Annotated in this window: 104 protein-coding genes and 1 pseudogene (1 of these 105 running past the window's edge); 49 read left to right on the top strand and 56 right to left on the bottom strand. The window is 64.9% G+C overall.

Annotated features, from left to right (window positions below):
• Positions 1-60: the 5' portion of an aldehyde dehydrogenase gene (locus tag AX703_RS09785; RefSeq protein WP_062343818.1), read on the bottom strand. Its footprint begins 1446 nt before the window's first position; 60 of the gene's 1506 nt are visible here — the first part of the coding sequence; it begins with the start codon at positions 58-60; its stop codon lies beyond the left edge, outside the window.
• Positions 61-258: 198 nt separating this feature from the next.
• On the opposite strand from AX703_RS09785, the gene AX703_RS09780 reads away from it, so the two are divergent.
• The 4 genes from AX703_RS09780 (at position 259) to AX703_RS09765 (ending at position 4053) form a co-directional block, all read left to right on the top strand.
• A complete protein-coding gene (locus AX703_RS09780) occupies positions 259-1305 on the top strand; it encodes an alpha/beta fold hydrolase (RefSeq protein WP_062343817.1) in 1047 nt (348 codons plus the stop codon).
• Positions 1306-1379: 74 nt separating this feature from the next.
• Positions 1380-2786: a 3-isopropylmalate dehydratase large subunit gene (leuC, locus tag AX703_RS09775; protein ID WP_062343881.1), complete on the top strand. Its 1407-nt coding sequence runs from the start codon at positions 1380-1382 to the stop codon at positions 2784-2786.
• A complete protein-coding gene (gene leuD / locus AX703_RS09770) occupies positions 2786-3415 on the top strand; it encodes a 3-isopropylmalate dehydratase small subunit (RefSeq protein WP_062343816.1) in 630 nt (209 codons plus the stop codon). Before leuC ends, leuD (AX703_RS09770) begins: the two co-directional genes overlap by 1 nt.
• Positions 3412-4053: an isochorismatase family protein gene (locus AX703_RS09765; RefSeq protein WP_062343815.1), complete on the top strand. Its 642-nt coding sequence runs from the start codon at positions 3412-3414 to the stop codon at positions 4051-4053. The genes leuD (AX703_RS09770) and AX703_RS09765 overlap by 4 nt, the downstream gene beginning before the upstream one ends.
• Here AX703_RS09765 and AX703_RS09760 read toward each other — a convergent pair.
• On the bottom strand, positions 4045-5022 hold the full coding sequence (locus AX703_RS09760) for a hypothetical protein (RefSeq protein ID WP_062343814.1): 978 nt from the start codon (positions 5020-5022) through the stop codon (positions 4045-4047). The two genes, AX703_RS09765 and AX703_RS09760, sit on opposite strands and share 9 nt — an antisense overlap.
• 400 nt (positions 5023-5422) lie before the next feature.
• On the opposite strand from AX703_RS09760, the gene AX703_RS09755 reads away from it, so the two are divergent.
• Positions 5423-7984 carry a TonB-dependent receptor gene (locus AX703_RS09755; protein WP_062343813.1) on the top strand — a complete coding sequence of 854 codons (2562 nt, stop codon included), beginning with the start codon at positions 5423-5425 and terminating at the stop codon, positions 7982-7984.
• A 102-nt stretch (positions 7985-8086) separates the two neighbouring features.
• Here the strand turns inward: AX703_RS09755 and AX703_RS09750 are convergent, their stop codons facing one another.
• The 3 genes from AX703_RS09750 to AX703_RS09740 form a co-directional block, all read right to left on the bottom strand.
• A complete protein-coding gene (locus AX703_RS09750) occupies positions 8087-9121 on the bottom strand; it encodes a Gfo/Idh/MocA family protein (RefSeq protein ID WP_156452002.1) in 1035 nt (344 codons plus the stop codon).
• A gap of 20 nt (positions 9122-9141) precedes the next feature.
• Positions 9142-10500, bottom strand: a complete 1359-nt coding sequence (locus tag AX703_RS09745; RefSeq protein WP_062343811.1) for an MFS transporter — start codon at positions 10498-10500, stop codon at positions 9142-9144.
• 109 nt (positions 10501-10609) lie between these two features.
• Positions 10610-11254: a cytochrome b gene (locus tag AX703_RS09740; RefSeq protein ID WP_062343810.1), complete on the bottom strand. Its 645-nt coding sequence runs from the start codon at positions 11252-11254 to the stop codon at positions 10610-10612.
• A gap of 148 nt (positions 11255-11402) precedes the next feature.
• On the opposite strand from AX703_RS09740, the gene AX703_RS09735 reads away from it, so the two are divergent.
• On the top strand, positions 11403-12962 hold the full coding sequence (locus tag AX703_RS09735; RefSeq protein WP_062343809.1) for an FAD-binding oxidoreductase: 1560 nt from the start codon (positions 11403-11405) through the stop codon (positions 12960-12962).
• A gap of 24 nt (positions 12963-12986) precedes the next feature.
• Here the strand turns inward: AX703_RS09735 and AX703_RS09730 are convergent, their stop codons facing one another.
• The 6 genes from AX703_RS09730 to AX703_RS09705 all read right to left on the bottom strand — a co-directional run bounded on the left by AX703_RS09730 (position 12987) and on the right by AX703_RS09705 (position 19993).
• Entirely contained in the window at positions 12987-14057 is a 1071-nt protein-coding gene (locus AX703_RS09730) for an LLM class flavin-dependent oxidoreductase (RefSeq protein WP_062343808.1), read from the bottom strand.
• Positions 14058-14062: 5 nt separating this feature from the next.
• The gene (locus AX703_RS09725) at positions 14063-15484 is read right to left on the bottom strand and encodes an MFS transporter (RefSeq protein ID WP_062343880.1); all 1422 of its coding nucleotides are present in this window, start codon (positions 15482-15484) and stop codon (positions 14063-14065) included.
• A gap of 126 nt (positions 15485-15610) precedes the next feature.
• Entirely contained in the window at positions 15611-16594 is a 984-nt protein-coding gene (locus AX703_RS09720; protein WP_062343807.1) for an alpha/beta fold hydrolase, read from the bottom strand.
• Positions 16591-17817, bottom strand: coding sequence for an LLM class flavin-dependent oxidoreductase (locus tag AX703_RS09715; protein ID WP_062343806.1), 1227 nt, complete (start codon positions 17815-17817; stop codon positions 16591-16593). The genes AX703_RS09720 and AX703_RS09715 overlap by 4 nt, the downstream gene beginning before the upstream one ends.
• Positions 17814-18683, bottom strand: coding sequence for an LLM class flavin-dependent oxidoreductase (locus AX703_RS09710; protein WP_062343805.1), 870 nt, complete (start codon positions 18681-18683; stop codon positions 17814-17816). The genes AX703_RS09715 and AX703_RS09710 overlap by 4 nt, the downstream gene beginning before the upstream one ends.
• Positions 18680-19993: a Xaa-Pro peptidase family protein gene (locus AX703_RS09705; RefSeq protein ID WP_231735473.1), complete on the bottom strand. Its 1314-nt coding sequence runs from the start codon at positions 19991-19993 to the stop codon at positions 18680-18682. The genes AX703_RS09710 and AX703_RS09705 overlap by 4 nt, the downstream gene beginning before the upstream one ends.
• 107 nt (positions 19994-20100) lie before the next feature.
• Between AX703_RS09705 and AX703_RS09700 the strand changes: the two genes are divergently transcribed.
• The 8 genes from AX703_RS09700 to AX703_RS09665 all read left to right on the top strand — a co-directional run bounded on the left by AX703_RS09700 (position 20101) and on the right by AX703_RS09665 (position 27947).
• Positions 20101-20964 (top strand): alpha/beta fold hydrolase, encoded by an 864-nt coding sequence (locus AX703_RS09700; RefSeq protein ID WP_062343804.1) that lies wholly within the window; start codon positions 20101-20103, stop codon positions 20962-20964.
• Positions 20961-22334 (top strand): MFS transporter, encoded by a 1374-nt coding sequence (locus AX703_RS09695; RefSeq protein WP_062343803.1) that lies wholly within the window; start codon positions 20961-20963, stop codon positions 22332-22334. Before AX703_RS09700 ends, AX703_RS09695 begins: the two co-directional genes overlap by 4 nt.
• Positions 22335-22411: 77 nt before the next feature.
• Positions 22412-23245, top strand: coding sequence for an alpha/beta fold hydrolase (locus tag AX703_RS09690; RefSeq protein ID WP_062343802.1), 834 nt, complete (start codon positions 22412-22414; stop codon positions 23243-23245).
• Positions 23214-24230, top strand: coding sequence for a phosphotransferase enzyme family protein (locus tag AX703_RS09685; RefSeq protein WP_062343801.1), 1017 nt, complete (start codon positions 23214-23216; stop codon positions 24228-24230). The genes AX703_RS09690 and AX703_RS09685 overlap by 32 nt, the downstream gene beginning before the upstream one ends.
• A 23-nt stretch (positions 24231-24253) precedes the next feature.
• Complete coding sequence (locus AX703_RS09680; RefSeq protein WP_062343878.1) at positions 24254-25603, top strand: MFS transporter; 1350 nt, start codon at positions 24254-24256, stop codon at positions 25601-25603.
• 27 nt (positions 25604-25630) lie between these two features.
• Positions 25631-26623, top strand: a complete 993-nt coding sequence (locus tag AX703_RS09675) for an alpha/beta fold hydrolase (RefSeq protein WP_062343800.1) — start codon at positions 25631-25633, stop codon at positions 26621-26623.
• Positions 26620-27003: a hypothetical protein gene (locus AX703_RS09670; protein WP_062343799.1), complete on the top strand. Its 384-nt coding sequence runs from the start codon at positions 26620-26622 to the stop codon at positions 27001-27003. The genes AX703_RS09675 and AX703_RS09670 overlap by 4 nt, the downstream gene beginning before the upstream one ends.
• Positions 27004-27032: 29 nt before the next feature.
• Positions 27033-27947 carry an alpha/beta fold hydrolase gene (locus AX703_RS09665; protein ID WP_197423666.1) on the top strand — a complete coding sequence of 305 codons (915 nt, stop codon included), beginning with the start codon at positions 27033-27035 and terminating at the stop codon, positions 27945-27947.
• A gap of 19 nt (positions 27948-27966) precedes the next feature.
• Here the strand turns inward: AX703_RS09665 and AX703_RS09660 are convergent, their stop codons facing one another.
• Both AX703_RS09660 and AX703_RS09655 read right to left on the bottom strand, forming a co-directional pair.
• Positions 27967-29037: an LLM class flavin-dependent oxidoreductase gene (locus AX703_RS09660; RefSeq protein ID WP_062343798.1), complete on the bottom strand. Its 1071-nt coding sequence runs from the start codon at positions 29035-29037 to the stop codon at positions 27967-27969.
• 171 nt (positions 29038-29208) lie between these two features.
• Positions 29209-30252: a DUF1838 family protein gene (locus AX703_RS09655; protein ID WP_062343797.1), complete on the bottom strand. Its 1044-nt coding sequence runs from the start codon at positions 30250-30252 to the stop codon at positions 29209-29211.
• Positions 30253-30567: 315 nt separating this feature from the next.
• Between AX703_RS09655 and AX703_RS09650 the strand changes: the two genes are divergently transcribed.
• The 6 genes from AX703_RS09650 to AX703_RS09625 all read left to right on the top strand — a co-directional run bounded on the left by AX703_RS09650 (position 30568) and on the right by AX703_RS09625 (position 37794).
• On the top strand, positions 30568-31854 hold the full coding sequence (locus AX703_RS09650; RefSeq protein WP_062343796.1) for an MFS transporter: 1287 nt from the start codon (positions 30568-30570) through the stop codon (positions 31852-31854).
• A gap of 75 nt (positions 31855-31929) precedes the next feature.
• Positions 31930-34161: a TonB-dependent receptor gene (locus tag AX703_RS09645; protein WP_062343795.1), complete on the top strand. Its 2232-nt coding sequence runs from the start codon at positions 31930-31932 to the stop codon at positions 34159-34161.
• A 132-nt stretch (positions 34162-34293) separates the two neighbouring features.
• Positions 34294-34974 carry an isochorismatase family protein gene (locus AX703_RS09640; protein WP_156452001.1) on the top strand — a complete coding sequence of 227 codons (681 nt, stop codon included), beginning with the start codon at positions 34294-34296 and terminating at the stop codon, positions 34972-34974.
• Positions 34974-35861 carry a polysaccharide deacetylase family protein gene (locus AX703_RS09635; protein WP_062343794.1) on the top strand — a complete coding sequence of 296 codons (888 nt, stop codon included), beginning with the start codon at positions 34974-34976 and terminating at the stop codon, positions 35859-35861. Before AX703_RS09640 ends, AX703_RS09635 begins: the two co-directional genes overlap by 1 nt.
• Positions 35858-36784 (top strand): polysaccharide deacetylase family protein, encoded by a 927-nt coding sequence (locus AX703_RS09630; protein WP_062343793.1) that lies wholly within the window; start codon positions 35858-35860, stop codon positions 36782-36784. Before AX703_RS09635 ends, AX703_RS09630 begins: the two co-directional genes overlap by 4 nt.
• Positions 36781-37794, top strand: a complete 1014-nt coding sequence (locus AX703_RS09625) for an NAD(P)-dependent alcohol dehydrogenase (protein ID WP_062343792.1) — start codon at positions 36781-36783, stop codon at positions 37792-37794. The genes AX703_RS09630 and AX703_RS09625 overlap by 4 nt, the downstream gene beginning before the upstream one ends.
• A gap of 67 nt (positions 37795-37861) precedes the next feature.
• Here AX703_RS09625 and AX703_RS09620 read toward each other — a convergent pair whose 3' ends face one another.
• Positions 37862-38755: a GntR family transcriptional regulator gene (locus tag AX703_RS09620; protein WP_231735472.1), complete on the bottom strand. Its 894-nt coding sequence runs from the start codon at positions 38753-38755 to the stop codon at positions 37862-37864.
• Entirely contained in the window at positions 38752-40029 is a 1278-nt protein-coding gene (locus tag AX703_RS09615; RefSeq protein ID WP_231735471.1) for an MFS transporter, read from the bottom strand. Before AX703_RS09615 ends, AX703_RS09620 begins: the two co-directional genes overlap by 4 nt.
• A gap of 94 nt (positions 40030-40123) precedes the next feature.
• Here AX703_RS09615 and AX703_RS09610 point away from each other — a divergent pair, with 94 nt between their 5' ends.
• The 3 genes from AX703_RS09610 to AX703_RS09600 are packed head-to-tail and all read left to right on the top strand — an operon-like array spanning position 40124 to position 44011.
• Positions 40124-41833: an alpha/beta fold hydrolase gene (locus AX703_RS09610; protein WP_062343791.1), complete on the top strand. Its 1710-nt coding sequence runs from the start codon at positions 40124-40126 to the stop codon at positions 41831-41833.
• Positions 41833-43182, top strand: coding sequence for an MFS transporter (locus tag AX703_RS09605; protein WP_062343790.1), 1350 nt, complete (start codon positions 41833-41835; stop codon positions 43180-43182). Before AX703_RS09610 ends, AX703_RS09605 begins: the two co-directional genes overlap by 1 nt.
• A 4-nt stretch (positions 43183-43186) precedes the next feature.
• Positions 43187-44011, top strand: a complete 825-nt coding sequence (locus AX703_RS09600; protein ID WP_062343789.1) for a cupin domain-containing protein — start codon at positions 43187-43189, stop codon at positions 44009-44011.
• A gap of 100 nt (positions 44012-44111) precedes the next feature.
• Here AX703_RS09600 and AX703_RS09595 read toward each other — a convergent pair whose 3' ends face one another.
• From AX703_RS09595 to AX703_RS09565, 7 genes are read right to left on the bottom strand one after another with little or no spacing between them, the layout of a single operon-like run.
• A complete protein-coding gene (locus AX703_RS09595; RefSeq protein WP_062343788.1) occupies positions 44112-44840 on the bottom strand; it encodes a hypothetical protein in 729 nt (242 codons plus the stop codon).
• A 30-nt stretch (positions 44841-44870) separates the two neighbouring features.
• Positions 44871-45533, bottom strand: a complete 663-nt coding sequence (locus AX703_RS09590) for a hypothetical protein (RefSeq protein WP_062343787.1) — start codon at positions 45531-45533, stop codon at positions 44871-44873.
• A gap of 4 nt (positions 45534-45537) precedes the next feature.
• Positions 45538-46380 carry an alpha/beta fold hydrolase gene (locus AX703_RS09585; protein WP_062343786.1) on the bottom strand — a complete coding sequence of 281 codons (843 nt, stop codon included), beginning with the start codon at positions 46378-46380 and terminating at the stop codon, positions 45538-45540.
• On the bottom strand, positions 46380-47270 hold the full coding sequence (locus AX703_RS09580; protein ID WP_062343785.1) for a hypothetical protein: 891 nt from the start codon (positions 47268-47270) through the stop codon (positions 46380-46382). Before AX703_RS09580 ends, AX703_RS09585 begins: the two co-directional genes overlap by 1 nt.
• Positions 47271-47327: 57 nt before the next feature.
• On the bottom strand, positions 47328-48698 hold the full coding sequence (locus AX703_RS09575; RefSeq protein WP_062343784.1) for an MmgE/PrpD family protein: 1371 nt from the start codon (positions 48696-48698) through the stop codon (positions 47328-47330).
• A gap of 1 nt (position 48699) precedes the next feature.
• On the bottom strand, positions 48700-49521 hold the full coding sequence (locus tag AX703_RS09570; protein WP_062343783.1) for an SDR family NAD(P)-dependent oxidoreductase: 822 nt from the start codon (positions 49519-49521) through the stop codon (positions 48700-48702).
• Positions 49518-49868: an REDY-like protein HapK gene (locus AX703_RS09565; RefSeq protein ID WP_231735470.1), complete on the bottom strand. Its 351-nt coding sequence runs from the start codon at positions 49866-49868 to the stop codon at positions 49518-49520. The genes AX703_RS09570 and AX703_RS09565 overlap by 4 nt, the downstream gene beginning before the upstream one ends.
• 59 nt (positions 49869-49927) lie before the next feature.
• On the opposite strand from AX703_RS09565, the gene AX703_RS09560 reads away from it, so the two are divergent.
• The 11 genes from AX703_RS09560 (at position 49928) to AX703_RS09510 (ending at position 61584) form a co-directional block, all read left to right on the top strand.
• Complete coding sequence (locus AX703_RS09560; RefSeq protein WP_062343872.1) at positions 49928-51166, top strand: class I SAM-dependent methyltransferase; 1239 nt, start codon at positions 49928-49930, stop codon at positions 51164-51166.
• Entirely contained in the window at positions 51163-51522 is a 360-nt protein-coding gene (locus AX703_RS09555; RefSeq protein ID WP_062343782.1) for a hypothetical protein, read from the top strand. Before AX703_RS09560 ends, AX703_RS09555 begins: the two co-directional genes overlap by 4 nt.
• Positions 51519-52913 carry an FAD-dependent oxidoreductase gene (locus AX703_RS09550; RefSeq protein ID WP_062343781.1) on the top strand — a complete coding sequence of 465 codons (1395 nt, stop codon included), beginning with the start codon at positions 51519-51521 and terminating at the stop codon, positions 52911-52913. Before AX703_RS09555 ends, AX703_RS09550 begins: the two co-directional genes overlap by 4 nt.
• 129 nt (positions 52914-53042) lie before the next feature.
• Positions 53043-54671 carry an FAD-binding oxidoreductase gene (locus AX703_RS09545; protein ID WP_062343780.1) on the top strand — a complete coding sequence of 543 codons (1629 nt, stop codon included), beginning with the start codon at positions 53043-53045 and terminating at the stop codon, positions 54669-54671.
• A gap of 4 nt (positions 54672-54675) precedes the next feature.
• Positions 54676-55692 carry a zinc-binding dehydrogenase gene (locus tag AX703_RS09540; protein ID WP_062343779.1) on the top strand — a complete coding sequence of 339 codons (1017 nt, stop codon included), beginning with the start codon at positions 54676-54678 and terminating at the stop codon, positions 55690-55692.
• A complete protein-coding gene (locus AX703_RS09535; protein WP_062343778.1) occupies positions 55689-57062 on the top strand; it encodes a 3-isopropylmalate dehydratase large subunit in 1374 nt (457 codons plus the stop codon). Before AX703_RS09540 ends, AX703_RS09535 begins: the two co-directional genes overlap by 4 nt.
• Positions 57059-57664, top strand: coding sequence for a 3-isopropylmalate dehydratase small subunit (leuD, locus tag AX703_RS09530; protein WP_062343777.1), 606 nt, complete (start codon positions 57059-57061; stop codon positions 57662-57664). Before AX703_RS09535 ends, leuD (AX703_RS09530) begins: the two co-directional genes overlap by 4 nt.
• The gene (locus AX703_RS09525) at positions 57661-58581 is read left to right on the top strand and encodes a hydroxymethylglutaryl-CoA lyase (protein ID WP_062343776.1); all 921 of its coding nucleotides are present in this window, start codon (positions 57661-57663) and stop codon (positions 58579-58581) included. The genes leuD (AX703_RS09530) and AX703_RS09525 overlap by 4 nt, the downstream gene beginning before the upstream one ends.
• Entirely contained in the window at positions 58578-59750 is a 1173-nt protein-coding gene (locus tag AX703_RS09520) for a CaiB/BaiF CoA-transferase family protein (RefSeq protein ID WP_255355046.1), read from the top strand. Before AX703_RS09525 ends, AX703_RS09520 begins: the two co-directional genes overlap by 4 nt.
• A gap of 29 nt (positions 59751-59779) precedes the next feature.
• Positions 59780-60691, top strand: coding sequence for a DUF1838 family protein (locus AX703_RS09515; RefSeq protein ID WP_062343775.1), 912 nt, complete (start codon positions 59780-59782; stop codon positions 60689-60691).
• On the top strand, positions 60691-61584 hold the full coding sequence (locus AX703_RS09510) for an MBL fold metallo-hydrolase (RefSeq protein WP_062343774.1): 894 nt from the start codon (positions 60691-60693) through the stop codon (positions 61582-61584). Before AX703_RS09515 ends, AX703_RS09510 begins: the two co-directional genes overlap by 1 nt.
• Positions 61585-61635: 51 nt before the next feature.
• On the opposite strand, the gene AX703_RS09505 is transcribed toward AX703_RS09510, so the two are convergent.
• The 4 genes from AX703_RS09505 to AX703_RS09490 all read right to left on the bottom strand — a co-directional run bounded on the left by AX703_RS09505 (position 61636) and on the right by AX703_RS09490 (position 65017).
• On the bottom strand, positions 61636-62313 hold the full coding sequence (locus tag AX703_RS09505; protein ID WP_197423665.1) for a hypothetical protein: 678 nt from the start codon (positions 62311-62313) through the stop codon (positions 61636-61638).
• A 45-nt stretch (positions 62314-62358) separates the two neighbouring features.
• Positions 62359-62718, bottom strand: a complete 360-nt coding sequence (locus AX703_RS09500) for a hypothetical protein (protein ID WP_062343773.1) — start codon at positions 62716-62718, stop codon at positions 62359-62361.
• Positions 62715-63944, bottom strand: coding sequence for a class I SAM-dependent methyltransferase (locus AX703_RS09495; RefSeq protein ID WP_062343772.1), 1230 nt, complete (start codon positions 63942-63944; stop codon positions 62715-62717). The genes AX703_RS09500 and AX703_RS09495 overlap by 4 nt, the downstream gene beginning before the upstream one ends.
• A 134-nt stretch (positions 63945-64078) precedes the next feature.
• On the bottom strand, positions 64079-65017 hold the full coding sequence (locus AX703_RS09490) for an alpha/beta fold hydrolase (RefSeq protein WP_062343771.1): 939 nt from the start codon (positions 65015-65017) through the stop codon (positions 64079-64081).
• Between the two features lie 115 nt (positions 65018-65132).
• Between AX703_RS09490 and AX703_RS09485 the strand changes: the two genes are divergently transcribed.
• Positions 65133-67142 (top strand): c-type cytochrome, encoded by a 2010-nt coding sequence (locus AX703_RS09485; protein WP_062343770.1) that lies wholly within the window; start codon positions 65133-65135, stop codon positions 67140-67142.
• A gap of 8 nt (positions 67143-67150) precedes the next feature.
• Here the strand turns inward: AX703_RS09485 and AX703_RS09480 are convergent, their stop codons facing one another.
• From AX703_RS09480 to AX703_RS09455, 6 genes are read right to left on the bottom strand one after another with little or no spacing between them, the layout of a single operon-like run.
• Positions 67151-68302 carry a class I SAM-dependent methyltransferase gene (locus tag AX703_RS09480; RefSeq protein ID WP_062343769.1) on the bottom strand — a complete coding sequence of 384 codons (1152 nt, stop codon included), beginning with the start codon at positions 68300-68302 and terminating at the stop codon, positions 67151-67153.
• Entirely contained in the window at positions 68299-68625 is a 327-nt protein-coding gene (locus tag AX703_RS09475) for a hypothetical protein (RefSeq protein ID WP_062343768.1), read from the bottom strand. Before AX703_RS09475 ends, AX703_RS09480 begins: the two co-directional genes overlap by 4 nt.
• 17 nt (positions 68626-68642) lie before the next feature.
• A complete protein-coding gene (locus AX703_RS09470) occupies positions 68643-69107 on the bottom strand; it encodes a (2Fe-2S)-binding protein (RefSeq protein WP_062343767.1) in 465 nt (154 codons plus the stop codon).
• A 12-nt stretch (positions 69108-69119) separates the two neighbouring features.
• Entirely contained in the window at positions 69120-71345 is a 2226-nt protein-coding gene (locus AX703_RS09465; RefSeq protein ID WP_062343766.1) for a molybdopterin cofactor-binding domain-containing protein, read from the bottom strand.
• Positions 71342-72304, bottom strand: a complete 963-nt coding sequence (locus AX703_RS09460; RefSeq protein ID WP_062343765.1) for a formylglycine-generating enzyme family protein — start codon at positions 72302-72304, stop codon at positions 71342-71344. Before AX703_RS09460 ends, AX703_RS09465 begins: the two co-directional genes overlap by 4 nt.
• On the bottom strand, positions 72304-72597 hold the full coding sequence (locus AX703_RS09455) for a DUF1330 domain-containing protein (protein ID WP_062343764.1): 294 nt from the start codon (positions 72595-72597) through the stop codon (positions 72304-72306). The genes AX703_RS09460 and AX703_RS09455 overlap by 1 nt, the downstream gene beginning before the upstream one ends.
• Before the next feature lie 249 nt (positions 72598-72846).
• On the opposite strand from AX703_RS09455, the gene AX703_RS09450 reads away from it, so the two are divergent.
• The 5 genes from AX703_RS09450 to AX703_RS09430 all read left to right on the top strand — a co-directional run bounded on the left by AX703_RS09450 (position 72847) and on the right by AX703_RS09430 (position 79775).
• Entirely contained in the window at positions 72847-74895 is a 2049-nt protein-coding gene (locus tag AX703_RS09450) for a hydantoinase/oxoprolinase family protein (RefSeq protein WP_062343763.1), read from the top strand.
• Positions 74896-74905: 10 nt separating this feature from the next.
• Positions 74906-76765, top strand: a complete 1860-nt coding sequence (locus AX703_RS09445; RefSeq protein WP_062343762.1) for a hydantoinase B/oxoprolinase family protein — start codon at positions 74906-74908, stop codon at positions 76763-76765.
• A 114-nt stretch (positions 76766-76879) separates the two neighbouring features.
• Complete coding sequence (locus AX703_RS09440) at positions 76880-77740, top strand: oxaloacetate decarboxylase (RefSeq protein WP_062343761.1); 861 nt, start codon at positions 76880-76882, stop codon at positions 77738-77740.
• Complete coding sequence (locus AX703_RS09435) at positions 77740-78861, top strand: zinc-binding dehydrogenase (protein WP_062343869.1); 1122 nt, start codon at positions 77740-77742, stop codon at positions 78859-78861. Before AX703_RS09440 ends, AX703_RS09435 begins: the two co-directional genes overlap by 1 nt.
• Positions 78862-78980: 119 nt before the next feature.
• Positions 78981-79775, top strand: a complete 795-nt coding sequence (locus AX703_RS09430; protein ID WP_062343760.1) for an IclR family transcriptional regulator — start codon at positions 78981-78983, stop codon at positions 79773-79775.
• A gap of 28 nt (positions 79776-79803) precedes the next feature.
• On the opposite strand, the gene AX703_RS09425 is transcribed toward AX703_RS09430, so the two are convergent.
• The 6 genes from AX703_RS09425 to AX703_RS09405 are packed head-to-tail and all read right to left on the bottom strand — an operon-like array spanning position 79804 to position 85791.
• A complete protein-coding gene (locus tag AX703_RS09425) occupies positions 79804-80703 on the bottom strand; it encodes a DUF1838 family protein (protein WP_197423664.1) in 900 nt (299 codons plus the stop codon).
• 15 nt (positions 80704-80718) lie between these two features.
• The gene (locus AX703_RS09420; protein ID WP_062343758.1) at positions 80719-82227 is read right to left on the bottom strand and encodes an aldehyde dehydrogenase; all 1509 of its coding nucleotides are present in this window, start codon (positions 82225-82227) and stop codon (positions 80719-80721) included.
• On the bottom strand, positions 82224-83375 hold the full coding sequence (locus tag AX703_RS09415; protein ID WP_062343757.1) for an FAD-dependent monooxygenase: 1152 nt from the start codon (positions 83373-83375) through the stop codon (positions 82224-82226). Before AX703_RS09415 ends, AX703_RS09420 begins: the two co-directional genes overlap by 4 nt.
• Entirely contained in the window at positions 83372-84127 is a 756-nt protein-coding gene (locus AX703_RS09410) for a polysaccharide deacetylase family protein (protein ID WP_231735469.1), read from the bottom strand. The genes AX703_RS09415 and AX703_RS09410 overlap by 4 nt, the downstream gene beginning before the upstream one ends.
• Positions 84105-84299, bottom strand: a complete 195-nt coding sequence (locus AX703_RS28295; RefSeq protein ID WP_231735468.1) for a hypothetical protein — start codon at positions 84297-84299, stop codon at positions 84105-84107. The genes AX703_RS09410 and AX703_RS28295 overlap by 23 nt, the downstream gene beginning before the upstream one ends.
• Before the next feature lie 31 nt (positions 84300-84330).
• Positions 84331-85791 carry an NAD(P)/FAD-dependent oxidoreductase gene (locus AX703_RS09405; RefSeq protein WP_231735467.1) on the bottom strand — a complete coding sequence of 487 codons (1461 nt, stop codon included), beginning with the start codon at positions 85789-85791 and terminating at the stop codon, positions 84331-84333.
• 429 nt (positions 85792-86220) lie between these two features.
• Between AX703_RS09405 and AX703_RS09400 the strand changes: the two genes are divergently transcribed.
• Positions 86221-88785: a TonB-dependent receptor gene (locus AX703_RS09400; RefSeq protein ID WP_197423663.1), complete on the top strand. Its 2565-nt coding sequence runs from the start codon at positions 86221-86223 to the stop codon at positions 88783-88785.
• A gap of 336 nt (positions 88786-89121) precedes the next feature.
• On the opposite strand, the gene AX703_RS09395 is transcribed toward AX703_RS09400, so the two are convergent.
• Both AX703_RS09395 and AX703_RS09390 read right to left on the bottom strand, forming a co-directional pair.
• The gene (locus tag AX703_RS09395; protein WP_062343754.1) at positions 89122-89979 is read right to left on the bottom strand and encodes a DUF1838 family protein; all 858 of its coding nucleotides are present in this window, start codon (positions 89977-89979) and stop codon (positions 89122-89124) included.
• Positions 89980-90082: 103 nt separating this feature from the next.
• Positions 90083-91267, bottom strand: coding sequence for an MFS transporter (locus tag AX703_RS09390; RefSeq protein WP_062343753.1), 1185 nt, complete (start codon positions 91265-91267; stop codon positions 90083-90085).
• Between the two features lie 323 nt (positions 91268-91590).
• Between AX703_RS09390 and AX703_RS09385 the strand changes: the two genes are divergently transcribed.
• Positions 91591-92820 (top strand): class I SAM-dependent methyltransferase, encoded by a 1230-nt coding sequence (locus AX703_RS09385; RefSeq protein WP_062343752.1) that lies wholly within the window; start codon positions 91591-91593, stop codon positions 92818-92820.
• On the top strand, positions 92817-93191 hold the full coding sequence (locus tag AX703_RS09380; RefSeq protein ID WP_062343751.1) for a hypothetical protein: 375 nt from the start codon (positions 92817-92819) through the stop codon (positions 93189-93191). Before AX703_RS09385 ends, AX703_RS09380 begins: the two co-directional genes overlap by 4 nt.
• 143 nt (positions 93192-93334) lie before the next feature.
• On the opposite strand, the gene AX703_RS09375 is transcribed toward AX703_RS09380, so the two are convergent.
• The 5 genes from AX703_RS09375 to AX703_RS09355 are packed head-to-tail and all read right to left on the bottom strand — an operon-like array spanning position 93335 to position 97145.
• Positions 93335-93841 (bottom strand): DUF3237 domain-containing protein, encoded by a 507-nt coding sequence (locus AX703_RS09375; RefSeq protein ID WP_062343750.1) that lies wholly within the window; start codon positions 93839-93841, stop codon positions 93335-93337.
• A gap of 20 nt (positions 93842-93861) precedes the next feature.
• Positions 93862-94767 carry an alpha/beta hydrolase gene (locus AX703_RS09370; RefSeq protein WP_062343749.1) on the bottom strand — a complete coding sequence of 302 codons (906 nt, stop codon included), beginning with the start codon at positions 94765-94767 and terminating at the stop codon, positions 93862-93864.
• The gene (locus tag AX703_RS09365) at positions 94767-95141 is read right to left on the bottom strand and encodes a cytochrome c family protein (protein ID WP_062343868.1); all 375 of its coding nucleotides are present in this window, start codon (positions 95139-95141) and stop codon (positions 94767-94769) included. The genes AX703_RS09370 and AX703_RS09365 overlap by 1 nt, the downstream gene beginning before the upstream one ends.
• 31 nt (positions 95142-95172) lie before the next feature.
• Positions 95173-96201 carry a DUF3089 domain-containing protein gene (locus tag AX703_RS09360; protein WP_062343748.1) on the bottom strand — a complete coding sequence of 343 codons (1029 nt, stop codon included), beginning with the start codon at positions 96199-96201 and terminating at the stop codon, positions 95173-95175.
• Positions 96198-97145, bottom strand: a complete 948-nt coding sequence (locus AX703_RS09355) for an alpha/beta hydrolase (RefSeq protein WP_062343747.1) — start codon at positions 97143-97145, stop codon at positions 96198-96200. Before AX703_RS09355 ends, AX703_RS09360 begins: the two co-directional genes overlap by 4 nt.
• Positions 97146-97307: 162 nt before the next feature.
• Here AX703_RS09355 and AX703_RS09350 point away from each other — a divergent pair.
• A pseudogene (locus AX703_RS09350) lies at positions 97308-98285 on the top strand (quinone oxidoreductase).
• Here the strand turns inward: AX703_RS09350 and AX703_RS09345 are convergent.
• From AX703_RS09345 to AX703_RS09325, 5 genes are all read right to left on the bottom strand, one after another.
• A complete protein-coding gene (locus AX703_RS09345) occupies positions 98282-98887 on the bottom strand; it encodes a hemerythrin domain-containing protein (RefSeq protein ID WP_082734507.1) in 606 nt (201 codons plus the stop codon). The pseudogene AX703_RS09350 and the gene AX703_RS09345 sit on opposite strands and share 4 nt — an antisense overlap.
• Positions 98888-98898: 11 nt before the next feature.
• Complete coding sequence (locus tag AX703_RS09340; RefSeq protein ID WP_062343866.1) at positions 98899-101025, bottom strand: catalase; 2127 nt, start codon at positions 101023-101025, stop codon at positions 98899-98901.
• A 193-nt stretch (positions 101026-101218) separates the two neighbouring features.
• Positions 101219-101446, bottom strand: a complete 228-nt coding sequence (locus tag AX703_RS09335) for a hypothetical protein (RefSeq protein ID WP_062343746.1) — start codon at positions 101444-101446, stop codon at positions 101219-101221.
• Between the two features lie 61 nt (positions 101447-101507).
• Positions 101508-102281 carry an enoyl-CoA hydratase/isomerase family protein gene (locus AX703_RS09330; protein WP_062343745.1) on the bottom strand — a complete coding sequence of 258 codons (774 nt, stop codon included), beginning with the start codon at positions 102279-102281 and terminating at the stop codon, positions 101508-101510.
• A 132-nt stretch (positions 102282-102413) separates the two neighbouring features.
• A complete protein-coding gene (locus AX703_RS09325; protein WP_062343744.1) occupies positions 102414-104774 on the bottom strand; it encodes a TonB-dependent receptor in 2361 nt (786 codons plus the stop codon).
• Positions 104775-105019: 245 nt separating this feature from the next.
• Here AX703_RS09325 and AX703_RS09320 point away from each other — a divergent pair, with 245 nt between their 5' ends.
• Genes AX703_RS09320 through AX703_RS09310 form a run of 3 tightly spaced genes read left to right on the top strand, consistent with a single transcriptional unit; the run spans position 105020 to position 108129 of the window.
• Entirely contained in the window at positions 105020-105793 is a 774-nt protein-coding gene (locus AX703_RS09320; protein ID WP_062343743.1) for a TIM barrel protein, read from the top strand.
• Positions 105794-105826: 33 nt separating this feature from the next.
• A complete protein-coding gene (locus AX703_RS09315; RefSeq protein WP_062343742.1) occupies positions 105827-107170 on the top strand; it encodes an MFS transporter in 1344 nt (447 codons plus the stop codon).
• Between the two features lie 11 nt (positions 107171-107181).
• Positions 107182-108129: a ThuA domain-containing protein gene (locus AX703_RS09310; protein ID WP_062343741.1), complete on the top strand. Its 948-nt coding sequence runs from the start codon at positions 107182-107184 to the stop codon at positions 108127-108129.
• A gap of 15 nt (positions 108130-108144) precedes the next feature.
• Here the strand turns inward: AX703_RS09310 and AX703_RS09305 are convergent, their stop codons facing one another.
• From AX703_RS09305 to AX703_RS09285, 5 genes are all read right to left on the bottom strand, one after another.
• Complete coding sequence (locus AX703_RS09305; RefSeq protein WP_062343740.1) at positions 108145-108468, bottom strand: type II toxin-antitoxin system RelE/ParE family toxin; 324 nt, start codon at positions 108466-108468, stop codon at positions 108145-108147.
• Positions 108469-108482: 14 nt separating this feature from the next.
• Positions 108483-108722, bottom strand: a complete 240-nt coding sequence (locus tag AX703_RS09300) for a hypothetical protein (protein ID WP_062343739.1) — start codon at positions 108720-108722, stop codon at positions 108483-108485.
• A gap of 65 nt (positions 108723-108787) precedes the next feature.
• Positions 108788-110485 (bottom strand): bifunctional diguanylate cyclase/phosphodiesterase, encoded by a 1698-nt coding sequence (locus tag AX703_RS09295; RefSeq protein WP_156452000.1) that lies wholly within the window; start codon positions 110483-110485, stop codon positions 108788-108790.
• A gap of 99 nt (positions 110486-110584) precedes the next feature.
• Complete coding sequence (locus AX703_RS09290) at positions 110585-112144, bottom strand: carboxylesterase/lipase family protein (RefSeq protein ID WP_156451999.1); 1560 nt, start codon at positions 112142-112144, stop codon at positions 110585-110587.
• A 5-nt stretch (positions 112145-112149) separates the two neighbouring features.
• Positions 112150-112992, bottom strand: a complete 843-nt coding sequence (locus AX703_RS09285; RefSeq protein ID WP_082013408.1) for a nuclear transport factor 2 family protein — start codon at positions 112990-112992, stop codon at positions 112150-112152.
• Between the two features lie 342 nt (positions 112993-113334).
• Between AX703_RS09285 and AX703_RS09280 the strand changes: the two genes are divergently transcribed.
• Positions 113335-114327 (top strand): TIM barrel protein, encoded by a 993-nt coding sequence (locus AX703_RS09280; RefSeq protein WP_082734525.1) that lies wholly within the window; start codon positions 113335-113337, stop codon positions 114325-114327.
• 13 nt (positions 114328-114340) lie between these two features.
• A complete protein-coding gene (locus AX703_RS09275) occupies positions 114341-114715 on the top strand; it encodes a DUF6379 domain-containing protein (protein WP_062343736.1) in 375 nt (124 codons plus the stop codon).
• A 198-nt stretch (positions 114716-114913) separates the two neighbouring features.
• Here AX703_RS09275 and AX703_RS09270 read toward each other — a convergent pair whose 3' ends face one another.
• Entirely contained in the window at positions 114914-115339 is a 426-nt protein-coding gene (locus AX703_RS09270) for a TspO/MBR family protein (RefSeq protein ID WP_082734524.1), read from the bottom strand.
• Positions 115340-115343 lie beyond the last annotated feature (4 nt).

Raw genomic sequence — 115343 nt, 5'->3', positions numbered from 1 at the left:
CGCACGGCGCGCAAGAAATTCGACGTTGCCGGGGCGAAGATTCGCGAGATCGAAAGCCATGACTCTGGGATGCTCCTTTGGATGCGATCTGACTGCCGCGTGGACCCGGCATCAGCCATAGCGCCATACGCCAAAAGCCGCTTGGCGGATAAGATTGTCCGAAAACCCCGGGAGTTGAAATGAGGAGAATAGCATGGAGCATGATGGGAATGCTTATGCCAATGGCCTAAGCGTTATCGCCGGAAGGACAGCCGAAGCATGATTTTGCAGCATTCTTTGCTTAAGTCGATAACCGGAGCGAGCCGGCGTTCGGCCTTCGCGCTCGCCATGCTGGTCGGCCTTGTCGCGCCGCAAGTGGCGGTCGCGCAGCCTTCCCCGGCCCCGACGCAACCTGCTGCTGCCAAGCCCTACCTGACCGTCGACCAACTCCGCCGGATCTATGCCGACAAGGACAGCCGCTTCTTCACGGTGGGTGGGCTGAAGATCCACTACAAGGACGAAGGTCCGCACAAGGGTCCCGCCTTGCTAATGGTGCATGGCTCGGAAAGCTCTTTGCGCACCTGGGACGTCATCGCCACCAAGCTGAAGACGCGCTACCGCATCATTCGCCTCGACCTGCCGGGCTACGGCCTGTCCGATGGCCCCACTGACGAGTCTCTCAAGACTCTCGTTCCCACAGATGTTCCGATTGCCCTGCTCGACCATCTGCAGGTCCGCAAGGTGACGTTTGCCGGCGTTTCCAGCGGCGGCACCATGGGCATGTACATGGCCGCGCGCCGGCCAGACATGATCGAACGCCTGATCCTTTCGAATACCCCTTCGGACCCGGTGGACACGAGCCATCTCAAGCTCAGCACGGGGCTCAAGGCAGCGATGGATCGCGCCCAGCAAACGGGCTTTCGCGATCAGGACTTCTGGAGCAACTTCCTGACCTTCTTCGCAGGCGATCCCGCGCGCATTTCGGCGCAAACGCAGAAGGAATATTACGATTTCTACCGCCGCGTACCGGAAAAGAACCTGATCGGCCTGATCGCGCGCATCGGCGATGGCAAGCAGGCAACCATCGAGATGGCAAAGGTGCGCAAGCCGGTCCTGCTGCTCTGGGGAACGGCCGATCCCTTGCTGCCGGAATCCGCGTTGAACGCGATCGGCCGGTATCTCTCCAACGCCCAGATTTCCCGGGTGTCGATGCCGGATGTCGGTCACTATCCTCCACTGGAGGTTCCCGAACGCATTGCCCAGTTGATTGCTGCCTACATCGAGGCAGCGACGCCCAACCTGCCTGCTGAAACCACCGCGCCCTGATTACGCCTATTCGCGCTTCGGTTAAATCAGCCCGCAGCAGCCAAAGCTGCGGTGCCCTCACATAGTGCATGGACATGACCAAGCCCCGCACCCTTTACGACAAGCTCTGGGACAGTCACGTCGTGGCCGAACTGCCCGGTGGCGCGTCGCTGCTCTACATCGATCGCCAGATCCTGCACGAGGTCAGCAGTCCGCAGGCCTTCGTCGCCATGCGAGAGGCCGGGCGAAAGCTCCGGCGCCCGGAGACTCACCTGGCCGTGGCTGACCACGCAGTGCCGACCCGCGCGCGACAGGGCGAAATTGCCGATCCGCTGGCACGCAGCCAGGTCGCCGAACTTGAAGCCAACGTCCATGAGTTCGGCATTCCCTATGCACCACTCGACGGGGCTGAGCAGGGGATCGTCCACGTGATCGGGCCAGAGACGGGCTTCACCCTGCCGGGCACGACGATCGTCTGCGGTGACAGCCACACCACCACCCACGGTGCGTTCGGTGCACTGGCGTTCGGCATCGGCGCAAGCGAGCAAGGCACCGTCATGGCCGCGCAGGTTCTCCCGCAAACCCGGGCGCGGACGATGAAAGTCGAACTCGTCGGACGCCTTGGCCCGGGGGTCGATGCCAAGGACGTGGCGCTGGCCCTGATCGCGAAGATCGGCGCGCACGGCGCAGTCGGCTATGCCGTGGAATATACCGGCGCTGCCGTATCGGCGATGTCGATGGCGCAGCGCATGACGCTGTGCAACATGACTATCGAAGCCGGCAGCCGTATCGGCCTCGTCGCTCCGGACGAGACGACATTTGCCTTCATCAAGGGCCGCCGTCTGGCCCCTGTTGGCTTGATGTGGGAGCTCGCGCTTGAATCGTGGCGCACGCTGCCGGCGGACAATGGCGCAATCTATGACATGGTCGTCACTCTCGATCTTGATGACATTGCCCCGCAGGTCAGCTGGGGCACCAGCCCGAACCAGACCCTGCCGATCGGCTCGGCCGTGCCGGATCCTGCGAGTATTGCCGATCCCATAGAGCGCCGCGAAACCGAGAAGGCGCTCGACTACATGGGCCTCGTTCCGGGACAGAGCCTTGCCGATATCGCCATCGATCACGTGTTCATCGGATCGTGCACCAACGGCAGGATCGAGGATTTGCGCAGCGCCGCGGCGATTGCGCAGGGACGCAAGGTCGCGCAAGGGGTGAAGGCCATCGTGGTCCCAGGCAGCGCCGCCACTCGGGCGCAGGCCGAGGCCGAAGGGCTTGACCGCGTTTTCCTCGAGGCCGGGTTCGAATGGCGCTTTGCCGGGTGCTCGATGTGCGTGGCGATGAACGACGATCGCCTTTCTGCCGGCCAGCGCTGTGCCAGCACGTCAAACCGCAACTTCGAAGGACGGCAAGGTCCGGGTGGTCGCACCCACCTGGTCAGCCCGGCCATGGCTGCTGCCGCTGCCGTGACCGGTCATCTCGTCGATGCAAGGAGCCTTGCCTGATGCCTGCCCAGCCCTTCACCACCGTATCGGGCCGCGCCGCAGCCATGCGCGAGGACAATATCGATACCGATATCATCTTCCCCGCGCGTTTCCTGCTGATCACGGCGAAGGCGGGCCTCGGTGATTATGCCTTCCATGACCGCCGCTTTGCCAGCGACGGCCATAAGGTCGCAGGTTACGTCCTCAACGATCCGCGCTTTGCCGATGCCCCCGTGATCATTGCCGGTGCCAATTTTGGGTCGGGCTCAAGCCGCGAACAGGCCGTCTGGGCGCTCCTCGGCCTTGGCGTCCGGACCGTTATCTCCTCCAGCTTCGGCGAGATTTTCCAGTCCAACTGCATGCGCAACGGCATTGTGCCGATCGTCCTGCCCGAAGGACAGGTTGCCGCGCTGATGGATCTGGCAGAGGCAGGCGCAAACTTTTCCGTGGATCTTGAGAGTCAGCAGTTGAGCGCAGAAGGCCATGCGCCCATCTCGTTCTCGATCCCGCCTGAACGCCGTCTTGCCCTTTTGAACGGGTGGGACGAAACCGATCAGATCGTGAATCAGTACAGTGGCGAGATCGAGGCGTTCGAGGTCCGTCAGCGCCAGAGCCAGCCGTGGCTCTACACCAGGGAGTTTGCCGCGTGAGCACCGAAGAAGACCTGCTGGCCAACTACAAGAAGGCCTATGACAACCGGGTTGGTTTCGGGACAAGGCCGGCACTGCTGCTGATCGATTTCTGCCAGGCCTATTTTGAAAAGGGCAACGCCCTCTATGCCGAAGTCGATGAAGCGCTGGCATCCGCACTGCGCATCCGCTCTGTCGCGCATGCGGCCGGGGTGCCGGTTATCCTGACGAATGTTGTCTACCACCCCAGCGGGTTCAACGGCGGTCGCTTCTTCGAAAAGGCCATGCCGCTGCGCAATTTCACGCAAGGCAATCCGATGGCCGGCTGGGGACCGGGCCTTGAACCGCTGGAAACGGAATTGGTCGTCTCCAAGCAGTATCCGAGCGCATTCTTCGGCACCTCGCTCGCATCGACGCTCACGGCCGCCGGCATTGACTGCGTGATCCTGACCGGCCTGACGACATCGGGCTGTGTCCGCGCGAGCTGTGTCGACGCGATGAGCCATGGCTTCAAGACCGCCGTCGTTGCCGAGGCCTGCGGCGATCGTCACGCAGGGCCGCATGAAGCGAACCTGTTCGACATGAACGCAAAGTATGCCGACGTGGTCAGCGAAGCGGAGACGATCGCGTTTCTGGAAACCCTGCGGCCTTCAGCCTAACCGAAGACCTTCGAGCCGGGCTCCCCAGGGCGTAACCGCCGCGAGGAGCTCGGCGCTGCCATAGGGCGCCCACTCGACGCGGCCAGCTTCAACGATCTCGCACCCACCGGCTATCATTGCTCTGGCAAAGCCGTCGATATCGGAAACCGGAAAGCGCAGGGCGGCCCACCCCCGCATCGGCGGACGGCTTTGCGAGAAGTCGTGGCCACTGCAGCCAAAGCTGATGATCTCGACCGAACCTTCCATGCGGCCCTGCGCCTGGTAGATCCCGATCTGCATCGGGATCTGTTCTGCAAGGGAAAGCGGAAGGCCCATGCAATTGATCCCGCCTTCGTTGCCAGCGAAGCCTTCGGTTTCTTGCACCGGCACCCAGCCCAGATGGTCAACGAAAAGCGCGCGCGCCTGCGCGAAATCAGTGACCACCTGCGTGGAGTTGAACACCCACGAGGCATTGCCACCAACGCCCTCGTACCCCTGTAGAGGCGGACTCACGCGTTGCATCAGGGCAATGCAAAGACCATCGGCGTCATTCTCAACGACTTCGCGGACAGCCAATGCGCCAAATTGCCAGTTGGTTATCGGCGCAAATGCGCGATGTCCGGCCCGGCCCAAGGCATGATGCAGAGTCTCGATATCATCCAAGGCGCGGATATTGATGTCGAATATGCCGCCCGTATCCCATGGCTGCGCGCCGTCGCGCATCAGGGCGCGCGGCTCGCCGTCAAAGGACAACAAGCGGATGGCGCCCCGCGCCTTGTCGGGATGGACGATCAGAACCTCACGAGCACGAGCGTCCGGACCCGCACCCCACGCGGCACCGAGCGGGGTTGCAAGGTCGCCAGCGTGCAAGGCTTTATAGCCCAGCGCCGGGGCCAAGCGCCGGCCTGCTTCGTCCGCGTCGGCAACGATGCCGACGACTTCCTGAAAACCATTATCCCGTGCGATCATGCAGGCAGCGATAACACGCATCTCCCACGGTGGGGATCACGAGTGGCAAAAAACCACAGAGCGGACAGGCGCTTGCTTTGCCTCCGGTGTGCAGTACTGCTCCTACAGCATCCCGCACTCGCATCTGCGAAACCGCACTTCCATCCGACAGACGGACACGCGACAGATTCGCGACGTCGCGGCAACGCAACTTTGCCATTGTTCAATGGGGTCAGGGCATAGAGCACGCGCTTGGTCCATGATCTCGATCAATATTGGCCTGCCGGATATCGGCTTTCGGACAGGTAAATCAAAACAAGCCGTATCGCAGGATCCGGGATAGCTGAACGCCTTGCAGAATTGCTGGTGCGTCATGAAGCCATTTTCCCAGGGAACGTAGTAATCCCGCCATTCGGCTGATCAAACGTGAGGGGTGTAAATAATGAAGACGACCCGAGTTCTTGGCATGATTCCGATCTCTACGATCGCAATCGCCTGTTCCCTTTTGCAGGCCGCATCGGCACACGCCCAGGAAGCAGCCCAGGCTGAAGAAGCCGCGCCGACCGGTGACATCGTCGTGACTGCGCGCAAGCGTGAAGAAACCCTGCTCACCACACCGATCGCGATTGCGGCAATGCCGTCGGAGGAAATCGGCCAGCGCGGCATCATCTCGCTGACCGACCTGATCGACGCAACGCCCGGTATCAACGTCACCGGCAACAACTCGGGCCGCAACGACCGTTCGTTCCAGCAGATCTCGCTGCGCGGCTTCACGCCGTCGACCACGGATTCGACCCTGACCGCAACCTTTATCGACGGCGTGCCGGTTTCGTCGGCCTCTGCGCTGAACTCGATCACCGATCCGGCCCGTGTCGAAGTGCTCAAGGGTCCGCAGAACGCCTATTTCGGCCGCAATGCCTTCGCCGGCGCGGTAAACGTGGTCAACAAGACCCCGAAGAGCGATTTTGGCGGCAGCATGAACGCCTCGGTCTTCAGCCGCGACGGTTATGATGTGCAGGGCTCGCTCGAAGGGCCGATCGCACGCGACATCCTGAGCTTCCGCATTTCCGGGCGCGCGCTCGAGCGCGGCGGTTCCTACCGCAATCGCGCAAACCCCAACGAGCGTCTCGGCGATCAGCGCACCCGCACCGTCACCGGCATGCTGCTGTTCACGCCCTCCAGCCAGCTGACCATGAAGGTCTTCGGCCTTTACAGTGAAGACCATGACGGTCCAGCCGCACAGGGCATGCTTTCGGCCTACGAAGTCCGCTCGAACAATGGCGTTGTCAACATCCCGGCGTTGAGCGGCAACACCAACGGCAAGATCATCGTCCCTGGCCTGTCCAACTGCACGCTGAACGGCGTCAACCCGTTCATCTGCGGTCAGGCTCCGGCGCTGCCGGCAGCGTTCTCACCCGCGCAGAACACCTACATCGATGCCAAGACCTCGGCCGTGCTGGCCGATGGCCGTTTTCGCCCCGTCTCGCCCAGCGATGGCGTTCAGGGCTATGGCCTCAAGCGCAAGTACCTCCATGCCCACGCCAACATCGATTACGAACTGGGCGACACCGGCATCACGCTCTCGTCGCTCACCGGCGTCAACGACGAAAAGTGGTCGCAGATGTCCGAGCTCGACAACTATGACAGCTCGTCGCTGATCAACACGGCCGCCACGCCGACCAACGGCCTGCTTCCCTATTACAACTTCCCGTTCGCGATCGAACGCCACAACAAGGACTTCTCGCAGGAACTGCGCGCTTCCTTTGACAATGACAGCATGATCTCCGGCATGATCGGCGCCAACTACATGGACACCAAGGTCAAGCGTGACCTGTTCAACGTCTATGGAGAAGCTGTTCTGGGCCTGGCTCGCGGTGCTGGCACGGCTTCTGCCCCGCAGCGGGTGGAAACCAAGGGTATCTTCGGCAGCGTCAACATCAAGCCTACCGACGCGCTCGAGATCAGCCTTGAAGGCCGTTACCAGCGCGACAAGGTGTACGGTTTCACCGGTGGTCTGGGCGCAACGATCTCGGCGGCCGCTGCTGCTGAAAACGGTGTTCCGGCTGGCACTTATGCGCCGCTGACGCAGTTCTTTTCGAAGAACTACGACAACTTCATGCCGCGCGTGATCGTCAACTACAAGATCACGCCCGAAATCATGGCTTACGCGTCATGGTCGAAGGCAGCGAACGTCAGCATCTCGTCATTCAACGCCCGTCTGTTCTCGGGCACCGCCGGCGAAATCGCCGCGTCCCAGTCGCTTGGCCTGCGTGGCATTACTGTTCCGGAAAAGCTGACGAACTACGAAATCGGCCTGAAGGGCCGGGCCTTCGACAACAAGTTGATCTTTGCTCTTTCGGCTTACTACGGTGACTGGAAGAACCAGTACAACACGCGCAGCGTCTTCTTCGTGGACAATTCGCTGAATCCGCCGCTGAGCTCAACCGTCACCGGCATCGCAAACTCGGGCCGGACCAAGGTCAAGGGAATCGAACTCGATACGACAATCCTTCCCATGGAAGGCGTGTCGCTCACGTTCTCGGGGGCCTACAACGACACCAACATCCGTTCGTTCAATGACCCGGCGATCACTCGTGTCACGGGCGTTACGGGCGATGGCTTCAAGGGTAACAAGCTGCCCCTTACCTCGCAGTACTCGTTTGCGATCACGCCGGAATTTTCGGGCGATATCCCGGGCCGCGACAATGCTACCTGGTTCATTCGCAGCGACGTGAACTACAAGTCGCGCCAGTTCCTCGATGCCGCCAACCTTACCTGGATCGGTTCGCGCACCGTGGTCAACGGTCGCGTCGGCGTGAAGCTGGACAACATCGGCATCGAAGTGTTCGCAAACAACCTGCTGAACAACAAGCAGTACACCTCGATCCAGCAGAACAACCTGCAGACGCCTGGCGGCGCGCTGGCTGCCCGTCCGTTCAGCTATCTGGTCGTCGGCCTGCCGGAACTGCGGACCTTCGGCATCAAGGGTTCCGTCAGCTTCTAACGCTGGCGCAACGTCGAAAAGGCAAAGGCCGGGCAATCGCCCGGCCTTTCGCTTTTCTGGCATTCGCGGAGGAGTCGGTCGCCCCCGAGCAGGGCGCCGAAGTCAGACAGGCGGGTCAATTGCATCGGCGGCGGAGTTTGTCCGGGCCGATGCGCGGACCCGATCAATCAGCGCGATCAACCTTGCTGCGTCATATCCGGTCGGCATGCGATGAGGCTCGCCTCGCACGGCCTTGGCAAACTCTTCGATCTGGCCCTCGAAGTAGTGCGAGAGGCCGCGACCACCCAGCTTGCGCGGATCACGCAGCACGCCTGTCGGCGGAATCACGATCACCTCGTCGTTCCAGCGCAGGATTTCGCCGTGCTCAATCTCGAGGATGCCGGTCTCGAAATACAGCGTCTTGCGATCCTGCACGGTGGGCTGGTTGTAGGATATGTGGACGCTTGCCATGCGGCGGCCGGGATAGGCCATGACGATCATCGCCTCGTCCTCTCCCTGCCAGCCCGATTGCAGGCGCGCAGCTTCGGCGTAGACGCGGACAGGATCGTCCGCCCCCATGACAAGCTGCACGAAATCGAGAGCATGCGGCGCAAACAGCGACAGGATCAGACCGTCCTGTGCCTTGCGCTCGGCCCACCACGGCGCCTGCGGTCCATCCCACCGCACGCACATTGAAACTTCCAGAGACAGCAGGCGGCCGAACGAGGGCATCCGGGCCTCGACCTGGCGGACGGCTTCATTATGCCGGAAGGTGTGCCCCACTGCCAGAACCAGCCCGCGCGCCTCGGCTTCGCGGGCCAACGCCAAGGCATCCTCGCCAGTCTCGGCAGCCGGCTTTTCGACCAGCACGTGCTTTCCCGCCTTCAGTGCAGCCATGGCCTGAACGGCATGCAGGTGGTTCGGCGTGGCAAGCAGCACTGCATCGACCTCGGCCAGATCGAGCATGTCCTCAAGCGTCGCGTATGCTGGCGCGCCAAAGCGTTCGCCCACTTGCCGCGCAAGCTCCTGATCCCGGTCGGCTACGGCCACCAATCGCGCATCCTGCGGCCGCGCCGCGATGGCATCGAGGTGGGACAGCGAGATGCGGCCACAGCCGACCATCGCGATGTTGATGGGACGCGATGCAATATCATTCATGTTGGGGATGAGCCTCGAAGTTATGGCAGGCGCGGTTCGCGCACGAATTTCCAGATCATCCCCGCAGCGACAACCTTGGCGACGCCCGGCAGGAACGAATAGCAGAACAGGATTCCGAACATCGCGGAATCGGATTGCGGCAGCCCTGCCTTTGCAGCGCCGGAATCAAAGCCGAACCACGAAAGCAGCACGCCGACGATCAAGGTGCCGCCAAGGGCGATCCCGGCCTTCTCGATGGCAGACCAGATCGCCGAATAGGACCCGGCCCGGTTCTCGCCGAATTCTTCGCGCGCCTGTGCTATGCAGTCCGAAAGCAGTGACAAAACGATCGTACCCCAGCCGGCGTTGCACACCGCCAGCAAGGCCGAAAGCAGATAGGCGACTTCGACTGGCGCGCGCGGCACCAGCCCCCATACGAACACGACCACGCCATGTCCCGCAGCGGCCAGAACGTAGGCCGGAACCTTGCCGATGCGGCCTGCCACCATCACCCACAAAGGCGATCCGAAAATGACCGCGATGCCCATGATTGCGGCCATGATGCCAAGGTCGTGCAACGGTTCGGCCCGTGCCATCGAGTATTTGACGAAGAACGGAAAGCTGGCGTAGCCGATGCCTGCCGAAATGGTCATGACCACCGCCGAAAGGCTGAGGATGACGAAGCGCCTGTCGCCAAACGCGCGGGCCAGACCGCCGAGCGCCGAACGGCCCGCTGCGCCATCGCCTGCAACTTTCGCCACCGGCACGATCCGCCCCGCCACCTTCCATGCGATCAGCATGAAGACCAGGCACGAGATGCCGACAGTGCCCATCACGATCAGGTGCGCGCGCTGGTCGGTCCCCAGCGCGCTTACCGCCATCGGCGCCACCGACGAGCTGAGCAACAATCCGATCCCGCCGAAGCTGTGCTTCCATCCCATCAACTCGGTCCGCTCGCGCGGGTTCGATGTCATTTCGGCCAGCATGGCAAGGTATGGCACCGAAAAGCTCGAATAGACGGCCATGTAGAAGCTGAAGGTCACCATTACCCAGGCGACCTGGAATCCCACCGATGCATGCGGCACGGCAAAGATGCCCAGCATCGCGACAGGCGAGGCAAGCGCGGCCACGACAAACCAGTTGCGACGAGGAAAGCGACCAGCAATCTTGTCGGACATCGCACCGATGCCAAGGTCGAACAGTGCTCCCAGCACCACCTTGGGAATGAAGATCGCCGTCCCGGCAAGCGCGGGCGAAATGCCCATCACGTTGGTCAGGAAGAACAGCAGCAGCAGCGAAGGTGTATCGCGGAACAGCTGTCCCGCGATCTGGCCTATGCCGTATCCGGCCTTGATCGAAGTGGCGATCCTTGCAGGCGGAGCCGCCTCGGCTGTGGTCATGCGATTTCCCCGTCGGCATCCCGCTGTGCGGGGATTGCCTGTCATTTACAGCAAGGTGGCGCAACCATCGCGGGGAAGGAATCCCTGAACAAACCTATCCGCCAGCCGGTCAGCGCTTCGGGTCTTTGCCCAGCATGCGCAGGAGCACGCCATCCTTGTCGATGAAATGGTGCTTCAGCGCGCCGCCGATGTGCAGTAACAGCAGCGCTCCACCGGCCCAGACCATATAGACGTGCGATTTGGCAAAGAGACTGTAGCCGATCAGCCCCGGCGCGTTCCACGGACGTGGGGTCACGATATGCGGGATCAGTCCGCCGGGGCCGAACCCGTCGTGCGTGAAGAACCACATCTGCGGCGCGGGGTATCCAGCCCCTGCCCCGAGCGCTGACAGCGCCGCCCAGCCGGTCAAGGGCACCAGCAACAGCAGCGCGTAAAGCAGGGCCTGAACCGATCTTGCAGCGAAGCGCCCACCGGCGCTAGTGCCCGCAGGCAGTTCCGGGGCGCGATGGCGCCAGCGCCAGAACAGCCGTAGGATTACCGCCAGAAGGAGGATCATGCCCAGCGTGTGGTGAACCTGGCTGGCGCGCAGATGAAGCCACGCCAGCGGCCCTCCGCGCGATCCCTCCAGATATGTCCACGCCATCGCAAAGCCCGCAGGAACCTCGACGAGGATCGCGAGGGCCGTACCCCAGTGCAACCAGCGGGCCGGGCGCGTCCAACCTTGGGAAGAGGTAGCGAAGTTCTGCTGCGTCATGCGAGGCAATCTGCCGCAAAGTGCATGGTCTCATAGCGTTGGGGCGCCAATGGTCACTGGCCGGATAATGGGCGCTGCGCTATCGAAACCACGCGGCCCGATGCCCACACATCAGCCTTTCGCCAGACCTTCAGGAACGAGTTCAAGCATGGCCACGATGGCAAAGGAAGATACGGTTCTTGCACAGTTGCGCGGCGCGCTGGGTGAAGCTGGCGTGCAGACTTCGGCCGATGCGCTCGATTACTTCTCGAACGACGTCTATCGCGGTGGCGCCTTGCCGCTGGCCGTGATCCGGCCGGGCACGATCGAGGCCCTGCAACAGGCCGTGAAGATCTGCGCCGAAGCAAACGTCGCCATGGTCCCGCGCGGCGGCGGTGCATCCTACACAGATGCTTACCTTGCCGGAAAGCCGGGCCATGTCCTGATCGACACCGGCGCGCTCGACACCATCGAGATCGATGAGTTCGGCGCAGTCGTTACCTGCGGGGCCGGCGTCACCTGGGCCGCGCTCAAGGCAGCGCTCGACGCCAAGGGACTGCGCACGCCGTTCTGGGGGCCCTTCTCGGGCATTGCCGCCACGGTCGGCGGCAGCATGAGCCAGAACAGCGTCAGCCACGGCGGCACCGCCCACGGCATTTCCGCACAGTCTGCCCTGTCGATGGACGTGATCCTCGCCAGTGGCGAAATCCTCAACACCTCCTCGTCACGCGCCATGCGCTTCTATGGCCCTGACCTGACCGGGCTGTTCACCGGCGACTGCGGCATTTTCGGCATCAAGGCGCGCATCCGCCTGCCGCTGCTGCCGATCCTGCCCCGCTTCGAATGCGTCAGCTTCGCGTTTGACAGCTTTGCCGACTACCACGCCGCCTCGCGCAAGGCGGCCATGGCCAAGCTGGAGGAGAGCCACTTCGGCCTCGACCTCGCCCTGTCGCAAGGGCAGATCGGCCGGCAGGACGGCATGGGTGCCCGCCTCAAGATCGCAGCCGATGTGCTGAAGCGCGCGCCGAACAAGCTCAAGGGCGTGGCCCAGCTCATACAGATGGCCATCGCCGGCGAAAGCGCTATGCGCGCAGGCGCCTATATGTGCCACTTCATCATCGAAGGCTTCGATCAGGAAGAAGCCGCCCACAAGGCTCGCCTGCTGCGCAAGCTGCTCGATGGCCTCGGCCGCGAGATTGCCAACTCGATCCCGACATTCGTGCAGTCGATGCCGTTCGCGCCGCTCTACAACGTGCTTGGCCCCGGCGGTGAGCGTTGGGTGCCGATCCACGGTGTCTTCCCGCATGATCAGGTCGTGCCGTTCGATACCGCGTTCAAGGCCCTGATCGCATCGCGCCAAGCCGAAATGGACCGCCACGGCGTCTGGCTCGGCACGATGTTCTCGCCGGTCGGCTCTGCCGGGTTCCTCTATGAAATCGCCGCCTACTGGCCCGATGCGCGCACCTCGTACCACGTGACCACGCTGGGCGAGGAGTACCTCGCAGGCCAGCCGAGCTTTGCGGCAAACCCCGAATCGCGCGCCTTCGTCGACAAGCTGAAGGGCGAAATGATCGACCTCATGCAAAGCCACGAGGCCGCTCATTTCCAGCTCGGCCGCGCCTACCCCTATCAGCCGCGCCTGTCGGAACAGCAGAAGGCCCTGCTGGGAGCGATCAAGACGCAGCTCGATCCCAAGGGTCTGATGAATCCGGGCGCTCTCGGCTTCTGAGGAGCGCGCCCTGCGGCCCGGCGGCTAGGCCGGGCCGTTCCCCCACCGCCGCAGTTCCGGGCCGATTTCCGTGCCGATGCGATGCGTATCGGCCAGCCAGTCGAAGCCGGTGACGAGGAAATTGTCGATCCCCGCCGCGCGATAGCGCAGCAGCGCCTGCACCAGCGTGTCGGGCGATCCGACCAGGCACATCACCTGAAGGCGGCCCTGCGTCGCCTTGGTAAGGCCCGTCCAGAGGCAAGGGTCGGCAGCGGCATCATCGGCTTGCGCGGCATTCGCGGCAACGGTCTCGGCGGCCTTGCCCAGATCGCGTCCCAGCGCACCGTGCTTTGCCTGCCGCGCGATGACGCCTTGCAGCAGCGCATCAGCCCGCGCCCACGCCGCCTCGTCGCTATCGGCCACGACCAGCCGCATCGACATCGAGAAGCGGGGGTTGCGTCCATGCTTGTCAGCCTCGGCTCTTACCGTCGCGACCTGTGCCGCAATCTGCTCCACGCTACCGGGCCCGAAGGCATAGACGTCGGCCAATTCAGCCCCGAACTGCAGAGCCAGCTCGGACGTCCCCGCCCAGAACACCGGCACGCTGCCTGCCGCCGGACGCACTTCCGACCCTGCGTTCTCGAACCGATACCAGTCGCCCTGATGATCGCACGGGCTTTCACCCGCCCAGACCCGGCGCATGATCCGGACGTATTCGTTGCTACGCCGGTAACGCTCGTCCTTGGTCAGGTAATCGCCATCGCAGCGCGTTTCGATGTCCGAAAACGCGGTGATGACGTGCACCCCTGCCCGGCCGCCCGAGAACTGGTCGAGCGTGGCAAACGCCCGCGCGGCCATGGTCGGCGCAATGAAGCCGGGCCGATGCGCCACCATCAGCTTCAAGCGCGTCGTTGCCGCCGCAACCCAGGTCGCGGTGACCAGGCTGTCGGCCGACTTGGCGTTCTGCCCCACCAGCACGCGGTCATACCCGGCAGCCTCGTAAGCTCGGGCGATTTCGGCGACGAAGGCCGGATCGTATGGTCCCGGCGTCTCGCTCGTCTCGCTTGTGCGGTAAGGCGAAATCAGGCCGACGAGTTCGAGGGGATGGCGTTCCAACCGGGTTACTCCGCAAGAGCTTGCTGCCGCTCGGCCGCTTCGACGGTTGCTCCGTCGAGGCGGTAGAACAGCATGGTGACGATGGCGGCGATCATCGCCACGGCGGGGATGACGGACACGCACGTCAGCACGGCAAACTTCGCCTCTGCCCCCTGCTGCGCCGCCTGGCCGCTGGCGGAAGGAACGTAGCCCATCGCTGAAAGGAACGCGCCCATCACGGCCAGCGCAGCAGCCGAGGAAAGCTTGTCGAACAGCGTGGTGAAGCCGGCGAATGCGCCTTCGCGCCGCTCTCCGCTGGTCACGTAGTCATAGCGCACCGCATCCGACAGCAGCGAATAGGCGCAAAGGATCATGCCGGCCCCCGCCAGCCCGCTAAACGCACCGCGTGCCGAAATGAACAGCATCGCCTCACCGGGCTCCGCAAGCAGCCAGCTCGCCTGCACAATGGCATAGAGCGCCAGCGCACCAATGTAGCAGGCCTTCTTGCCGACCCGGTTCGAAAGCCACACCCACCCGGTCATGCTCACCAGCATCGCAACCGTTGCCAGCATGAAATAGGTGCCAAGGACATTGTCCTTCTGCTCCAGACCGATCCGCGTGAAAAAGGCCAGCGCCGCAGAGCCGATTGCCGTGCCGAACAACAGGAAGACGTGGGCAATCGCGAGGATGCGGAACGGAACATTCTTCCACGCCAGCAGGACCTGCCGCCACAGCGCGACCAGCGGATTGACCCGCGCCGCACCCGCGCGCTCCGGAGGTGCGGTGCGCGGCGCCTTGGCCAGAAGCCGCACCGCCAGAGCAGTCGCGATGAAGACCACCGCACTCACGATCAGCGCGATCAGCATGTGGCCGCTGCGCGTGGGGCCAGTCTGGCTCAGTATCCATGTCGGCAGGGTTGAGCCGAGCATGGTGCCGACAGCATTGCCATAAGTACGCCAGCCCATCAGCCTGGTGCGCTCACGCGGATCGGACGAACTTTCGACCAGCATGGCAAAACCGGGGATGGTCAGCAGCGTGTACCCCGTGGCGTGGATGACCAGAGCAATCGTCACGAACAGTTGCGCCAGCAGGATCGAACCGAACGACGGCGCACCGAACAGCAGAGCGAGTCCCAGCGGCATGGCGATGCCACCTGCGAAAAGGAACGGCAGGCGCCTCCCCCAGGGTGTCTTCGCGCGGTCGCTCCACGCACCCACGGCCGGATCGGCAAATCCGTCGTAGATCTTCACGAAGGCGAAGATGGCACCTGCCGCGCCGGCCGAGATGGCAAGGCTGTCGGTCATGAAGCGCAAGCCGAGAACCGTGACGAGGTTCTGGCCCGCCGCATGCGCCAGCGGGATCAGCGCCGATCCCAGGCGGATCGCCCAGCGCGAGGCGTTGCCTGTTTGGCTTGCGGCTTGACTGATACCGACGGCTGGTCCCGACACGGCGTTCTCCCGGCTGCGAGGCCCCACGCCCCTTGCATTGTTGAAGCGAAGGTGCCGCAGCAAACGCTTGGCGCTGCACCGTTATCTTCACTGTCCGCCCTTCGGAGAGACGCGCGTCCCGAAGGTTCAGCCCGCAGGCGCAGGCGGTTGGCGATCAAGCCAGTTGCGCAAGTCGCGGGTGAACTTCTCGGGCTTCTCCCACATTGGGAAGTGACCGAGATCGGGGTAATTGATCACGTCCACCTTGGTGTTGGTAAAACGCTTCACCGAAGCATCCGCGCTTTGCGAGATCACGTCATCGAACGAGCACCACTGCAGCAGCACCGGCACCCGCACCGCTTCTGCCACCGCGCCGACATCGCTGGACTGGAAAGCCTTGACGTTGGCCTGGATGTACTGCGCCTGCCGATCGAGTGCGCCGGGCAGGTTGTTCATCTCGGTGATCTGATCGACCATGCGATCGGTCGGCGTGAACTCGGGCGGTGTCGTATCCTCTAGCATCAGCCGCCAGAATTCACGATGGCGCCAGTTGGGAAGGACGGCCTTGTGCGCCTCCAGCATCCATTTCAGGCGCCAATCGACCTTGCGGGTCTGGCTTGGCCGTTCCAGCGGCAGCATCGAAAACGCCATCGCCGTGACATGGCCCGGATAGGCGCGGTTGAATGCGAGCCCGACATTCGCACCGTTGGACGTGGCGACCATCGCAAACTTGTCATGCCCCAGCGCCTTCATCAGCCCGTCCATGAGCTGCGCCGAACGCGGCGTCGAATAGACGCCGCTCGGGTCAGGGCCGGTCAGCCCATAGGGTGACCAGTCAAACCGGACGACGCGGTACTTGTCGGCCAGCAGCGGCACGACGTCATCCCACTCGTGCAGGTTCACGATCGAACCGTGCAGGAGCACCACGACCGGACCGTTCGCCGGACCTTCCTCGCGCACGTGCATGCGCACGCCGTCCACGGTCACAAAGCGCGAGGGCGCATCGGCCCAACGCCTCTCCAGTTCGGCGCGGTCAGTCTCCCCTGCCCCGGCGCGCAGCGCAACAACGCTGCCGCCAAGGCCGAGCGCGAGCGCGCCGATTATGCCGAGCGCGAGCCGACCCCGCTTCATGCGGCTTCGCGCATGCGGGCGGAAAGGCCCAGCGTCTCGCGCAAGGTGCTGCCCGGATACTCCCTGCGCAGCCGTCCGCGCTGCTGCAGCACCGGCACGACCTGTTCGACAAAGTCCTCAAGCCCGCCAGGCATATAGCTCGGCTGCAGAGTAAAGCCGTCGCAGGCCCCGCTGTCGCGCCATTCGATCATCATGTCAGCCATCTGCTCGCCCGTGCCGATGAACACGTTGTGGCCGCGCGGATGACGCATGAAGTTGGCCGCGAAATCGCCCAGCTTCGTGCCCTTCTCCGCAGCCGGTTGAACCGATTTGGCGACGTCCGCCTTCGGCAACAACGTGTTGGCAAGGATCGCATCGACCGGGATCGCCGCGTCGGGATCGAACGGCGTCAGATCACAGCACAGCGATTCCGAAAGATATTCGATCGCCAGCGGCACGTCGCCCATGTCGAGGATTGCCGCATGGTTGGCGCGGGCCTCTTCCTCGGTGCCGCCGAGCACGCAGGACAGGCCCGGCATCACGCGCACGCCATCGGGATTACGCCCGACGGCGGCAATGCGGTTGCGCATGTCGTTGCGGAAGTCGATGCCGGCATCGATATTGGCTGCGGGGCAGAAGATGGCTTCGGCGGTCCGGGCGGCAAAGTCGCGGCCTTCGGGAGACTGCCCGGCCTGCACCAGCACGGGACGCCCCTGCGGCAGCGCAGGCCCGGCCTTGTCCATCGCCGCCCACAGTTCGCAGGCCTTGGTCACGACATCGACGGCATGGCGATAGCGCTGGTCCTTTGGCGGCAGCTGTGCTTCGCCAAAGTTCGGCGCGGTTTCAGGATGGGCGGTCGTCACGATGTTCCAGCCCGCGCGCCCACCGCTGATACGGTCCATCGCGGCAAAGCGTTCTGCCAGCATCTCGGGCGTGTTGTAGGTGGTAGAGACGGTGGCGACGAGGCCAACGTGCTCGGTCACTGCAGCCATGGCCATCAGCAGGCTGACGGGATCGAGCGTCGGCATCGCCAACCTCGCAGGAGTCCGGCCGCCTGCACCGCGCGATTGCAGCTGATCGCCAAAGACGATGGCATCGAAGCGTGCGTCTTCGACCATCTTCGCGACACGCGCATAGTAATCCATCGAAAACACGCCTTCGGGCGTCGCGCGGGGATGGCGCCAGCCGGTCGGGAAGAAGCCGATGCCTTGCAGGAAGGCCCAGAGGTGGATCTGCTTGCTCATGCGACATACTCCGGCACGTGCGTAGGCTTTGATTGGGTGGAGGCGCTGGGCGGGATCGCCAAGCCGAGCCGCTCGCGCAGAGTCCCGCTGGCTGCAGGCTTTGCACCGGGGCGATTGCTCAGCAGACTGCCAATGGCGCCGATTGCGGCTGGCAGGGCTGCCGCCTGCTCCAGCAGAATGAAATGCACGCCGTCGATCTCGCCCGCATCGAACGCCGCTGTCAGCGCCGCCAGATCAAGATCGGAACCTGCCCCCACCTTCAGCAAGCGGCGACTGCCCTGAGCGAGGGAACCCGGTGCATCCACCAGCACGATATCGGCATCATCGATACCGACGCCCTCGGCTTCATCCAGCACCAGCACAGGCTGCCCCTGCAGCGGCCGCATGGCGTTGACCGGCCCGGCGGTGTCGAAGAACGGGCCGCGATAGTTTGGCCGGTTGACCTGGTCGGGATGCAGGTAAAGCCCGCTGTCCTTGTCGATCACCAGCGTATCGGCGCCCCAGCCATCCCACAGCGCGCGCGCCGCCCGGACCATGTCGGCGGCCATGCCCGGTTCTCCGCCTTCCGAAACCACGGACCATCCGCTCAGACCGCCCGCCAGATAATCGACGGCAGACAGCGCGCGGGCAACGTGGAAGGGATGGGCATTGGTCGCAGGAACGGTGGCAACGATGCCGGCCCGCGAGGTAAGCGGCGCGGCCCATGCCGCGATCACCTGCGCGTCGAAAGGACGATCGATCGCCCGGCCCAGCACGAGGAGGTCAAGTCCGGCCTGTTCGGCCGCAGCGATTACAGGGCGTGCCAGTTCAGGCACGGCAAGGCTGGCATCCATCACGGATGCCGAAACAATGAAGCTTCGGGTCATACCACTATCACCGGTTCATAAAGGGGGTGGATGGGCTCGGCGCCCGTCTCGGTAATGAGGACAAGGTCCTCGCAATGGGCAGATCCGCCGATGCCCGTATCAAGCGTCGGGCAATCGACCGAAATGATCATGCCGGGTTCGAGCACGAAGTCCGGCTTGCGCCAGAAGCCGCCGTGCACTTCGCCGGGCTCGTCGGTGTGGGCCAGGCCGACGCTGTGCGGGCCGAAGCCGATCACCGCCTCGTACCCTGCCTTGCGCACCGCTTCGCTGCCCAGCGCGACGATCTCTGAAAAGCGCAGGCCCGGGCGCAACTGCTCGCGCACTGCACTCCACGCGAACGCGCTGGCCTCCGCCGCCCTGCGCGCTGCCCGTGACGGTTCCCCGACGAAGACGGTGCGGGCGAAATCGCCGTGATAGCCAAGGAACGAGCTGACGCCGTCAAGCATGAGCGTCTGCCCATCGGCCACCTTCACGCGGGACAGATCGGACGAAACGCGGTCGACGTTGAGGAACACTGAAGTATTGCCCCGCACCGCGCATTCCTGGCGGTAGAGGTTCTGAAGCTCGTGATGCGTCGCACCAGCCCGGATCGCATGGCCCACCGCATTCAGAGCATCGACGTTGGCGCGCGCCGCCCTTGCCATCAGTGCCTGTTCCAGCGGCGACTTGATCAGGCGAATCTCGCGCAGGATGTTGTCGGCCGGCACCATGGCGCCGGGATGTTGGTGGCGCGCTGCCACTTCCGCGACCACCGGGCTGTCGAACCCGATCCGGCCTTGCCACAAGTCAAGGCCCCGCATGGCGGCGACGATCGCTCCACCTGCATCGCGTGCCATACGCTCTACCCCAGCCAGTGCTGCAGACGCCTGCGCCCGGTGATATTCCGCTGCCGTCAGCGGCGCCGATGAGCCGGTCGGCAGAACCGGACCGTCAGGGACCGGCGCGATGGCCTCGTCCCCACTGTCGCCCAGATCGTTGAAGAGCCAGACCCCTACGTCGGCACGATCCCGGCCATCGGCCCAGCTGTAGTGATGTAGGAAGCGGCTCGTTACCAGCGCCGGCGCTTCAGGCCTTGCCCTTGCAAGCAGTGCGAAAGTTCCCGGCGGCTGCCCCGGACGGGTACGCGCAATCTGGGGCCAGTGGCCAAGCAGATGATACACGTTGAGCGGGTCGCCCAGCACCAGCCCTTCAAGGCTGTGCCGCTCCATCACTGCGACAGCGCGCTCGACGTTCATTGGCCCGCCGCGCTCAAGTGCGGCCAGCAGATCGTCATCGGAAGGGTGCAGTCGCCAGTCCATGCCCTGCAGCATGATCGTGCATCAGGGTTCCCAAACACCGGATTGGCCACGTCTCCGCCTGACGGTCATTGCCCATGGGGGATTAGGGCGGTCGCAAAGCCGATATACGCTCCGCCACCATGACCCAGATCCCTACCCACGCCATCGAGCGGGCGTTCATCATGCTCGCTGAGGGCCAGCTCCACTTGCGCCGCCTTCCAGCGGCCGATCCGGACGCAACGCCGATGCTGCTGCTGCACGCCTCGCCTGCCTCGTCGTGGTTCATGCAGGACTTCATGCTGGCCCTGCGCGCGGCGGGGTGCATGGGGGAAATCATCGCGCCGGACACCTTGGGCAACGGCGATTCGGTCGCGCCTGCCGAAGCTGATCCGGAAATCGGCTATTTCGCCGGATCGATGGACAGGTTGTGCGCCGCGCTGGGCTTGGCTCGCGTGGACGTCTACGGCACGCACACCGGCGCGCGCATCGCCTGCGAACTCGCCGCAGCATACCCCGAGCGCGTCCGTGCAGTGATCCTCGATGGTATCACTGAATACGATGACGAATTGCGCGAAGCGGTGATCGCCAATTACGCGCCCTCGGTCGAGCCCGACGAATATGGCCGCCACCTGATCTGGGCCTTCAATTTCTGCCGCGATCAGGCGCTGTTCTTCCCGCACTTCATGAAAGTGCCGGACCGTCGCCTTGCCGTGCCGATGCCCCCGCCGCAGGTGCTCCATCGGATCACGCTCGATGTCCTGAAGGCGCTCGACACTTACCACAAGCCCTATATCGCAGCCTTCCGCTACCGCAGCTTCGAGCGCATGGAGCAGGTCAAGGCTCCCACCCTGCTGCTCAAGCCCGAAACCGAGCTGGCCCTGCTCAACGCGTCCGTCGCTACTGCGCTCGAACGGCTTGCCAACGGCCACTCCGCATCAACCCCGGGCGATGCGGCAACGAAGGCCACCGTCATCGCCACCTTCCTCGCCGAGAACGCGGCATGAGCACCACCGCAAAGGACGCCCGCCTCTCGCTCGGCGTATGCCTCGGCTTCAGCGTCGGCACGGTCGGCGTATCGATCATGCTCAACACGGTGACGAGCTTCTACCCGGCATTCATGTCGACGGTTCTCGGCCAGTCACCGGAAATCGCCGGCTACCTGCTGATGATCTCCAAGCTAGCCGATGCCGTGATCGACGTCGTTGTCGGCTCGATGTCCGATAACGCCCGCACCCGCTGGGGCAGGCGCAAGCCGTTCCTGCTGGCGGGCGCACTCCTTTCGGCCGTGTCGTTCCTGATGCTGTTCGCCCCGCCGGTCCTGGGCCAGGGCGCACTGATGGCGTGGATGATTGCCGCGCTGCTGATCTATTCCACCGCCTATTCGCTGTTCAACGTGCCCTACATGGCGCTGCCTTCGGAACTGACCGACGGGTTTCACGAACGCACGCGGCTGATCTCCTTCCGCACCGTCTTCGTTTCCATCGGGCAGGTCCTGGCCCTCGCCGGAACGGCTGCGCTGGTGCAGAGCGGCGGTGCCGGACGCGGCGGTTATGCCACGATGGGGCTGGTCATGGCCCTGATCATCGGCGGCGCGATGACCGCAACCGCGCTCTCCGTCCCGGTAAAGCATGCCCCGGAAGGCATGAAGCGCGCCACCTCGCACATGCCCAACCTGGCCCAGCTACGCGCGATTGCCCGCAATCGCCCGTTCATGATGCTGCTGGGCGCAAAGGTCTTCCAGTTCCTGTCCTTCGCCTCGGTCGCTTCCACCATGCTGCTGTTCATGCTCAACGTGGTCGGCATCGGCTATGACGGCCAGATCGTGCTGGCGATGACGCAGAACCTCGTCACCGCGCTGGCCATGCCGCTGTGGGTGTGGACCGGCAAGCGCATCGGCAAGCGCCGCACCTACCTGATCGGCGTGGTGCTGTTCTGCGGCGCGGCCTTGAGCTGGCTGCTGGCCGATGAGACGATCAGCACTTTCGGCATCATTGCCAGAGGATTCACCAGCGGTTTGGGATCAGGCGCACTGATCCTGATGTCGATCTCGATGCTGGGCGATACCCAGGCCTATGACCGCTTCCTGACGGGCGAAGCACGAGAAGGGCTGCTGTCCAGCGCCATCGCGGTTGTCGAAAAGGTCAGCTTCGCCTTGGGCGTTGCCGTGCTGGGCCTGTTCCTCCGCTGGCTGAACTATGTGCCGACGACCGGCGGCGCGATCATCGAACAGCCGCCCAGCGCGATCCTTGCGCTCAAGCTGGGCTTTGCCGTGATCCCGGCTGCCATGTTTGCCATCAACGGCCTTTTCCTCTGGTTCTACGACCTCGACGAGGACAAGATGGAAGCCGCGCGGCAGACCGCCATCGCTGCCTGATTGCCGGACGATCACCGCTTGGCGGACAATCGGGCAATTTCAATCAGAAGCCTCATCAGCCGGAACATAGTGCCGACATGCCGCCATATCCCTCGATCAGCCGGGCCTACACCCGTTGCCGCCACGGCCAGATGCATTATCGCGTGGCTGGACCGCAGGATTCCGCGAATACTCCGGTCGTCCTCCTCCATCAAAATCCGTCTTCCGGTTACGAATACGAAGCCCTCATCGATGCATTGGCCACCGATCGCCGCGTCTTTGCCTTCGACACGCCCGGTTATGGCATGTCCGATGCACCGCCATCGCCTCCGGGCATGGCCGGCTATGCCGCCGCGTTTTCGGATGCACTCGATGCGCTCGAAGCTGATGGCCTCCTGACCGGCCCCATCGACATCTATGGCTTCCACACCGGCACGCTGCTGTGTTCGGAACTGGCCATCGCGCGCCCGGATCGCGTGCGCCGGTTGGCGCTCACCGGCATTCCGATGTTCCCCGCCGATGTCTCGGCCAAGAAGCTGGCAGAGGCCCTGAATTACCCGCTGCCCGAAGAGAGCGGTGAATCCACGCTGACCCTGCTGCGCAACCTCTGGAATTACGTCGTGACCTCACGCGATCCGGCGGTGCCGCTGCAGAAGGCCGTGTTCAACTTCGCCGACAAGGCCCGCGTACTGGACCGGTTTACCTGGGCTTATCAGGGCGTGTGGAGCTGGGACTATTCCCGCCTCGGCCTGGTTGCCCAACCGGCGCTGCTGCTGCAGCCTGCCGAAGACCTGCTCGAACTGGCCAAGGCCGCAGCCGCGCTCATGCCAGATTGCACCATTGTCGAAATGCTCGATCTCGATCGCGACATTTTCGACGTAGCCCCCGAACGGATTGCCAATGAACTCCGCCGTTTCTTCGATCACCCCTGATCTGCCCATCGCGCAGGTCTCGCACTCGGTCCTTCACCCCGCCTTCATCGCGCGCGAGGTTGCCCGCCGCTATCCGATGAAGGGGGAGATCACGTGCTTCCTGCTCTATCGCGGGATGAACGACGTCTACCTGGTTGAGGACGAGACCACCAAGTACGCCCTGCGCGTGTGGCGCAAGACCTACCGCGATGTCGACGACGTTGCCTACGAGCTCGATTTCCTCGCCTACCTTCAAGCCAACGATTTCCCCGCTTCGGTCGCCGTGCCGCAGCACGATGGGCGCCTCTATTTCAAGGTCTCCTCGCCCGAGGGCGAGCGCGCGCTGGCGCTCTATGACTGGGCGCCGGGCGTGAAGTTCGGCGAGCGCCTTTCGAACGAAACCGCCTTTCGCATCGGTGCGGCCATGGCGCAGATGCACCTGCACGGTTTCAAGTGGGCGGGCGAAGCGCACACGTTCTCGACCAAGACGGCCAAGGACTACAACATCTGCATGCCGGCGCTGGTCGCCTTCGTGAACGACCGCCCGGACGATCTGCGCGACTATCCGCTGATCGCCGCCGCGCTCGACAAGCGGCTCGACGAACTGGCCGCCAGCGGGGAAGTTCCGCTCGGCGTCTGCCATCGCGATTTCCACCCCAGCAACGTCCACGTTGCCGAAGACGGCGCGATCACCTTCCTCGATTTCGACGCGGCGGGCGAAGACTTCCTGATGCAGGACGTCCAGAACTTCGTCTGGGGCAACCTGTTCTACGGCTTCGATCCCGCTATCGGCGAAGCCTTCGAAGCAGGATACGACAGCGTACGCCCATTCACCCAGGCCGAGAAGGACAACCGCGAGCTGTTCCTGATGGCCAAGGCCTTCCGCCTTGTTGCCGGCATGGCGGAAAGCTCGACCGCGGTGGGCCGAGGCACGCTGCGGTTCCGCAACCTCGATTGGCTGGGCGACTACATCAAGACGCGCGCCCGCGCCTGCGGCCTGATCTGATCGTGGCAACGGTGGCCGACGGCATGACGCGCCCCGCGCCTCTGGCGCAGCGGGCATGGCTGACCGTCGGCATCCTGTTCTTCGCCGGCATCCTCTCGATCATCGACAGGTCGGCAATCAACCTGCTGGTCGATCCGCTCAAGGCCGATCTTGGCATCACGGATGAGCAGATCGGCCTGCTGCAGGGCCTTGCCTTCGGGCTGTTCTACGCCTGCATGGGCGTTCCCATGGGCATGGCGGCAGACCGCTTCTCGCGCCGCAACCTCATTGCCTTCGGCATCACGGTGTGGAGCCTTGCCACCATTGGCAGCGGCCTTGCCCAATCGTTCGGCGAACTTTTCGCTGCGCGTCTGCTGGTCGGTTTCGGCGAAGCGGCGCTCAGCCCCGCTGCCATTTCCCTGATCGCGGACCTGTTCGTGCCAGAACGGCGCGGACGCCCGATCGCCGTGTTCATGACAGGCCAGGGCCTTGCCAACGGCATCGCCATTTCGGTCACTGGCGTGATCCTCACCGCTGCCGCTGCCGGTGCCTTCGCTGGCCTTCCGGTCATCGGGGGCCTTGCCGCATGGAGTCTGGCATTCCTGCTTTTCGGATCGGCAGGCCTGATCGTGGCCGCCCTACTGCTGATCCTGTCAAGCGAACCGGCACGCGGCACGGTGCAAACCGGCCCTCGCCGCGCGCCCGGAGCCGAGGAACTCCACTATTTCTGGCGTAACCGCACGGTTCTCCTGCCGCTCTACTTCGGCTTCGCGATCTGTTTCACCGTAGCTTATGGCGCCTCGGCCTGGGCGCCGACGATGCTGATGCGGGGATATGGCGCCTCGCCTGCCTTCCTCGCCGCATGGTTGGGGCCAATGGCCATGGCCTTCTCGGCAATCGGCCCGCTGATCGGCGGCACCATGCTCGACCGCTCGATGAAAGGCGGCAAGCCGATGGCCCGCTTCGCCATTCTCACCTTCACGCCGCTCTTCGCCATTCCTTCGGTCCTCGCAGTCATGGCCGGAGAAGTGCACGTGGCAGCGTTCCTGGTCGCGTCTTCGGCAGCCGTGTTCTCGGTGGTCGGCACGGTCATGCTTGCCACCCTGCAATCGGTGGTGCCCCCGCACATGCGCGGCAGCGCCGTATCCTTGACGCTGGTGATGAACACCCTGCTTGGAGCCGCTCTGGGGCCGCTGCTGGTCGCCAGCCTTACCCAGCGCGTACTGGGTGACGATGCCCAGGTCGGCTGGGCCATCGCCATTGTCTGCCTGCCCTGCCTTGCCGTGGCGAGCCTGCTCTACGCCCTTGCCCGCCGCCGCATGCGCGCCGCGCTCGCCTCGGGCGAAACCGAATGCGCACGTCTTCTCGCCGCCGAAGCACAAGCGCGCGCCTGAACCACAACGAACGGGGAGTTCCTCAACATGAAGATCTTGCGAATGTTCGGCTTCATGGTGGCAGTCGGTCTCGGCCTCGTCGCCGTGATCCTGCTGACGATGCGGGCTGGCTGGTGGAACCCATCGTATGAAAGTGTCCTGAAGGCACAGGCCGGCGCTCCATCCACCTTCGAAACGTACGGCACGGCCCGCATTCACATTCGCGATGAAGGCCCGCGCGATCGCCCGGTCATCGTCATGCTCCACTCCTCGATGACAAATCTTCGCGAATGGGACGTCTGGACCGATGCGCTGAAGGACCGTTACCGCGTGATCCGCTTCGACTGGCCGCCCTATGGCCTGTCAACCGACAGCGCACCTGCCACCGGCATGCCCGGCGTGGTGAAGCTGCTCGAAAGCATTGTCGAGGCGAAAAGGATCGAGCGTTTCGCCATTGTCGGCACGTCGAGCGGCGCAACCGTCGCCACGCTCTATGCCTCGGCCCACCCTGAAAAGGTAACCGCCCTCGCCCTGTCCACCTTGCCGCTCAAGGCGCCGCCGCCCAGCGAGTTCAGCCGGGTGATGATGGCGATGGTGTGGACGCACGAAAACCTCGTGCCCAACTATTACCCCCGCTTCTACTACCGCCGCGCGCTGGCCGAACTCTATGGGCGCCCGGAACGGCTGACCGACGAGACGGTCGAGTGGTATTACCTCACCAACAACATTCCCGGCGGCTTCGAACGTGTCCGCCAGTATTATCAGGCCAATCTCAAGGCTGTCTGGTCCAAGGGCGCAGGCGATGATGCGGCGCGGGTCAAGGTGCCGGTACTGCTGCAATGGGGCGATGCCGACCCGGTCCTGCCCGCCTATCTGGCTGACGATGCGGTCAAGCAGTTCTCCGGCACCAAGGTCGATCTGATCCGCTACCCCGATCTTGGCCATTACCCCATGCTCGAACTGCCCAAGGAGACCGCCAGGGACCTGCGCGCGTGGTTTGACAAGACGCTGGCCCCGACCGCAACGGAGCCAGCGAAATGATCGCGCCCGATCTCGCCGGAGCCTGGGCTCTACACGGCATCACCTTGGGGCCAGACGGCGGAGTCCTCTATGAATGGGACGCCGATCTTGCCATTGACCAGTCCGCCGATGGCATCGCGGTAGCGATCGAGACGAGCGGCTTCAAATCCTCCCGCTCGGTCAGCTTCGCCGAGAAGCTCACGCCGCTGCCCGAAGGCGGCTGGCACTTGCGTTACGGCTATGAAGCCGATGGCGCGCACGAAGGCACCGCGCCCGGCCAGTTCTTCGGCCTGTCGCAACTGACCTTCGCCCCCGACCTCCAGACCGCTGAGGGCTCATCATGCAATTACAACGGCCGCTACGTCGTCATGCAACTTTCCGCCAAGCGACGACCCTGCTGACGGCAGCACTGGCTTTAGGCTGGGCAACAGTGGCTCAGGCTCAATCCCAGGAACCTGCACCAACGGTTCCGTCCGATACCGTCCTGCGCCAACGCTACGCCTTGCCCGGTTCGCACTTCGCCAGGATCGCGGGCGAGGACATTCACTACGTCGACGAAGGCAAGGGGCCTGCAATCCTACTGCTGCACGGCTCCTTCGCCAACGTGCGCCAACTCGATGGCTGGGCCAAGGTGCTTTCCCGCAAATACCGTGTGATCCGCTTCGACCAGTCCCCCGGCGGCCTTTCCGGTGGCAACCCGCGCGGCGACTATTCGACTACCCAGCGCATCGCCGTGATCGACGGGCTGATGGATAGGCTCGGCATCGACAGGTTCGTGCTGCTCGGCACCTCAAGCTCGGGCGTTCTGGCCACCGCCTACGCCGCAGCCCGCCAGAACCGGCTGAAGGGGCTGATCCTCGCCAATATCGCCGTTGCTGACTTCGCACTCGATTTCAGCACCATGCCCAAGGCGCTGCTGGACGCCGTGGCAGAAGATCGCACCCACCCGACGTTCCACCGCCACGAATTCTGGCGCCAGATCCTGCTCGCCAACATCACCGACGACAGCCAGGTCACGCCCGATCTGGTCGAGCAATGGACCGTGCTCAACAACCGCGCCCTGCGCGATGCCGAATCCATGCGCGCCATCCGCGAAACGAGGTTCTCCTTCGCCAGCTCGGGCGAGGATCTCAAGCACATCGCCACTCCGACGTTGTTCATATGGGGCCGGGACGAGCACGAAACGCCGCTGGAAAGCCACGGCATTCCGGGCTTTGCGATGTCGGTTGCCAAGGACAAGACGCTGGAGCTGATCCCCGACTGCAGCCACATGATGCCGCTCGACTGCCCGGTGCAGAGCGCCGAGCGGATGCTGCCGTTCCTGGGGCGCGTGACGGGGCGGTAATACCGCCCCGCCTGCAAGGTCAGGCCACGGCGTCCCGCGCCGCGACTCCTGCCCGCACCAGCGGGATCAGGTCGCGGCCAATGCCGATCACGTCGCCCACCGGATCGAAGCCGCGCAGGATGAACTTGTTCACACCGGCATCGTAGTAGTCCATCAGCGCATCGGCCACTTGCGCGGGCGTGCCCACCAGCGCGCCCGAATTGCTCTGCCCGCCGCGCAGCTGGTTGATGCCGTTCCAGAAGCACTTTTCCAGACGGTCACCACGCGCCGCAAGTTCAGCCGTTCGCTTGAAGCCATCGGCCTTCACCGCCGCCGTGTTCTTGTCGAGCTTGCCGAGGTTTGCGGCGACGGTCACACGGATAGCGTCCGCCCGCGCCCACGCGGCCTCCTCGGTCTCGCCCAGCACCACGCGGATGGAACACAGGAAGTCGGGCTTGCGGCCGAACGGCGCGGCTGCCTCGCGCACCTTGCCCACCACTTCGGTCATGCCGGCGACCGTGTCGGAAAGCGTGGCGAAAGTATCGCAGTACTGGCCTGCAACTTCCAGAGCAGCGGGGCTCATGCCGCCGAAATAGACCGGCACGTCGCGGTTGGTCGGCTTGATCGCAGCAAAGCCGCCGGTGAACTTGAACCACTTGCCCTCGTGCGTGATCGGCGCCTCGCTGGTCCACATCGCGCGCAGGATCTCGATGTACTCCTTGGCCCGGTCATACCGTTCGACCTTGGTCAGGTAGTCGCCATCGGCCTGCGTTTCCTCGTCACTGGCGGCGGTGATGATGTGCACGCCCAGCCGCCCCGGCATCAGCCTATCGAGCGTCGCCAGCATGCGCGCGGCCATCGTCGGCGGAATGAAGCCGGGGCGATGGGCAAGCATGACGCCCAGCCGCGTCGTGTTGGCGGCAATCGTTGCGGCAATGGTGAAGTTGTCGGGCATGACCGCCGCATTGGCGACGAGCACCTTGTCATAGCCCCACGCGTCATGCAGCCGCGCCATCCTGACGATGCCTTCGGGGTCGAACGTCTCGAACGGCAGCGGCGCGGTCTCGCTGGAAATATTGTGGTTTATCAGTCCATTGATCTCGACAGGCATCGTGCGCTCCCAGTTTCCGGAATGCTGCAAAGTCTATGCCTGCTGGGCCTGAGACGAAGCCGCGCTACGCCGCTGTCCGCCTGTCGGAGCCTGATCGATGGTCCTGAACCGCCGACGAAAAAGCCCGCCGGAACCCTGTTCCAGCGGGCCATTCCATTTGGCGATGAGAGCTTACTCGCCGCCGCGCTGCAGCGCCTTGGCGACTGCCGGCGGCTTGGGCGGCGACCAGCCGGCCGGGACCGGGGCCGGCGTCTGTTCGCGGGCATAGTTTTCAAGGCTCGACAGCGAAGGACCATAATCCTCGGTCGGCGCATGAAGCCACTTCTCGTCCATCGCGCGAGCAGCGGCGACCAGGTCTGCCGGCAGGCCCTTCTCGCCTTCGGGGATGGTCTGGAAGTGCGTGAAGTAGTTCACGTGGCCTTCGGCCTGCCCCATCAGCATCCATGGCAGCCACGGCGTCGTGCGCGTCCATGCGCCAACGTGCGGAATGTGGGTCAGTCTCGGGTTCTCCACGTCCTCACGCTTCACCGTGAAGATGAAGTGCTCCGAAACGCGGTTCATCGGACCAGAGGATTCACGCACCCACTTTTCAGGGTTGAGCGCATTGGGATACTGCATGTCGATGTCGGTGCGCAGGATCATCGTGCCCTCGGGGCCGAATTCCCAGTCCTGCAGGAACGGCTGCCGCGGTGGCTTGTCCTTGTTCATGCCGCCGTAGGACGGCGGTTCCGGCATCCACTGGCTGATGGTGAAGTTGAACGGATCATTGGCGATCGGCACCACCTTCACCGTCTCGTCGGTGTAAGGGTTGTGCCAAGTCTTGAGGATCTCGCCCGACTGCAGATCGCGATAGAACACGACCTCGCGCAGCATGCGGCGGTATGAGCCGTCTTCCAGACGCTTGGTTCGCGTAAAGCTGAAGCCTTCGACGCCGAACAAGGCGCGGATCGGTTCATTCGGGCGCACGCCATAGGCCTTGCCCTTCAGCCAGCCGCACTTTTCCTTGGTCGGATCGATGTCGGCATCGATGCGAACGTAAGTGTCGCGGTTCCACTCGGGATCCTTGAAATCGATCTTGGTCTTGAATGCGGGGGTGAGCTTGCTCGGCCCCTTCGCGCTCTTGGCTGCAGCAGCGACAGCGGGCGACATGGCCATACCAGCTGCAAGGCCGGCAAGGCCAAGGCTTCCGCGGCGGGTGATCTTCAAATCATCCATCTAGACATCATCCAATGCTGGTGTTCACGGTAATCTGTCGTCCAGACGCGCCCCACGCTGCATCTGTCCAAGGCCATGTTGACCTGTTCCGCAGGTCTTTCGCACGGTGGTGCAGAGCGCTGTTCGCTGTGCGGATACCACGATGCCGCGCCTGCACCATTGCCTTATCGCCGAAACATCCCGCTTCTATCCTGTGGGAGCCACTGTTGCCATCTCGCGCTATCCGAAGGGCGGATGGCGTGGCAGGTCAACTGTCAAACCCGGCTGCAACCTGTTCCTCTCCAGCTTTCATGGGGAGGAGGTTGATTGCAGGACATGGACAGCACACGATCCGGACACAGCCTGGGCGAAGGCAAGGGTGAGTTTCGGCGCGGCTGGCCGATCCTGCTGGCATCGCTCCTCGGCATCGGCTGCGGCCTTGCCGCCATGCCATTCTACACGGCTGGCGTCTTTGCCCCGCACCTTGCGCGCGAGTTTGGCTGGTCGCTGGGCGAAATCATGGCTGGGCTGACCATCACCACCGTGACCGTGATCGTAGCCGCCCCTGTGGCGGGCATCCTGTGCGACAGGTACGGAACGCGGCCGGTCGCGGTTGCCTCGCTCGCCTGCTTCGGCCTTGCCTATCTGTCGCTGGCCACGCTCGGCAATTCGCTTATCCGCTTCTACGCCACCTGGATGATCGCCGCAGCGCTGGGCGCGGGCACCTTGCCAATCACTTTCACCCGGACAGTCAATCAGTGGTTCGACCACCATCGCGGGCTGGCGCTGGGCCTTGCCATGACCGGGACGGGCCTGTTCGGGGTGCTGTGCAAGCCCCTGCTCGCCTGGGTCATCGGTCTTTACGGCTGGCGCGGGGGATTTGTCGCGCTCGGGATGCTGCCGCTGCTTGTTGCAATGCCGATGGTCCTGCTGCTTTTCCGAGAACAGGCCGGCAAACCGATTGATACCGCAGCGGCAGTCGCCAAGCTCGAGCAAGCAAGCGTGCTGCCGGGCTTTACGCGGGGAGAAGCGCTGCGACACTGGCGCTTCTGGCTCATTGCCGTGATCCTCGTGCCGATTTCCTTTGCCTTGGCAGGGGCAGTCCCCAACCTTGAGCCGATCCTGCTCGATCGCGGGATCGACGCGGCCACGATCCTGACGCTCACCCCGCTTGTCGGCCTGTCCTCCATCGGCGGAAGGCTCATCGGCGGCTGGCTGCTCGATCGGTTCTGGGCGCCGGGAGTGGCCTTCGTCCTGCTGGGAATGCCGGCGGTTTCATGCCTGATCCTGGCTAACGGCCAGCTCGATCCCGGCATGGCGCGCTTTGCCATCATTCTGATCGGCTTTGCCCTCGGCATCGAATACGATGTCGTCGCCTACCTCACTTCGCGCTTCTTCGGCCTGCGCGCCTACGCCGCGATCTACAGCATGTTCTATGTCTGTTTCTCCACCGGTGCAGGGTTTGCTCCGCTGGTGTTCGGCATGATTCGCGATCGCACGCAGGACTTCGCACCGGCCTTGACGGCATCGGCGATTATTCTTCCACTTTGCGCGGCAGGCTTCCTGTTTCTCGGGCGATATCCGCAACTTACGCCCAGCAACAAAGGCGAGTCTGCTATTTGACATATGAATATATCAATATAACAATATGGGCTGGTTTGACGCGCTCCACGCGTCGCCGATCGTGAGGGATCCGACATGACCAGCCACCGTTTCCTGCTTACCTCGATGCTTGCGCCGCTTGCCCTTGCAGCCGGCACCGCCCGCGCCCAGAGCGCGCCTACGCCCGCGCCTCAGGCAGACGCCGAAGCCATCCCTGAATCGAAGGGCCTGGAAGAAATCGTCGTCACCTCGCAGCGTCGCGCCGAAAAGCTGCAGTCGGTTCCCGTCACCGTGTCGGCCTTCAACGAAAAGATGCTCGAGCGTCTGGCAGTGTCGGACACCATCAGCACCTCGAAGTTCGTGCCCGGCCTCATCTCCAACCACAACGCGGGCCTTGCCTCGGCAAATACCTACTTCCTGCGCGGCCTTGGCAACACGCAGTCGGCGCCGACCTTTGATGCGCCGGTCACCACTTACGTGGACGATGTCTACATCGCCCGCCAGAACGCCAACAACTACGCCTTCTTCGATACCGAGCGCGTCGAAATCCTGCGCGGCCCCCAGGGCACCCTGTTCGGTCGCAACACCACCGGTGGCGCCATCAACGTGATCATGCGCAAGCCTTCCGACACCGCGGGCATGAAGTTCGAGGCAACGGCCGGTTCGTTCGAGCGCTATACCGTCCGAGCAATTGCCGACCTCCCGGTTGCCGAAGGCGTGCTTACCAAGGTGTCCGGCTTCGTCGTGCGCGATCGCGGTTATCTCAAGAACATCACCACCGGCGACTGGTTGAACGGTGAGGAAAGCTATGGTGTGCGCGGCGACGTGCGCCTGTTGCCCACCGAAGCGCTGACCATCGATCTCTCGGCCGAATTCACCAGCAATTCCAGCACGTACACCGGCCTGCGCTACGTTCCGGGCGCCAGCCCTTATGTGAAGACCGCTGTTAACCGGCCTGTGTTCTATGAAAGCGCGGCTGGCCTGCCGACGGGCAACTGCGGTGACGACAACGTCACCCGCCTGCTCACCACCGAGCGCGGCAACTGCAACCTTTCGCAGACCTTCGCGATGGGCGGGAACATCAACTACGATTTCGGCGACGGCTCGCTGACCTACATCGGCGGCTACCGTCACCTCGATCAGGGCTATATCAACGAATACAACGCCTCGCAGCCCAACCGCTATGCCGGATACATCATTGCCGACAACGCCATTCACGAACAGCACAGCCACGAGCTGAAGCTGAACTATTCGTTCGGCGATCTCATCGATCTGGTCACCGGCGTGTTCTACCTGAAGGAAACGTCCAACGACCGTCAGACCAGCTTCACCGGCGGCACCACCGCGTTCCGGCCGATTCAGGACGCCATCTACAAGCACCAGGTGGAAACCGCTGCCTACTACGCGCAGGCCGATTTCCATGCCACCGACAAGCTGACCGTCACCCTTGGCGGACGCTACACGTGGGAGGAAAAGAAGCTCGCCTACACCAAGTCGACCCAGTTCCCGGCGCTCTCCTATGACAACGCGGCCGTCCTCGCGGCAGGCAATCCCCTGCAGCAGTCGGTCAAGCGCTTCACGCCGCGCATTGCCGTTGACTACAAGCTGAACCCGGACGTGATGTTGTTTGCTTCGGCCACCAACGGCTTCAAGTCCGGCGGCTGGAACGGCACGGCATCCCTGCCGCAGAACGCAGTCACCTTCCGGCCCGAGAAGACTTGGTCGTACGAAGCGGGCCTGAAGTCGGAACTGTTCGACCGCAAGCTGCGCTTCAACCTGACCGGCTACTACGCCAAGACAACCGATCTTCAGGTTACCGCCGGCGTCGCCAACTCGCTTGGCGTGATCGCCAGCCTGCCGTTCAACGCCGGCACGCTCGAAGTCTACGGCCTCGAACTGGAAACCACCGCCCAGTTCGGCAACCTCAACCTCTTCGCCAACCCTTCGTACATGCACGGGTCATACACCTACATCTCGCCACTGGCGACGACGCTGAGCACAAGGCTGACGCCGGTGCGCGTGCCGACCTTCCAGTTCAACGGCGGCGCTTCGTATGACATTCCGGCAAGCTCCCTGGGCGGTTACTTCACCCCCAGCGTGACCTGGCGCCACAACTCGCCGTACTGGGTGGCCGTGCTCAACACCACGACTGCTCCGACCGAAAACTTTGTCGATGCCGCGATTAGCTTTGCGGCCGATGACGGAAGCTACCGGATTTCGTTCGAGGTCTCGAACCTGACCGACCAGCGCACCGTGACGGCGAACTTCCTGTCGCTGTTCCCGGGCGATCCGCGCCGCTTCACCGGGCGGATCAAGTTCAAGATCTGACCGGCATGCGAATACTTGCGGCGGCAGGGCCCGTTGTCCTGCCGCCGCATGGCACCAATGCACCACAAGCCCGCAGGCGAAGCTTCGCCTGCGGGCTTTGGCGGCCAAACAAGAAGGTATGGTGGGCAAGGAATGAGCATCATCGGCACGAAGATGGTCTGCGATGGCAAGACCGCACGGCAGATCTTCGAAGAGGTCATGGCCAACCCGGCTCGAACCAAGTTCGGCATCGGCGAAAAGCTCGCCATCGTGAACGTCGATTTCCAGAACGCCTATACCCGGATCGATCGCTACAAGACCGCCTACGAAACCGATCCGCGCCAGATCGAACACACCAACACCATCTCCCGCCTCGCCCGCGCCAAGGGCATGCCGGTGATCTGGACGCACGTCGCCTATGCCGAGGACGCCAGCGATGCGGGCGTCTGGGGCACGCGCACTAACACTCCCGACAGCCTGCAGAACATCAAGTACGATTCCGACCGCCACGCCTTTGACGAGCGCTGCGAAATCGACCGTGCCGACACGATCTATACCAAGCGCATGCCCTCGGCCTTCTTCGAAACGCCGCTGCAGAGCCTGCTGGTGTGGCACAAGGTCGATACCGTGGTCGTCACCGGCGGCTCCACCTCGGGCTGCGTCCGCGCCACGGCAGTTGACAGCCTCAGCCGCGGCTATCGCACGATCGTGCCGATCGAGACCTGCGCCGACAAGCACGAGTCCTACCACTTCGCCAACCTCACCGACCTGCAATTGAAGTATGCCGATGTCGAACCGGTGCAGACCGTGATCGACTGGCTGGAGGCGCGCTGATGCGTGAAGGTGAAGCCGACCCCGGCCTCTACGACTTCTCGCCCTATCGCGGGCGAGAGGCCTTCTCATGGCCGGGCGAGAAGAAGGTCGCGGTCTGGGTCTCGCCCAACCTCGAATACTACGAGATCGATCCGCCCGCGAGCCCGCACCGCAAGTCTTGGGGCCGCCCTCACCCGGACGTGGTCGGCTATGCCCACCGCGATCACGCCAACCGCGTCGGCCACTGGCGCATGGCCGAGGTGATGAGCAAGCACGGCTTCCCCGGCTCGGTTAGCCTCTCGGTCGCGCTGTGCCAGCACCACCCCGAAGTGGTCGCCGATGCCAATGCGCGCGGCTGGGAGTTCTTCAGCCACGGCATCTATAACACCCGCTATTCCTACGGCATGGACGAGGCTCAGGAGCGCGCGATCATCGAGGATTCGATCCGCACCGTGCGCGAAGCGACGGGACAAACGATCCGCGGCTGGCTCGCCCCTGCGCTCACCCACACCCCGCGCACGCTTGACCTGATCGCCGAATACGGGCTCGATTATACCTGCGACCTCTATCACGATGATCAGCCGCAGCGGGTGAAGACCGCGAGCGGCGACCTCATCTCGATGCCCTACAGCCTCGAGGTCAACGACCACTACGGCTTCTTCATCTACAACATGAGCCCGCGCGAATACGCCCGCACGCTGATCCGCCAGTTCGAACGTCTGGCCGACGAGCCCTCGGGCACGGTCATGTGCATCCCGCTCCATTCCTACTTGATCGGCCAGCCACACCGCATGGGCGCGTTCGAGGAAGTGCTGCGCCACATCGCCGCCGATGGCCGCGCCTGGATCACCCGCTCGGGCGATATCGCCGACGCATGGCGCGCCGTTCACGCCGGAGACGAAGCATGAGCCTCGATCCCGCCTATCTCGAGTATCCGCGCCGCCGCGCAGGCTACGATCACGATCTCTATGCATATTCGGCCATGCCCACCCGCAAGCCGATCACATGGCCCGGCGGCAAGGGCGTGGCGACGTGGATCGTGGTCAGCCTCGAATGGTTCCCGATCACGCCTTCGGACACGCCGTTCCGCGCACCCGGCCACATGCAGACGGCCTACCCGGACTACCGCCACTACACCGCCCGCGAATACGGCACGCGCATCGGCTTCTACCGCCTGCTCGATGCCTTCGCCAAGGCGGGCGTGCAGGTTTCTGTCGCGGCGAACGGCGCCATCGCGCAGCGCTATCCTTCGGTGATCCGCGACATCGTGGACGCAGGGCACGAGATCATCGCCCACTCCACCGACATGAATGGCACCATCGCCTCGACCCTCCCCGTCGATGCAGAGCGCGCCCTGATTCACGACAGCATCGCGGCCTTGTCTGACGTTGCAGGCATGGTCCCTCGCGGATGGCACTCCATTGCCCACTCGCAAAGCTTTGCCACAACCGACCTGCTGGCGGAGGCTGGGATCGAATACTGCGTTGACTGGGCAAACGACGAAGTGCCGTGGGCCTTCGCCAATGGCCTCGTCAACCTGCCGCTTAACCACGAACTGTCCGACCGGCAGATCATCAACGTGCAGCAGCAGTCGGTGGACAGCTACGCCGAACAGATCCTCGACGCGCATGACTGGCTGGCTGGCGAGGCCACGCTCGACAGTCCCGGCGGTGGCGGACGTCTCCTGCCCCTGCACCTCACGCCCTACATCATCGGCCTGCCCTACCGCATGGACGCCTTCGAGCGCCTGCTGGCCGATCTCAAAGCCCGCCCCGCCACATGGTTTGCACGGGGCTGCGATATTCTCGATTCCTGGAGGAGCCAGTCTTGAAAGCCTATCAACTCGGAGGCCAGACCGGCCTTGAATCCCTGACCCTGGTCGAGCGCGACATGCCCGTCGCTGGCCCCGGCGAGGCGGTACTCAAGGTGAAGTACGTCTGCCTCAACAACCGCGACCTGCAGATTCTTGAAGGCCGCTATGGCGCGAAGAAGGCGGAAGACCGCATCCCCTTTTCCGAAGGCTTGGGCGAAGTCGTCTCGCTCGGCGAAGGTGCAAGCGGCATCGCAGTGGGTGACCGCGCGATCCTCGCCCACTTCGTCTCGTGGATCGATGGCCCGTTCGAAATGCGTTATTTCGGCGCTGACCTTGGCACCACGCTCGATGGCTGGATGGCCGAATATGTGAAGGTCCCCGCTGCCGCGCTGGTGAAAGTGCCAAGCAGCCTTTCCGACGAAGCCGCTGCCCCGCTCGCCGCGGCCTCGCTCACGGCATGGCATGCCGTCGTCGAAGTCGGTCAGGTTCGCGCCGGCGATCTCGTCGTCGCGCTCGGCACCGGTGGCGTCGCCATGGCCGCGCTGCAGATCGCCAAGGCCAACGGCGCGTTCGTCGCGATCACCTCGTCCAGCGACGAGAAGCTGGAGCAGGCCCGCAAGCTCGGCGCCGACTACACCGTGAACTATGCCACGCACCCCGATTGGGCCGCCGAACTGCAGCGCCAGACCGGCGGGCGCGGCGCGGACATCGTCGTCGAAACCGGCGGCCAGCACACCTTGCCCCAGTCGATCAACGCCTGCGCGGTCAACGCCCGCGTGGTCATCATCGGCGTCGGTTCAGCCGATGGCCCGCTGCCGAACTACGGCGGCATCATCGGCAAGAACATCACGCTCAAGGGCATTGCCGAAGGCAGCCGCGCGATGCTCGCCCGCATGGTCCGCGCAATGGAAGCCACCGGCTTCGCCCCCGTGGTCGACCGCGTGTTCAGCTTCGACGAAGCGGTTGCCGCCTGCCAGTACCTCAAGTCCGGCGCGCACCTCGGCAAGGTGCTGATCAAGGCCAGCTGATCGGCTAACGCTGATCGGTAAAAGGGGCCGCCTCAGCGCGGCCCCGAATTTCACGCCGCAGTAGGCCTCACGCCGCAGTAGGATTGTGCAAGTCCATCCGGATGTGGAACCGGTCCGAGCGGTAATGCGCGTAAGTGCGCAGGAACGGCACGTTGTTGCGATCATAGACCGTGCGGGTAATCCGCAGGATCGCCGACATCGGTTCGACGTGGAGCGTTTCCACCAGCGACGGATCGGCCAGCATCGCGCCGATGGTCTGCTCGGCACGCTCGGCATGGAATCCCGCCTCGTCCAGCAGCTTGATCAGCGGCGCGCGCGGCAGGGTCTTTTCCGAAATCACATCGGCCAGTTCGCCCCGCACGTAGCTGACGATATAGCCGATGGGGATACCCTCGAGGCAGCGCACGCGCACGGCGCGGATCACTTCGGAGCCTTCCTCGATCTTCAGCGCATTGGCGATGATGTCGGTGGCGGCGCGGCGCTCGACCGAGACGACGTTGACCGTCGTCCCCTCGCCCAGCGCCATCAGGCTGTCGACCGCCTGATCGATGTTGGCTTCAAGCGGCTTGGCCGGTGACTTGAAGATCACCCGCGTGCCCAGCCGCCGCCGCCGCTCGACATAGTGCTGGTCGGCCAGATCGTTCAGCACGCGCCGCGCGGTGATGCGCGATACGTCGTAGTGGGCCGACAATTCCTGCTCGGTGGGCAGGACGCTGCCAAAGGGCCGCTGACCGGAAAGGATCTCGTCGCGCAGGCTCAGGTAGATCTGGTGGTAGAGCGGCACTGCGCCTTGGCGATCGAGCACTATCCCTCCCCCGCTGGCGGCACGCGTCGCGAAGGCGACTGTCCGTTGGTCGGATAAACCGCTCTTCGGAGGTCGCCCCCGCTTAGTCAAGTCGCTGGCAATGTCCGCCTCGCCCAGAACATAGCCGATCCCTGCGGACTCGATCAGCTTGCTCACGCTGCCTCCCGCGCCCAATCGGGGTATCGGCCCAGCGCCAGCAGCGAAACGCTGCCCACGATCAGGCAGCCGACGCCCGAAAGCAGCGCCAAGTCGTACCGCCCGGTCGCATCGAACACGCGGCCATAGACGATCGGCCCCATCCCCCCGCCGAACGCGATCACCGTGAAGAACGTGCCGTAGATCAGGCCATAGGCGCGCCGTCCGAAATAGCGGGCGATGAGATAGGCCAGCAGGTCGAACTCGAAGCCTGCACCCAGCCCCAGCGTAATCACAGCAATCGCCGCATGGCCGGAATCCAGTTCGGGCCGTGACAACATGAAGCTGCCGATCATCGGCATGACCAGGATCGCCAGCGCGCAGGCCGGTGCCCAGAACCGATCGAGCAGGAAGCCGCCAACGATGCGCCCGGCAATCACCGAAAGGCCGAAGCCCGCGGTGATGGTGCCGATCTGCGACAGGGTAAACTTCTGCGTCCTCAGGATATTTTCAAGGTTCGGCGTCGGTGCCGTCAGCGCAAAGGCGATCAGCAGGAACGCGAAGGTCATGATCCAGAACCGCCGGTCGCGCAGCGCTTCACGCAAGGTCAGCCCCGCTTCGACGACGGGTTCGGCGGCGAGCCCCGTGTCCTTGCGGGCGGCGTCCAGCCGCTCCCGGAAGAACATGGCCACTATCGGCAGACCGATCACGATCGGCAGCGCGCCGATCACGAAAAACGCCGCGCGCCGGCCGTAATTGCCGATCAACCACGCCGAGAAGGGCTTGATCAGGAAGCCGGTGATGCCCGTGCCGGTGCTGGCAATGCCGATGGCAAGGCCGCGCTGCTTTTCGAACCAGCCGTTGACGGTGTGCATCCAGGTGGCGGTGAGCGTCCCCGCCCCCAGCGTCGACATCAGCACCCACTGGCCATAATAGACCCAGATGTTCCCGCCGCTCAGCCCCAGGCTCATGTAGGTCAGCCCGAACAGCAGCAGCGAGATCATCGCCACCGGCTTTGCCCCGTAGCGATCGACCGCAAATCCCGCGACTGGCCCCGTGCCCATGACCACCACCGATTGAACGGTGATCGATCCCATCAGCGCGGCAAAGCTCCAGCCGAATTCGCGCTGCAGTTCGGGCGCGAACATACCGATGGTGTAGAACGGCAAGGGGCTGAGGCCCATCGCCAGGCCGACCATCGACGCCGCGACGACAACCCAGCCCGCCGAACTGTCCCTTGGCGGCAGCGGCGCCGTGGCTTGGGCAATCATCTGGCGGTCAGTTGCGGCGGCCATCGCGGTTCCTGTGTGGCGATTGTTCAGAAGGCTGGACAAGAATCGGATGATGGCACATCAATGGTCATATTCATATATCAATTAGGTGGGATCAGTGAGCGCATCGGCTGCAGGCGAGAACGTGACCATCCGGCGGGGCTATGTCAGCGTTGCTGTTTCCCCGGGGAAACATCTGATGGTCCACTATCGGGCCGCCGGGGCCGGCCCCGCAGTGGTCCTGCTGCATGATTCCCCACGCTCGTCGCGGCTGCATGCGCCCTTGATGAAGCTGCTCGCCAGCCGGTTTTCCGTCTTCGCGCTGGATACGCCGGGCTATGGCAACTCCGATCCGCTGCCTTTCGCCAACCCAACCATACCCAACTTTGCCGAAGCTCTCGGGGCGACGCTCGACGCCATGGGCCTTGCGCAAGCGCCGATCTACGCTACGCACACCAGCGCCAAGATCGCGCTGGCGCTGGCGGTTCGCGGCGGCAGGATGCCGCAGCTGGTGCTGGATGGGTTGTCGATCCCCGATCAGCCCGCCGATGACGCCTTCATCACCGCCTACATGCGCCCCTTCGCGCCCGAGGCCACCGGCGCCTGGCTGGCGGCGGAATGGAGCCGCACGCGCGACATGCTGCGCTGGTTTCCGTGGTTCGCGGTCGATGCCGGACACCGCATTTCGATGGAGCCGCCTTCGCCCGAATGGCTGGAAGACTATGGCATAGACCTGTTCAGCGCCGGACCGCACTATGCCGACGCCTATACCGCGGCAATGCGCTGGAGCCCGCTGGAAGACCTGCTTGCAGTGAAGGTGCCGACGCTGGTGGGCGCGCGCAGCGATGACGTGCTCTACCCCCATCTCGCCAAGGTCCCGACAGACCGCAATCCCGCGCTCTCGATCCAGCGCCTTGGCGCAGACCGGACGGCTTGGGCCGAATGGATCGCCTCGACGCTGGAGGGATGCGCCAAGGCCGAGCGGCAGCCGGGTGCCGGTGCGGCTGAGGGTTCGCGGGGATACCTCGATCTGGACCACCGCCAGTTGCACTGGACCCGGCATTCCGGCCCCGGACACCAAAGGCCGCTGGTGATCCTTTCGGCACCCTCGACGCTCGAGGCGCACCACTGGGCAAGCGTCATGGCGCCTTCACGGGCGGTACTGGTCCCGGACCTGCCCGGCTTCGGTGACTCCGATCCCCTGCCCGATAACGCAGCCGATGCCGATGCCATCGCCGATGCCCTGGCCGCGCTCATCGCTGACGGTGCGGGCGCTGGTTGCGACGTGATGGCGCTCGGCCTTGCCTCGCCCATCGCGGCACGCCTTTCAGCGCGGCGCCCTGATCTGGTGGTGTCACTCGTCATCTGGGGCGCGCCCGCGCTTTCGGCGCAAGACCCGGCGCTCGCTCCCGCTATCGCATTCGACCCGCTGGCCGGATCGCACCTCCACCAGTTCTGGCACATGCTGCGCGATGGCGCCGTGCAATGGCCATGGCACGATGCCCGACCCTCCGCCGCACGCGACGCGGCAATTCCGGATGCCGACGATCTCCACCGTGCGCTGACCGGTTTGCTCAAGCAGCGGACAAACTACGGACAGGCGATTGCCGCTGCCATGGCGGCCAACCAGCCTGACGATTGGCAGCGCGTGGAGGTGCCGGTGGTCGTGGGAAATGATCCGGCGATGGCAACCTCTGCTTCCCTGATCGCGCTGCTGGCCCAAGCGACGGCCTTCATGGTCCCGCAAGACCCTGTCCGGGTTCCCGAAGCGCTCAACCGCGCTCTCGACGAAGCGGGCAGAAACGCGAAGGTAAAGGCGAAGACTTGATGTCCGATGCGACCACGGCCCCGTTTCCCGCTTCCGCCCACGCCCCATGGCCGAAACGGTCCTACGCCTGGTACGTCCTTTCGCTGCTGACGCTGGCCTATGCGCTGGCAATCCTTGACCGGGTTTCGATCGCCCTGCTGATCGAACCGCTGAAAGCCGCGCTGGCGATCAACGATACGCAGTTCGGCCTGCTGCAGGGCATGGCGTTCAGCGTGGTCTATTCGGTGCTGGGCCTGCCGCTGGGCATGCTGTCGGACCGGCGGCGGCGCGTGACGCTGCTGTTCGGCGGGTTGATGCTGTGGAGCGCGGCCACGATCGGCTGCTCGCTCGCCAGCAACTTCCACGAACTGTTCATCGCGCGAATGCTGGTGGGCGTGGGCGAAGCGGCGCTGGTCCCGGTCGCCACCTCGCTGATCGCCGACTATTTCGAGCCCGACATTCGCCCCAAGGCCTATGGCGTGTTCGTCACCGGCAGCTCGCTCGGCACTGCGGCGGCAATGGCGCTGGGCGGGTTGTTCCTCGATTGGGCCGACGGGCTGATCGGCGGATTTCCGGGCCTGTTCGGGGCGATGCAGCCGTGGCAGGTGGTGTTCGTGCTGTGCGGCGCGCCGGGGCTGCTGCTGGCGCTCGTCCTCCTGCTGACGGCTCGTGAACCGGCGCGCCAAGGCGGCACGACGGCAACCCCCTCGCTCAGCCTCAAGCCGCTGATCCGCCTGTTCATCGACCGTCCCGGCGCGTTCGGCCTGTTCATGCTTGGCTCGGTGCTGAACCTCGTCTGCGTCTATGCCATCGTCGGCTGGTTCCCTGCCCTGTTCATCCGCGCCCACGGCTGGACCGCGGCCGAGACGGGCAAGATCCTTGGGGCTGTCGGGCTGCCGCTCTCGATCTTCGCGGCGGTCAACAGCGGCTGGGTCATCGCCTGGCTCAAGGCGCGGGGCCATGCCGATGCGCCGATCCTGTGCGCGATGGGCTGTTCGGCTTCGCTGGTGGTGTTCGGGACGCTGGCGTGCGTTGCGCCCACCGGCAATCTTGCGCTGCTCGGCTATGCGCTCAACGCGCTGTTCCTCAACTGGAACACTTCGGCCGTCTACAGCGGCTTCGCGCAGATCACGCCCAACGCCTTGCGCGCGCAGATGATGGCGCTGCAGACGATCGCTTCGGGGCTGGTCGCGCTGACGGCGGGCAACTTCATCGTCGGTTTCCTGTCCGACACGGTGTTCACCTCTCCCGCCGGGATTTCGCGGTCATTGGGCAGCGTGTTCTTCGGCTGCGGGCTGACGGCGTTCCTGATCCTCCTGGCCAGCCGCCGCAGCTTCCGCGCCGCAGCCGCCGCCCACGAAGCGGGCTGAGGCGATGGCCCGGCCCCACATCGAATTCATCCACGCCCAGAACGTCGGGTGGACAAGGCGAGCTGACGGTGCCGAGGAAAAGGTTCTCAATGCCGACCCGCTGAGCGACGAGGCGACGCTGATCGTGCGCTATCCGGCGGGCTTTTCCGCCGCGGCCAATCCTGACGATGCGGGAGCGGAAGAGTTCTTCGTTCTCGACGGCGCGATCACCATCGACGGGGTGGAGCGCGGCTATCACGCTTACGGCTTCCTGCCGCAAGGCGCTGGCCTAGGCAGGCGTTCGACGTCCGAGGGCGCGGTGCTGCTGGTGTTCCGCCATGCTTCAGGCGATCCGAACGGCATGGCGGGCAGCGCCGAGACGATTGCGCTCGATACCCCGGCGATGCCGTGGGACGTATCGACCTATGACCCGAAGCTTGCCCACCTGCGGCTGGCGCGCAAGGTCCTGCGCCTTGGCCCCAACGACAGCGGGCGGACTTTCCTGCTGACCGGCATGGCCCACGGCGTGCCCGCCCAAGCCACGATGCTCCCGGCGGAAACGCACGACCACGCCGAGGAGATGTTCATGCTGCAAGGCGCGATGTGGGCGCCGGAAGGGCAGATGGGCACCGGCGCCTACTTCTATCGCCCGCCCGGCATCCTGCATGGCCCGCATGTCTCCGAAACGGGCTTCGTGCAGATCATGCGCTCGCCCGGCGCCAATGCCATCGTCACCAAGTGGAGCGACGAACTGCGCCCGCTCCCCATCGGCGCGGCCTATGCTCCGGTACTGCCGGAAGGCACGCCCACCGCATGGGCGCGTCCGCTGAAGCTGCAGGACGCCTGGTAACAGCCGCAAATAAAAGGCGGCACCCGCATCGCGAGATGCAGGTGCCGCAAGGCCGGGACCGGCCGGGTGACCGGTTCCGACAGGGAGGTTAGATCACTTTCTAGCGCTTCAGTTCGACCAGTTCGTACCAGGTCTGCATGTAGCCACCGACGCCGCCCTGGACGAAGATCGAGTCATCGTCGGCCGTCACCCACATGCGATAGGCGGGGTGCGCCTCACCGCCGATGGAGATCATGCTGGCGTCCTCGTCCGAGAATTCGAAGACGTGGCAGTCGAAGGTGCCGGCAGCGACCGTCACCGTCTCGTCGCCGACATAGGCAAGGTTGATGGCCGTGCGCGAGATCAGCGGCGGGGTGGCGCCGCGATGGTCGGGCGATGGCAGGAAGCAGGGGAACTTGCGCTTGTGCGGGCCCTTGCCGCGATCCATCTTGCGGGTGATGTAGGCATCAGCCACGATCGGGTGCGTGCCGAAGCCATCGAACGGCGCATCGATCTGCACGGTCTGCGAAATGCGGCCGATGGACGGGCCATAGCTTTCGCACTCGACCGTGTCCTTGTTGATGATGAACAGGCCTGCGCCCATGAACTCGTCGCCGATCACCAGGCGGACGAAGCAGTCCATCGGGCGGTCGTTCTCATCGAGGCTGTAGACGATGTCGCGATGGACGGTCGGTGCCGGCTCGTCGATCTCGCAGCGGGCGCGCAGGGTGCGCTTGCCATCGCTGTGGTGCGTCCAGGTGAACTCCTCGCACCCGCGCTCTTCACCTTCGCGGCCCGGTTTGCGTGAGGTGTACTGGATCTTGCCGGAAATGGTCCGATGCTTCTGCAATGGAAGTCTCCCTTGAAATGATGGATCCGGTCAGACCGGCGTGGCGATGCCGAGGAAGCAGGCGATGAGCACCACCACCCACAGCACCATCACGGTGGGCTGGGTGATGGCGATGACGCCCTTGATGGTGCGGTCACCCTCAGGCGTCGGGCCGTTTTCGCGCAGGGCGATGATAGCCGGGAACAGCGGCACCAGCTGGCGGCGGACCAGCAGGCCGATGGAAATGCAAGTGGCGAGCGCCAGCAGCTTGAGCGAGATGAACAGCGGCAGCGTGATCGCCCCGGAAAGCCCTGCCACGCCACTGCCGATCAGACCCGCCAGCACGACATAGCGCACCGCGATGTCGACGCGCTTGTGTCCGGCGCCGGCAGGCCCGTGGTTGAGGTGGACGGTCCACGCCAATGCCAGCCAGGCAAGGCCCAGCACCCACACGAGGAGCGCGGCAGAGACCGGAACGTCGATCCAGCCCTTGGCCACGGCCAGCCCGAACCCGGTCGGGAAGGCGAGGATCAGCGTGGTGCGCGGCGCCATGTCGATGTTGTTGAGGATCTTCAGCGCCATCATGCGTTCCGGCACGGAACGGGCCGGATCGATCATGAAGCGCGAGCCGTAGAACGCGCCAAGATCGCCGCCGAGCCAGTAGATCGGGATCAGCAGGTGCAGCAGCGTCAGCAGGGAAAGGCCGGTATCCATGGGTTCAGGCCCTCTTGCCGAAGAAGCTGTCCATCGCGGCCTTGCGCGATGATCGGAAATCCGCCGCATCGAGACGCGGCAATTCCGCGAAGCTGCCGTCCTTGAGCAGCTTTTCCAGTGCGACGCTGGAATCGTAGAGCGGATCGTTGATCGCAGCCGTCACCAGCGTGGGGCATTTCAGTAGCGGCATCCGCTCGTCCGCGGGCCACTTGAACGCGGCGCGGTAATTGAGGTGGTAGGTGGTGGCCGCCTTCATCACTTCGGTGATCCAGGCGTGAAGGTCGGCCGCGCTGCCAAGGCCGCCGTCGCGCCGTCCGGCGCGGGTGCGGTTGTACCACGGGAAGAACATGTACTGATCGCGGCAGAACTGGAACAGGCGCATCAGGTAGGCGCCTTCAAGATCCGGTTCGAAGGGGAAGGCGTAGCGTGCGAGCACGTCGGCCAGTTCCTCGCCCTGCATCAGGCTCACGCCATCGAGGACGAGCGCGGAGACGCGATCCGGCGCGAGGATGGCGAGTTCGGTGCCGATGGCCGCGCCGGTGTGCGAACCATAGACGCGCACTTTCTCAAGCCCGATGGCATCGATAAACGCCAGCGCCGCAGCAGCGAGTTCGGGAATGGTCGGCTCCTGATCGGACAGGGCATCGCTGTCACCATTGCCGGGCGTATCGGGGGCGATAACGCGCGCCTCGCCGGCAAAGTCCTCGATCGTGCGGACCTGCTGGCGCGAGCTGCCGGGCGAGGCGTGGAGGATCAGCAGCGGCTCGCCACTGTCGCCAGCATGGCGGTAATGCATCTGGCCATGCGGCAGATCGACGAACCCGCGCTTGATCGGCGTTGCGGCCATCAGATCTCTCCGCCTTCGACGATCTCGAGCAGCGCGCCTTCGGGGGTTACCAGCACGCCGGTGCGGCGGCCGCCATAGACGGCGCCTTCGCGCGCGACCGGGGCGCTGGCCCAGTGGCCTCCGAGGCGATCGAAATCGGGATAGAGCATGGTGGTGATCGCCACGCCCGGCGGCAGCGCGCCTTCGTGGCGCGGGCGTTCGGTGGCGGCTTCGGGGTACTGGTCAAGCTCGAGGAAGACCTGGCCCGCCCCGCGGGCGGTGGTCAGTTCGGTCTTGGCCGTTTCCGGCAGGCCGAACGCCTTTTCGATCATCGAATAGCGGATCGCCACCGGATCGATCATCGGCAGGCCAAGCACGTCCTTCACCCATTGCGCCGTCTTGCGCAGATCCGGGCAGGCGAGGACCATGATGAAAGGCCGGTCGACCAGCGATTGCGGTTGCGGCAGGCCAGTGCCTTCGCCCGGCTGCAGGATTTCCGTCAAGTAGACGGTTTCAAGATCGGCACCGCGCACCTGCATCGGCTTGACCGTGGCAAAGCCGTCCAGTGGCTTGGGCGGGCCGATGACCTCGAACGGGCTTTGCAGCATCCTTTCGTTCACCGCTTCGACATCGGTGACGCACAGTTCGATGGCGGCCCAGCCATAAGTGCGGATCGGCAGGTAATCCGGCACCGGATCGCCTTCGACGAAGCGCAGGAACACTTGCGTGCCCGAAGCCGGTTGCAGCACGGCATAGCGCTTGCCTGCGCTGGCCGGCGCTGCCCACGCTGCGGCAAGATCGGCAGGCACTTCGCCTTGTTCGACCCTGCGGTATTCCATCCACTGTTCATAGCGGGCGATGGCATCATCGAGATTGCCGACAACGTGCGTGGCGCACTTCAATAAGGTCATGGTGATTCCCCGCTTCGTGCGATTTAATTGATATAGATATAATACATTTTCAAGCGCTTATGACAGCACGCCGCTGCGGACGAGCCCCGCAAGCGCGTCGCTTTCCTGCGCAAGTCCGGAGACTGCCTGCGCCAGCGCATCTTGTGCATCGCCAAGGCCAGCAAATTCAAGGCATCCCAGCGCCTTGGCGGCATGCTGCTGCTCGGTCAGCGGCCATTGCGGGGAGCCGAGCTGCGCGGCTACGGCGTGGGTCAGCTCCTGCCCGTCAATGGCGCGGGCCACGGCGCACGCGGGCACGAAGGCGGCGAGATCGGGGTTGCCATCGTTGATGACGGTGATGCGCCTGGCCAGCGCCAGAACCTCTCTGTCGTCCAGCGCCTCGCGGCTGAAATCGGCCAGCGTCACCGTTCCGCGCAGCAGCGTGACCGCCATGAGATACTGCATGCACAGCCGCGCATAACCGGGTTCCATGCCTTCATGCGCCGGACGGCCGACGAGGCGATGGATCAGCGGCGGTGCGTGATATTCGAGGGCTTCGAGATTGGCGGCGGACAGTCCCTGCCGCTCACGCAACTGCTGCATCGCGACGATACCGCCGTGCCCTGCCCGGCCGGTGGGGAACGGCTTCCAGCTGACTTCGGTAATGCGGTGACCATGGCCCAGCCGCGCCAGCGCAGGTGCCAGTGACTCGCGCACTTCCAGCAGCGCGAAGTAGCCGAAGGGGCCGTCGATGGGCCGGGTGACGCCGGGCATCCCGCCGCGGGCAAGGTCGATGGCGACAAGACTGCCGCGCGCGGCATTGGCGACCTGCACCGGCAGCGCGGGCTTGCCTTCGAGATGCGCCTGCATCGTCCCCGAAACCAGCGCCAGCGCGTGCCCGAAAGCATCGAGCGCCTGTTCGCGCGGCATCTGGCGCAGTGAGGCAATCGCTGCAACGCAACCGAAGATGCCTGCGGTGGCGGGGCGGAAGAACTTCAGCGCATCGGGCGCGGCAAGGCCGAGCGTTACCGCTACGTCCACACCTGCGACTATCGCGGTCAGGAAGCGTTCGCCGTCGACCGCTTCACCGCGCGCCAGCTCTGCCAGCAGCGCGGCGAGGACCGTGGCCATCGGGTGCAGCACAGCCGGTTCGTGGACGCAGTCGTACTCTTGCCCGTGGATCTGGAAGGCATTGACGAAGGCCGCCGAAGGCGCGGGCAGGCGCAGGCCCGGTCGGCCCAGCACGCCTGCCACCTCGCTCGCGCCCCAGCCCTGCACCATCGCCAGCACCGCATCGGCATGCGCGGCATTGCGCCCCGCCACACCGACAGCGAGCGAATCGTGCAGGAAAGTCCTGGCGCGGCTGCGCGTCCCTTCGGGCAGGTCTGCCCAGCGCAGCGACAGCGCGTGATCGATTAGGACATGCGCCGGATTTGCGGCCGCTGGCATATCAGTGCGGCTCCTCGCCGCCGGACACGTTCATGCTTTCACCCGTGATGTACGACGCCTCTGCCGAGCACAGGAAAGCGACGGCATTGGCGGTATCCTCGGGCAGGCCGGGCCGGCCCAGCGGAATGCGCGCCGCCATGTTCTTGAGATACTGTTCGACGCTGATGCCCTGCACGGCGGCGAAGTGTTCGTTCTGCCACTTGCCGAGGCCGGTCGTCACATGGTTCGGGCAGACGTTGTTGACGGTGATGCCGTGCGCGCCCAGCTCGATCGAGGCCGAGCGCACCAGCCCGACAAGGCCATGCTTGGACGCGGTATAGGCCTGTGCGTGCATGAAGCCAGACTTCGCGGCCTGGCTGGCGATGTTGACGATGCGCCCGCCCTTGCCTTGCGCGATCATCACCTCTGCCGCAGCCTGCAGGCCGAACCATGCGCCGGTCAGGTTCACGTCGATCACTGCGCGCCAGTCGTCAGCCGAGACCTCACCCAGCGGCTTCATGATGTAGCCGATGCCGGCGTTGTTCACCCAGATATCGAGCGAACCGTGCGCGGCGACCGCGTGAGCGGCCAGCGCGCGCACCTGATCGGGATCGCGCACGTCGCAGGAGAACGTCGAGGCAGAGCCCGGCATCGATTCGGCCACCTCGCGCATCTCTGCCTCGGCGCCGATCATGGCATCGGGAGTCGCCGAATCGCGCGATCCGCCGATGTCGGCGATGACCACAGTGGCACCTTCTTCCGAAAGGCGGCGCGCTATCGCCTCACCCAGGCCCTGCTTTCGGCCCGATCCGGTGATGACCGCGACTTTGCCCGCGAACTTCACGCCGTCACCTCTTGGGTGGTGAGGAACGTGACTTCGACCATGTTGTTGAAAGCGGCAGCCACTTCGCCCATCGCGACGGTCGACACGTCCTTTTCGAACTGGGCCATGTCAGCGATATCAAGCACTTCGATATAGCCGAACGGCGGCTTGGCATCGCTGCCCATCACGCCGGTGGTGCGGAACACGCGGAAGCCGGCGATCGAAGGAAGCGCGTTGACCGTGGGCAGATCGGTGCTGCGCGCCCAGGCCAGATAGTCCTCTTCGGAAACGCCCGGCTTCAGGTTGAAAACGGCAAAAATGTGCATCGTCGGTCCTCGCTTTGTCGCCTGCCGGTCAGTTCCCTTCATGAACCTTGCAACGGCGCTTACGTCAATATAGCATATGAATATAACAAATGAGGAAGGCCGTGAGTTCTTCAGAAAAACCCTCCGCTCCCGTCCCGAACGACCCTAGCGCCGGTTACGACGGGCCTCCCGATTATCGCGTCATTGGCCGCCACGCGGTTTTCCCGCAGACCAGCCATGACGAGATCGAGCGGATCAACTTCCTCGCGCAGATGAACCGCCACCTTGCCGCGAGGGTGGTGCCGGGGGTGAAGGCCGCGTTCGATGCGCGGGTCGTCCCCGCGTTCGAGGCGCAGCATGGCCGGGCGATGGCAGACCGGCACGAGGCGCGTCGCGCCCTGCTTGAAGACCCTGCTTTCCAGACATGGTCTGCCCTGCGGCGCATGACGATGGAACAGCGCCAGCAGGCCGGGCGCTGGACCGCGCTGCGCCAGCGCGAGCGGCTGAATGCCGTCACGGCAGAGCTGACCGAAGGCGATCCGCGCCTCTCGCTCGATCCGTCGCTACCGATCCCGCGCTATGTCTCGGCGGTGGATCACCACTGCATGCCCGGCAGCTACCACACCGAATATTTCCCCGATGATGCGGTGAACGGCGCGAACTACGATCACGCCGGGTTCGTCACCACCGGGGGCTTGCTCGGCAAGTATTCCGATGGCGGCGGCCATGCCGTGGTCAAGTGGGTCAGGCGCAACCTGCCCGATTTCAAGCCGCGCAAGATCCTCGAGATCGGCGGCACGGTCGGCCATTCCTCGCTGCCCTTGGCGCAGGCCTTTCCGGAGGCGGAGATGACCGTGGTCGATCTTGGCGCGCCGGTGCTGCGTTATGGCCTGGCCCGCGCCAAGTCCCTGGGCGTCGACAACATCAGCTTCGTCCAGGCCAGCGGCGAGGACCTTTCGATCTATCCGGACGCCAGCTTCGACTGGATCCAGACGACGATGTTCCTGCACGAGCTTTCGACCAAGGCCCTGCGCGCGATCTTTGCCGAGACGCGCCGGTTGCTGAAACCCGGCGGCATCGTGCTGCACGTGGAGCAGCCGCAATATGCGCCGGAAATGCCGCTGTTCGAACAGGCGATGCGCGATTGGGACGCCTTCTACAACAACGAGCCCTTCTGGAGCCGTATGCACGAGATGGACCTCGACGCCGAGATGGTCGCCGCCGGGTTCGAGCGTGACAAGCTGATCCACGGCGGGGTGACCGGCGTGGTCGATCGCGAACTCTTCCCCGATGCGGAAGAGGACGACACCGAAGACTACGGCCGCAAGGCCGCATGGCATGTGATCGGAGCCGTGGCATGAGCTTTGCCGAAGCCCTCGCCGGAGCAGGGGCCAAGCCTGCGGGCAAGCGCCCCTACTTCCTCGAACCGCAGGTCGAGCGCGTCCTCGCCATTACCATGGCCATGGCGCAGGAACTGGCCGTGGCCCGCCAGCGCAGCGATACGCTGGAGCGCCTGCTGCTGGAAAAGGGCGTGCTGACGCCGGGCGAGATCGACGCCTTCGTGCCCGATCGCGCCGCGTCGGCCGAACGCCAGATGTGGAACCAGGAGTTCATCGCCCGCATCCTGCGCATCGTGCAGCAGGAGAACGAGGCGGTAATGACGCCTGCCGAAGTCGCCTCGGGCGATGTCGGCGAAGAACTGGCGCGCGAGGCATGATGCCGGAATTCGAATACGTCATCCCGGTGCTGGTCATCGGCGGCGGTGCCTGCGGCTGCATTGCCGCGCTTTCCGCGCATCACGCCGGCGCGCAAGTGCTGCTGGTGGAGCAGGACGAACGCCCGATGGGCAGCACCGGCATGAGCCAGGGCCTGATCTGCGCTGCGGGAACCAAGGCACAGGCCGTGCTTGGCATCGAGGACAGCGCCGACACCTATTTCGCCGACATCATGGCCAAGACCCAGGGCCTGACCGATCCCGTGCTGGCGCGCGCAATCGCCAATCATGCCGGGCCGACGGTCGACTGGATGGTCGGTACGCTCGACCTGCCGTGGGAGCTCGATACGGGCTTCCGCCCTGCCTATGGCAACTCCACGTTCCGCGTCCATGGCTGGCGCGGCCATGGCGGGCAGGACATGGTGGACTTGCTCCACCGCCGACTGGACGACGCCGGGGTGGACGTGCTGCTTGGCGCGAAGCTGGTCGAAGTCCATGCGGACGAGACCGGCCGCGTGCACGGCGTCACGCTGGAACGGCCCGACGGCGCGCAGGAGCTGGTCGGCTGCGAAACGCTGATCCTTGCCTGCGGGGGCTTTGCCGCGAACCACGCGATGGTGGCACAGCACATGCCGGACGTGTCCCACGCGCGGAATAACGGCCATGAAGGCAGCCAGGGCACCGGCATTGTCGTTGGCGAAAAGCTGGGCGCGGCATTCGGCGACATGGGTGCCTATCAGGGCTACGCCATGCTTACGGAGCCGCAGGGCATTCCAGTGCCGCCGGGCGTGCCGGTCGAGGGCGGCATACTGGTGAACATCGCGGGCGAGCGCTTTACCAACGAGGTCGAGGACATTGCCGGGATGGTCCACCCGGTGCTCGCCCAGCCGGGCGATCATGTCTGGGTGGTGTTCGATGCGCGGATCGAAGCCAAGACCGACTACATCCCCGAAATGCAGCAGCTGATCGCGCTCAACGCCGCGCGCAGGGCCGATACGCCCGAGGAACTGGCCCGATTGATCGACGTGCCGGCCGAAGCTCTTGCCGCAACCCTTGCCGAGGCTCATGCGGCGCAGGCCAGCGCAAAGGCCGATGCGCAGGGCCGGGTCTGGGGGTCGGACCTGCCTCCGGTTGCGCCCTACCGCGCGGTCAAGGTTGTCGGCGCCATCTTCCACACACAGGGCGGGCTACAGATCGACGGGCAGGCGCGAGTGCTCCGTGCCGATGGCACGCCCTTGCCCAACCTGTTCGCAGGCGGCGGCGCGGCGCGGTCGGTCTCCGGCCCGGCGCACTGGGGCTATCTCCCGGCGATGGGCCTGGCGACGGCGGTGACCTTCGGACGCCTTGCCGGTCTCGGCGCAGCCGCGCTGGCCCGGCAATTGACCGATGCGTGAACATTCTGCCCGACAGTCGGATAGCCAATGCGCCGTCTGGCATCGGGCAGGCCTCATTTGACATATTTCAATAACAATTGATTGCGGCACTGGCAGACCGTGCCTCAGACCAACAGCGGAAGACCAACGATGTCAGACAGCATGACCCTCAGCCGCATTGCCACCGCCCCCGCCGACCTGCGCAGCAAACTTGAAGCGATCGTCGGTGCCGACCACGTCACTTCGGACGAGGCGACGCTGCGCCTGTTCAGCGAGGACATCTGGGCGCGCGCAGATCACGTCGTGATGCTCTCGGTCGCGCCTGCCAACACGGCAGAGCTGGCCGCAGTGGTTTCCGCTGCCAACGATGCGGGCGTGGACATTGCGCCGCGCGGCGCGGGCATGAGCTATACCAGCAGCTATACCCCTGCCACCGACAGCACGATCACGCTCGACATGCGCCGCATGGATCGCGTGCTGCGCGTCAGCCCGGAAGACATGACCGTGACGGTCGAGGCAGGCTGCACGTGGCTGGCACTCAACGAAGCGCTCAAGCCGCATGGGCTGCGCACGCCGTTCTGGGGGCCGATGTCGGGCATCTATTCGACCATCGGCGGCGGCCTCTCGCAGCTCAACGCGATGTTCGGCGCCGGTCACTATGGCACGTCGAGCGAGAGCGTGGTGGCGATCACCATGGTGCTGGCCGATGGCCGCACGCTGCGCACCGGTGCGCGCGGCCCCGATGGCGATACGCCGCACTATCGCCACTACGGGCCTGACCTTGCCGGACTGTTCATGGGCGATTCCGGCACGCTGGGCATCAAGGCCGAAATCACGCTGCGCCTGATCCGCACGCCCGCGTTCGAGGACTCGGTCTCGTTCTCGTTCAAGACCGGCGAGATCATGCTGGAAGCACTGGCCGAGATGACCCGCGCCGGAATCGCCTCTGAGACCTGCGGGTTCGACCCCGGCCTGACCAAGGTGCGCATGAAGCGCATGTCGATGGCGAGCGACGTGAAGACGCTGGGCAAGGTCATCGCCAAGGAGAAGTCCTTCGGCAAGGGCCTGCTCGCCGCGGCCAAGATCGCCATCGGCGGGCGCAACTTCATTCCCGAGGAAGAATACCCGCTGCACATCACGGCAGAGGGCCGCTGCAAGGAAGCAGTCGCTGCCGATATCGCCACCGCGCGCGAGATCGCGGCCCGCTTCGAAGGCATGGAGATCGAGAACTCGATCGCCAAGGTCATCCGCGCCATGCCCTTCCCCGCGCCGAACTCGATCCTCGGGCCAGAGGGCGAAAGCTGGGCACCGGTCCATGGCCAGGCCTCACTGTCCACCGCCGCGCCGATGTTTGCCGAAATCCGCGCCTACTTCGATTCGATGAAGGACACCTTCGACAAGCACGGCATCCACAACGGCTTCCTGTTCTCCTCGCTTTCGACCACCGCGCTGGTGATCGAGCCGGTGTTCTTCTGGCCCGAAGGCTACCGCCCGATCCACGAATCAATGGTCGAGCCGGCGCACCTCAAGAACCTCAAGCAGCTTGGTCCCAATGCCGAGGCGACTGCCATCGTCGCCGAGGCGCGCGAGCATGTGAAGGGGATCTGCAAGAAGTATGGCGCCGCGCACTTCCAGATCGGCCGCGCCTACACCGCCTATCGCGAAAGCCGGGACGAGGCGTTCAAGGACGTGCTCGATGCGGTGAAGGCCGTGGTCGATCCGCGCGGCGTGTTCAATCCGGGCTGCCTCGGTTTCCCGATCCGGGAAGGCCGGAATTGAACCGATGAGCGAGCAGACCTACCGCGCGATCCGGCTGGAACGGATCGCCCCGTCCTTCCGCGAAGGCGCGGACATTGTCGAACTGCCGGGCGCGGCGCCTTCGCACGGAGAGATCCGGGTGCGCAACCTGCACTGCGGCGTCAACGCGATCTTCGACACCCAGATTGCGCGGAATCTGGTCGATTACGTGAAGATCACCCTGCCGACCTTTACCGGGGTCGAGGCCATTGGCGTCGTCGAAGCGGTGGGCGAAGGCGTGACGGCCTATGCCGTGGGCGATGCTGCCGTTTCGGTTCGCTTCACCGGCGGCTATCGCGAACAGAACACCGGCCCGGTCGCCAGCTTTGCGCCGGCCCCGGCGGCGACGCGCGAATATCTGGCGCTCGCCTCCACTGGCGTTTCGGCGATGGTGGCGCTGGAACAGATCGGTGAAGTGAAGACCGGCGAGACGGTGGCTATTTCGGCAGCGGCAGGCGGGCTGGGCCATCTGCTTATCCGGCTTGCCGCGCTGAAAGGCTGCCGCGTGATCGGCGTGGCGGGCGGGCCGGAGAAGTGCGCGTTCGTTGCCTCATTGGGGGCCGAGCGCGTGATCGACTACCGTTCGGAAGACGTTGGCGCGGTGCTGGCTGCGGAATACCCGCGCGGGATTGATGTTGCCGTCGACACGGTCAGCGGCACGATCTTCGACGCTTTCCTTGCCAACCTTGCCAACCATGGCCGCCTGGTCGTCGGCGGCGCGGCCGCGGATCTTGAGGGCAAGCCCGAGATCGTCACCGCCCCGCGCATAGCCCACGCAATCTATTACAAGGGCGCATCGGTGCGCGGCTTCATGAACGGACTGCTGACCCCGTATTGGGACGATGCCCGCAAGCGTCTGTTCGATCTCTATGCGCGCGGAATGCTGCGCGTGCAGTTCGACAGCCAGCGCAACGTGGGGCTTGAAGGCATCTACGACGGGATCGAGCGGCTGCTTTCGGGCAAGTCGATGGGCAAGGTCGTGGTCGATCTGGCTGACCGATGACCGCTGCGCGCAAGACCCTGTTCGAGAAGATTTGGGATGCGCACCATGTGGCGCAGACCGCCGGCGGCGCACACCTGATCGCGATCGACCGCGTGTTCCTGCACGAGCGCACCGGCGCCTCGGCCCTGAAGTCGATGGCGGCGAGCGGGCGCCCGTTGCGCGATCCGGCGCGGGTCTTCGCGGTGATGGACCATATCGTCGATACCCGTATCGGCCGCGGCGACGATGCGCTGATGCCAGGCGGCAGTGCCTTCATCACCGAAACGCGCGCGGCGGCGCAGGCGGCAGGGATCACCCTGTTCGACGTGAACGATCCCGACCAGGGCATCACCCATGTCATCTCGCCGGAGCTGGGCATCGTCCTGCCCGGCGCAACGCTGGTCGCACCCGATAGCCACACCTGCACGCAAGGCGCACTTGGCGCTTTCGCCTGGGGCATCGGCTCGTCCGAGGCCGAACATGCGATGGCAACCGGCGTGCTCAGGCTCGACCGGCCCAAGACAATGCGCGTCACTTTCAGCGGCGCGCTGTCTTCCGGCGTCACGCCCAAGGACATGGCGCTGCATCTGCTGGCGACCTACGGCGCAGGCGGCGGCGCGGGCCACGTGGTGGAGTTTTCGGGCGAGGCGGTGACCGCGCTCGACATCGAAGGGCGCATGACCCTGTGCAACATGGCCACCGAGTTCTCGGCCATGACCGCGATCATCGCGCCGGATGCAAAGACCTACGCCTATCTTGCGGGCAGTCGCCACGCCCCTGCCAGCTTCGACGCGCCCTACTGGGCGACGCTGACCACCGACGAGGGCGCCACTTTCGATCGTAAGATCGTGATCGACGCCGCCTCGATCGCGCCGATGGTAAGCTGGGGCACCAGTCCCGAACACTCCATGGCGGTGACCGGCACGGTGCCCAAGGGACCGGACCGTGCCCACGCCTATATCGGGTTGGAAGCGGGCCAACGCCTGCTCGGTACGCCGATCGACGCCGCGTTCATCGGATCGTGCACCAACGCCCGCTTGTCTGACCTGCGCCGCGCGGCGGATCTGCTGCGGGGCAGGCACATTGCACCGTCGATAAGGAAGGCGCTGGTCGTGCCCGGCAGCTCCGCCGTCAAGCGCGCGGCCGAAGCGGAAGGGCTGGACAAGGTGTTCACCGCCGCCGGGTTTGAATGGCGCGCCAGCGGCTGCTCGCTCTGCTTCTATGCCGGCGGCGAAAGCTTCGCGCAGGACTCCCGCACGATCAGCAGCACCAACCGCAATTTCGAAGGCCGCCAGGGCCCGGGCATCCGCACCCACATCGCCAGCCCGGAAACGGTCGCTGCCAGTGCGATTGCCGGTGCCATAGCCGATCCGCGGGAGCTGTCACGATGACGCCGTTCACCACGCTGACGTCGGTCGCCGTCCCGCTGCTGCGCGACAACGTCGATACCGACGCGATCATCCCCAGCCGCGAGATGAAGAGCACCGGGCGCACGGGCCTTGCCGATGGGCTGTTCGCGCCGTGGCGCTACACCGACGCCGTGGCGCGGACGCCCGACCCGGACTTCCCGCTGAACCAGACGCAGGCAAAGGGGGCGCAGATCCTGCTCGGCGGGGCGAACTTCGGCTGCGGATCGAGCCGCGAGCATGCCGTCTGGGCGCTCGTCGAATATGGCATCCGCTGCGTCATCGCGGAGAGCTTCGCCCCGATCTTCCGCGGCAACTGCATCCGCAATGGCATCCTGCCCGTCACGCTGGACCGCGCCGTGGTCGACTGCCTTGGCTGGCAGACGCTCGATGTGGACCTGACCGCGCAGACCGTGACTGCACAAGGCAAGGCGCATGCCTTCACCATCGAGGAAGAGCCGCGCCAGATGCTCCTCGAAGGGCTCGATGCCATCGCGCTGACGCTGAAATCCCTCCCCGAAATCGACGCCTGGACCAAGGCTGACCGCGCCCAGCGTCCATGGATCTACGCCGGAAAAGCTGCATGACCCAGATACTCGTTTCAGAAGTCGGCCCGCGTGACGGGCTGCAATCGATCAAGGCCGTCTTGCCGACCGAGGCCAAGAAGGCCTGGATCGCCGCCGAAGCCGCCGCCGGGGTGCGCGAGATCGAAGTGGGCAGCTTCGTGCCGCCAAGCCCTCTGCCGCAGATGGCCGATACGGCAGAGATCGTTGCTTTCGCGCGTGGCATCGAGGGGCTGAACGTCGTCGCGCTTGTCCCCAACGCCAAGGGTGCGGCCCGCGCCGTGGAAGCGGGCGTCCACGGCATGTCGATCCCGTTCTCGATGAGCGAAACCCATTCGCAGCGCAATGTCCGGAAGGACCACCCGGCGATGCTCGCTGAAATCGCCGAAGTGGCCCGCATCGCCCGCGAGGGCGGCGTGCACTTCGCCGTGGGCCTTTCCACCGCGTTCGGCTGCACCATCGAAGGTGCGGTGCCCGAAGATCAGGTCGTGCGCCTTGCCGTTGCCGCTGCCGAAGCGGGCGCGCAGGAATTCAGCTTGTCCGACACCACCGGCTATGCCGACCCGGCGCAGGTTCGCCGCCTTGTCCGCAAGGTGAAGGCCGCCGTTGGTGCCGACAAGCTGACCACGCTGCATCTGCACAACACCCGCGGCCTCGGCCTCGCCAATGCGCTGGCCGGGCTTGATGAAGGCATCACCACGCTCGATTCCTCGCTGGGCGGGCTTGGCGGTTGCCCTTATGCGCCGGGCGCTTCGGGCAACCTCGTCACCGAGGACCTCGTGCTCATGCTCAACTCGATGGGGTTCGGGACCGGCATCGACCTTGAAAAGCTGCTCGCTGTGCGGAGCATTCTGGCCGAGGCCCTGCCGCAAGAGCCGCTCTACGGATTCACTCCCGATGCAGGCCCGATGCTCGATTACGCCGAAAGGATTGCCCGTTGACCGCCGCGCCTGAAGATACTGGTAGCCAACAGATCGGCCCGACCCCGTTGGCGGGGATCAAGGTGATCGAATTCACCCACATGGTCATGGGGCCTACGGTCGGCCACATCCTTGCCGGGCTCGGCGCAGAGGTGATCCGCATCGAGCCGCTGGGCGGGGACCGCACGCGCCGCCTGCTCGGCTCGGGCGCCGGCTATTTCCCGATGTACAATCGCGGCAAGCGCTCGATCTGCCTCGATCTCAAATCGGCCGAGGGCAAGGCCGTGGCGCGTGACTTGTGCGCCAGTGCCGATGTGCTGGTGGAGAACTTCCGCCCCGGCGCGCTGGACCGGCTTGGCCTGTCGTTCGATGATCTTGCAGCCATCAATCCGCGCCTGATCTACTGCTCGGAAAAGGGTTTCCTGCCCGGCCCGTACGAAGACCGCACCGCGCTTGATGAAGTGGCGCAGATGATGGGTGGCCTTGCCTACATGACCGGGCCTCCGGGCCGCCCCTTGCGCGCTGGCTCCAGCGTGGTCGACGTCACCGGCGGCATGTTCGGCGTGATCGGCATCCTCGCCGCGCTGGAAGAACGCCACCGCACAGGCAAGGGCCAGAAGGTCGTCGCCAGCCTATTCGAGACCACGGTCTATCTCGTCGGCCAGCACATGGCGCAGTTCGCCGTCACCGGAAAGGCCGCCGCGCCGATGCCCGCGCGCATCTCGGCCTGGGCGATCTACGACGTGTTCGAGACGAAGGACGAGCCGGTGTTCATCGGCGTTGTCTCCGACAGCCTGTGGGAGAAGTTCTGCGCGCTCTTCCAACTCGACGATCTCTGGGCCGACGAGGCTATCCGCACCAACAACGAGCGCGTTCTTGCGCGTGATCGCATCCTGCCGCAGATCCGCGCCCTGCTGGCGTCGATGACCCGCGCCGAAATCGTCGCCAAGCTGGAAGGCACCGGCCTGCCGTTCGCGCCGATCGGGCGGCCCGAAGACATGTTCGACGATCCGCAACTGGCCTCGACCCGCCTGCCGACGATCCCGCTCGAAATGGGCGGCAAGCGTCCCGGCGGCAGCGTCGCCCTGCCCCAGCCCGGCGCCGATGCGCACGCGATCCTGCAAGAGCTTGGCTACCCGGCGCAGCGCATCGACGAGCTGATCGGCCAGGGTGCCGTGGAAACCGCCTGACCTTGAGGCATAACGTGGGGAACAAGCCGATGACCGATTTCGACAGAAGCGACGAGACTTTCCTCCTCAGCCGCCGCACCATGCTCGGCGGAGCCGGGCTGACGGGCGTGGCCTTGGCCGGTTCCGGCCTGCTCGGTGCAGCGCCTGCGCTTGGCGCGTCGCTGATCCGCGAGGAAGGCATCCCCACCGACCCGGCCGCGCGCATCGCCATGATCCGCCGCATGCGGCTGCGCACCGATCCGGGCATCGTCTACTGGTGGTTCCGTGGCCGCAACTATGCCCAGCAGGGCGCGAAGCTGACGCCGTTGTGCGAACTGGTGTTCGGCGCGGTGATGCAGGTCAATCCGCTCGCCGATGGCAGCATGGAGCTGACCTCCTACGAACTCGGCTTCCGCACCGCCCCCGGCACCAACGAACGTTCCGAGCAGCTGCGCAATCCGCTGACCGGCGAAATGGTGGACGTGCCCTTCGTGCCCGTCGGCCCCACCAAGGTTCGCTACAGCGCGGCCAACGATCTGATCTTCGATGGCAAGATCGGCAACACCACGCTCAAGGCTGAGCACGTGCCCGAGCTGTTCTATCACATGGGCGACCAGATCACCTTCCAACAGCACACCGCTGCCGATACCGAGACGCCGGGCCTTTCGCCGCGCCGCCTCAACGACATGACGATGATCACCAGCCCCGCAAAGGAAGCGCTGGACCCGCGCGTCCACTGCGCCAGCGCGACCGGCTATGGCACCGATCTTTCGGATTATGCCCGCTGGTGGAAGATGCCCGCCGGCATGGGCACGCAGTGCCTGCGCAGCGTTGGCCGCAAGGAAACCGACTACGCCAACATGCCCAAGGACTGGGTGGCGATGCTGGCCCGCGTCAATCCCGAAGGCGCACGCGATCCGCGCAAGCTGCTGACGCTCAAGCAGGAAGAGTATCGCAACTGATGCGCAAGGCGGGCCTCGTCCTTGCCGCGGCGCTCCTGATCGGGGCGACGCGTGGGGACGATCCGCTGACACGGCCCATCACCGGCCCCGATGCGGCGCGCTGGCTTGAGCCGGACGCGCCGCTGCGCGTATTTGCGGGGCTGGGCTATGTCGGGCCAAAGCGCGTCAAGCAGGCGGTGATCGATACCGGCAAGGGCCTCGTCCTGATCGACGCCGGACTGCCCGAAGGCCTGCCGGTGCTTCGCGCACATCTGGCTGATCTCGGCTATCGGATCGATCAGGTGAAGTGGCTGCTGGTGACCGAGCCGCATTACGATCACGCCGGGGCCATCGCCGCGGTGGTGCGCGAAAGCGGCGCGCAGGTCTATGCCTCGGCCTCTGCTGCCGCGGCGCTGCGCCATGGCATCAGCGGTGATGAAGATCCGCAGCGCGCCAGCCTTATCGCCTATGCCCCGGTCAAGAGCGTACGCGTCGTGAAGGACGGCCAGCGCCTGCACCTGGGCAAAGTCGGCATCACCGCCCGCGCCATGCCGGGGCACACGCCGGGATCGATGGGCTGGTCATGGCAGACCTGCTCCCCGAGCACTGACTGCGCCAGGGTGTTCTTCGCGGCCAGCCTCAATTCGCTCACTGCCGGAACCTATCGCTACCGCGACCACCCGGAGCTTGTGGACGGTTTCCGCCGCAGCATCGCCATGCTGCACGATGAGCCGTGCGACGTCCTGCTGTCCAACCACGCCGAACATTCGGGCGCAGACCTGCGCGCTGCGGCAAGGCGCGCTGGCAAAACGCCCGATCCGATGCGCGCGCCTGGCGCCTGCAAGACGATGGCCGACAAGTACGCCGCGCTGCTCGACGCCCAGCTCTCCCGCGAAGAGGCCGCGCCCAAATAGAAAGGGCGGCCCGATCAGGCCGCCCCTCCCTTTTCGCAAACCCTGCCCCGATCAGAACGGCTTGACCGTTCCCAGGAAGCAGATGCCCGAGATCGTGATCCAGTACACGTAGGCCATCAGGCGGCCGTACAGGAACTCGCGCTCGAGCGCGGCTTCCTCGGCCGGGTTCGGACCTTCGGCCAGGCGGCGGAAGCGGACGGTCCACAGGCGCATGATCCAGCGCAGGCCAAGGCCGATGCACAGGGTGAAGCCATAGAGCGTCAGTTTCGTGGCGTACCAGCGCGAACCTTCGCTGGCCTCGAGCGGGCCATGGCCCAGCAGCGAGGAAATGCCGACCACGAAGATCGTCGGGATCAGCACCCAGCGGATCTTCTCGTCAAGCTTGGTGAGCATCACGCCGCGATCGGTCTCGCGGTAGATGAAGGCCGACCAGCAGAGAGCAAGCCAGCCCGCCACGAACACCCACATCGCCGTGAGGAAGCTGCCGCCGTAGGGCTGCAGGCCATAGATATTGCCCATATGCAGCCCCAGCGGCAGCAGCATGATGATACCGGTGCGCGCCAGGATGTCGATGCGATAGGCGGTTTCCATGTGCCGCCTGCGCTCCTCCATCGAGAGCTTGCGATTGATGATGTTAAAGCTTGTCTGGAAGACACCCCATTCGCCGCCAAGCCAATAGACCATGGAGACGATGTGGACCCAGCGCAGTACCAGTACTTCTTCGATCAACGACTTTCCCCTTTGATGTGGAAGCCGCCACTAAGCCACTGCGCGTCAGCCTCGGGAGAGCCGCTCCACCCAGTCGGTGACCGGCGGATCGGGGTTCTCCATGGCTTCGACTTCCTGCTGGAAGCCGCGCATGACGCGGGCAATATATGCCCTCATGGCGATGCCTCGTTCCTCGCCGGCACCCAGGTCCGGCTTGAAGTTTTCGATGGCATCCCGGCTGAGGGAGCCTTGCGACTCCAGCAGCCGTTCAACAGTATCCAGACGCTCCCGCGTGGCGGCCAGTTCAGCCGTCAGCGACAACGCCAGCGAGTAAAGGCGGTCGAGGGCCATCTCGTCGAAGAAGACCGGCCTTCCGCCCTTGGCGCGAGCGCCCGAACGCGCGATCCAGTCGATTTCCTGCGTCATGCCGAAATCTCCTTTTCTGCTCCGCTGGTTACTTGAGGCTTCCAGGCCCCGTAGGCATTCCAGATGGCAGCGCGTCCGTAATCCTCCTCTTCCCCATCGGGCGATGCCGGGAACAGGGACTTATCGGGAACTGCTCGCACACCGGTTACAAACTGGTGGTCCATCGGGAATCCGGCCTCTTCCATCACCGCTTTCAGATCGACGCCATGCATGGCCGACCAGAACGGTTCGTTGTTGTTGTAGGCGTCCCAGTCGCGGATGAACTGCTCGTAAAGCGGCATGTCCGGACCGTACTGCGGCTGTTCGACATGGAGCAGCAACCCGCCCGGCTTGAGCACGCGACGGCATTCAGCCAGGATCTTCGGCATCGATTCCGCCGAAAGCTCGTGCAGGAACATCGTCGTCTGCACCCAGTCGAAATGGTTGTCGGGGAACCGCGAAAGGTCCTCGCCACTGGCCTGAACGAAGCGGATGTTCTTCACGCCCAGCCCCGCCGCGCGCGCGGCGCCATAGCGCAGCGATGCCGCCGCGGTGTCGATCGCGATCACCTCGGCGTCGGGGAACCCTTCGGCAAAGGGCACCGCGTTGTGGCCAACGGTGCAGCCCACATCGAGGATGCGCTTCGGTTGCCAGTCGGGGCGGTTGGCCTTGACCCAGCCGACCACGGCCTGCCCGCCGCCATTGTTGAGGCTGCCAAGCGCGCCGCCGGTCGTGGCGAACAGACCCACGTCATAGTTGGCGCCCACGGTCACGTCGCCTTCGCGCTCACCACCGTGATAGCCACCGGGCTGGCAATGAATATCGACGCAGGTGGCGTAGATCGGCTGTTCCACGCTCGGGTCCAGTTCCAGCAGGCCCGACGCTTCGTTGAAGGCCTTGGCCTTCGCATCCAGCTCATCGAGCTGGCGCAGCACGATCTGGCGCCCGTTCTGCTGGCGCATCTCCATCGAGTTGCGCTTCAGCGCCGACCACATGCGGTGGAAGGGGTCCTGATTCATCGCGATGCGGATTTCCTCGCGGTTCTCCGGTTCGCGCCCGTGGATTACCTTGAAGGCCGGCAGGACGCGCGTTTCATAGGCAATGCGATTGCCGCGTCCGATCTCGCCCGAAAGATAGCGATTGAACAGCGTGAGGAAGTTGAACCGCGCAGCCTCGTCATGGCTGGCTTGCGGCATCATCGGATGACGCTGCAAGGCGGTATAGGGTGGCGGTATCTTGTCCTTCATAAGCCCTCCTCGGTTGCGGTGCGTCTGACGGCTGAGCGATGCGCTCTCGCGGCCTCGACGATTCGGAACCTGACACGGGCGCCGTCGTGAAGGCTTGATTTGTATCAATGATAGGACAATAAATTCGCCGGGCTTCAGGCGTCGAGGAATTGACGGATCGCTCCCGCAGTTGCGACCGGATCGTCAAGTACCGGCAGACCGCTGGCTTGCGGCAGAACCACCGTCTGCGAATGGCGCAAGGCTGCCTCGGCGATGGGGCGATAGCCGGGAAAGAACGTGTCGTTATCGCCATAGAGCAGCAGCGTCGGCGCGGTGATCCGGGCCATCAGGCGGGAAAAGTCGGTCAGCGCAACCCCTCGCTCCTGCGGCCTGATCCAGCGCCCGGCCTGCTGACGGCTGGCGTTCTGCTCCGCCGAAATGCGCACCGCATCGCGCACGCCGAAGACCTTGACCAGTGCTTCCGGCCCACCCGGGAGGGGATCGCCCGCAGCATTGAACATGCCGCCACGCAACTGGTCCGCCTCCTTGGCGCGGATATCGTACCAGGACCGCCCCTTGCCGAGGGCGCAGGACGGCAGGACGAGCCGCCGCACCCGCTCCGGCATGCCTACCGCCAGCGCCACGGCCACGCAGCCGCCGAGCGAGGTTCCGGCAAGATCGACTTGCCCCAGGCCCAGTTCCGTCATTGCTCCAGCGATCAGCGCAGCCGTTTCCTCGACAGACTGCACTTCCGGCGGCGGTCCCTGCCACGCCGAAAGGCCATGCCCCGGCAGATCGAACGCAATCACGCGCCGGTCTGGGCCGAGAAGCCTTGCCACCATGCGCCAGTCGTCGCTCCACCCGCCCAGCATGTGCAGCAGGACCAGTGGCGGGCGCTGCTCGGCGCGGCCAGCGGAGCGCCAGTGCAGAACGCCACCGGCGCGCCGCACATCTCCTTGCGAGTCCCAGAAGCCGGGGAAGCTGGCGGGCCGGATGGCGTTGCCGAGATCCGGGGTCGCCGCAGCACCCTTTGCCGAAGCCGCCAGCGCCATTGCGCCGCCCGTCAAAATGCCAAGATCGCGCCTGCTCAACATGCCCCGATCCTGCGCGCCTGTCCCGCCGGATCACTGCGCAAGATGCGCCTATCCGCCAGTCGGCCAAGGCGCGCACGGACACGCACCGCGATACGCTGCAGGACAGACTGCAGGCATGCGCAAGATTCCCCTCCTGCTCACCGCCAGTCTCACCTTGGCTGCTCCCGGCATTGCGGGCCAGAGCGATGCTGTCGACAAGACGACCTTCCACGGCAATGCCGCGCGGGAAGGCTGGAACCGCGCGGAAACCGTGCTGACGCCAGAAGCGGTCGCCGGTCGCGCGTTTGGCCAGATATGGCAATCGCCGGTGTTCGATTTTGCAGGCACCGCACCGCCGCGCCTGTTTGCCTCTCCGCTCTACCTCGGCAGCGTGCTACAGCGCAGCGGGCCGCTCGCCGGGCAATCCGTGCCGGTGGCCTACGCGGTCGCCTCCACCGGCTTTGCCTATGCCGTGCTGGCAGTGGATCGCGGAGCATTGTCCGCCGGGACCATCCTGTGGCGCAGGCAGTTGACGGCCAACCCCTGCCAGAATGGCGAGATGGGCAGCATCTCCACCCCGGTCATCGACAAGGCTGCGGGGCGCATCTACGTCACCTCTTGCCGCGATGACTGGGCATGGGACGTCCACGCGCTGGACCTTGCGACCGGCGACGAAGCCAAAGGCTGGCCGCTGGAGATCAGCCACCGCACCGTGCCCGCCAGCGTGAACCGCAACGGCACCACCCGCTTCGAGCCCGGCCAGATCTATTTCCAGCGCGGCGCGCTCAACCTCTCTGCCGATGGCGCGCAGCTTTACATCACCTTCGGCCCGGATCAGCAGGGCTTCCTCGTTTCGGTCAACACCCGCAAACCCGCGATAGCCAGCGCCTTCTCCTCGATGCCGCGCAGCGACATGCAGCAAGGCGGGATGTGGGGCGCGAGCGGCGCGACGATCGACGCGCAAGGGCGCATCCATGTCGTCACCGGGGCCAGCTTCGCCTCGGCGCTCGCCAAGCGCGGGATTGCCGGCGTCTATCCCGAAAGCGACGGCGCCTGGGGGCAGTCGCTCCTCCAGTTCGCCGACGATCCGCGCACCGGCCTGAAGCTGACCGGCACCTACTCCCCCTTCAACTATTGCCAGACCGCCGCGGCCGATATCGACATAGCCTCGGGCGGAGCCGTGGCGATCGAACTCGACCCGCGCCGCACCGCAACGCCGCATCTGCTGGCGCAAGGTTCGGGCAAGCAGGGCGTCGCCTACCTGCTCGATCGCAGCCGCCTGCCCGGCAACACCACTCGCCGCCATGTGTGCAGCAGCGATCCCGCCAGCGACGGTTCGCTGCTGGCGCCGGGTCCGCAAGCTGAACTCGGGTCACGCGGGCCGGTCGTGGTCTTCGGCCCCTATTCCGACAGCATCGGCATGGTGAATTCGGCCAAGAGCCGCGCCACGCCCGCCCGTTTCAGCGCCGTCGACGGACGCGAGTTCCTGTACTTCGCAGGCAGTTCCAAGACCGGCGCCGATTTCGGCACCAACGTGCCGCCCAGCCTCGTCAGGCTCGCCATCGCGCTGTCACCGGGTAAACCGGCGTGGCTGATACGCGATGCGCAGGAGATGACGGTAACCTTCCAGAACCCCGGCTCGCCGGTCGTCTCGAGCAATGGCGGGCGCAATGGCATCGTCTGGGTGCTCGATGTCAACATGCCGCGCAGCGCCAACGTGTTCCTGCCCGATGCGCCGGGCGCACTGCTCCGCGCCTTCGATGCGCTGACGCTCAAGCCGTTGTGGAGCAGCGGTCAGGCGCTACACCCGACAGGCAAGTACAACGAACCGGCGGTGGTGCAGGGCATGGTCATCGTCGGCACCGACCGGTTGCAGGCCTTCGGGCTGCGTGGCGGATCGGCGCGGTCCTTTGCCGACTACCAGCCGGTCAAGGCCGCCACTTCGGCGGGCCTCGCCCTGTTCGCCGCACGCTGTGCCAGTTGCCACGAGCAGGAAGGCACCGGAGCGCCCGCCCGCACCGCGCTCGCAACGATGGACCGCACCCGCATCGTCACGGCGCTGACCAGCGGCAAGATGCAGGCCATGGCCGAGGGCCTTGGGGCTGCTGAAATCAGCGCGATTGCCGAATACCTCAAGGCGCCCTGAAGCCGGCCTCAGGCCACGCCCGAGGCCACGAACCACGAACGGAACACGCCCTCGCTCTCTGGCCCGAAGCGGAATGGCCCGCTGCGCGCGGCTGGGCTGGTCGCCTGATAGCCGATCTCCACGTCCTTGAAGCCCGAGGCCTCAAACAGCGCGCGGTAATCGGTCGTCAGCGCGCCGCGCCAGTTGGGCTCGTTGTTGAACTGCGCTTCCAGCTCGCCCGAAAGCTCTACCCACGGGTCGGAATTGTCGTGCAGCAGCGGGACCTCAAGGTGCACCGCAAGGCCGCCGGGACGCAGCAGGCGGCGGCTTTCCGCCACGATCGCCATGCTCGCCGCCTGCGAGGTTTCGTGGAACACCACGCAGGAGAACACGAGATCGAAGCTGCCATCGGCAAAGTCGGTCCTTTCCGCGCTCTGCTGCGAGAAGTGGACGGCAGCGCCAAGATGCTCGGCCCGCGCGTGGGCATAGCGCAGGATCGAAGCGCCAACGTCGATGCCATGCACTTCCGCTTCGGGGAAGCACAGCGCGGCGGGCACGGTGCTGGTGCCGATGCCGCAGCCCATGTCGAGAATGCGCTGTGGCTCGAAATTGGGGAAGCGGGTCAGCACGTGAGCCATCGCCGTCTGCCCGCGCAGGTCGTTGAGCATCCCGCCGTTGCGGCCGAGCATGTAGACCGCGCCGCCCCGGTCCATCACCGCGCCCTGCAGCAACGAGCCATCATCGTGGGCATTGCCGCCGGGCATCAGGTGAATGTCGCCACGCGCGATGTATTCGGGTTCGACCAAGTCCGGATCGGTCCGCACCGACCCTTTCGGGTTTTCGATCCGCGCCAGTTCCTCAAGCTCTTCGGCCTGGCGTTCGACGCTGCGCGCCACGCCGTGCCACAGCTGGCGCTGGCTCTCGCGCTTCATGGCGAGCCAGGTGCCGAAGCTTTCATGCTCGGCCATGCGCTTGCGCAGCGCGGCGGTGCCGTTGCCTTCTGCGCCCTTCAGCGCCGTAGCCTCGCGCGCGGCAATCTGGCCCTGCACCGGCTCGATCTGCTGCATGATGTAAAGCTTGAGATCGCGCACGAACAGCTGTTCGGCCAGTTCGTCGTGGCTCGGCACCGCGATCAGTGGATGGGCAAGGCCGGCGCGGTCTTCGGACAATTGCCTGGTCATGCTGCATCTCCCATGGTAGTGGTGGCGGCAAGTTCGGCCAGCGCCGCCTCGCGCAAGGGGCGGAACACCTTGTCGAGCGTGGCCTTGCGATGGGCCTCGCGCGCAGCCTCGGCGGCAGCATCGGGCTCGTACCCGTCAATCGCACCAGGAGCTAGCGCGCCCGAAGCTTCCAGCAGGCGCTCTGCCGCATCGAGCCGCGCGCGCAGGATCGTCACTTCCGAAGTGAGCCCGACGATCATTGCCAGCAGCTGCTCGTCCATGGGCCGCGCCCCATCGATCGGATCGAGCCGGTTGGGCGTTCGCGGCAGGGGTTTGCGAGACATTGCGAGGTTTCCTGTCATCAAGCGCGCGCAGCGGCGGCAGCTTGCCGCACGGCTGCAACTATACGCGGATATGTGCCGCAGCGGCAGATATTGGTGATCTGTTCGCGAATGCTCGTTTCGCTGGGATCGGGATCGCGGGCAAGCAACGCCGCCACCGCCATGATCATCCCGGGCTGGCAATAGCCGCACTGCGGCACCTGCGCCTCGACCCAGGCCTGCTGCACGGGATGGAGCTTGTCCGCCTCAGCCTTGCCCAGTGCCTCGATGGTCGTCACCTTTACGGCGCCCACATCGGAAAGCGGCATCGGGCAACTGCGCACCGCTTCGCCATCGATGTGCACGGTGCAGGCCCCGCAGGCCCCCACCCCGCAACCGAACTTGGTGCCGGTGAGCCCGAGATCCTCGCGCAGTGCCCAGAGCAGCGGCGTATCGGGATCGGCGGGGCAATCGCGCTCGATGCCGTTGACGGAAAGCTTCACCATCGCCCAGGCCCCTCAGGTTTCCAGCGTGCGCGCGATGGGAAGAGCGCGAATGCGCGGCCCCCCGGCGTCAGCTATGGCGTTGCACAGCGCGGGCGCAACCACCGGCGTCGAAGCCTCCCCCACCGGCCCCGGTCTCGTGCCGCCAGGGATAAGCGCCACCTCGATCGGCGGAATGTCGGCCAGCAGCGGCATGCGGTAATCGCCGAAGTTCTCCGCCGTCGGCCGCCCATCGGCGAAGTGAACCTCACCCCACAGCGCGGCCTGCAGGCCGAACACGATGCCGCCCGAGATCTGCCCCTCGGTGCTGACCGGATCGATCGCCAGCCCGCAATCGAAGGCGCAGGCCAGCCGGTCGATGGTCAGCGCCTTGCGCTTGACGGTCACTTCCGCCGCGATCGCGCAGAAGCTGTTCTCGGCATAACTGAAGGCAATGCCGCGCCCTTTGCCCCCATCCTTTCCGGGCTTCCTTCCGGAACCCGGCTTGCGCGCCTGCCACCCGATCATCGCCGCCGCCTTTTCCAGCACTACGCGGATGCGAGGCTGCGGGTCCAGCATGGCGAGGCGATAGGCGAGCGCGTCCTCGCCGGCCGCAAAGGCAAGCTCGTCGATGAAGGATTCGGCAAAGAACGCATTCTGCGACATCGTGACCGATCGCCAGAACCCGACCGGCACTGCCAGATCGGTCTTGTGGTATTCGATCAGCTTCTGCGGCACGGCATAGGCGCCATATATCAGCTGCGCCGCCGAGTTGGCATCGGCCAGCCCTTCAAAGCCGGGAATGCCGGACATCTTGTGATAGGCGGCGATGGATTCACCGGCGATGCGGCTGTGGATCGCGGTTGGCTTCCCCGTCGCATCAAGCCCGGCGACCGAGCGGACCGCAAAGGCGGGGCGGAACTGGTCCATCGCGAAGTCCTGCTCGCGCGTCCACACCGTCTTGACCAGACGCCCCGGTGCCGCCTGCGCTGCCTGCACGGCGATGCCGACGAAATCCGTCCCCCACTTGCGCCCGAACCCGCCGCCAAGGAACGTCACTTCGACGCGCACCTTGTCGAGCGGCAGGCCAGTCAGCTTCGCGCCCAGTGCCCGGCTGAACGCCGGGTCCTGTAGCGGCCCGCGGATCAGCAGGCCATCATCGGTCAGCTTGGCGGAGCAGCAGATCGGCTCCATCGTGGCATGGGCCAGATGAGGGACTTCGTATGCCGCCTCCACCTTGCGCGGTGCTGCGGCAACAGCGGCAAGAACCTGCGGCTTGTCCGCCCGCTGCAGCTTGGGCGGAAAGCCGCTCAGGTCAAGGTTCGGAAACGGCGCGGGCTCGATCGCATCGAACGCTGCTTGCAACCCTGCCGCCAAGCTTTCGTCAGAAAGTCCGGCAGTCGGGCTGGCGCTGACCTCGAGAGACACGCCCTGCGCGGCCTTTTGCGCGCGCCAGAACCGGTCGGCCAGAATGGCCACGCCGCCCTTGACCTGCGCAGTGGCAAACACGCCCGGCAGCTTGCGTGCCTCGTCCAGCCCCTTGGCCGTGAAGCTCGCTTCGGGATGGGGTGCGAGCACCAGCGCAGCGATCAGCATCCCGGGTTCCGCCACGTCGATCCCGAACGTCGCCGCTCCGGTCACCTTGGCGTGAAGGTCCTTGCGCGGCGTCTTGCCGCCGATCACGCCGAAGCCTGCCGGGTCCTTGAGCCTTGGCTCGGCCGGAACCCGCAGCTTGGCCGCATCAGCCGCCACCTCACCGAAGGTCAGTTCACTGGGGCCACCCGTGATCCGGCCTGCGCGGGCGGAAAGGCCCTCCACCGGAACCGAAAGCCGTACCGCTGCCGCCTGCAGCAACATCGCCCGAGCGCCCGCGCCGAGCTTTCGCAGAGCGGCATAATAGCCGGTCACGCTCATCGAGTTGGCAGTAAGCTGGCGGCGCGCGAACGGATTGGAAAAGGCCGGATCAGCCCATGGCAGCTGCACCACAAGCCGCGCAAAATCGCAGTCAAGCTCTTCGGCAACGATGCGCGCCAAGGCTTCCTGCGTGCCCTGCCCCATTTCCGAAGTCGGCACGACCAGCGTCACCACCCCGTCCGGCGCAATTGCCAGCATCGGTCCGAACTGCGCAGGGGTATTGGCGCTATCCGTCACCGCCCAGGCGGCACCGCCACGGCCCAGCAACAGCCCACCCGCGCCAAGACCCAGCCCGGCGAGCACGCCACGGCGGCTGAGATTGACGAGAGCGCGCGTCGTGTCGGTCACTTCGCGTCCTTCGCCGGAAGATCACGTGCCACGCGGAAGCCGAATATCCACGTCACCAGGTCTTCCGGATCGCGCCCGCGCCACGAGGTGCGGTTGCGGAACGGCGAACTCATCCAGCTCCCCCCGCGCACGGCACGCCGCGGGCACTCGCCACTGACCTGATAGGCCGAGCCATCTGTCGGCGCGCCTGACGGATAGGGCGCGAAGTAGCAGTCCTCCACCCATTCCCAGACATTGCCGGTCATGTCATGCAGGCCGAAGGCATTGGCCCGGTAGCTGCCGACCGGCGCCACCTCGGCATGGCCGTCGCTGCACTGGGCATGCGGTACGGTAACCGCACCTTCGGCGGTCGAGAACACGGGCACCGCGCCGCCCGCTGCGCCGTCCTTGTCATAGACGTTGGCGTGGGTGCAGGCAGCGTCGATGGAGTTGCCCCAGTAGTAGTCGCCCGGCTTCCCGGCGCGCGCGGCATATTCCCATTCCGCTTCCGAAGGCAGGCGATAGTTCTGCCCCGTCTTCTCGGAAAGCCACGCAGCATAGGCCTTGGCATCACGCCACGAAACGCAGACAACCGGCTTGTCCGGCGCACCCGCGCCTGCACCGGTGCCTGGGTTCAGGTAATCGCCCTCCGGCACGATCTCGACCTTGCCGCCCACAATCGAACGACACCCCCTGGAAGGCGTGCGCCCGGTTTCGGCAATAAAGCGCGAATACTGCGCGTTGGTCACCTCATGAACGCCAAGCGCGAACGGCCGCGTGATCGTCACTTGCCGCACCGGCCCTTCCGGGCGGCCTTCCTCGCCCACGTCCGCGCCCATGCTGAACGTGCCGGGAGCTATCGCGATCATGTCGGGGCAGTCCCTGCCGCAATCGTTGAAGCGCTTGCCCGGCTTCGCTTCTGCCGCAACGCCGGAAAGCGCCAGCAGGCTTGCCGCAATCGGGCCAATGCGCCCGATCATCACGCGCCAACCAGCGTCACGTTGATCTCCGCCAGCCCCTCGCGCAGCTTCTTGGCCTCGGTATATTCGGGCGAATTGTAGAAGCCGAGCGCGGCCTCCCGGCTCGGCCATTCCGAGACGACCACCGATGCACCTTCTGCGCCTTCGCCTTCCAGGACGGTTGCCCCCGGCGCGCGGATGACATAGCGCCCACCATGCTGCTCGAGGATTGTCGCCGCCCTCTGCGAATAGCCGCAGGCCATGAATGCATCGCGGTCCTTGAGCGTCGCCGTCACCACCAGCCATGCGGCCATTGCAGAATCCTTCCTCGAACGTGATTTGGCGGCAGTCGACACCGCGCGCCGTGCCGCGAACAGAGATCACGTAAGCTTATCCGAACAGCGGATTTTCCCGGTTCGGCGGAACTCCGCCGCCACGGCTGAAAAGCCGCTTGGCGGATAACTCTGTCCGAAAATCCCCCCGGCGCGGAGGATATGAATAGCACTCGCCTCACTGCAAACGGACGGCGATTCCGCCGCAAGACACAAGCGATCGGGGTAGACATGACCTATCGACTGGGCGTGGACGTGGGTGGCACGTTCACCGACCTCCTGCTGTTCAACCAGAGCACTGGCGAATTCTGGCGCAACAAGACGCCGTCGACCCCGCACGACAGTTCGGAAGGCATTCTGAACGGCGTGACCGCCATCTGCGAAAAGGCGGGCATCAGCCCGTCGGACGTCGAATTCTTCCTCCACGGTACCACCGTGGCGACCAACGCCGTGCTCGAAGGCAAGGGCGCGCGCGTCGGCCTTGTCACCACCGATGGCTATCGCCAGGTCATGCAGATCGCCCGCTCGTTCGTGCCGGGCGGGCTTGCCGGATGGATCGTCTGGCCAAAGCCGGTGCCACTGGCCGCGCTGCAGGACACCGTCGAAGTGCGCGGCCGCATGGATGCGCAAGGCAATGAGCTGGAACCGCTCGACGAAGCGCAAGTGCGCGAAGCCCTCGTCGCCCTGCGCGACAGCGGCGTGGAAGCGCTGACCGTCAGCCTCGTCAACGCCTACCTCAACGGCGCGCATGAAAAGCGCATCGGCGAACTCGCGGCAGAGATCATGCCCGGCATCCCGATGTCGCTGAGCCACGAAGTCCTGCCCGAAATGCAGGAATACGAACGCACCCTGACGACCGTTGCCAACGCCGCGGTGCGCCCGGTGATGCGCAAGTACATTCACAACCTGCGCGATAGCCTGCGCGGTGCCGGTATGGCCGGATCGCTCTCGCTGCTGCGTTCGGACGGCGGGTTGATGTCCTCCGAAAAGTCGGAAGAGCATCCCGTCTCGCTGCTCATGTCGGGTCCTGCAGGCGGCGTCACCGGCGCGATCTGGGTTGGTCGCAATTCGGGCATCAAGAACATCCTGACGCTCGACGTCGGCGGCACCTCCACCGACGTGGCCCTGATCGAGAATCTTGAAGCGCGCCGCCAGCGCACCACCGAAGTCGGCCACCTCTCGGTCCGCGCCTCGGCGCTTGACGTGAAGACGGTTGGCGCGGGCGGCGGCTCGATCGCCTATGTGCCGGAACTCACCGGCGCGCTGCGCGTCGGCCCGCAGTCGGCGGGCGCCGTGCCCGGCCCTGTCGCCTACAGCAAGGGCGGCACCCTGCCGACTGTGACGGACGCCAACGTCGTGCTTGGCTACCTCCCTGAGAACCTGCTCGGCGGCACCTTCAAGCTTGACCGCGAAGGCGCCAAGAAGGCGGTGCAGACCATCGCCGACGCGCTGGGCATCGGCCTGATGGAAGCCGCGCGCGGGATCATCGACATCGTCAACGAGAACATGTTCGGCGCACTGCGCATGATTTCGGTGCAGCAGGGCTATGACCCGCGCGACTTCGCGGTGATGGGCTTCGGCGGCGCCGGCCCGCTCCACGTGAACGCCGTGGCCAAGCTGATGGGCTCGTGGCCTGCCGTCTCCCCGGTCAGCCCCGGCGTGCTCTGCGCCCTGGGCGATGCCACCACGCGCATGCGCACCGAAACCGCGCGTTCGTTCAGCCGCCGCGTCGACGAGACCGACGAGGCCGAAGTTCTCGCCCTGCTTGATGACATGGCCGCGCAGACCCGCGCCGAACTGACCGCCGAAGGCATCAGTGACGCCGATGTCACCAGCCAGTTCGAACTCGACATCCGCTACGAAGGCCAGGCCTTCGAAGTGCCGCTGTCGATCGACGCCGAAGTTCTCCGCCGCGATGGCCTGAAGGGCGTGACCGACCGCTTCGATGCCGAACACAAGCGTCTGTTCACCTTCAACATGGATTCGGCGCACGAACTGGTGAACCTGCGCGCCGTCGCCATGGGCCCCGCGCTCGACCTGCCCGCCCCGCCGCTCGAAGTGGGCAACGGCGATCCGATCGCCGCCAAGGTGCGCGACCATGAACTGTGGGCCGATGGCGCCATGGTCCCCGCCGTGATCTATGACCGCGCCAGGCTTCGTGCCGGCGACGTGATCCCCGGCCCCGCCATCGTCGTGGAGATGGACTCCACCACGCTGATCGAAGCCGGCTGTACCGGCCGCGTCGACCATGTCGGCAACATCCTGATCAACCTCGCCTGAGGACTAAGCCATGCCCGCACAGATCATCCAGGCCAACACCACGCCCTTCAACCCGGTTGCCGTCGATCCGGTCACGCTCGACATCATCGAGAACGCGCTGCGCAATGCGCGGATCGAAATGGACGCGACGCTTGTCCGCACCGCGATGTCTCCGGGCATCCGCGAGCAGGGCGACGCCTTCCCGCTCATCGCCGATCACACCGGCAAGATGATCGTCGGCCAGTTCGGATCGTACATCGGCCCGTTCCTCGATGGCTATGACGGCACCGTCGAGGACGGCGACCTGATCTTCCTGTCCGACCCCTACTCGGTGCAGGGCGCCATCAGCCACTCGAACGACTGGCTGGTCCTGCTCCCCGTGTTCAAGGACGGCCGCCTGATCGCCTATACCTCGATGTTCGGCCACCAGTCCGACATCGGCGGCATGGTTCCCGGCTCGATGCCGATCCACGCCACCTCGATCTTCCAGGAAGGCGTGCGCATCCCGCCGGTCAAGATCTGGAAGAAGGGCGAATACAACGAGGACCTGATCAAGCTGGTCATGCATCAGACCCGCACGCCGGACTGGTGCAAGGCTGACCTCAACGCCCTGATCGCCTCGTGCCGCGTCGCCGCGCGCCGCGTCTATGAAATGGCCGAGCGTTTCGGCGACGACGTGTTCACCTCGGCCACGACGATGCTGCTCGAACGCAACCACCGTGCGATGAAGCAGCTGATCGCCAGTTCGATCAGCGAAGACAAGGTCAGCTTCGAAGACTACATCTGCGACGACGGCCTGGGCTATGGCCCCTACAAGATCAAGTGCACGATGTGGCGCGAGGACGGCCGCGTGGTGCTCGATTTCGCCGGCACCGATCCGCAGAGCCAGGCCTCGATCAACATGCTGCTCAACGAGAACATGATGCGCATGTTCTTCGGCATCTACATGATCATGATCTTCGATCCGCAGATCCTGTTCAACGACGGCTATTACGACCTGATCGACGTGCGCATCCCCGAAGGATCGCTGTTGAAGCCAAAGTTCCCCGCCGCGCTCTCGGGCCGCACCCACGTGCTCGGCCGCCTGTTCGATATCCTCGGCGGGTTGCTAGGCCAGAAGACGCCGGAATTCCTCAATGCCGCAGGCTTCTCGTCCTCGCCGCACCTGTTCTATGCCGGCACCGACAGGAACGGAAAGTGGTTCCAGCTCTTCCAGATCGGCTTCGGCGGCATCCCCGGACGCCCGCTGGGCGATGGCCCCGATGGCCACTCGCTGTTCCCCGGCTTCACCAACGTGCCCAACGAGTTCCTCGAACGCTACTTCCCGCTGGTGATCGAGCGCTACGAGACCGTTCCCGATAGCGGCGGCGCCGGTCTGCACCGTGGCGGCAACGGCATCGACATGGTCTACAAGTTCCTGGAACCCGGCACCATCGCCATCCATGACGACCGCTGGTTCGTGCCGCCCTGGGGCGTAAACGGCGGCGAGCCGGGCGCCCGCGCGCGCAAGGTTCTGGTCAAGGCCGACGGCACCGAGATCGTCGTCGGCAACAAGCTGAAAGACTACCCGGTCGAACCCGGCGATCGCCTGCACTTCATCACCTGGGGTGGCGGCGGCTGGGGCGACCCGCTCGAACGCGATCCCGAACTGCTGGCGGTCGAACTCAAGCAAGGCCTCGTCACCGAAAAGGGCGCCCTGCGCTATGGCGTGGTGCTGAAGGACGGCGCGGTCGATGCCGCTGCCACCGATGCACTGCGCACGAAGATGCGCGCCGAACGCGGCGAGCTTGGCGTGTTCAACTTCGGTCCCGATATCGAAACCCTGCGCGCCAACTGCCTTGCCGAAACCGGCCTCCCCGCTCCCAAGGCTCCGCGCTGGGCAAACACATAACTGGAAGCCCACCCCCAACCCCTCCCGCTTGCGGGAGGGGAGCGAGACTTACGGAGCCGAAGGCGGAGTTAGTCGCAGCGGGGTGGGCATAACTGCAGTACAAGGACCAGATCAGTGGCAAATCCCATCCTCCGCGAGAAGCTGAACTCCGGAAAGTTCTTCGTCGTCCCCGGCATCCAGGACATGATCACCGCGGTGATCGCCAACAAGGTCGGCTTCGATATCGTCTATGGCACCGGCTACTGGCTCACCGCCTCGGCTTGGGGCCTGCCCGACGCCGGCATCGCCACCTACACCGAAATGCGCAACCGCATGGAGACGCTGGCGCGCACTTCCAACGCGGCAGTCATCGCCGATGGCGATACCGGCTATGGCGGCCTGCTCAACGTCCACCACACCGTGAAGGGCTATGAGGCCAGCGGCGTCACCGCGATCCAGATCGAGGACCAGCAATTCCCCAAGAAGTGCGGCCACACGCCGTTCAAGCGCCTGATCTCGACCGAGGACATGGTCGAGAAGATCCAGGTCGCCGTGGACTCGCGGGAATGCGAGGACTTCGTCGTGATCGCCCGCACCGATGCGCGCGAGAGCGAAGGCCTCGATGGCGTGCTGCGCCGCCTCGAAGCCTATTCGAAGGCCGGGGCCGACGTGCTTTTCCCCGAAGCGCTGCACAGCGAGGAGGAAATGCGCAAGGCCTGCGCCGTGCTCGACAAGCCCTGCATGGCCAACATGTCGAACCACGGCAAGACGCCGGTCCCGCCCGCCGAGGTGCTGGCCGAGATCGGCTATGCCTATGCCATCTACCCCTCGCTCACCAGCCTTGCCGCCTGTGCCGCGATGGAAAAGGTCCTGCGCGATCTCAAGGACAACGGCGTGGGCCAGCCCGATGGCCTGTTCGATTTCTCCGAGTTCTGCTCGCTGATCGGCTTTGAGGACGTGTGGGCGTTTGAAAAGAAGTGGGGCAAGGCTGGCTGATGACCACACGCCGCATCGCCGCCGCCGTCCTCAAGCAGAGCGGCAACAACCCCGCTCCCTATGCGGTGAACAAGCCGCTCGAGGTCAAGACGCTCGAACTCGCCGATCCGAAACCCGGCGAAGTGCTGGTGCGGATTGACGCTGCGGGCCTGTGCCACTCCGATCTGTCCGTCATCAACGGCGACCGGCCGCGCCCGATGCCGATGGCGCTGGGCCACGAAGCTGCCGCCACCGTGCTGGCATTGGGCGATGAAGGCGATGGGTCTCTGGCGGTTGGCGACCGCGTCGTGCTGGTGTTCCTGCCCTCGTGCGGGCACTGCGTCGCCTGCGCCTCGGGCCAGGGCTACCTTTGCGCCAATGCCGCCGCCGCCAATGGCAAGGGCGAGCTGATGCAGGGTGGTTCGCGCCTTTCCTGTGACGGTGAGCATGTCCATCACCACCTCGGCGTCTCGGCCTTCGCCACGCAGGCCGTGGTCGATCGCCGTTCGCTGGTGAAGATCGACAAGGACATCCCGCCCGAGACCGCCGCCCTGTTCGGCTGCGCGGTGCTGACGGGGGTCGGCGCGGTGATGAACACGGCGCAGGTCCGCCCCGGCGAGTCGGTCCTGATCTACGGCCTTGGCGGCGTCGGCCTCGCCGCGCTGCTCGGCGCGCTTGCGGCAGGGGCACAGCCGGTCGTCGCGGTTGACCCCTCGCCCGAAAAGCGCGCACTCGCCCTCGAACTCGGCGCCGCTGCCGCCGTCGCCCCGGGCGAGGACGAAGCGCTGTTCGGAACCGACGTGGTGATCGAGACCGTGGGCAAGGCTGCCGTTCTCGCGCTGGCCTACAAAGCCGCCAGGCGCGGCGGACGCATCGTCACCGTGGGCTTGCCGAACCCGACAGAAATGCTTGAAATCAATGCCTTGTCGCTCGTCGCCGAGGGCAAGACGCTGATGGGCAGCTACATGGGTTCGTCAATCCCGGCGCGCGACATTCCTCGTTATATCGCCTTGTGGAAGGCAGGCCGGATGCCGGTCGAAAAGCTGCTGACTTCGGTGAGCCCGCTTGAGGAAATCAACGACCTGATGGACAAGCTCGCCCAGGGCAAGGCCGTCCGGCAGGTCATTGTCCCCGGATGGTGATTGTTCCGAATTGGGGACAGGTTTATCCGACAGGCGGATAATTCCTTGAACAATTCGGTTAAATGACATTCTCTTGTCACTCTGCGGCCAACCACAGAAGTGACAAGGGGAGTCGTACAATGGAAAAAGGCGTTCCTATCCGGTCGATCACGCGATCCATCGCCGCGCTGAAGGCAATCAACCGCCACGGCTCGCTTTCGATGATGGAAATCGCCAAGTCGGCAGAGGTCCCCTACCCCACCGCCTGCCGCATCGTGCAGACCCTGCTTTACGAAGGCCTGATTGAGCAGGAGCCCGCCCGCAAGCGCTACCGCGCCACCGCCCTCGTGCAGACGCTGGCCACCGGCTTCCAGCACGATGACGAACTGGTCCGCATCGCCCGCCCGCACATCGTCGCCTTCACTGCCCGTGCGGGCTGGCCGGTCTCCATCGCCATCCGCGTCGGCCGCGAGATGATGCTGCGCGACAGCACCCATGCCAATTCGTCATTGACCTTCGAGCATTACTATCCGGGCTTCACCCTGCCGATCCTCGACAGCGCCTCGGGCAAGGTCTCGATGGCCTTTGCCGACGATGAGGAGCGCGAGATGATCCTGCGCTTCATGCGCGTTTCGCAGGACATCGACCTCAACTACCTCGCCACCGCCGAAGTCAGCCTCGATGTCGACCGCATCCGCGCCGATGGCTATGCCGTGCAGGGCCGCAACCACTTCAACCTGACGCCAGGCAAGACCTCGTCGATCGCCGTGCCGATCTTCCGCAACGGCCACTTCGAAGCGGCCATGACGATGGTCTTCTTCGTCGCCGCCATGAAGCTCTCGACCGCGCTCGAAACCTACCTCGACGACCTGAAGGCGACAGCCGCCGCGATCAGCCACGACCTTTCGAATGGCGCCCCCGCCGGGAGCGCCTGACCACTGGGATAACAGGCAAAGCGGACAATCAGAGCTGCGGATTGGCGAGGTATTCGAGGATATCCCACCTCGGCTTCGACGAGTTCGCAGTGTCGAAGATTTCTGGCGTGTACTTTTCCAGACCCTTGCGCGCCGCCGGCGGATTTCCGTCGAGCGAGCGCAACTTGGCGCCGTGGGAATTGCCGTAGGTGCGCCCCGGGCGCTGGCCCATGCCCAGCCAGGGATGCCAGGAACCCATGTTCTGGAAATGGCAGAAGGCGTCAGCGGAAGTCACGCTTTCGTCAAAGGCCTGCGTGGCCGATGCCACGTAAGTCGCCTGTGATTCCCAATACGAGGTCGGCCCCGCGTAGAGCTTGGGATACTTCTGCGGATCGATCGGGCTTGGCCGCGCCATCGATGCCGCGGTCGGCACGATGACCATGCTGCCCAGGGATTCCATGCGCAGCGGGTTCGGTTCGAGTTCGGCACCCTTGGTGATCACGCCGTCAGGCCCGATCGTCACTTCGAACGGACCGCCCAGAAACTGCCAGACGCGGCGCTTTTCCTTCGTGTAGGGGTTTTCCCACTCTTCCAGCACTTCGTCGGTATCGAACTTGCAATAGACGCCGCATTCAAACGTCTTGGTGACATAGCGGTCCGGCGCGGCCTGCTGCCATTTGTTTACCGACAGGTGGTTCATGGTGAAGAACGGCACCAGGCTGCCACCGTCATAACCGTAGATGTTCAGCCGATAGAAGATGTAGACTGTTTCATCTACGGTAGACCCGATTATGCGCGCACGCATCTTTGCACGGGCGGCAGGATCGGCAGGCACAGACCGTGCTGCGCCTGGCATCGTTGCAGCCCCCGCAGCCCCTGCTAGCGACAGGCCCATCATTCCCACCGGCGCCAACATCATCGCCGAACGCCGATCCAGTCCTTCGCTCATCATCTGGTTCCCTATTTAAAGTCTGGCAGTAACAGCCTTCGTCTCGAGATAGGCGTCCAGCCCTTCCTGCCCGAACTCACGGCCCCAGCCCGATTGGCCATAGCCGCCGAACGGGATGTTGGTGCCGACCGCGCCGTGGCAGTTGATCGAGACCTGGCCGGCGCGGATGCGCTTGACCAGGCGGTGCGCGGTGGAAAGATCGCGCGTCCACACGCTGCCCGACAGGCCATAGGGCGTATCGTTGGCAAGGGCGGCGATAGCTTCCACATCTTCGCTTTCGAACTTCTGCACGGCCATGACCGGGCCGAAGATCTCCTCGCGCATCAGCGGCATGGCATTGTCGCAGCTGGTGAACACCGTGGGCTGGATGAAGTTGCCCGGCCGGTCGAGCTTCTCGCCGCCAGCAATCAAGGTCACGCCATCGGCCCTGGCGCGCTCGATATAGCCCATGACCTTGGCCGCATGCCCGTCCGAGATCATCGGGCCCTGCGTGGTCGCGGGATCAAGGCCGTGGCCCAGCGTCATGACCTTGCAGAACGCCGCAACGCCTTCCATCAGCTCGTCGTGGATCGCGGCATGGGCAAAGATGCGCGTGCCGGCCATGCAGTTCTGGCCCTGAAGGAAGAACGTCGCCATCGCCACGCCGGGCACGGCCAGCGCCAGATCGGCATCGGGCATGACCACCACCGGGCTCTTGCCGCCAAGTTCGAGGCTGACCTTCTTGAGGTTGCCGAGCGCCGCCTGGATGATGCGCTTGCCCGTAGCGGTCGATCCGGTGAACGAGATCTTGTCGACGCCGGGATGCTCGGCCAGAGCCTGCCCCGCCTCTGCCCCCACGCCGTTGACGATATTGACCACGCCCGCCGGAATCCCGGCTTCGAGGATCATGCCTCCCAGCGCCAGCGCTGAAAGCGGGGTTTCCTCCGATGGCTTCATCACCACCGTGCAGCCCGCCGCCAGTGCCGGGGCGAGCTTGAGGATCGCGGTCGAAAGCGGCACGTTCCACGGCACGATCTGGCCGGCCACGCCCACCGGCTCGCGCAGGGTATAAGTCAGCGCTTCGGTTTCGGCGGCGATATGGCGCGGCGGGGCGATGGTCGTGCCCTCGATCCGCATCACCGCGCCCGCGTAATAGTCGATCATCTCGACGCAGTTCGCGGTGGTCAGCCCGGCGATGAAGCGCGGCATGCCGTTGTCGATCACGTCGAGCTCGGTCAGCAGCGTGGCATTTGCGTCCATCACCCGCGCCAGCTTGTGCAGCAGCGCGGTACGCTCGGCCACGGTCATGCGGCCCCATGGCCCTTCGAACGCGGCGCGCGCGGCCTTGACTGCCCGGTCCACTTCCGCCGCGCCGCCGGTCTGGAACCTTGCCAGCACCAGCCCCGTCGCCGGATCGCGCGTTTCCAGTTCGCCCGAACCTTCGACCCATTCCCCGCCGATCAGGAGCCGGTGTGTTTCCCCGAGGAAACATTCCGTCTCGGGCGCTATCGGATTGCCGTCAAAGGGAACTGGCGAAACGCTCATACTTCGACGGTCCTCGGGTCATAGGAGAACAGGCCCAGCGATTCCTCGTCCTTCATCTCGCCCAAGCCGAACAGGTCGGTGTCCTGTCCCTGCATGCGATCGGCGTTGGCGTTCGATTCCTGCTGGATGAACGTGGCGCGCTCGTGCCGCGCCTTCTCATAGCGGGCCAGACCCTCGGCCGCAGAATCCGATGCCGCCAGCGCACGCGCCAGCACCACCGCATCCTCGATCCCGCAGGCCGCACCATGGCCGAGGAACGGCGTCATCGCGTGCGCCGCATCGCCGATCAGCGTGACATTGCCACCCTGCACCCAGGTATCCATCGGCTTGCGCGCGTTGATCGCCCACTTGAACAGCGGCTGCGCCACGGCGGCCTTCAACAGCCGCTGCGCATCTTCGCACCAGTGGCCATAGATCGACTGCAGTTCGGCAGGATCCGCGGGCGTCGTCCAGCCTTCCTCGTTCCAGCCTTCCTGCCGCGCGAAGAACACGAAGTTCATCACCTTCGAACCGCGCACGTTGTAGCGGTTCATCATCGCGCCGGGGCCGATGATGATGCCGGGGAAATCGGAAAGGTCCTGAATTTCTTCGGTCACCGGCACCAGGCAGCGCCATGCGACATGGCCAGTGAAGTGCGGTGCATCATCACCAAACCGCTGGCGGATAACGCTCTTCACGCCATCGGCACCGACCAGCACATCGGCGGAGAACTGGCGGCCATCGGCCAACGTCACCGTCGTGCCATCGCTGGAGACGACTTGCGCCCCGGCGATCATCTCCACGCCCGAACGCTCGGCCGCGCGGGTCATCACGCCATGCAGGTCGGCGCGGTGGACGGTGATGTAGGGCGCACCGTACTTTGCGCGCTGGGTTGAGCGGTCCATCGCCACCAGCGTGCGCCCGTCCTGCCAGTGCTGGATGCGCTGGCGCGTCGGCTCGACCGCAACCGCTGCCGCTTCCTCGCAGATGCCGATGAAATCGAGGCCCTTCATCGCATTGGGCGTCAACGTCAGCCCGGCGCCGATCTCGCCGAACTGCGGCGCGCTTTCCAGCAGCGTCACCTTGAAGCCCTGCTGGGCGAGCGCGGCAGAGGCGGTCATGCCCGCAACGCCACCGCCGACGATCAGGATGGTCTGCGGTTTGCTCACTTCAATTGCCCCGGGATATGCGATTCATGGTTGGCGAGATACCACTCGGCAATCTCCTCTCGCGTGGCCCACCACACGCCCGGCAGACTCTTGGCGTGTTCGATGAATTCCCGCAGCGCCCGCACGCGATGGGCGCGGCCCGAAACGTGCGGGTGCAGGCCGAGGTTCATGATCCGCCCGGTCTTCGCCCCTTCGGCATGGAGCACGTCGAGTTCCTCGATCAGCGCATCGCGGTATTCGTTGGTGGTGTAGTTCTTGCGCGTGATGAAGGTGAAATCGTTGATTTCGTTGGAATAAGGCACGGAGACGATCGGCCCGTGCGGCGTGCGCAGCAGGTAGGGCTGATCGTCGTTCATGATGTCGCAGTAGAAGGTGCAGCCATATTCGGCGAGGATGTCGGCCGTCTGCATCGTGCCGCGCAGCGAGGACGAGAGCCAGCCCTTGCTCTTGCGCCCGGTGAACTTCTCGAACTGTTCAAGGCTGCGCAGGATGATGTCGCGCTCCTTGGCCGGTTCATGCGCGAAGCTCGAAAGCAGTTCGCCCTGTTCCCAGTTGTGGGTGAGCAGCTCCCAGCCGCGTTCGAGCACGGCATCGGTCATGGCCTTGCGCCGTTCGAACGTGACGGCATTGGTGGTGCAGCTGGCCTTCACGCCCAGCTCGTCAAACAGGTCGATCAGCCGCCACAGGCCAACGCGCTGGCCATATTCGCGCCAGGTGAAGTTGGGGAAATCAGGCGTGTTGCCGGGCAGCACGTCGGGCAGGATCGCCGGGCAGGATCGCCGGGCCGCCCGCGTAATAGGGCTTGTCGGTATCCTTGGTCAGGTCCCACGTTTCAAGGTTGAACGTGAGGATCAGCGCGACCCGCGCACCGTTCGGCCAGATCAGCGGCTTGCGCTGCGGCAGCGGGATGTAATCGTATTCCATCAGTGACTTACCCCTGAATCCAGATGCCGCCTCAGGCGGTCAGAACTTCCAGTGCGACGCGCTCTGCCGATTCCAGCGCGCCTTCCAGCCCGCGCGCGCCCTGTGCGGTGTGCTCGCCGCAGAAATGGACGCGACCCGCCGGCTTGATCATCTCGTCGAGCCACTTCACCTGGCCCGGTCCGAAGTACGAAACGTCGCCGCCATTGAAGCGCTCGCCCGCCCAGCTGAAATAGCTGTGCGCGGAAACCTTCCCCTTGGCGGCAGGACGCAGCGTCTCGATCTGGCGGACCACCATCGCCTTGGCCGCTTCTGCGCCCATGCGATCCCAATACAGCGCCAGATTGCCGCGCGCCTGCACGATGAAGCCGGTGATCTCGTTCGGGTCCGCGCCATAGCGTTGCGGCATGACATTGCCGAGGGGACCATCCGTCCACATGCCGGGGGCAAGCTTGTCCACATCCCAGAACGGGGCGTTGGCCGTGACGAACACCATCGAGATCGGCTGATAGCCCAACTGGCCGACAGCCTGTGCCTGCATGCCTTCAAGAGCAGGCAGGACCTTCACGTTGCGCAGCGCCGAAAACGGCAGGGAGCAGATGACGCGCGGCGCGCTGAAGGTCGAACCATCGGCAATGTGCACCGTAACGCTCGCGCCATCCTGCGTAATCGCCACGACCTCGCGGCCAAGCAGGACATCGCCCTTCAGCAGCTTGGCCATCCCGGTCGCCAGGTGAATGTTGCCACCCTTGGCCGAAAGCGATCCCGCACCGGCGGCCGCCTGGCCCTTCACGAAGCCATCGTTGTATTCCATCATCAGGGACGAGACGTCCCATGCGTTCACGCCGTAATAGGGCGCGATATCGTTGCACAAATGGATCGCGGCGTCCGAAAGCCCCTGCGCCTTGAGGTATTCGTACAGCGAGATATCCAGCGCCGCGTTTGCCGGATCGTGCCAGCTCGTCCAGTCAGCCAAACGGTTGTTGTCCGATACCACCTTGCTGACAACCTCGCCCGGCATCAGCATCTTCAGCTTGTCCGGCAACGGATTTCCCGGGAACGCCGCCCATTCGGCGCGAGTCATCGGCTTGCCGTTGATCCACAGCAGCGGCGGCGGGCCAGACCGCCAGCGCGCGCCCACCTCGACCATTTCGACCCCGGCACGATTGGCGGCATCGAGACCACGACCGTAGCCAGCCGCCATCGAATTGAAGCCCATTTCCGGATAGCCCGGCTGATCGAGCAGGGTCCAGATCCGCCCGCCGACACGCTCGCGCGCTTCGATCACGGTGACGCTTTGGCCTTCCTGCTCAAGCATCCACGCCGCCTGCAGCCCGGAAACTCCTGCGCCCAGGACGATCACGTCGCTCTGCCCCAGCTTGCGCGGCGCAACTGCGGGCGCAGGCTTCTTCGTCTTGCGCGCGGCCAGCGCAGGCTGGCTGGCGGCGAGCGCGGCAAGGCTGAAACCTCCAAGCGAGAATGTGCGCCGGTCCATCGTCATAGTGCTCTTGTTCCCTCGACCGTCACCCATAGGACAGTCGTCTTTACGCTACCAATCGGCACAAGCGACAGGCCCGTGTCGATTGTGCGGGTGGTGCTCACCACCAGTCGGATAGGATTTGGCAGCTTCCGGAAAATGGCCACGACCGGCCTGACGCCTGCAGCACACCTGCCTCAAAGCCGAACTGTCGGAATGCCGATGGTGGGTGGGCACCGCCAAATCTCCGAGAGGCGGATATTGTGCAGCGCAACCGTTGTGATCGACCGCCCGGCGCGCAAGCCTCACGATCCGAGAGCAGGTGATCCGCTGGATGTGCCTGCCGCGTACGGGTCGATCAGACAGAATACCAAGTTAGCGGCAATCCGCCTTTCGCGGAGTTTTTTGACGTGCCGATTACATTCACACGTTCTTATGGGGGGAACCATGAAGAAGTATCCAAGTAAGTCATCCGCTTCCGTTCTGGCGATAGCACTTTCAGGCATGGTCCTGTCCATGCCTGCCACCGCCTTTGCCGCTGACGAACAGCCGCAAGCTTCAGAGAACGAAGGCGGCCTTGGCATCATCACCGTGACGGCGCGCAAGCGCGAGGAAAGTCTGCTCGAAACGCCGATCGCCATCTCTGCCCTGACCGCGCAGGACATCGAGAAGCGCGGCATCACCAACGTCAATGACGTCGTGCTCAACACGCCCGGCATCAACGTCTCGAACACCAATTCCGGCCGCAACGACCGTTCGTTCCAGCAGATATCGCTGCGCGGCATGACCCCGTCGACCACCACCTCGACGCTGACCGCCAGCTTCATCGACGGCGTTCCGGTCGCTTCGGCTACCGCGCTCAACGCGATTGCCGACCCCGCCCGCATCGAATTGCTCAAGGGTCCGCAGAACGCCTATTTCGGCCGAAACGCCTTTGCCGGCGCCATCAACGTCGTCACGAAGTCGCCTGGCAAGGACTTTGGCGGTGCAATCTCGGCCATGGGCGGCACGCGCAACAACTTCGATGTCTCCGCCTCTCTCGAAGGTCCGATCGTGGCCGATATCCTGAGCTTCCGCCTCACCGGCCGGGCCTTTGCGAAGGACGGCTCGTACCGCAATGGCGCCAATCCGAACCAGACCCTTGGCGACCAGCAGACCCACACTGGCACACTGGCGCTCGAATTCACACCATCATCGGCGCTGACGATCAAGGCTCTCGGTCTCTACTCCGAAGACGATGACGGTCCTTCGGCACAAGGCCTGCTTTCGGCCTACGAGTTGCGCGCCAACAACGGCGTCATCAACATCCCGTTCCGCAGTGGCAACACCAACGGCACGGTGATTGTGCCGAGCCTTGCCAACTGCACGCTCAACGGCACCAATCCGTTCATCTGCGGGGCGTTGCCTGCGCTTCCGGCCGGCTTCAGCCCCGCGCAGAACACGCTCGAAGACGCGCTGCTGGCGCGCATTCTGGCCCGCCCGGACCTGCGCGTCCCCAACCCAAGCAAGGGCGCACGCGGCTATGGCCTGGTCCGCCAGTACTACCACCTGCACCTCAACGTCGATTACGAACTGGGCGATACCGGACTGACGCTGTCGTCGCTGACGGGCTACAACAACGAGCTCTATTCGCAGATGGCGGATCTCGACAACTACGATAGCTCGCTGCTGCGCAATCCGTTGGCCAACGCCACCAACGGCCTTCGCACCTACTGGACATTCCCGTTCCTCGTCGAACGCCGGAACAAGGACTTCTCGCAAGAACTGCGCGTGTCCTACGACAAGGGCGGCGCGCTGAAGGCGATGCTCGGCGGCAGCTACCTCGATACCAAGACGCAGGGCGGCCTGCTCAGCGTGTTCAACGAAGAACAGTTCGGTGCAGCGCGTGCTGCCAACACGCTGACGCCTCCGGGCCGCGCGGAAACCTGGGGCGTATTCGGCAGCGTCAGCTACGACGTGACCGAATCCCTCAACATCAGCGCCGAAGGGCGCTGGCAGCGTGACAAGGTCTACGCATTCGCCGGTGGCCGTTCGCTGACCATCGGTGCTGCGGCCTCGACCAAGTACGGCCTGCCTGCCGGTACCTTTGCGCCGCTGACCACCTTCTTCAACAAGACTTTCGACAACTTCATGCCCCGCATCATCGTCAACTACGACGTAACGCCTGATGTGATGGTCTATGCCTCCTGGTCGCAGGCCGCGAACGTCACGCTCAGCTCGTTCAACACCAGCTTCCTTTCGGGCACTGCCGGTGAGTTCGCCGCGGCAGAAGCGATTGGCCTGGGCGTGGTGGTTAAGCCTGAAAAGCTGACAAACTACGAACTCGGGCTCAAGGGCAAGTTCCTCGACGGTCGCCTCTACGTGACCGCTGCTGCCTACGTTGCCGACTGGAGCGAGCAGCACAACAACCGCTCGGTAACCTTCCTTGATACGACCATCCCCAATGCCCTGCCCTCGATCGTCAGCGGCGTTGCCAACACCGGCACGACGCAAGTGCGTGGCTTCGAGCTCGATATCAGCGCAGAGCCTGTCGACGGCTTCACCATCAATGCCTCGGGTGCCATCAACGACAGCTCGATCCGCAGCTTCGCCGATCCTGCGATCACGCGCCTGACCGGCGTCAGCGGCGATGGCTTCAAGGGCAAGCAGCTGCCGCTGACCTCGAAGTACTCTGCCAACCTGGGCGCGCAGTACACCGGCAAGCTCGGTGAGGAGAGCACCTGGTTCGTGCGTGGCGATCTGTCCTACAAGTCGCGCCAGTTCGTCGATCCGGCCAACCTGACCTGGATCAAGGGCCGCGCGCAGGTCAACGCGCGCATGGGCTTCACGAAGGGCAGCTTCGGGCTGGAGGCATTCGCCACCAACCTGTTCAACGACAAGAACTACACTGCCGTTGCCCAGAACAACCTGCTCGAACCGACCTTCGCGCTCGCCGGGGCGCCGTTCGGATACCTGAACGTCGGTCTTCCCGAACTGCGCACCTTCGGGGTTCGCGGCAACTACAAGTTCTGATCGAGGCGAGCAACCGGTCGAACAGAAGGGGCGGTGCAGCGATGCACCGCCCCTTTTTTCATGTCCGGATCACAGCAGGCCGTCCACCATCGGCCACGATTGATCTGCGCCCGGTCGACCTGCCCACCGCCCGTGCAGAGAAACAAACCATGAAGGAGCCTCGGCAAACTGCGCCATGCAGGCGAGTCACCTACAGCAGGTCCCCTGCAAGCAGATCGATGTCTTGCGCGATATCTACGCGATCGCGCCGCGGGACACGGCCGATGTCCCGCGGCTGTTCCGCTGTCCTGAAACTTGACCGGGTTCGCCAATCCGCGCGGGTTCAAGGGCTGGATATCAGCCCTTCGCATCCCACAGCGGCTGCAGGATTGCGCCGGGGTTCGTCAGCATCTCGGGCCGCCGCTCCTGCGTGGCTGCGACGAAAGCGGGCGGCAGCGAGTCCGGCGAGGCGTTCTGGCGGCCGATGCCGGTGGCGGTCAGGTGGCCGGGACGGTCGCCCATCTCCATCCACGGCCGCCACGAACAGACATTGGTAAAGCTCACCTCGCTCGTCACGCGGGTCGCGCCGGGGCGGGCCAGGTCGTGCCGCCTGGCATGGAAGGTATTGCTTTCCGAATAGCGGAAGGGCTTTGCCGCACCGGGGAAGGTGATCGCCGTGCGCGAACGCTCGGTCACCCACACATCGTCGCCGCGCACGTCGAACGGCAGCACATCGTGCTCCATCTGCAGACCCGGGATCTCGCGCGCGATGTGAAACGAAAGGTCCTTGCCGAAGCGGATCTTCGAAGGCGGCATGCCCCCGGTCGGCACCTTGCAGGTCTTGCCGGTGTATGGATTGTCCCATGTCTCCAGCGCCTTGCCGGTCAAAGGATCGGTGAACCAGGCAAGTTCGAAGTTCACCGCCTCGAACCCGTCCGCGACTTGCCGATAGCGCGACCAAACGGCCGAAACCACGGCGAACAGCGGGTCCATCCGGTCTTCCACCACGCCATAATACCGCGCCGAAACCCAGCTGGTGATCAGCCCTTCGTCCAGCGCGCCACGCATCATGATGAAGTTGCGCAACCGCCCCTCGGCGCTCGATACGTCGAGCACGCCATCCCCCTTCACTCCGGTGGAACGGGCAGCCAGGGGCGCTGCAAGCAGCGATCCGGTGACGGAAAGGCCGGTAAGCACATTGCGGCGATCGATCATGGGTATCCTTGTCCACACGGAAGGCAGAAGGTTTTGATGATGCGGCAGGACGCAGTCGTGACGGCAGCGTCGCTGCGTTTGGCCGCAGGCCGGATAGACCGCCTCAGCTCTCGCGATACCGTCCCAGCGTGGCGATCAGGACCACCACCAGCGCCAGCACCACGGCCGAACCGAGCAGCGCCGCGTCATAGCCGCCCAGCGCGTCATAGGCCCTGCCGAACAGCATCGGCCCCAGCCCCGCGCCAAGGCAGAACACGCCCAGCACGCCGCCATATGTCGCGCCGTAATTGGCCAGAGCGGCATAGCGGCCGGTGAAGTAGGCCAGCATGTCAACCTCGGCCCCGGCGGCCAGCCCCAGCATCAGCGCGGCAATGAACACCGGTCCGCCGCCATAGAGCAGCAGCGCCGCAACCACCGGCGATAGCAGGAACAGGGCCGCGACATAGGGCGCGTGGAACCGGTCGAACAGGTAGCCGACGACCAGCCTTGCCACCACCACCGCAACGCCCACGCCTGCCGCAACCTGCGCCGCGTCCGCCGCCGCCATGCCGCGATCCACCAGCATCGGCACGAGATGCACAATCAGCCCAGCCACGATCAGGCCGAGAAGGAAGGCAATCAGCAGAAGCATCAGCGTCTGCCGGTTCACCTCGAACCGCCCCCTCGCCTTGGCGCCTTCGGCAGGGCGGTCCGACGTGCCGACCAGCAGGCTTGCCGGAAGGCCGATCAGTAGTGTCGCCCCCGCCATGACCAGCACCGCCATGCGCCAGCCGCTCGTCGCAAAGACCGGCTCGAGCAGGGCAGGCGCAAGAATTGCCGCCGTGCCGGTGCCCATCAGCATCAATCCCAGGGCGAGGCCCCGCGCGGCATCGAATTTGAGCGAGACGATCCGCGCCCAGATCGCAGGCGTCGTCCCCGCCCCTGCCAGCGACACCAGCAGCCACAGCGCATCCCACGCCACCACCGAATTGCCCGTGCGCGATAGCGCCAGCAAGGCAATCGGCGTGGCGATAAAGCTGGCGAGCGCAATCGGGCGCGCGCCCCAGCGGTCTGCCAGCCAGCCGACCAGCGGGGCGGACAGGAAGATGCCGAACTGCTGGAATGTCGCCGCGCCAGAGACAGCGGCCCGGCTCCAGCCGAATTCCTCCTGGAGCGGCTTCACGAACAGGCCGAGCGAGTAGAAGCCGATGCCCATGGAGCCAACGCCGATGGCCAGCGCCGCGGCGAGAATCAGCGGCCAGCCCCGCGCCAGCTCGCTCCGGGCTGCGGGCGTCAATCCTGTGGCCATTGCTATTCCCTCATGCGCTTCAGATGACGATCTTGGCCGCGCTTCTGGCAGGCGCGAAGGCCGGCAACAATACGAACAAAACCCCCGCGCGATCGGACCGCGCGGGGGCAGGATCGAGCAACGGTTGAGAGGGCGTTGCTCAGGATTTCCTGTTCCTGCAACTTGCACGAATCTGTAGTTACAGGATGACCGGCAAGCGGGCAGCAAGCACGGCAGCAGTTGATGCTATCCGCCACGCGGTCAGCGGTCCGAGGCAGGCCTTGCCCTGTATGGGTGGCAGGCCCCATGCAGGACCTGCGCAAATGCGAAGCGGAGTCGCTTAGATGCTCAATACGTTCCAGCAGGCCGATCATCCCGCCCTGCCCAAGGCCAATGCCGACGAAGCCGCAAGGCAGGAGTTCACCAAGAGCTTCAAGGGCTTCATCCAGTCCACCCTCCTGCCCGGCCTCACCCCGATCTACCAGACCCGGGTGGCCCGCCAGTTCGAGAAGGAGCACGGCCGCGCCCCGGCAGACCGCCGCGACATTCGCAACGGCATGGTCGGCGACATCTATTTCCAGCACTATGCCGCCGCCAACCGCATCGCGCAGGAGCTGCTGTGGGAATCGGTGAACGGCTCGGTCGATCGCCAGCTGCCCGAACTGATCGAACAGGCCAGGGCGCTGTCGGCCTCGACCAAGGCCCAGCTCGTCATCCCCGAGGGCTTCACCCCGCCGCGCTATGTCACCGCGCTCGACATTCACTGCATGCCCGGCGGCTATTGCAGCGAAGTGTGCGAGGACGACGTCTCGGTCGGCGCGCTCTACGATCGCGGCGTCTATCTCTATTCGATGGGCTATACCGGCCCCAACAATGACGACATGGGCCGCTCGGTGGTGAACTACATCAAGCGCCACATGCCCGATTTCAAACCGCGCCGCATTCTCGACATGGGCTGCACGGTCGGCCATTCGACCCTGCCCTACAAGGAGCTGTTCCCCGAAGCGGAAGTCTGGGGCATCGACGTTGGCGGGCCATGCGTGCGCTATGCCCATGCCCGCGCTGCCGGCTTCGGCCTTGAGGTCAACTACGCGCAGATGAGCGCGGAGGAAACCACCTTCCCCGATGCACACTTCGATCTCGTCGTCAGCCACATCCTGCTGCACGAAACCAGCGGCAAGGCGATGCCGAAGATCTTTGCCGAGGCGCACCGCGTGCTCGCGCCGGGCGGGCTGATGATCCACGCCGACCTGCCGCCGTTCGACCTGATGGACCCGTTCACCCAGTTCATCCTCGACAACGAGACCTGGTACAACAACGAGCCGTTCTGGGGCGCGATGCGCGACATGGACCAGATCGCGCTGGCCGAAAAGGCCGGGTTCGACCGTGCGGACGTGAAGTTCGATACAGCGCCCATGGCGGTGATGGAATTTGCCGCCGCCGCCGAAGGCTACAGCCAGGAAGCCAGCGAGGCCGTGGCCGAGCGTGAATTCACCGCGGGCGAATTTGCCCCCGGCGGCGGCTGGGAAGTGCTGATCGCCCGCAAGCCGCTCGAAAAGCAGATGGCAGCATGACCGGAACCGAAACTATGACCGAACGCCCCCACGTCATCCGCCACGCCCGCGGCAAGCGCCCGGAATTCTACGAAACCCCCGGCCTCGATCACGTCATGTCGATGGTCATAGTGCTGGCCAACGAAGTCTCGGTCCTGCGTGACCGCATGGACAGCGCAGAGCGCGTGGCCAAGGCATCGGGCATTGATCTTGCCGCCGGCATCGAGACGCTCGAACTCGATCAGGCCGCGCTGGAAGAGCGCGAGGAGCGCCGCCAGGATTTCCTGCGCCGCCTGTTCTATCTCCAGCTGAAAGACGCCGACGAAGCCGCCCAGGCCCAGACCGCCGAGGGCTTCAATGCGACGATCGCGGAAATCGCGCTTCAGGATTGAGGGGGTTCGAACCCCATATCGTCCACCAAACCACCCCGGGCTTGACCCGGGGGCCCGCTATTTTCCCAGCCACAGCGCCGGAACCAAAAAGCGGGACCCCGGGTCAAGCCCGGGGTGACGAGGAACTTTGGTTCGCGAAGCCCTCAATTCACGCGGTAGAACCGGATTCGCACCGATGGGACCTTGGCATCCCCCGGCACCAGCGCGCCGATGAAGGTCTGGCGGTTGAGCCAGTCGTACTTGCCATTCGGCGCCTCGAACACGGCGTGTGTCCGAACCGGCACGGGCTTGCCTTGCGCATCGCGGCAGGCAGTCGCGGTGTTGACGATGTTGATCACCACGCCGTCGTCGGTCTTTAGGAAATAGTCGGCCTTCAGCTGCACGCAGCCATCGGGGCGGATCAGTTGCCAGTCCCACCCGCCGGGCATGACCGCGCCACTGATCCCCGGGCCGCTGAACGTGCCGCCGGTAATCGGAATGATGTTGCGCCCACCCAGCGGCGTCGTGCCGGGAGTGACACTCTGGGCGAGAAGGACCTCTTCCTCGAACACGAATTCGAGCGAGGGCTCGGGCATCGGAGGCTTGTCAGCCGCAGATGCGGATGCTGCGCCCACAAGGGCCAGAATGGCCCCGGCAAATCCAGATTTCATGCTTTCTCCCGCCAATGCTCCTACTTGCGCAAGAGCATCACCGGCAGGCGGTCTGTCAACATTGCATCGAGCCGCTTGGCCGCAGCTTTCTCGCCCCGCCCGTAAGCGTCGACAAACAACGCCGATATCCGCGCCGCATCTGCCAGCCGATCCAGCTGCTTCGGCCCCGGCAGATCATAGCGGCAGATCGCGCCGCCGAAGTAGTGGTCCACGCCTTCGAGCACGAGGCCATAGCGATTTCCGCCCGGCGCTGCCGCCTCATAAGGCACGAGATGGCCGCGCCAGCCGTCGCCATCGGTGCTGGTGATGCCCGGCACGATGTCCTTGGTGCCAGTCTGGACCACCGCCGGGACCGCAATCTTGCCATAACCTTCGGCCGTACATAGCACCGGGATCGGCGCGGGCGGACTGTACGCCACCACCGCGCGCGCATTGGGATCGCGCATCGGGCCGCTCCAGCCTTCGGGCGGAACTGCCGCCGCGCCGCCCATGGTCAGCGCTACCAGGCCGCCATAGGAATGCCCGGCCGCGATCCAGGGCCGCTTGCCAACGTGGGCAGACAATGCGCGCATGTCCTCAAGCCGCGCCTTCCAGCTGGCGAGGCCGGGATAGTCCTTGGTGTGCGGATGCTCGATCGAATCGACGTGCAGCGGGGCGAGGATGTGAAAACCCGCCGCCAGCCAGGGCGCGAAGAGCGCCTCATAGAACCGCGGCGAGGACGCGGCGCCATGGCTGAACAGCACCAGCGCCTTTGCCTTGCCCCGCGGCTTCCACTCGCTCACCCGGATTTTGCGCCCGCCCGGGCTGGCCAGCGTGAACTGCCGCTCTGCCGCTGGCCTTCTGGCCATCGCGTCCAACCGGGCCGAGGCGACCAGCGCCCCCGCCCCGACCAGAAGACCGCGCCGATCGATCGGGAGTCCGGCCATCAGGGCATCGGTTTCTTGAGATAGGCGATGATCGCTGCGCGCTCGGCCGCGTTGGGCACGCCGCCAAAGGCCATCGAGGTGCCTGGGATCACCGCCGAAGGACGCGCCAGCCACTTGTCGAGCGTGGCCGGGTTCCACACGATGGCCGCACCCTCGGCCTTCATCGCCGCCGAATAGCGGAAGCCGGGAACTGTGCCCGCCTTGCGGCCGACCACGCCGAACAGGTTCGGGCCGATCTTGTTCGGCGCACCCTTGGCGATCGAATGACAGGCCACGCACTTGAGGAACGCACGCTTGCCCGCGGCGGCATCCTGCGCCTGTGCAGGGGCCGCAAGAACGAGGGCGGTAGCGAGGGGGGCAACAAACTTCAACATTGCAGTCTTTTCCATTGTTTGCAGCGCGCGATCAACGCGAACCGTGCGCCTTGAGCCAAGCCTTGGCACGCAGCGCGGCATTGGCGGAAATATCGGCCCAGAACAGGCCGACGTCGTGATAATGCATCGAGCCGCCCGGCAGCGGCTTCAGGCCCAGCGATGGCGCAGGCCAGACGGTAAGCAGTCCATCGCGGCACTCGGCGGCGACTGCGCTGGCCTTGAGCGGGCCCATCGCGCCCAAGCCCGGATCACCGGCAACTGCGCCCTTCGCCTCGGCAGAAAGCGACAGCCCACGGCGCGTGTCGAACGTGACGGGGTTCACGCAAAGCGGCTTGCCGCCATCCTTCCCACCATTCTGCGCGGCAAATGCTCCGGCATAGGCCCTGAGCGTGGGTCCGTTGTCGCTGCCCGCCAGCACTGCGTTCCACTGCACGAAGCACCCGGTCTGCGCGGGGCTTTCGCAAAACGGAATGCCAGCCAGCCGCGGGCTGAGATCACCCTCCATCAGGTTGATGCCGATGACATAGGCCGCCACCATGCGGCCCTGCAGCTTGGTGCCCTTGATCCGCTTTTCCAGCAGCGAGGTCGTATGCGCCCCGCCCTGGCTGTGCCCGGCGAGGATGAAGGGGCGGCCCTTGTTCTCATGGGCGAGATACCAGTCGAACGCGCGCTCGATGTCGGAATAGGCCAGCGCAAAGGCCTTGTCGCGATTGGCAGGATCAGCCAGCGCCTTGGTCGTTGCAGCGCGATAGCGCGGCGCGAACACCCGGCAGCACGCCGAAAACGCGCTTCCCTGCCGCTGCACCGCGCTTTCCTCGGTCCACTTGAGCACTGCGGGATCGAGCGGATCGTGGTTGTAATCCGTCTGCGAGCGCGTCGTCGTCGGGTGAATCCAGAACACGTCGACGCCGCGCAAGCCCTTTGGCGCTGCCATGTCCTGCGGCCGGCTGTCCACCGCGCTCCAGTAGCGCGCTTGCGCATAATCGGGCACCGGCACATCGGCCGACGCGGGCGTTGCCATCGCGGCGAGCGCCATGCCGAGCAGCGTCACCAACCTCATTTGCGTGCCATCTCGGCATCCAGCCACCAGCCGAACTGCTCGATCCAGTGATCCGCCGTCGTGCCGCGCGTTGCCATGCCGAAACCGTGTCCCCCCCGCTGATAGAGGTGCAGCTCGGGCCGATACCCTGCGGCAAACAACCGGTCGTAGAAGGCACGGAAGCCCTGATCCACGGCCATGTCATCCTGCGCCATGACCATGAACATCGGCGGCAGGCGGCCCGGCGCCGGGGTCGGTGGCGGCAGCAGCCATGGCTCCTTTGAAGTGCCATGCGCGGAAGGAAGGTTTGCGGGCGGAATCGGCGGCGTCGGCCCGAACGGCATGCCATAGATCAGCGCGGCGAAATCCGGGCGCTCCGCCGGGTTGGGCGCAAGCATCGTCATCCCCGCGACATGCCCGCCCGCCGAAAAGCCCATCACGCCTACGCGGTGCGGATCGATCTTCCACTTCGCCGCATTGGCGCGGACGATGCGCAACGCTTCCATCCCGTCCTCGACGCCGGGAATGCCGCCCACGCCCGGCGCGAGCGTTGCCTGCACGCGCTGCCGCATCGCCTCGTTGGTCTCGCCCGGAGGGGATTGGATCAGGCGGTATTTCAGCACGAACGCCGCCACCCCGCGCGCCGCCAGCCAGCGGGCCACGCGCGTGCCTTCGTGGTGGATTGCCAGCAGGCGAAAGCCGCCACCCGGCGCGATAACCACCGCCATGCCATTGGCCCTGGCCGGATCGGGCAGGAACGGCTGCAGCGTCGGCACGGTGACGTTCCACACCTGCTCGCCATTCTCGCGCAGGTCTTCGCGCACCGGCACCTTGGCGAGGCCGGGCCATCCCTTCATCGAAGGCACGCCAGCGGGCCACACCGGCATCGGCGCAATTTCGCCCTCTTGCGCCAAGGCTGGCAGCGAAAGCAGCAGGGCAAGGCCGGCAAGGACGATCCGCAGCATCCACGCTTCTCCGGAAGGTTCGAAAGCGGGGACAGTGGCAATGCGCGCGCCTGCGCAGCAGGCCTGCGTCGCCACTATCCGCCCATCGGTCAGCGGTTTGCAAAGCGCGGCATCGGCGGTCTAGGGTCGGCCAAACCGTTCGCCATCCAAGGAGAGCCCCCCATGCACGCCAAAGCCGTCCGCCTCACCGCCACCGGCGGCCCGGAAGTTATCGCGTGGGCGGATATCGACCTGCCTGCACCGGCTGCGGGCGAAGTGCTGGTCGAACATACCGCTGTCGGCCTCAACATGATCGACACCTACCACCGTGGCGGGCTCTATCCGATCCCGATTCCCGGCGGCCTGGGCGTGGAAGCGGCAGGGCGCGTGGTTGCGGTGGGCGATGGCGTTACCGCGTTTTCTGCAGGCGATCGCGTCGCCACCTTCGGGCCGGAACTTGGCGCCTATGCCACGGCGCGCATCTATCCCGAAGGCGCACTGTTCAAGCTGCCCCATGCCATCAGCGATGCGACCGCTGCGGCCGCCATTCTCAAGGGCTTCACCGTCGAATTCCTGGTCGAGCGCTGCGCACAGGTTCAGCCGGGCTGGCCGGTGCTGGTCCATGCCGCAGCGGGCGGCGTCGGTCTGATGCTGGTGCAGTGGCTCAAGCACATCGGCGCCACGGTGATCGGCACCGTCTCCACGCCTGAAAAGGCCGAGATTGCACGCGCTGCCGGTGCGGACCACGTGATCGACTATTCGCGTGAGGACGTCGGCCCGCGCGTGCGTGAAGTGACGGGCGGCGCCGGCGTGCGCGTGTCTTTCGATGGCGTGGGCAAGGACACCTGGGAAGCCAGCCTCGATTCCACCGCCCGGCGCGGGCTGATCGTCAGCTATGGCAACGCCTCCGGTCCGGTCAGCGGTGTCGCACTTGGCACATTGTCGCAAAAGGGTTCGCTGTTCGTGACCCGCCCGACGCTATATCATTATTACGCCGACCCTTCCGAACGCGCGGCGTGATCGGCGCGGGTGTGGGACATGATCGCCAGCGGAGCGATTGCCGTGACCATTGGCCAGACCTACCCGCTCGCCGAAGTCGCCCAGGCGCACCGCGATCTCGAGGCGAGGAAGACCACCGGATCGACGGTACTGATGCCTTAGGCGATATCGTTGATCCTCAGCCTCGGCTTCACTTCCGCCGCCGCCTTTTCCGCCTCCTTGCGCCGCTCGAACACGGCCAGCATGTGCTTGCGGTCGGCAGCGGTCAGGATCTTCTCGCTCTCCACGAACTGCTCCTGCTCCTCCTCGCGGATATGGTGCAGGTATTCATGCTTGAGCGCGGCAAAGCGTTCCAGCCACTTGGGCGTGCCCATGTCGCGCGCGGCAAGATCGTCGAGCATCTTGTCGATGTCCTTGTGCTCGGCCACGGCATGGCGGGCGAACTCGGTGGTTTCCGGGTTGCGCAGCACGGTTGACCACAGCGCCTGCTCTTCAGCGGCAGCGTGGCCCTTCAGTTCATAGACCAGCTCCTCGAACAGCGCCTGGGCATCATCGCCCTTGCCGCCGGTCGCCTCGAGCATGGCCAGCAGCGCACGGTGCCGGTCATGGTCCTCGATCAGCCGCCCGAACACGTCGGGCAGGCCACGCAGGTCCGTCGCCGGGGTCTGCCCGATCTGCGCCGGGACGTCAGGAGCAATCGCCTTGGCCTTGGCGATAGCCTTCGCCTTGGCCTCGGCAGGCTTCATCTTGGTCACTGTCGCCATCTGTCGTCTCCTCAGGCGAGATCGCGGATCTTCGGCTCGCGCGCGAAGTGGCGCACCGGCCCCACTTCCAGCAACTTTTCGTTCGGCACCACGCCTTCGTCCGGCTCCACGCCCGCCTTCTCGAGGATGACCTTGGTGCCATTGCAGTGGGCAATGGTCTTGCAGTGGCCATAGGCGTCCATGAACCACTGCACCGCCGCGCCCTGCTTGCTGAGCTTTTCGGCTTCCGCCGGCATCAGCACCGAAGCCACCGCATCGAACAGGACAGAGGGCGAGCCATCAAGCTTGCCATCGGCCTTGAGCGTTCCGCCCTTGACGGACAAGCCGCCAACCTTGGGCGCAACCAGGAACACCGATCCGCCCGCCGCTTCGACGCCCGCCTTCAGCTTGTCGATCGTCGCCTTGTCCGATCCTTCGGCAAAGAGGATGCCGACCTTGCGGCCCTCGAAGGTCATCTTCGCCTGCTTCTGGATCGACAGCGCGTCCGATGGCTTCATCTCCACCGGCTCGCGCGCGGCAGGCGCCTTCTCGGGCAGATCCATGGCCAGACCATCAGCCACCCGCGCGGCCAGATTCTCGTCCACGTTGCGCAGGCGCGAAAGCACGCGCATCCGCACATGCTCCATCGCACACTTCGAAAGCTCGAACACCAGCGCCGAGGCCATGTGCGCCTGCTCGTTCTCGGTCTGCGAGTGATAGAACAGCGCCGCCTGGCTGTAGTGATCGGCGAAGAGTTCGGCGCGCACGCGCACCTTCTCGGTCGGATCGTTGCGTTCGCCGTTCTCGCGGAAGGAAGTGAAGCCGGTGTCGGGGCAAGCGCGCGGGCCGCTGTCCTCGCCCGCCTCGTTGAGCGAGTTGGGTTCGTAATTGGCGCGTCCCGTCGGCACCAGCGTCTGCATCAGGCCATCGCGCTGCATGTTGTGGAACGGGCACTTGGGCGCGTTGACCGGGATCTGGTGGAAGTTGGTCGTGCCAAGCCGCGATTTCTGCGTATCGAGGTACGAGAACAGCCGCCCCTGCAGCAGCGGATCGTTCGAGAAGTCGATGCCGGGGATGACATTGCTCGGCAGGAACGCCGACTGTTCGGTCTCGGCAAAGAAATTGTCGACATTGCGGTTCAGCGTCATGCGCCCGATGATCTCCACCGGCACGTCCTCTTCGGGGATCAGCTTGGTCGCGTCGAGCACGTCATAGGGCTGTGCTGCGGCGAACTCCTCGTCGAACACCTGCACGCCCAGGTCCCATGCCGGGAAGCTGCCTGCAGCAATGCTTTCGAACAGGTCGCGGCGGTGGAAATCGGGATCGGCCCCGGCGATCTTCACCGCCTCGTCCCAGATCAGCGATTCCATGCCCAGCACCGGCTTCCAGTGGAACTTCACGAACTTGCCCTCGCCCGCAGCGTTGACGAAGCGGAAGGTGTGGACGCCGAAGCCCTGCATCATGCGCAAGGTGCGCGGGATGGCACGGTCGCTCATCGCCCACATGATCATGTGCATGGTCTCGGGCATCAGGCCCACGAAGTCCCAGAACGTATCGTGGGCGCTCGCTGCCTGAGGATAGCCGCGATCGGCCTCCATCTTCACCGAATGGACCAGGTCGGGGAACTTCATCGCATCCTGGATGAAGAACACCGGGATGTTGTTGCCAACCAGATCCCAGTTGCCTTCGTCGGTATAGAACTTGACCGCAAAGCCGCGCACGTCACGCGGGGTGTCGATCGATCCGGCACCACCGGCCACGGTCGAAAAACGCACGAACACCGGGCAGGTCGTGCCCTCCTTCTGGAACAGGCCCGCCTTGGTCAGTTCCGGGATCGCCTTGGTCACCTCGAACACGCCATGCGCGGCAGAGCCACGGGCGTGGACGATGCGCTCGGGAATGCGCTCATGATCGAAGTGGAAGATCTTCTCGCGCAGGATGAAATCTTCCAGAAGCGTCGGCCCGCGCGCGCCCGCCTTCAGGCTGTTCTGGTTGTCCGACAGGCGGTGGCCGAAGTTGTCGGTAAGATAGGCCGCGCCATCGGCTCCGGCGGTAGCGTCCTGATGCGTTTCACCGGCATTGCCGGTCTGCGTGGCATAGGCGCCCTGCCCGGCCCCCGGCTGATGATCGGCAAGCGCATTGTCGAGCGCGGGAGACATCGAGGACGATTCATTGGTGGTCTTGCCGGTCTTGGCCATGGCGCGTGTCCTTGGGTTGCGCGCACGGGTGCGGGGCGCAGGAACACTGCGCCCGCCCGTTCACGCGGGAAATATGAGGAAAGTCGGTTCCCGAGGGTGGACCGCCGCGCGCCGGGAGGGGGGAAGAGCGCGCGACGGTCCGAGGGGAACGGGATCAATACGTGCGTGTCGTGCCCGAAGCGGCCTGGCGGGCCTGCTTCTTCTTCATCGCGCGCGATACGGCCCAGGTGCCGCCGGCGGCTGCCAGCATGCCCAGTGGCCCCATGCGCCGCATGACCGTGGCCGCGGCAACGCCGATCAGCGCGCCGGTGCCTTCGCTCATGCCGGGGGTGCGATCGGCAATCTTCTTGCCGACCACTGCGGAAATGATCTTGCCTATCATGGATTACCTCTTTGGAACCCTTCCAGAACCGCGCGGGCCGGACTTGGTTCCAAAGGGCGTGCTATCTGCCGAAGAAGGGCTTTCGCTTCTTGACAAAGGCGGTGGTGCCTTCGCGGAAATCCGCGCCTTCAAACGCCGAGGCGAACACCTGCAAGCTCTCGGCGTCATCGCCCACCTGCCCGTCGAGCACGTTGCGCACGAAGCCCTTGATCGCCTGCGTGGAAAAGGGCGATGCCGCCAGCAATTGCGCGACCAGCGCGTCCTCGCTCGCGGCCAGTTCCTCGACCAGCCCGACGTCCCTCGCCTCCTCTGCCCCCAGCAGCATGCCGGTAAACAGCATCCGCCGCGCCTGTCCCGGCCCGACGAGATCGACCAGCAGCTTCACGTCATGCAGCGGATAGACCAGGCCCAGCCTGGCCGGCGTGATGCCGAACCGCGCCTCAGGCCCCGCCACGCGGATGTCGCAGGCCAGCGCGATGCCGCAGCCGCCACCCACGCAATCGCCCTCGACCATTGCCACGGTCGGCAGGCGAAAGCGGGTCAATTCGTATTGCGCGCGGTTGATCGCGGTCTGGTTTGCCGCGCGCCATGCCGCATCGTCCTTGTTGGCGAGCAGTTCGGCAATGTCGGCGCCAGCGCAGAACGCGCCGCCATTGGCGGATTTCACCACCAGCACCCTGACGTCCGGATCGGCGTCGGCGTCGGCCAGCAATTCGGGCAGACGCTGCCACATCGCGATGTTGAAGGCGTTGCGCTTGTCCGCCCGGTCGATCAGCAGGCGCGCCACCGCGCCATCGCGTTCCAGCCGCAAGGTTGTACCCGCCTCGTCACCCATCGCGCATCCCCGATCGTCGTCCAACCCGAGCCGCTCTGGACGCGCAACCGTCGCTTGGCAATATCGTGACGCCCAATGAAAAGAGGCGGACCTTGCGGCCCGCCTCTTCTGTCCGTCAGGCGATCACGCCGATCAGAAGTCGACGCTCAACCGCACGCCATAGGTGCGCGGCGCGGCGAACTGCCAGTTATAGATGTCGTCCGGCCCGGCCACGGTGAACCCGGCATAGGTCAACGGACGGGTGTTCTCGATGTTGCGGACAAAGCCCTGCAGGCTGAAGCGCTTGTTTTCCGGCGCATAGGTCAGCGACAGGTCGGTCTGGGTAAAGGCCGTCTGCTTCGAATCGCGGTAGTTGAACACGTCGCCGAAGTACGCGCTCTTGAAGGTGGAGAACACGCTGGCCGTCAGGCTGCCCATGTCGCCCAGCGGGATCACCTTGTCGTAGGCCAGAGTGATCGTCCACTCGGGCGTCATCGGCGGGGTGTTGCCGGCAAGGTTGGGCTGCGTGACAACGCCCGGCGTCGTCTCGAGGTTGCCGACCGTCAGCTCGCCGTTGCCGCCGCTCGGACGGCAACCCGAGCCGCTCACGCAGAACACCGGGATTGCAGTCAGGAGCTGCTGGTACTCGGCGTTGACGTAGTTCGCCGTGGCCGAGAACGTGTCGTTGTCCGAAAGCTTGATCACCGCTTCGGCTTCGACGCCCCAGATCCTCGCCTTGCCGGCGTTGAAGATCTGGCTGCCCTTCGTCGTATCGAGCAGCACGCCGACCTGCAGGTCCTTGTAGTCATAGTAGAAGCCGGCAAGGTTGAAGGTGTGCTGCGACGATGCGCCGAAGTTCTTCTTCAGGCCTGCTTCGTAAGCCGTGTTGGTTTCCGGCGCATACTGGCCGACTGAATCGAAGCCGCCCGCCTTGAAGCCGGTCGAAACCTTGCCATAGATCAGCGTATCGGCATCGGGCTTGAAGTTCACGCCGGCCAGCCAGGTCAGCTTGTCCGCTTCCGAACCCAGCGTCAGATTGCGCAGGGGCGTGCCGGGGTTGGTCGGCCGGACGTTGCCGGTGTTGAACAGCGGGTTGGACGGATTGGCAATCGCACCGCCATGGTCGCGATAACGGGCAGAGCGCTTGTCATCGGTATAGCGCAGGCCGGCCACGATCGTGAACTCGTCCGAAAGCTTCACGTCGGTCTGGCCGAACACCGCCCAGCTGCGCGACTCCACGTTGCGGAAGAAGTAGTTTACGTATCCGCCATTGGCGCCGAGCAGGAACGGCGGCGGCGGCAAGCGAAAGAGCCCGCGCTCCACGTCGAGCTTCTCGTTGAAGTAGAACGCGCCCGTCTGCCAGACCAGCAGGTCGCTCTCGCCATTGAGGCGCAGCTCGTGGCTGTGGGTCTTGGTGTTGCCGACAAAGGTGTTGAAGCGATAGGCGGGCGAAAGGCCCAGCGCGGAAAGCGCATCGGTCTCGCGGAAGCCGCCGGTGTAGGTCACGGTGGCGGCGCCGAAATCATAGGCGATGCTGCCGCGCACGGCGGTGGACTTCAGGTCGTTGCTGCCAAGGCCGCTCGCCGGTGCATTGTAGGTCGAACGGTCGACGTTGGCGAGATTGTTGGTCAGCGCCGGAATGCACTGCGTACCCGGAACAGCGGGGGCAATCTCGACCCAACCGGGGTTGGCGGCGCAGCCCGCTCCCGGCGAGTTGCCGGCCGCGTTGAAGTTCATGAAGGCCTGGGCAGGAACGACGATGTCCTGCTCCACCCGCTCGACCGCCGCGTTGATCTTCAGGCCCGAGACCGGCTCGAGCCGCAGGCTCAGACGGCCACCCCAGGTGTTGTCATCGCCACTGCGCTGGTCGATGTTCGGGTGGTAGTTGTAGCCATCGCGGTCGGAGTAGATGCCCGATGCGCGGATGCCGCCGATGTCGCCCAGCGGCACGGTGACGCCGCCCTCGGCGATCACGTGGTTGAAGTTGCCATAGCTCAGGCTGCCGTTGGCGGCAAATTCGCTGCCGGGCTTGCGCGTGATGAAATTCACCGCGCCGCCGGTGGCGTTGCGGCCATAGAGCGTGCCCTGCGGCCCGCGCAGCACTTCAACGCGATCGAGGTCGAAAAGCGCGGCATTCAGCACGGTCGGGCGATTGATGTATTCGCCATCGATGTTGATGGCGATGGCCTGGTCCTGCGCCTCGTCGTTGCTGTTCGAACCGATGCCGCGAACGGTGACGCGGGTCAGCACGGTATCGTTCACGATCTGGACGACCGGCGCCACGCGCTGGAGCGAGACGAGATCGGTCACGCCCGAAGCCTTGAGCGCCTCGCCGCTGACCACGTTGATCGCGATCGGCACGTCCTGCACGTTCTGCGACCGGTTCTGCGCGGTCACGATGATGACATTGGGGTCGGCAGCCTCGTCTGCTTCGCTTTGCGCCAGAGCCGCCGAAAACGGCACGATGCAGCCTGCGCCGCACAGCAGCAGGAACTTGAATCCATTCGATTTCATCTGGTTTTTCCTCCCAAAACTTGTTCGCCGCCGATTCGGCCGGAATGCGAAGGCTTATTCTGGAATATAGATTCTATTTGTCAAACCCCGGTCTGCATTATGTCTTAGTGTTGCTGTCGCATTCGGCGGAGCCCTCTTGACCTAGGCCCGCGAGAATGCGAACATGCATTCCAATAAAGTAGCGGCCCTTTCTGCCGCCAGGCAAACGCACCGCATGGTGCGGGGCCGCCGATTGGGAGATCGACGTGCCTGCTGCTTACCCTCTTTCCTCCTGCATCGAATGGCAGTTCGCCGAAGCCGGTGACCTCGCCGAGCGCATCCGCGCCGCCAAGGCTGGCGGTTTCGATCTGGTCGAGTTCCACCTCTGGCGGGACAAGCCCGTCGAAGCGATCGGCGCAGCCCTTGCTGAAACCGGCGTCACGCTCACCGGCATCTGCGTCGATCCGCGCCGCTCCATCGTCGATCCGGCCGAACGCGCCGAGATGGTGCAGGCCGTGGCCGAAACCATCGAAGCCACTGCCCCCCTCGGCAAACCACCGCTGATCGTCGCATCGGGCTTCAAGGTCGAAGGCATGAGCGAGGAAGACCACTTCGCCAACGCCGTCGCCGCATTGAAGGAAGCCGCCGCGCTTGCGGAAGCAGCATGCGTCACCCTCCTGCTCGAACCACTCAACACCCGCCTGTTCTCGGCAATGTACCTCGTCAGTACCACGCTGGGGCTGGACCTCATCGAAGCGGTTGGCAGCCCCAATCTGCGCCTGCTTTACGATGTCTGGCACAGCGCCGTGATGGGCGAGGATATTGCCGACGTTCTGAAAGGCCGCATCCACCTCGTCGCCCATGTGCAGGTGGCTGACATGGACGACCGCAACGAACCCGGCACCGGCACGGTTGACTGGGGCCATGTGATGGGAACGCTCGAAAGCCTTGGCTACAAGGGCAGCATCGGCATGGAGTATTTCCCCACCCTGCCGATGGACCAGTCGCTCGAGCTGACCCGCAAGACGCTGGCGCTCTGAGCAAACTGTAACGCTGCGGTCCGGGAGAGGGATGTGGCAAACGAAAAGTTGAGCTTCGCCGAACGCCTCAGCTACGGCATGGGCGACATGGGCACCAGCCTTGCCTACAACATGGCCAGCGGGTTCCTGCTGTTCTACTACACCAATGTCGTCGGCATGCCGGCGGCAGGGGTGGGTACCATCTTCCTGATCGCGCGCCTGCTCGATGCCATCATCGATCCGGTGGTCGGCATCATGGTCGACAAGACCCGCAGCCGCTGGGGCCGCACGCGCGGCTATTTCCTGTTCACCGCCCTGCCCTATGCGCTGCTCACCGTCGCGCTGTTCCACGTGCCCGACTGGAGCGACAGCGCGCAGCTGGTCTATGCCTTCGTCACGTTCAAGGCCTTGGGCATCCTGATGTCGGTCCAGGCGATCCCCTATACCGCGCTTATGCCGATGATGACGCTGGACCCGAAGCAGCGACTCAAGCTGTCCGGCATGCGCGGCGTCGGCACCTCGATCTCGGTCGTGCTCGGCACCGCTGCCGTCATGCCGCTGGTCGGGGTTTTCGGCGGGGAAGACCAGAACAAGGGCTTCCAGTACGTCGCGATGCTCTTTGCCGCGATCGGCTTTGCCGCAACGCTCGCGCTCTTCGCCAATTGCAAGGAGCGCTTCGAGGACGGCTCCTCGCCCGATTTCGCCGTCGGCCCGGCGGTAAAGGAAATGCTGCAAAACAAGGCCTGGCTCGTCGTCTTCGCCTCGTGCCTGCTCTATTTCATCCGCTTCGGCCTGATGATGAGCGCGACCGCCTATTTCGCGATCGACGTGATGCGCCAGCCCTGGCTGATCTCGGTCATGCTGCCTGCCGTCTCGGGGATGCTGCTGCTGTCCTCGTTCGTCGCCCCGCCGATCCTTGCCCGCACCGGCATCAGGAAGGGCAGCGCCTTCGTCCTCGCGCTCGCCGCCGTGATCTTCGCTGTGCTCCCGCTGGCGCAGGACAACACTGCCGCCTTCCTCAGCCTCTACATCGCCGCCTGCCTTGCTACGTCCATCACCATTACCGCCGCCTTCGCGATGATCGCCGAGACAGTGGATTACCATGAATGGAAGTTCGGCACCCGGCGCGAGGGCCTGCTTTCGGCAGGCATCAGCCTCTCCACCAAGGTCGGCATGGCAGTGGGCACCGCAGGCTTCGCCTTCATGCTCGGCGCGGCAGGCTATGTGCCCGATGCCGTGACTGATGCCGCGCGCGAAGCGATCCGCTGGACCTACTACGGCAGCGCCGTCGTCCTGCTCGGCCTGCAGACCGTGGTCGTCCTGATATGGCCGATGGACGGCCTGCACGAAACCATCCGCAACGACATCGCCGCGCGCCAGCCCGCAGCGGCGGAATAAGGGAGAACCTCATGAAGAAGATCACAGCCGCCCTGCTTGCGGCCTGCATCGCCGTGCCTGCCGCCGCGCAGGTCATCGTCACCATCGATTACCGCCCGCCCGAAACCGTGCAGCGCGTCGCCATCCCGGTGAACCCGGCCGAGAACCGCCTCAAGGTCCTCATCATTTCGGGCCGCAATTCCTACGAGCATGACTGGACCGGCGTGAACAACATGCTGCGCACCATGATGCAGGATACCAAGCGCTTCGACGTTCGCGTGACCGAGGATTTCGACAACGGCACGCTGGAAACGCTAAAGCAGTACGACGTCGTCCTGCTCAACTATTCCAGCCGCTGGAACTATGCCGATCCGGTGCAGAAGGTGTGGTCGGACAGCGCCTTCAAGGCGCTCTACCAATACGTGCGCGAAGGCGGCGGGCTCGTCGCCTATCACTCCAGCTTCACCTGGGGGCGGGACATACCCGAATACAAGAAGCTGATCGGCGGCGCGATGGAACCCGGCACCAGCCGCCGTGCCCCTCCGGGTGCCTTCCCCGTCCATCTGGTTGACCGCACCCACCCGATCACTGCGGGCATGCGCGAATTCATCTGGACCTACAACGACGACATGTACACCAACATGGGCATGGACCCGGATGCGAAGATCCACGTCCTCGCCACCGCCCACGATTCCGCCGCCGCCTATGACCCGAAGCTGACCGGCCCCAAGTATCCCGCCGCCGCCTATACGCCCGAAAAGCTCAAAGCCATGAAAGGCATCGACGCCGATCACCCTCAGGTCTGGACCGCCGACTACGGCAAGGGCCGCGTCTTCTCGATCACGCTTGGCCACGATGAAGTCTCGCTCCACTTCCAGCCGCTGCAGACCCTGATCCTGCGCGGCACCGAATGGGCCGCCACAGGCAAGGTCACCTTGCCCGTACTGGAAGAAGCGAAGGACTATCCGACCAGGCCCTGACCGCGGCTTGGCAATTCACGCTTCTGGATCGGCGGCGAGCCATGCAGGGATGTCGCTCTGCAGATGAAGCAGGCGGAGGATTTCGATGCGATCCTCCGCCACAAGATAGAAAGCCGCCCAGGGAAATCCCTTTACGCTTCTCGAACGAAGACCCGGCACCGACAACTCGTAAGCCCACCGCGGTGAACCTCCGTTCGGCGCACGGGCGACCGACGCATATGTATCCTGCAATCTGTCGACAAAGCGCAGGGCAACATCCAGCCCGGCTGTCAGGGCATAGTCTTCCGTAGCGCGCCGGGCATCCTTGTCTGCCAGCTCATGGAAAACCAGACGGCGCATCGGCCCGCTTCTGCTCAGCTGCCGACGCTGTCCCGCGCCAGCTTTCGCAATCCGTCGAAGTAGGCCTCATCCACCTCGCCCGCAATTGGCGAGGCTGCGCCATCCAGAATCATCCCCCGCAGTCGCTGCACGTCCTGGTCCTTGCGGATCAGCTCGCGGACGTATTCGCTGTTCGTGCCGAACCCCCGGTTTGCAACCTGGGCGTCAACGAAAGACTTCAAGGCGTCTGGCAGCGAAATGTTCATCGAAGACATGCCGCCAAGATAGATTGCATGGCAAAAAATGGCAACCTACCCCTCTCCCAGCCTGCCGCGCTGCCCTACCTTGCAGCAGCCACCCGCGCTTGCGGAACGGGCGCGAACAGGCGCACGATCTCGTCCGCCGCAACGGCCCGTCCATAAAGGAACCCCTGCGCTTCCTTGCAGCCAAGTTCGCGCAGCACCCGTTCCTGCTCGCGCGTTTCCACCCCTTCGGCGATCACTTCCAGGCCAAGCGTGCGCGCCATCTGCAGCACCGCATCGACAATCGCGGCGTCCGCATCCGAACGATGGATCGCCTCGACAAAGCAGCGGTCGATCTTGAGCCGATCCAGCGGATAGCGCTGCAGCAGGCTGAGCGAGGCATACCCGGTGCCGAAATCGTCGAAGGCAATGTCCACCCCCAGCGTCTTCAGGCGCTTGAGCATCGTGGCAACTTCATCGTTGTGCTTGATCACGATATTCTCGGTGATCTCGATTTCCAGCTGCGTGGGTGAGATGCGGTGCTTGCGGCAGGCCTCGCCGATCACGCCATAGAGCCGGGGCGAGCGCAACTGCGCCGCAAACAGGTTCACCGCCATGCGCACTTCGCCAAGCCCGGCGCTGCGCCAGGCACTGGCCACGCGGCAGGCCTCATCGATCACCCAGTCGCCCACGTCCTCGGCTACAACGCTGTCATCCAGCACGGACAGGAAGGCATCGGGGTGCAGCAATCCGAACTGCGGGTGCTTCCAGCGCAGCAGCGCCTCCACGCCCAGCAGCGCCTTGTCTTCGAGCGAGACCTGCGGCTGGAAGTGCAGCACGAACTGCCCTTGCGGCAAGGCCTCGCGCAGTTCCGCCCCCAGCCTCTGGCGCTGCTCCGAGCGGTTGTGCATCGTCGGCAGGTAATACTTGCGCTGCGCCCCGTGCTCGGCCTTGGCGCTGTAGAGCGCAAGGTCCGCGCGCGACAACAGCTGGTCCACCGTCGATGCATCCTTCGGCGCCAGCGCGATGCCGATGCTGGTGCCGACAAACACGTTCTTGCCGTTGATCTGGAACGGGGTGGCGAGACTTTCGAAGATTGCACGGCACAGCGAATCGATCCGCAGCGGATTGCTGCAATCGGACAGGACGATGGCAAACTCGTCGCCGCCGAACCGCGCCACCATGTCGGCATCGCCCACGCAGCCTTCGATCCGCCGCGCCACATCAGCCAGCAGCAGGTCGCCTACGCTATGGCCCAGCGTGTCGTTGATGTCCTTGAACCCGTCGAGGTCAAGCAGCATCAGCGCGCAGGAGCCGCGCGCGATCGCTTCCTCCAGCCGGGCGTTCAAGGCATTGCGGTTGGGCAAGGATGTCAGCGTGTCGCAGTGGGCGAGATGCTCGAGCCGACGCTTGGCCGCCTGCCGATCGGTGATGTCGCGGATCAGCGCGCCGAACATCGGCTGGCCGTTCTCCTCCCACATCGACAGCGAAAGGTCGACCGGGATTTCATGTCCGTCGGCATGGCGCACCAGCATCTCGATGGCCTTGCCCGCCAACCGCGCCTTGCCGCTCTTTACGGCGCGGGCCAATCCCGCCTCGTGCGCGGCGTGGTAGCGCTCCGGCATGATGATCGTCAGCGGCTTGCCGATCGCCTGCTCCGCGCTGAAGCCGAACAACTGCTCGGCCGCGGAATTCCACGAAAGGATCAGGTTGTCAGGCCCGGCGCAGATGGCGGCAGTAGCGGACCGCGCAAGCATCTGCGCATAGCGTCCCGGCGTGGATCGTCCCGTCGGCAAGGCGTTCTCCGTGGCTGAAAAGAAACCCGAGGGCAAAATCTCAGGCTCTACTTACGACCAGGAACCTAAACTATCGTCGCCACACTAACGTATTGTTACTTAAATCAATCCCAGCTTGCCACCACTTGCAGCATAGGCCTTGAACGCCTCGAGGCGTTCGGGCGAGGATACCGCCGGCCGCATCGCTTCACGGTCCCCCAGCCCCATCACGCCGCTCGTCGTCGGGCCGACCTTGGCCCAGCCCTTGCCCGGCGCGCCGCTGCGCATGAAGGCCAGCAGGCGGTCCTGCCACTGCCGCACCACGCGCCCCTCCGCCGCCGTCCACGCCCGATCGCCGATCCCGATGTTGCCGAACACATAGGGCAATTGCGAAGAGTGGAAGGCCCCCCACGATTGCCCGCCCCGCACCGCCGGGTAGGCATGATCATAGACATAGGCGAAGACCGGTTGCCGCGCACTGCGGGTGCGCTCCTTCGCCCACAGCAGCAGTCCTGCCATGTAGCGATCGCGCGCGATCAGCGTGTTCGAAGCAATCGCTTCCGCCTCGGTCGCATGGGGATAGAGCGCCAGCAGACGGTCCGCGAACGCGCCATAGCGTGCCCGCACCGCCGCCTCGAACTGCGCCGGCGTCCGCACCGAAGGATCGATCATCTCGGCACTATTGTACCCGGTGATCAAGGGCACCGGGCTAACCACCGGGCCGCTCGCCCGGACCGGATCGAACGGCACCACCTTGCCATCGACATTGGGCACGAACCGCAGCGGCGGTGGACCGCTGCTGGCGCCCGGCACATAGCGCGTCGCCTCGATCAGCGCCTCGCCAGAAACCTCGCGCATTTCCGCGATGCTCGCCTTGCCCAGCTTGGCCGCAAGCTCTGCCCCGATCTGCTCGTTCTTCGCCAGCGGCGGCACATCCACTGCCATGCTGGCGCCGCTGAAGGCGATCGCCTTGTCGAACAGGCCCTTGGCCATCGGTGATACCATCAGGTCCGCCACCGAAGCCGCGCCCGCGCTCTCGCCCGAAACGGTCACGTTGGCCGCGTCGCCACCGAATGCCGCAGCATTGGCGCGCACCCATTTCAGCGCGGCGATCTGATCCAGCAGTCCGTAATTGCCCGAAGACCCCAGCGGCGATTCCGCCGTCAGCGCCGGATGCGCCATGAAGCCCAGTACGCCGACGCGATAGTTGATCGTGACGACGACCGCGCCCCGCGCGGCAAGCTTCGCCCCGTCATAGATCGGCAGGCTGCCCGCCCCGCCGCCAAAACCGCCGCCGTGGATGAACACCAGCACCGGCAACTTCTTTACCGCATGCTGCGGACGCCAGATATTGAGCGTCAGGCAGTCCTCGCTCATCGGCGGCGCGGCAAGGAACTCAGCTGTATAGGGGCCCCACGGCGCCGGTACGCCCTGCTGGCACACCGGCCCGAACGCAGATGCCTCGCGCACGCCTTGCCACGGAGCCGCCCCCTGCGGCTCGCGCCAGCGCAGCGGCCCCACCGGCGGCGCGGCATAGGGGATGCCGAGGAAAGCCTCGGCGCCCCCCTTCACCGTCCCGCGGACCGCGCCGCCGCTGGTCGCCACCACGGTCTGCGCAAAGGAGACGTTCGCCGCAAAAGCAAGGGCGAACGCCCCGACAGGGCCCGCGATCCGCATCATGCCGGTCAGTACTCGAAGGTTTCGCTGAAGGTGCGATACGGTTCGGGCGGACGCGCCTCGAGCTTCTGCGAGGTATCGGTGCGGTAGGTGTTGGAAAGCACCGTGGCGGGCCCATCGACCTTGGGCATGAACACCGGCTTGCCGTCCTCGCCCACATACATCAGGTCAACGTTGAAGGCATCGTCCTGAGCGACAGCAGCAAAGGGAATCCAGCCCATGCCATAGGGCGCGCGGGCCACCTCGAAGCAGTGGAAGTGCCAGATTTTCCACTGGCCGTCCTGCTTGATGAAGTCGACCCCGTACTTGAGGTAGACGTTGTGCATCCACACCTTCTTGCCCTGCACAAGGTCCTTCTCGAACATCCAGGCAGGCATGTTCTTGGCCTTGTCGACATCGACCAGGCCCGATTCCAGCCCGTTGACGATCCACAGGCCCTTGGCGGTCTGGCCATCGCCAGCCACTTCGATCACCGGCGTCGTCACATAGTGGAACACCAGCTTGCTGACCGGCGCGGGACGGCCCTGGTGGTAGGACATGATCTTGTCCCAATCGGTGTAGACGCCAAGGTTGCTGTACTGCGAGCGCACGCCCGGCGTGCCCTTCTTCGCCCACAGCGGGATGATGTCGGTATCGCGGAAGGCATTGTGCAGGTACATGTAGCGCGAGAACAGGTTTTCCACCGCGGCCCGGTCGCGCGCGCCTTCGACCTGCGCCTTCAGCACCTGCATCTCGGCCTTGATCGCGGCCAGATCGTCCTTTGCAGCGGCCGGACCTGCCATTACCGGACCTGCCAGCGCGGCACTTGCCAGAAGGCCGATCATGGCCCGGCGCAACGTCTTTGCGTTCATCTCCATCTCCCTTTGCAGTCTTTTCGGGCAGCACCGCATCATGCGCGGCATCGCGGATTCAGAATAAGTATGGTGATTCTAAAACGATGGTCAAGCAGGACTTGACGGGCGCCGCATATTGTTAGAATATCCATTCCAATAAGGGGCGGCAGACCCCAGGAGAGAGCGAAAGGCCTGCGCTATCTTGCACGCCCCTTCCCGCCCTGTCCGCAACGCTAACTCGGCATTTCGATCGAGCCTGTGCCGGCTATCCGCAACAACCCCGCCAAGAGGTGACGTGTGTCCAAGATCAAGAGGGGCGTGAGCCTCTATTCCTACCAGAACGAGACCTTCCAGGGTAAGATGACCCTCGAGGACTGCATCCGCACCAGTGCCGAACTCGGCGCCAAGGGCATCGAGGTCATCGGCGAACAGTCGTTCTGGGGCTGGCCCGAATATGGCGTGGCCGAAGCCGAGATCGAAAACTGGCACCGCATGATCGCGCAGTACGATTGCACCGCCGTCTGTCATGACTTCATGCTGGATTACAAGCGCTACAAGGGCCGCCTGATGCCCTTGGAAGAGCAGGTCGCCAGCGTGAGGAAGGACATCGACTTCGGCGCCCGCCTTGGCGCGAAGTACATCCGCGCCCTCGTCTCGATCGCGCCCGAAGTGCTGGTTGCCGCCGCGCCTTATGCCGAGGAAAAGGGCATCAAGATCCTGATCGAGGTCCACGCCCCGCTGCACTTCGATCACCCCTGGATCATCCGCCACGCCGAAGCCTTCGAGAAGTCCGGTTCGGACGCGCTCGGCTTCCTGCCCGACATGGGCATGTTCCTCCACGCCTTCCCGCCGGTGTTCACTGAACGGTTCATGCGGCTTGGCGTGCCGAAGAACATCGCGGATTACATCGTGAAGGCCTATGAAGACCGCGTTCTTTCGGAATACGTCATCCTGAACGTGCAGGAGATGGGCGGCACCGGCCCTGCCATCGCCATGGCCGAAACCATGCGCCACAACGCCGCCTATGAGCCCAAGCGCATGCTCGACTACATGCCGCGCATCCACAACATCCACGGCAAGTTCTACCAGATGAACGAAGACTACGTGGAGCCCTCGATCCCCTACGACAAGATCGTCGAAGTGCTGAACCAGGGCGGCTACGACGGCTACATCTGCTCGGAATACGAAGGCAACCGCTGGATCGAGGACGCGCAGGAGCCGGATTCGGTCGAACAGGTCCGCCGCCAGCAGGTCATGCTCGCCCGCCTTCTCGGCGAAGCGCAGGACCCCGCGATCAAGACCTCGCCCACCGCTTGCGCCGATGCGGAAGCCATGGCCGAAGCGGCAGAATAAGGAGACTCTTCCCATGATGGACAACAAGATGATCGTCGAGGGCAGCCTCCGTAGCGAGAACGGCGGCTTTTCCTTCCTCGGGCGCCTGCCCTATTACCGCGGCCTCGGCCTCTCGATGATCGAGGACATCCAGGTCACCGTCGACGGCGTCGTGCAGCCGCGTGAAACCGTGCGCTTCTCCGCCCACGGCAACACCTACACGCTCGACGAGATGGAAACCGTCTACGACGATCGCTGGAACTTCGGCGAGAAGGCCCGGATCATTGGGCTCAACGGCGGACTTGCTGCAGGCGATCACCAGATCACCTTCGCCGTGCGCTACCGCGTCTCCTACCTGCCCTTCGTGCCCACCACGAAGGATACCAAGGACCTGGCGCTCGCCGCGTGACAAAAACCCGGCGTCCCCGCGCCTGAATGGATTTTGGAGCGGGGACCTCGGTGTTGCAACGGAACGCAAAAAAGGGGGACGGTGCGATCGCTCGCGCCGTCCCCTTGAAGTTCAGGAACTCTGACTGGCAGAGCCCTTCGGGTCGCAAGGGCTGATTAGCTCGCTTCGTCGCAGAAGAATGTGCGACAATTCACACGTCTACGAGATTTCTCTCACGTCCCCGAAAGGCCGGTTCAGCCGCACGATGACAAGGTTGAGGCAGGCGGCAAAACTCACCCACGCAAGATAGGGCACGATCAGCCAACTCGCCAGCACCGAGAACGGCCGCAGCATGACGCACAGCGCCAGTACCGAAAGCCAGAGCGGCACCACCTCGATCAGCGCCCAGTCGGGCCGCTTGCGCGCAAAGAAAAGCGGCGACCACAGGAAGTGGCACACGAAGTTCACGGCGAACAGCGCGATGACCGTCATCCGCCCGGCCTCGTCACTGGCACCATCCCAGCTCAGCACCGCCGCCCAGGCGGCAAGCCCCAGGATCACCGTCCACGCCGGGCCGAACAGCCAGTCGGGCGGCTGCCACGAAGGCTTCTTCAGATTGCGATACCACGGCCCGATCTCGGTCAGGACC

The organism is Novosphingobium sp. CCH12-A3, from assembly GCF_001556015.1.
In the GTDB taxonomy this organism is placed as follows: Bacteria; Pseudomonadota; Alphaproteobacteria; order Sphingomonadales; family Sphingomonadaceae; genus Novosphingobium; species Novosphingobium subterraneum.
The sequence above is the reverse complement of the archived record's forward strand: the minus strand, read 5'-3'. Positions and strand labels throughout refer to the sequence as shown.

What these genes read in the sequence shown, in the direction of transcription:
- AX703_RS09555 (WP_062343782.1), top strand. Translation starts at nt 51,163, where the DNA reads ATGAGCTTTGCCGAAGCCCTCGCCGGAGCAGGGGCCAAGCCTGCGGGC.
- AX703_RS09535 (WP_062343778.1), top strand. Translation starts at nt 55,689, where the DNA reads ATGACCGCTGCGCGCAAGACCCTGTTCGAGAAGATTTGGGATGCGCAC.
- AX703_RS09740 (WP_062343810.1), bottom strand. Translation starts at nt 11,254, where the DNA reads ATGACGCAGCAGAACTTCGCTACCTCTTCCCAAGGTTGGACGCGCCCG.
- AX703_RS09650 (WP_062343796.1), top strand. Translation starts at nt 30,568, where the DNA reads ATGGACAGCACACGATCCGGACACAGCCTGGGCGAAGGCAAGGGTGAG.
- AX703_RS09700 (WP_062343804.1), top strand. Translation starts at nt 20,101, where the DNA reads ATGACCCAGATCCCTACCCACGCCATCGAGCGGGCGTTCATCATGCTC.
- AX703_RS09450 (WP_062343763.1), top strand. Translation starts at nt 72,847, where the DNA reads ATGACCTATCGACTGGGCGTGGACGTGGGTGGCACGTTCACCGACCTC.
- AX703_RS09430 (WP_062343760.1), top strand. Translation starts at nt 78,981, where the DNA reads ATGGAAAAAGGCGTTCCTATCCGGTCGATCACGCGATCCATCGCCGCG.
- AX703_RS09385 (WP_062343752.1), top strand. Translation starts at nt 91,591, where the DNA reads ATGCTCAATACGTTCCAGCAGGCCGATCATCCCGCCCTGCCCAAGGCC.
- AX703_RS09365 (WP_062343868.1), bottom strand. Translation starts at nt 95,141, where the DNA reads ATGTTGAAGTTTGTTGCCCCCCTCGCTACCGCCCTCGTTCTTGCGGCC.
- AX703_RS09685 (WP_062343801.1), top strand. Translation starts at nt 23,214, where the DNA reads ATGAACTCCGCCGTTTCTTCGATCACCCCTGATCTGCCCATCGCGCAG.
- AX703_RS09600 (WP_062343789.1), top strand. Translation starts at nt 43,187, where the DNA reads ATGGCCCGGCCCCACATCGAATTCATCCACGCCCAGAACGTCGGGTGG.
- AX703_RS09390 (WP_062343753.1), bottom strand. Translation starts at nt 91,267, where the DNA reads ATGGCCACAGGATTGACGCCCGCAGCCCGGAGCGAGCTGGCGCGGGGC.
- AX703_RS09545 (WP_062343780.1), top strand. Translation starts at nt 53,043, where the DNA reads ATGTCAGACAGCATGACCCTCAGCCGCATTGCCACCGCCCCCGCCGAC.
- AX703_RS09575 (WP_062343784.1), bottom strand. Translation starts at nt 48,698, where the DNA reads ATGCCAGCGGCCGCAAATCCGGCGCATGTCCTAATCGATCACGCGCTG.
- AX703_RS09420 (WP_062343758.1), bottom strand. Translation starts at nt 82,227, where the DNA reads ATGAGCGTTTCGCCAGTTCCCTTTGACGGCAATCCGATAGCGCCCGAG.
- AX703_RS09670 (WP_062343799.1), top strand. Translation starts at nt 26,620, where the DNA reads ATGATCGCGCCCGATCTCGCCGGAGCCTGGGCTCTACACGGCATCACC.
- AX703_RS09300 (WP_062343739.1), bottom strand. Translation starts at nt 108,722, where the DNA reads ATGTCTTCGATGAACATTTCGCTGCCAGACGCCTTGAAGTCTTTCGTT.
- AX703_RS09435 (WP_062343869.1), top strand. Translation starts at nt 77,740, where the DNA reads ATGACCACACGCCGCATCGCCGCCGCCGTCCTCAAGCAGAGCGGCAAC.
- AX703_RS28295 (WP_231735468.1), bottom strand. Translation starts at nt 84,299, where the DNA reads ATGGAATACGATTACATCCCGCTGCCGCAGCGCAAGCCGCTGATCTGG.
- AX703_RS09360 (WP_062343748.1), bottom strand. Translation starts at nt 96,201, where the DNA reads ATGAGGTTGGTGACGCTGCTCGGCATGGCGCTCGCCGCGATGGCAACG.
- AX703_RS09745 (WP_062343811.1), bottom strand. Translation starts at nt 10,500, where the DNA reads ATGACCACAGCCGAGGCGGCTCCGCCTGCAAGGATCGCCACTTCGATC.
- AX703_RS09400 (WP_197423663.1), top strand. Translation starts at nt 86,221, where the DNA reads ATGAAGAAGTATCCAAGTAAGTCATCCGCTTCCGTTCTGGCGATAGCA.
- AX703_RS09290 (WP_156451999.1), bottom strand. Translation starts at nt 112,144, where the DNA reads ATGATGCGGATCGCGGGCCCTGTCGGGGCGTTCGCCCTTGCTTTTGCG.
- AX703_RS09540 (WP_062343779.1), top strand. Translation starts at nt 54,676, where the DNA reads ATGAGCGAGCAGACCTACCGCGCGATCCGGCTGGAACGGATCGCCCCG.
- AX703_RS09630 (WP_062343793.1), top strand. Translation starts at nt 35,858, where the DNA reads ATGAGCCTCGATCCCGCCTATCTCGAGTATCCGCGCCGCCGCGCAGGC.
- AX703_RS09355 (WP_062343747.1), bottom strand. Translation starts at nt 97,145, where the DNA reads ATGCTGCGGATCGTCCTTGCCGGCCTTGCCCTGCTGCTTTCGCTGCCA.
- AX703_RS09445 (WP_062343762.1), top strand. Translation starts at nt 74,906, where the DNA reads ATGCCCGCACAGATCATCCAGGCCAACACCACGCCCTTCAACCCGGTT.
- AX703_RS09475 (WP_062343768.1), bottom strand. Translation starts at nt 68,625, where the DNA reads ATGTCTCGCAAACCCCTGCCGCGAACGCCCAACCGGCTCGATCCGATC.
- AX703_RS09470 (WP_062343767.1), bottom strand. Translation starts at nt 69,107, where the DNA reads ATGGTGAAGCTTTCCGTCAACGGCATCGAGCGCGATTGCCCCGCCGAT.
- AX703_RS09640 (WP_156452001.1), top strand. Translation starts at nt 34,294, where the DNA reads ATGAGCATCATCGGCACGAAGATGGTCTGCGATGGCAAGACCGCACGG.
- AX703_RS09280 (WP_082734525.1), top strand. Translation starts at nt 113,335, where the DNA reads ATGACCCTCGAGGACTGCATCCGCACCAGTGCCGAACTCGGCGCCAAG.
- AX703_RS09460 (WP_062343765.1), bottom strand. Translation starts at nt 72,304, where the DNA reads ATGATCGGGCGCATTGGCCCGATTGCGGCAAGCCTGCTGGCGCTTTCC.
- AX703_RS09525 (WP_062343776.1), top strand. Translation starts at nt 57,661, where the DNA reads ATGACCCAGATACTCGTTTCAGAAGTCGGCCCGCGTGACGGGCTGCAA.
- AX703_RS09760 (WP_062343814.1), bottom strand. Translation starts at nt 5,022, where the DNA reads ATGCGTGTTATCGCTGCCTGCATGATCGCACGGGATAATGGTTTTCAG.
- AX703_RS09580 (WP_062343785.1), bottom strand. Translation starts at nt 47,270, where the DNA reads ATGACCTTATTGAAGTGCGCCACGCACGTTGTCGGCAATCTCGATGAT.
- AX703_RS09375 (WP_062343750.1), bottom strand. Translation starts at nt 93,841, where the DNA reads ATGAAATCTGGATTTGCCGGGGCCATTCTGGCCCTTGTGGGCGCAGCA.
- AX703_RS09395 (WP_062343754.1), bottom strand. Translation starts at nt 89,979, where the DNA reads ATGATCGATCGCCGCAATGTGCTTACCGGCCTTTCCGTCACCGGATCG.
- AX703_RS09455 (WP_062343764.1), bottom strand. Translation starts at nt 72,597, where the DNA reads ATGGCCGCATGGCTGGTGGTGACGGCGACGCTCAAGGACCGCGATGCA.
- AX703_RS09605 (WP_062343790.1), top strand. Translation starts at nt 41,833, where the DNA reads ATGTCCGATGCGACCACGGCCCCGTTTCCCGCTTCCGCCCACGCCCCA.
- leuC (WP_062343881.1), top strand. Translation starts at nt 1,380, where the DNA reads ATGACCAAGCCCCGCACCCTTTACGACAAGCTCTGGGACAGTCACGTC.
- AX703_RS09780 (WP_062343817.1), top strand. Translation starts at nt 259, where the DNA reads ATGATTTTGCAGCATTCTTTGCTTAAGTCGATAACCGGAGCGAGCCGG.
- AX703_RS09550 (WP_062343781.1), top strand. Translation starts at nt 51,519, where the DNA reads ATGATGCCGGAATTCGAATACGTCATCCCGGTGCTGGTCATCGGCGGC.
- AX703_RS09405 (WP_231735467.1), bottom strand. Translation starts at nt 85,791, where the DNA reads ATGGACCGGCGCACATTCTCGCTTGGAGGTTTCAGCCTTGCCGCGCTC.
- AX703_RS09695 (WP_062343803.1), top strand. Translation starts at nt 20,961, where the DNA reads ATGAGCACCACCGCAAAGGACGCCCGCCTCTCGCTCGGCGTATGCCTC.
- AX703_RS09370 (WP_062343749.1), bottom strand. Translation starts at nt 94,767, where the DNA reads ATGGCCGGACTCCCGATCGATCGGCGCGGTCTTCTGGTCGGGGCGGGG.
- AX703_RS09310 (WP_062343741.1), top strand. Translation starts at nt 107,182, where the DNA reads ATGAAGAAGATCACAGCCGCCCTGCTTGCGGCCTGCATCGCCGTGCCT.
- AX703_RS09500 (WP_062343773.1), bottom strand. Translation starts at nt 62,718, where the DNA reads ATGACGCAGGAAATCGACTGGATCGCGCGTTCGGGCGCTCGCGCCAAG.
- AX703_RS09655 (WP_062343797.1), bottom strand. Translation starts at nt 30,252, where the DNA reads ATGGATGATTTGAAGATCACCCGCCGCGGAAGCCTTGGCCTTGCCGGC.
- AX703_RS09495 (WP_062343772.1), bottom strand. Translation starts at nt 63,944, where the DNA reads ATGAAGGACAAGATACCGCCACCCTATACCGCCTTGCAGCGTCATCCG.
- AX703_RS09325 (WP_062343744.1), bottom strand. Translation starts at nt 104,774, where the DNA reads ATGAAATCGAATGGATTCAAGTTCCTGCTGCTGTGCGGCGCAGGCTGC.
- AX703_RS09705 (WP_231735473.1), bottom strand. Translation starts at nt 19,993, where the DNA reads ATGCTGCAGGGCATGGACTGGCGACTGCACCCTTCCGATGACGATCTG.
- AX703_RS09490 (WP_062343771.1), bottom strand. Translation starts at nt 65,017, where the DNA reads ATGTTGAGCAGGCGCGATCTTGGCATTTTGACGGGCGGCGCAATGGCG.
- AX703_RS09425 (WP_197423664.1), bottom strand. Translation starts at nt 80,703, where the DNA reads ATGAGCGAAGGACTGGATCGGCGTTCGGCGATGATGTTGGCGCCGGTG.
- AX703_RS09715 (WP_062343806.1), bottom strand. Translation starts at nt 17,817, where the DNA reads ATGAGCAAGCAGATCCACCTCTGGGCCTTCCTGCAAGGCATCGGCTTC.
- AX703_RS09675 (WP_062343800.1), top strand. Translation starts at nt 25,631, where the DNA reads ATGAAGATCTTGCGAATGTTCGGCTTCATGGTGGCAGTCGGTCTCGGC.
- AX703_RS09750 (WP_156452002.1), bottom strand. Translation starts at nt 9,121, where the DNA reads ATGAATGATATTGCATCGCGTCCCATCAACATCGCGATGGTCGGCTGT.
- leuD (WP_062343777.1), top strand. Translation starts at nt 57,059, where the DNA reads ATGACGCCGTTCACCACGCTGACGTCGGTCGCCGTCCCGCTGCTGCGC.
- AX703_RS09755 (WP_062343813.1), top strand. Translation starts at nt 5,423, where the DNA reads ATGAAGACGACCCGAGTTCTTGGCATGATTCCGATCTCTACGATCGCA.
- AX703_RS09515 (WP_062343775.1), top strand. Translation starts at nt 59,780, where the DNA reads ATGACCGATTTCGACAGAAGCGACGAGACTTTCCTCCTCAGCCGCCGC.
- AX703_RS09345 (WP_082734507.1), bottom strand. Translation starts at nt 98,887, where the DNA reads ATGGCGACAGTGACCAAGATGAAGCCTGCCGAGGCCAAGGCGAAGGCT.
- AX703_RS09680 (WP_062343878.1), top strand. Translation starts at nt 24,254, where the DNA reads ATGACGCGCCCCGCGCCTCTGGCGCAGCGGGCATGGCTGACCGTCGGC.
- AX703_RS09690 (WP_062343802.1), top strand. Translation starts at nt 22,412, where the DNA reads ATGCCGCCATATCCCTCGATCAGCCGGGCCTACACCCGTTGCCGCCAC.
- AX703_RS09305 (WP_062343740.1), bottom strand. Translation starts at nt 108,468, where the DNA reads ATGCGCCGTCTGGTTTTCCATGAGCTGGCAGACAAGGATGCCCGGCGC.
- AX703_RS09635 (WP_062343794.1), top strand. Translation starts at nt 34,974, where the DNA reads ATGCGTGAAGGTGAAGCCGACCCCGGCCTCTACGACTTCTCGCCCTAT.
- AX703_RS09480 (WP_062343769.1), bottom strand. Translation starts at nt 68,302, where the DNA reads ATGACCAGGCAATTGTCCGAAGACCGCGCCGGCCTTGCCCATCCACTG.
- AX703_RS09565 (WP_231735470.1), bottom strand. Translation starts at nt 49,868, where the DNA reads ATGAAGGGAACTGACCGGCAGGCGACAAAGCGAGGACCGACGATGCAC.
- AX703_RS09335 (WP_062343746.1), bottom strand. Translation starts at nt 101,446, where the DNA reads ATGATAGGCAAGATCATTTCCGCAGTGGTCGGCAAGAAGATTGCCGAT.
- AX703_RS09330 (WP_062343745.1), bottom strand. Translation starts at nt 102,281, where the DNA reads ATGGGTGACGAGGCGGGTACAACCTTGCGGCTGGAACGCGATGGCGCG.
- AX703_RS09720 (WP_062343807.1), bottom strand. Translation starts at nt 16,594, where the DNA reads ATGAAGCGGGGTCGGCTCGCGCTCGGCATAATCGGCGCGCTCGCGCTC.
- AX703_RS09285 (WP_082013408.1), bottom strand. Translation starts at nt 112,992, where the DNA reads ATGAACGCAAAGACGTTGCGCCGGGCCATGATCGGCCTTCTGGCAAGT.
- AX703_RS09380 (WP_062343751.1), top strand. Translation starts at nt 92,817, where the DNA reads ATGACCGGAACCGAAACTATGACCGAACGCCCCCACGTCATCCGCCAC.
- AX703_RS09510 (WP_062343774.1), top strand. Translation starts at nt 60,691, where the DNA reads ATGCGCAAGGCGGGCCTCGTCCTTGCCGCGGCGCTCCTGATCGGGGCG.
- AX703_RS09615 (WP_231735471.1), bottom strand. Translation starts at nt 40,029, where the DNA reads ATGGCCGCCGCAACTGACCGCCAGATGATTGCCCAAGCCACGGCGCCG.
- AX703_RS09710 (WP_062343805.1), bottom strand. Translation starts at nt 18,683, where the DNA reads ATGACCCGAAGCTTCATTGTTTCGGCATCCGTGATGGATGCCAGCCTT.
- AX703_RS09735 (WP_062343809.1), top strand. Translation starts at nt 11,403, where the DNA reads ATGGCCACGATGGCAAAGGAAGATACGGTTCTTGCACAGTTGCGCGGC.
- leuD (WP_062343816.1), top strand. Translation starts at nt 2,786, where the DNA reads ATGCCTGCCCAGCCCTTCACCACCGTATCGGGCCGCGCCGCAGCCATG.
- AX703_RS09645 (WP_062343795.1), top strand. Translation starts at nt 31,930, where the DNA reads ATGACCAGCCACCGTTTCCTGCTTACCTCGATGCTTGCGCCGCTTGCC.
- AX703_RS09485 (WP_062343770.1), top strand. Translation starts at nt 65,133, where the DNA reads ATGCGCAAGATTCCCCTCCTGCTCACCGCCAGTCTCACCTTGGCTGCT.
- AX703_RS09590 (WP_062343787.1), bottom strand. Translation starts at nt 45,533, where the DNA reads ATGGATACCGGCCTTTCCCTGCTGACGCTGCTGCACCTGCTGATCCCG.
- AX703_RS09275 (WP_062343736.1), top strand. Translation starts at nt 114,341, where the DNA reads ATGATGGACAACAAGATGATCGTCGAGGGCAGCCTCCGTAGCGAGAAC.
- AX703_RS09660 (WP_062343798.1), bottom strand. Translation starts at nt 29,037, where the DNA reads ATGCCTGTCGAGATCAATGGACTGATAAACCACAATATTTCCAGCGAG.
- AX703_RS09340 (WP_062343866.1), bottom strand. Translation starts at nt 101,025, where the DNA reads ATGTCTCCCGCGCTCGACAATGCGCTTGCCGATCATCAGCCGGGGGCC.
- AX703_RS09585 (WP_062343786.1), bottom strand. Translation starts at nt 46,380, where the DNA reads ATGGCCGCAACGCCGATCAAGCGCGGGTTCGTCGATCTGCCGCATGGC.